This window comes from Pseudomonas allii (genome assembly GCF_055380095.1).
This window is the reverse complement of record NZ_AP039450.1, coordinates 4958806-5072716: the sequence shown is the minus strand read 5'-3', so window position 1 is coordinate 5072716 and position 113911 is coordinate 4958806. Positions and strand designations below refer to the sequence as shown.

Below are 113911 nucleotides of genomic sequence, written 5' to 3'. Positions count from 1 at the left end.
CTGCAGGGCATTGTGGTAAAAAGCCACGGCTCGGCCGGTGTCGAGGGGTTTCAAAGTGCGATCGCGCGGGCTGTGATCGAGATCCAGGAAAACCTGCCGCAACGCTTGCACGGGCGTCTCGAGGACCTGTTGCCTTAGGCGAATCGGCCCGGGAGTGCTTAAATGTGACCGGCCAGTTCAATTGACCATCCAATCTGTCAGTTTCGTGCGCTCCCACCGTAGGAGTGCGCATTTTTGACGACCAGATCATTAGGGGCTTGTTACATGTCTACATCCCTCGCATTCGTCTTTCCAGGGCAGGGTTCGCAGTCCCTCGGCATGTTGGCCGAGCTGGGCGCGCAATACCCGCTGATCCTGGACACCTTCAAGGAAGCTTCCGACGCCCTGGGTTACGACCTGTGGGCACTGACCCAGCAGGGGCCGGAAGAGCAACTCAATCAAACCGATAAAACCCAGCCGGCCATCCTGACCGCCTCGATCGCCCTGTGGCGCCTGTGGCTGGCAGAAGGCGGCGCACGCCCTGCATTCGTCGCCGGCCACAGCCTGGGCGAATACAGCGCCCTGGTGGCAGCGGGCAGCATGACCCTGGGTGATGCGGTCAAGCTGGTCGAGCGTCGTGGCCAGCTGATGCAAGAAGCCGTTCCGGCCGGGCAGGGCGGCATGGCCGCGATCCTGGGCCTGGACGACGCCGTGGTGATCGAAGCCTGCGCCGAAGCGGCCCAGGGCGAAGTCGTCAGTGCAGTGAATTTCAATTCCCCGGGCCAGGTGGTGATCGCCGGTGCCAAGGCTGCCGTTGAGCGTGCCATCGAAGGCTGCAAGGCGCGTGGCGCCAAGCGTGCGTTGCCGTTGCCGGTGAGCGTGCCGTCGCACTGCGAGCTGATGCGCCCGGCGGCCGAGCGTTTTGCCGAGTCCATCGCCGCCATCAACTGGCAGGCGCCGCAGATCCCGCTGGTGCAGAACGTCAGCGCCGCCGTGGCTGCCGACCTCGAAACCCTCAAACGCGACCTGCTGGAACAGCTCTACAAGCCGGTACGCTGGGTTGAATCGGTCCAGACCCTGGCCGCCAATGGCGCGACTGAACTGGTTGAGTGCGGTCCGGGCAAAGTCCTGGCCGGCCTGAACAAGCGCTGCGCTGACGGCGTTTCGACTGCCAACCTCAATACCCCTGACGCCTTTGCTGCCGCTCGCGCGGCACTGGCCTGAATCCCTGAACTTAGGAGAAGCCTGCATGAGTCTGCAAGGTAAAGTTGCACTGGTCACCGGCGCAAGCCGTGGCATTGGCCAGGCGATCGCCCTGGAGCTGGGCCGTCAGGGCGCCGTTGTGATCGGCACCGCCACTTCCGCCTCGGGCGCCGAGCGTATCGCCGCGACCCTGAAGGAAAACGGCGTGCAAGGCACCGGCCTTGAGCTGAACGTGACCAGCGATGAGTCCGTGGCTGCCGTGCTGGCCGAGATCACCGCACAGTTCGGCGCACCGGCGATTCTGGTAAACAACGCCGGCATCACCCGTGACAACCTGATGATGCGCATGAAAGACGACGAGTGGTACGACGTGGTCGACACCAACTTGAACAGTCTGTTTCGCCTGTCCAAGGGCGTTTTGCGCGGCATGACCAAGGCGCGTTGGGGCCGAATTATCAATATTGGCTCCGTAGTGGGTGCCATGGGCAACGCTGGCCAAGTAAACTACGCAGCCGCCAAGGCCGGTCTGGAAGGTTTCAGCCGTGCATTGGCACGTGAAGTCGGCTCGCGGTCGATTACGGTCAACTCGGTGGCCCCAGGGTTCATCGACACCGATATGACCCGCGAACTGCCGGAAGCACAGCGTGAAGCGTTGCTGACGCAGATTCCGCTGGGCCGTCTGGGTCAGGCTCAAGAGATCGCGAATGTGGTCACTTTTCTGGCATCCGACGGTGCGGCATACGTGACTGGGGCTACAATCCCGGTGAACGGCGGGATGTACATGAGTTAAATTGTGACGGATCGCTTCAAAAATATGTCATACGAGCTGTCTAAAATCCGTTATAAAGCTGCAACTTAATTTATAGGCAGGTGGTCGACCGGGTACAGGGTGAAGCTTTCAGTTGAAAAGCTGAAAAGGCTTTCTATACACTTACCCACTGGCCAGCTGCCTGAATTTGTCCATTAGGAGTTAAACAAGGTATGAGCACCATCGAAGAGCGCGTCAAGAAAATCGTCGCCGAGCAACTGGGCGTTAAAGAAGAAGAAGTGGTCAACACTGCTTCCTTCGTAGAAGACCTGGGTGCCGATTCCCTTGACACCGTTGAGCTGGTGATGGCTCTGGAAGAGGAATTCGAGACCGAAATCCCGGACGAAGAAGCTGAAAAAATCACTACTGTTCAAGCTGCTATCGACTACGTTACTAGCCATCAGGCGTAATAGTTTGTAGTCGTCGCTTGCTGTCAGGGAAAAACCGCACTGCTGTAACGGCGTGCGGTTTTTTCTTTAGCCCTGATGAAAAGTACGCGCTGAAGCAAAAGTGTCGTCATTAGAAAAAGGAGAGTGCTGTGTCGCGTAGACGCGTCGTAGTCACCGGTATGGGTATGTTGTCGCCACTGGGCACGGATGTGCCAAGCAGTTGGCAGGGCATTCTGGCTGGCCGCAGTGGTATTGGTCTGATCGAACACACGGACCTTTCTGCCTATTCCACCCGTTTTGGCGGCTCGGTAAAGGGTTTCAATGTCGAGGAATATCTCTCGGTCAAGGAATCCCGCAAACTCGACCTGTTCATTCAATACGGCCTGGCAGCCGGTTTTCAGGCGGTACGCAATGCCGGCCTGGAAGTCACCGACGCCAACCGTGATCGCATCGGCGTGGCCATGGGTTCGGGTATTGGCGGTTTGACCAATATCGAAGAAACCAGCCGCACGTTGCACGATTCCGGCCCCCGTCGAATTTCACCGTTCTTCGTCCCGGGCTCGATCATCAATATGATTTCCGGTTTCCTGTCCATCCACCTGGGCGCACAGGGACCTAACTACGCCATCGCCACGGCGTGCACCACCGGCACGCATTGCATTGGCATGGCGGCGCGCAATATCGCCTATGACGAAGCCGACGTGATGATCGCCGGCGGCGCCGAGATGGCGGCGTGCGGCCTCGGCATGGGCGGCTTCGGCGCGTCCCGTGCGCTGTCGACGCGTAACGACGAGCCGACCCGCGCCAGCCGTCCATGGGACAAAGGCCGTGATGGCTTTGTACTCTCCGACGGTGCCGGCGCCCTGGTGCTGGAAGAGTTGGAACACGCCAAGGCGCGTGGTGCCACTATCTACGCCGAGCTGATTGGCTTTGGCATGAGCGGTGACGCCTACCACATGACCTCGCCGCCGTCCGACGGTGCCGGTGCTGCGCGTTGCATCACCAACGCCCTGCGCGATGCGAAGGTCAATGCGGACCAGGTGCAGTACATCAACGCCCATGGTACTTCGACCCCGACGGGCGACCTGGCGGAAGCCGAGGCCATCAAGTCGGTATTCGGCGAACACGCCTACAAGCTGGCGGTCAGCTCTACCAAGTCCATGACCGGTCACCTGCTGGGTGCGGCGGGCGCGGTCGAGGCGATCTTCAGTGTGATGGCCATCAAGGATCAGGTCGCACCGCCGACCATCAACCTGGATGAGCCGGACGAAGGTTGCGACCTGAACTTCGTGCCACACGAAGCGCAGCCGATGCCGATCGACGTGGTGATCTCCAATTCGTTCGGTTTTGGCGGCACCAACGGTTCTCTGGTGTTCCGCCGGTTCGCCGAGTGATGCACAGCTGGGTTGACGGTCAGCCAGCGGACAGCGTGCCCCTGAAAGATCGCGGCCTGGCGTATGGCGATGGGTTGTTCGAGACCATCGCCGTCAAGGCCGGGCAGCCGGTGCTGCTCGACCGTCACCTGCAACGCCTCGACGAGGGGGGCAGGCGCCTCGCCTTGGTTGCGGATCTGGTGTTGATTCGCAGCGAAGTGCTGGCCTACGCCACCGCCCTCGGCGAGGGTGTCCTCAAATTGATCCTGACCCGTGGCGACAGCCTGCGCGGTTATGGCATCAACCTTGGCGCACCGGTGCGCCGTATCTTGCAGGGCAGCCCGCCCGCTACTTATCCCAGCGCCCATGGAACCGATGGCATCCGCCTGTTTCCCTGTGCCACCCGGTTGGCCGAGCAGCCATTGCTGGCCGGTCTCAAACACCTCAATCGCCTGGAACAGGTGATCGCCCGCGCCGAATGGCAGGACGCCGAGCACGCTGAAGGCTTGATGCTGGATGTGTCCGATCGCGTGATCGAAGGCGTATTCAGCAACCTGTTCCTGGTGCGCAACGGCTTGTTACTAACCGCTGATCTGACGCGTTGCGGCGTGGCCGGGGTGATGCGCGCCGAGATTCTGGCCCAGGCACAGACCCTGGGCATCCCGGTGGCCGTGGCTGACATCAGTGTCGAGCAGTTGCAGCAAGCCGACGAAGTCTTCGTGTGTAACAGCGTTTATGGCATTTGGCCGGTGCGCGAGTGCGCTGCGATGAGCTGGTCGGTTGGCCCGCTCACCCGTAAACTGCAGGGCATTGTTCGCGCGCTATTGGAAATTTGAGTTGATACGAAAACTGGTTGTACTGCTGCTGATCGGTCTGTTCTCGGCGGCTTTGCTGTTGGGTTATGGCGCCTGGAAATACGACGCTGCCCTGAAGCAGCCCTTGAACCTGACCCAGGAGCAATTGCTCGACGTACCGGCAGGGGCGACCCCCACTGGCACCTTCAATCGCCTGGAAGCCGACGGGGTGCTGGACGGTGCCTTCTGGTTGCGCCTGTACTGGCGCTTCAACCTGGACGGCCAGCCACTGCACAGTGGCGAATACCGCATGACGCCCGGCATGACGGCCCAGGGCCTGATCGGCCTGTGGCAGCGTGGCGAAGTGGTGCAATACAGCCTGACGCTGGTCGAAGGCTGGAACTTCCGCCAGGTACGCTCGGCGCTGGCCAAGCATGAAAAGATCGTGCAGACCCTCTCGGGCCTGAGTGACAGCGAAGTCATGGACAAGCTCGGTCACCCTGGCGTGTTTCCCGAGGGGCGGTTCTTCCCCGATACCTACCGTTTCGTGCGCGGCATGACCGACGTCGAATTCCTGAAGAAAGCCTACAACCGCCTGGACGACGTACTCGCCCAGGAGTGGAGCAAGCGCGCTGCCGATGCGCCGTACACCGACCCTTATCAAGCGCTGATCATGGCCTCCCTGGTGGAGAAAGAGACGGGCGTGCCTGAGGAGCGTGGGCAGATTGCCGGGGTATTTGTACGTCGCCTGAAGATCGGCATGTTGTTGCAGACCGACCCGACGGTGATCTACGGCCTGGGCGAGCGTTACAACGGCAAGTTGACCCGCGCGCACCTCAAGGAAGCCAACCCCTACAACACCTACATGGTGGCCGGCCTGCCGCCGACGCCCATCGCCATGGTCGGCCGCGAGGCGATCCATGCCGCGTTGAACCCGGTGCCGGGCAGCAGCCTGTATTTCGTCGCCCGTGGCGATGGCAGCCATATTTTCTCCGATAACCTGGATGCGCATAATGCCGCCGTGCGTGAGTTCCAACTCAAGCGGCGCGCCGATTACCGCTCCAGCCCGGCGCCGGTGGTGAAGCCTGCCGAAGACGCAGCGCCACCTGCGGATGTGCCCGCTGATACGCCAGCCGAAACTGTGCCGGACACCACCGCGCCGCAAAGCCTGCAATAATTCTGACTAAGGACTGCCTGTGACTGGCTTGTTTATTACCCTGGAAGGCCCTGAAGGCGCCGGCAAAAGCACCAACCGCGATTACCTGGCCGAGCGCTTGCGCAGCGAAGGCATCGAGGTGGTGTTGACCCGCGAGCCCGGTGGCACGCCGCTGGCCGAGCGTATCCGCGAAGTGCTGCTGACGCCGGGTGACGAGCAGATGAACCCGGACACCGAGCTGCTGCTGGTGTTCGCCGCCCGTGCCCAGCACCTTGCCGAGGTGATCCGTCCGGCCCTGGCCCGTGGTGCCGTGGTGATCTGCGATCGGTTTACCGATTCCACCTATGCCTACCAGGGCGGCGGTCGAGGCTTGTCCCTGGAGCGCATCGCCACCCTGGAAACCTTTGTCCAGGGCGAATTGCGCCCTGACCTGACCCTGCTGTTCGATCTGCCGGTGGAAGTCGGCATGGCCCGTGCCAGTGCCCGTGGCCGTCTGGACCGCTTCGAACTGGAAGGCGATGGGTTCTTCAACGCGGTACGCAGTGCATTCCTTACACGGGCCAAGGCTGAGCCTGCGCGGTATTCCCTGCTGGATGCCGCCCAACCGCTGGCGCACGTGCAGCAGGCCATCGACGCGCTGCTACCTAAACTGCTGGAGCGCGCCCGTGGCTGAAGCCTACCCGTGGCAGGACAGCCTGTGGCAACAATTGGCCGGCCGTGCCCAGCACGCCCACGCCTACCTGTTGCATGGGCCGGTGGGGATCGGCAAGCGAGCGTTGGCCGAGCGCCTGATGGCCAGCCTGCTGTGCCAGCGCCCGGTCAAGCTTGAGGCCTGCGGCGAGTGCAAGTCCTGCCTGCTGCTCAAGGCCGGCAGCCATCCGGATAACTACCTGCTGGAACCCGAAGAGGCCGACAAGGCGATCAAGGTCGATCAGGTGCGCGACCTGGTCAGCTTCGTGGTGCAGACCGCGCAGATGGGCGGGCGCAAAGTGGTGTTGATCGAGCCGGTGGAGGCGATGAACATCAATGCCGCCAACGCCTTGCTCAAAAGCCTGGAGGAGCCGTCCGGCGATACCGTGCTGTTGTTGGTCAGCCACCAATCGAGCCGGTTGTTGCCCACCATCCGCAGCCGCTGCGTGCAGCAGGCATGCCCGCTGCCGAGCGAGGCCATGAGCCTTGAGTGGCTGGCGCGTGCGTTGCCGGAGTGCAGCCAGGACGAACGGGTCGAGCTGCTGACCCTGGCCGCCGGTTCGCCGTTGGCCGCGGTGAAGCTGCACGCCCAGGGAGTACGTGAACAGCGTGCGCTGGTGGTGGACGGGGTCAAGAAACTGATCAAGCAGGAAGTGTCCGCCACCCAGCTGGCAGAAAACGCCTGGAAGGACATCCCCCTGCTGTTGCTGTTCGACTGGTTCTGCGATTGGTCGAGCCTGATCCTGCGCTACCAGCTGACCCAGGATGAAAACGGCCTGGGCCTGCCGGATATGCGCAAGGTGGTGCAATACCTGGCGCAGAAAAGTGCCCAGGACAAGGTGCTGACGCTCCAGGACTGGATCCTCGCCCAGCGCCAGAAGGTACTCGGCAAAGCCAACCTCAACCGCGTGCTGCTGCTCGAAGCGTTGCTGGTGCAGTGGGTCGGTTTGCTCGGGCGCCGTTAATTTCCGTGGCCGGCGGGTGTATCGTCAGCCAGACATTTTTCGTGACTGAAGTTGTAGACCCCTATGCTCGTAGATTCCCACTGCCACCTTGACCGTCTCGACCTGGCCCAGCACGGCGGTTCCCTTGACACTGCCCTCGACGCCGCGCGCCAGCGTGGGGTAGGGCACTTCCTGTGCATCGGCGTCAGCGCGGAGAATGCGGCAGACGTCAAAGCCTTGGCCGAGCGTTATGCCGATGTGGATTGTTCGGTGGGTATCCACCCGCTGGACCTCAAGCCCGGTGAAGCCCCGGCACTCGACTGGCTGCTGGGTGAACTCAATCACCCGCGCGTGGTGGCCATCGGCGAAACCGGCCTGGATTACCACTACGAGCCCGAAGCCGCCGAGTTGCAGCAGGCTTCGTTCCGCCTGCACCTGCAAGCCGCCCGGCAGACAGGCAAACCGGTGATCGTCCACACCCGTGGCGCCCGTGCCGACACCCTGACCCTGCTGCGCGAAGCGGCATTGCCCCAGGCCGGTGTGTTGCATTGCTTTACCGAAGACTGGGACATGGCCAAGGCGGCGCTGGACCTGGGGTTCTATATTTCGCTGTCGGGTATCGTCACCTTCCGCAACGCCGACGCCCTGCGTGATGTCGCACGCCAGGTGCCCGCCGACCGCCTGCTGGTGGAAACCGATTCCCCGTACCTGGCGCCTATCCCCCATCGCGGCAAGCCGAACCTGCCGGAGTATGTGCGCGATGTGGCGGATTACCTGGCGATGCTGCGCGGTGAGTCCTACGAGCGTTTTGCCGAGCAGACCACCGAAAACTTCAAGCGCCTTTTCCCGCTGGCCCACGTCGCCTCTTAACGCAAAGGTCAAATCGCAGGCAAAAAAAACCCGGGTTCTGGGGGGGGGGAATCCGGGTTAAGACCATTAGGAGTAAAACAAGGGTACGCGGTCCGTTGGTACCCAGGTCGGCGCTTCACTTGGGGGAGATGTCACGCCGACAGTTCAAGTATTGATCAGTATCCGATTCAGTCCAGTCGCGACTGATCGTTTTTTAAACAGATTTGGAATACGCGCGCTTCGCTTGAGTTCTCATCAGGCCGGTGCACGGGTGCAGTTGTTGCGTATTATTTCTGACTGATATCAATGAAAACGTTGGCGCGCTGAAAGTAAAGTGCATTCCGGGTTCACATAGACATTGCCCAACGACCGTTCAGTCGGGATAATCCCTCGCACCGGGTAAATCGTATCGCCACGTATCCGTGGCCCTGCGCAACCCTCCCTAATCCGACCTTTGCAGACCTCTTCCTCATGCACAAAGAACCCCGTAAGGTCCGTGAGTTTCGCCGCCGTGAGCAGGAAATTCTCGACACCGCACTCAAGCTGTTCCTCGAACAAGGTGAAGACAGCGTCACCGTCGAGATGATTGCGGATGCCGTGGGTATCGGCAAAGGCACGATCTACAAGCACTTCAAGTCCAAGGCCGAGATCTACCTGCGCCTGATGCTCGACTATGAGCGCGACTTGAACGAGCTGCTGCACTCGGCCGATGTCGACAAGGACAAGGAAGCCCTGTCCCGTGCCTACTTCGAGTTCCGCATGCGTGACCCGCAGCGCTATCGCCTGTTCGACCGGCTGGAGGAGAAGGTGGTCAAGGGCCATCAGGTGCCGGAGATGGTCGAGGAACTGCACAAGATCCGCGCCTCGAACTTCGAACGCCTGACCCTGCTGATCAAGGGCCGCATCAGTGAAGGCAAGCTTGAAGATGTGCCGCCGTATTTCCACTACTGCGCCGCCTGGGCCCTGGTGCATGGTGCCGTGGCGCTGTACCACTCGCCGTTCTGGAGCAACGTGCTGGAAGACCAGGAAGGTTTCTTCCAGTTTTTGATGGATATCGGCGTGCGCATGGGCAACAAGCGCAAGCACAGCAGTGAGCCGCCGGCGATTGAAGCGGCGCCGGCCCAAACGCCTGCCACGTAATGATTTGCTGCCACGCGCAGTACCCCAGGAATATACTCAGACAAGGACTCTTGCTAAAAGCTGATTTATCAGTCAGCTTTTAGCGCGCCCGAATCATCCTCTGCCGGAGTGATCCATGATCGTTGATCGTCAAGGCAGGCGTTTTCGCAATTTGCGGATCAGCCTGACCTCAGCCTGCAATTACGCGTGTACCTACTGCGTGCCTAACGGCAAGCGGCTGGTGGCTGCCCAGGACGAACTCTCGGCCGAGGCCATGGCCCGTGGTGTGGAATACCTGATCGAAGCGGCGGGCATCGACCGCCTGCGCATCACCGGCGGCGAGCCGCTGGTCAGCCCCAAGCTCGAAGCCTTCATGGGCGCAGTGGGGGGGATGGGGCTCAGCGATATCAGCCTGACCACCAACGGCCAACTGCTGGCGCGCAAGCTGCCGTTGCTGGTGGAGGCCGGGATCAAGCGTATCAACGTGTCCCTCGACACTCTGGATGCGGATGCCTTCCGCAGTATTGCCCGTGGTGGCGACCTGGCCACTGTGCTCGACGGCATGGACCAGGCCCGCGCTGCCGGCATCAAGATCAAGGTCAATATGGTGCCGTTACGCGGCCAGAACCTCGACCAGGTCATGCCGCTGCTCGACTATTGCCTGGAGCGTGGCTACGAGTTGCGCTTTATCGAGTTGATGCGCATGGGCCATTTAGCCAAGGACTCCAACGCGTTCCTGCAGCAGTTTGTCAGCCTGCAACAACTGCTGGGCCTGATCGGCGAACAGTATGAATACCTGCAAGCCAACGCCCCCGTGGACGCCACGGCCGTACGCTACGAAGTGCCGGGCAAGGGCTTCTTTGGTGTGATCGCCAACGAGAGCGTGCCGTTCTGCCGCACCTGTTCGCGGTTGCGCTTGTCGTCCACCGGCTGGCTGCATGGCTGCCTGTCGTCGAGTAACCGTCACTACGTCGGCGACCTGCTGGACAAGCCGCGCCATCAAGCGCTGCCGGCGTTGCAAGGCCTGTTGATGAAGGCCCTGGGCGACAAACAGGAAGTGGCCTTCTCGGGCGGCGCCACCATCATGAAAATCATCGGCGGCTAACCAACCCGCTCAGACAGCACACAACCAAATGTGGGAGGGGGCTTGCCCCCGATTACGGTGGGTCCGCTATACATGAGTGGGCTGATACACCGCTATCGGGGCAAGCCCCCTCCCACATTTGTTATGGGTTGTCACCAAATGGCGCAGAACCTGCATCACACGCCCATTCGCCGGTTTTCCGTCACCGGCTTCTGGAGGATTAGGATGCGTAGTCTGGTTTTGTTGCTGGCGTCGTTGACGCTGAGTGGCTGCATGACCGTCAGCGATATGGCCGAAGGCACCCGCTATCAGATGAGCGACGCCGGTTTGCTCGACCACAGCGATACCCGCCGTACCGCTTCGGTACGCATACAGCCGGACTCCTTTGTCTTTATCGCCCAGGGCGCTTTCGTGCCGCCGGGTAGTGCTTACCCGCGTCCGAACGTGGTGGCCGAAGAAGCCTTCAATGGTTTTGTCGAATACTTCCCCATGGTGCGCCGGGCCCGTCAGCCCGAAGGCCTGGAGCAGGCCATGGCTGAAGCCCGTGCGGCGGGGGCTCACTACCTGCTGTACTGCCGTTTCGCCAAGGCGGATGACCGCATCGGCAACGCGGATGAATGGGCCGACCAGGAAGCCCTCGACCGCGTCGGCCTGGACAGCGGCGTCATCCAGATCATGTTGATCGAGATCAGCACCCAGTATTTGATTGATACTGCACGTATACGCAGTCGTGGCGGTTTACTGACGTTCCACGACAACAAGCCACAAGACCTGATCGCCCGCCCCCTGGCGCAGTACGCCCGCGGCCTGTTGGGGATGAGCAATCCATAAGACCCAGGAGAACCCCATGACCGATTCCGCCAAGGCCAACGACCTGTTGGCCCAATTGCCCAAAGGCAAGGGACCGGCGCCGGTGCACCTATGGAACCCGGACTTCTGCGGCAACATCGACATGCGCATCGCCCGTGATGGCACCTGGTTCTACCAAGGCACGCCGATCGGGCGCAAGCCGATGGTCAAGCTGTTCTCCAACATCATCCGCCGCGACGGCGATGATTACTTCCTGATTACTCCTGTAGAAAAAGTCGGCATCACCGTCGATGATGCGCCGTTTGTCGCCATTACACTGGAAGTCGAAGGGCAGGGCGAAAGCCAGGTGCTGCGCTTCACCACTAACGTCGATGAGCAGGTCGAAGCCGGCCTCGAACACCCTCTGCGGGTGGTGATCGATCCTGTGACCCAGGAGCCCGCACCCTATCTGCGAGTGCGCAGCAACCTCGAAGCCCTGGTGCACCGCAATGCGTTCTACCAATTGGTGGAGCTGGCAGTGAGCCGTCCGATCAACGGTCAGAACTGGCTGGGCGTCTGGAGCGCAGGGGAGTTTTTCCCTATTGGCCTGGAGCCCTGAGGCCGGTTTTATCATCTCCCTGAAATAATTCGCTTGCTGCACATGGGCGCTTTGCGTTATCAATTTGTACATGATTAGACATGTTCGATTTGATAAGAAAAAACGCGTCGTCGACGAGCTCATCCGCCGTATCGAGGGTGGGGTGATGGCAGACGGTTTCCTGCTGCCGGGAGAGCATCAGTTGGCCGAAGAGTTCGCGGTCAGCCGCGGCACCCTGCGTGAGGCCCTGGCCGAACTCAAGCGGCGTAACTACATCGCGACCCAGAGCGGCGTCGGCTCCATCGTCACTTTTGACGGCATGGTGCTTGACCAGCGCAGCGGCTGGGCCCAAGCCCTGGAGGACACCGGTGCGAAGGTCAACACCGATATCCTGCGCCTGGAAGCGGTGACCCGCCCGGACTTGCTCAGCCGTTTTGGCAGCGACCAATTCATTGCCCTCGACCGTCGCCGTCGCACCACCGACGGCACTGTCGTGTCCCTGGAACGCTCGCTGATGCCCGCTTCCGGAGGCCTGGAAGGCCTGCCGAGAGTCGGCCTGATCGATAATTCCCTGACCATTACCCTGGCTGCCTACGGTTATGTCGGCGCCGAAGGCGACCAATGGATCGGTGCGGAGCCCCTCAGCGATGAAGATGCCGAGTTGCTTGGCCGCCCAGCCGGCACGGTGTTCCTCAAGGCCTCGCGTACCACCTACGACCGTCGCGAGCGTTTCATGGAGTATGTCGAAAGCTTGCTCGACCCTCTGCACTTTCGCCTGCACCTGCAATTTGGAAACTCGAAATGACCTCGCTCAATCGCGCCCTCGGCGCCTTCTACGGCCTGGCCTTGGGCGATGCCCTGGGCATGCCGACCCAGTCCCTGAGCCGCGAACAGGTGCGCGCGCGTTTCGGTGCCATCACCGGCCTGGAACACGCCGACGCCGACCAGCCCATCGCACCGAACATGCCTGCCGGTTCCATCACCGATGACACCGAACAGGCCATGCTGGTGGGCGAGTTGCTGGTGGAAGGCCAAGGCAAGATCGAGCCCACCGTGCTTGCCCAGCGCCTGATCGACTGGGAAGCGGTGATGCGCGCCAAGGGCTCGCAGGATTTGCTCGGCCCCTCCACCAAGCGTGCGATCGACATGATCCTCGCCGGCCACACACCGGAAGAATCCGGCCGTTACGGCACCACCAACGGCGCCGCAATGCGCATCACGCCAGTGGGGATTGCCGCCGATGTCAGCGACCCGGCGCCGTTTATCCAGGCGGTGATCCAGGCCTGCCAGGTCACCCACAACACCACCCTGGGTATTTCCAGTGCGGCGGCGGTGGCGGCGGTGGTATCGGCCGGCATCAACGGCGTGGACCTGGGCGAAGCGTTGAACATCGGCACCCAGGTTGCCCAGCAGGCCGAAGGCCATGGTCACTGGATCGCGGGTGGGCGGATGTCCACGCGCATCAGCTGGGCGCGGACCTTGAGCGTCGGCAGCGGTGACAAGGCCCTGTTCGCGGACCTGTTGTACGAATTGATCGGCACCTCCGTCGCGTCCCAGGAGTCGGTGGTGGTGTCGTTCGCCCTGGCCCAGCAAGTGGCGGTGGGCGAGATGAATGCCTTCGAGGCGTTGTGCCTGGCGGCCAGCCTTGGCGGCGATACTGACACCATCGCGGCGATTCTCGGCGCCATGCTCGGCGCGTGCCTGGGCATGCAGTGCTGGCCCGAGGCGCTGATCGAACAGGTCAAGCAGGTCAATGGCCTGGATCTGCAATCGCTGGTTCAAGAGCTGTTGAAAATGCGCTGAGTCAGGACGACCGGAAGATTCGCTTTGTATACCTGCCACAACCACAACAATACAGGCACTTGGAGCACCCCCTCATGAGCAGCACATCTTCTGGCCAGAGCGCCGGGCAATTGGAAACACGCGGCATCGAACCGGTCCCGGAAGGCGAGTGCAACGGCCACCCGCTGCAACTGTTCTGGGTGTGGTTCGCGGCCAATATCAGCATCCTCGGCTTGCCGCTCGGCGCCACGCTGGTCGCGTTTCGCGGCCTGGCGATCTGGCAGGCCATCATCGTGGCGATCCTCGGCGCCGCCGGCTCCTTTGCGGTGGTCGGCATCATCTCCATCGCCGGCCGCCGTGGCCGTGCGCCCAGCCTGACCCTGTCCCGCGCCATCTTCGGTGTGCGCGGCAATATCGGCCCGACCCTTGTGTCGCTGATGTCGCGCCTGGGCTGGGAAACCGTCAACACCACCACGGCGGCCTTTGTGCTGCTGTCGTTGTGCTCGATCCTGTTCGGCTCGCCGGTCGAAGCCAAAAGCGCACCGGTGCTCACCCTGGTCTTCATCGCCATCTTCGTGCTGCTGACCTTATCGGTATCCGGGCTGGGCCACGCCACCTTGCTGGTGATCCAGAAGTGGGCTACCTACGTGTTCGGCGCGTTGAACATCCTGGTCGGCGGCTTCCTCTGCGCCACGATCGACTGGAGCGCGGTGTTCAACGCTACCCCGGCACCCTTGAGCGCGATGATCATCGGCATCGGCACCATGGCCGCTGGCACGGGTATCGGCTGGGCCAACGCCGGCGCGGACATGTCGCGCTACCAGCGCCGCAGCGTCAAGGCCGTGCGCCTGGTGGCGTCGGCGGCGTTCGGTGCGGGCATTCCGCTGGTGCTGCTGATCACTCTCGGCAGGTTGTTTCGGAGCGCCGGGCAGGTTCGAGTCATCGCCCTTATTGATCTTGGGTTCATTGACCGATGGACCCATTTTGCCGTTGCCGACGGCGGCTGGTGCCTGGCGTTGGGTGTCATGGCCCTGGGTATGCGGGTCAGCGGCATTGGTATTGTCAATGACTGCGCCGCCATTGGTGTCCAGGCCGGTGCCCATGGATTTCTGGGACTCGGTGGTGGCGTCCGGATTGGTCGGGCCGGTAGAGGAGGTGGCCGCAAAACCGCTCAGCGAAACCGAAGACAACAGGCCAGCCAGGGCGAGGGCAGCAAACTTGGAATGCTTCATGAGGGTGTCTCCATATGATGAATGTCCTTACCCTCTATTGGTCCGCCGGTGTTCTTCGTTCGTGCCTTGATGGCGACGAACGGTCTTGGTCTACCTGTAAGATTTTGTGTGCCAGTGACCACGAATTGCGCTGCAACTCGTCACGAAAGCGCCTTAGTATGTGTGCTTTGAAATTGCCAAGGCTCGCCCATGACCATCGAGATTCGCCCTGCCGTGCCCAGCGATGCTTCGCAGATCCTGACTTTCATCACCGAGCTTGCCGAGTACGAGAAGGCCCGGCATGAAGTGATCGCCAGTGTGGTGGACATCGAGCGTAGCCTGTTCAGCGAAGGGGCGACCGCCCATGGCCTGATCTGTTTGCGCGATGGCCTGCCGATTGGTTTTGCGGTGTTCTTCTTCAGCTATTCCACTTGGCTGGGCAGCAACTGCCTGTACCTGGAAGACCTGTACATCAACCCGGAGCAACGCGGCGGCGGCGCGGGCAAGAAGCTCTTGCGCCACCTGGCGAAGATCGCGTTCGACAACGGCTGCGGGCGCTTCGAGTGGAGCGTGCTGGACTGGAACGAACCGGCGATTGCGTTCTATAAATCCATCGGTGCCCAGCCGCAGGAAGAGTGGGTGCGTTATCGCATGGAAGGTGATGCGCTGCGTGACTTCGCCCTAGGCTAAAGACCGTAGATCAAAATGTGGGAGGGGGCTTGCCCCCGATAGCGGAGTGTCAGTCACCAAAAGATGCTGACTGATTCACCGCCATCGGGGGCAAGCCCCCTCCCACATTTTTTTGCCTTATGCTCACTATGTGGGATGCAAATTTATATATTGAGATGTTTCAAAAGATGGGTTTATAGTCGGCTGCATCAGCACTCACTACCAAAAATAAAACAGGTGAAGCGATGCAGGCACAACCGTTGTCACTCCCCGCCGTGCCCGAACCCACCTACGGCGAGCGGCTCAAAGGCAAAGTGGTGATCATCACCGGTGCCGCCCAGGGTATTGGCGAGGCGATCGTCGCGTGTTTCCAGGCGCAACAGGCGAAGCTGGTCATCGCTGATATCCAGGGCGAAAAGGTTGAGCACGTTGCCGCCCACTGGCGCGCACGTGGCGCCGAAATCTACGCGCAACCCGTCGACATCACTTCCAAGGAACAATGGCAGGCGCTGGTCAATGTGGCCATCGAGCGCTTCGGCCGGGTGGATGTGCTGGTCAATTGCGCCGGGGTCAATGTGTTCCGCGACCCGCTGGAGATGACCGACGAAGACTGGCGCCGCTGCTTCGCCATCGACCTCGACGGCGCCTGGTACGGCTGCCGCACGGTGCTGCCGTTCATGATCGAGCAGGGCATCGGCAACATCATCAACATTGCCTCCACCCATTCCAGCCACATCATCCCCGGCTGCTTCCCCTATCCCGTGGCCAAGCATGGCCTGCTTGGCCTGACCCGCGCCCTCGGCATCGAATACGGGCCCAAGGGCATCCGTGTGAATGCCATCGCGCCGGGCTACATCGAAACCCAACTCAATGTCGACTACTGGAACGGTTTCCCCGACCCCCACGCCGAGCGCCAGCGTGCGTTCGACCTGCACCCGCCCAAGCGCATCGGCCAGCCGATCGAGGTGGCGATGACTGCGCTGTTTCTGGCGACCGACGAGGCGCCTTTTATCAACGCCACCTGCCTGATGATCGATGGCGGGCGGTCTGTGATGTACCACGACTAACGCGTTTTCCAATAACAAGAAAGAGGTGGTTCATGTTCAAGAAGACTCTAGGCACCCTGGCACTGGCAATGGTGTTCAGCAGCGTCGCACTCGCCGAAGAAGTGAAGATCGGCTTCCTGGTCAAGCAGGCCGAAGAACCCTGGTTCCAGACCGAATGGGCCTTCGCCGAGAAAGCCGGCAAAGAGCACGGCTTTACCGTGATCAAGATCGCCGTGCCCGATGGTGAAAAAACCCTCTCGGCCATCGACAGCCTGGCTGCCAACGGCGCCAAGGGCTTTGTGATCTGCCCGCCGGACGTGTCCCTCGGCCCGGCCATCGTCGCCAAGGCCAAGGTCAATGGCCTGAAAGTCATGGCCGTGGATGACCGCTTTGTCGATGCCAAGGGCAACTTCATGGAAGACGTGCCGTACCTGGGCATGGCCGCCTTTGAGGTGGGCCAGAAGCAGGGCGCCGCAATGGCAACCGAAGCGAAAAACCGCGGCTGGGACTGGAAGGACACCTACGCCGTGATCAACACCTATAACGAACTCGACACCGGCAAGAAGCGCACCGACGGTTCGATCAAGTCGCTGGAAGACGCCGGCCTGCCCAAAGACCATATCCTGACCGCCGCGCTCAAGACCCTCGACGTACCGGGCAGCATGGACGCGACCAACTCGGCCTTGGTCAAACTGCCCGCAGGCGCGAAAAACCTGATCATCGGCGGCATGAATGACAACACCGTGCTCGGCGGCGTACGTGCCACCGAAAGCGCGGGCTTCAAGGCGGCCAACGTGATCGGTATCGGCATCAATGGCACCGACGCCATCGGCGAGTTGAAAAAGGCTGACAGCGGCTTCTTCGGCTCGATGCTGCCCAGCCCGCATATCGAGGGTTACAACACCGCGTTGGCGATGTATGAGTGGGTCACCACCGGCAAGGAACCTGCGAAATACACGGCGATGGACGAAGTGACCCTGATCACCCGCGCCAACTTCCAGGCAGAGCTGACCAAGATCGGGTTGTGGAAATGACCGGCGCGGCCTTGCGCTTCAACGGCATCGGCAAGGAGTTTCCCGGTGTGAAAGCCCTGGCGCAGATCAGCTTTGAAGCGCGGCCGCGTGAGGTGCATGCGTTGATGGGTGAGAACGGCGCGGGCAAGTCGACGCTGCTGAAAATCCTCGGCGGTGCCTACCTGCCCAGCAGCGGCACGCTGCAGATCGGCGCGCAGACCATGGACTTCAAGTCTGCCGCCGACAGCATTGCCAGCGGCGTGGCGGTGATCCACCAGGAACTGCACCTGGTGCCGGAAATGACCGTGGCCGAGAACCTGTTCCTTGGGCACCTGCCGACGCGCTTCGGGGTGGTCAACCGCAGCCAGTTGCGCCAGCAAGCGTTGGCCTGCCTCAAGGGGCTGGCGGATGAAATCGATCCGGATGAGAAGCTTGGTCGGCTTTCCCTTGGCCAGCGCCAACTGGTGGAAATCGCCAAGGCGCTGTCCCGTGGCGCCCATGTGATTGCCTTCGACGAGCCCACCAGCAGCCTGTCGGCGCGGGAGATCGACCGCTTGATGGCGATCATCACGCGCCTGCGCGATGAAGGCAAAGTGGTGCTCTACGTGTCCCATCGCATGGAGGAAGTGTTCCGCATCTGCAACGCGGTGACGGTGTTCAAGGACGGCCGCTACGTGCGTACCTTCGACGACATGAGCACCCTCACCCACGACCAGTTGGTGACGTGCATGGTCGGTCGCGATATCCAGGACATCTACGACTACCGCCCGCGTGAACAGGGCGATGTAGCGCTGAAGGTCGAGGGCTTGCTTGGCCCGGGCCTGCGTGAACCGGTCAGCCTTCAGGTACACAAGGGCGAGATTCTCGGTCTGTTCGGCTTGGTCGGGGCAGGGCGCACGGAGCTGTTTCGGCTGCTGAGTGGTTTGACCCGCAGCACCGCAGGACGCCTGGAGCTCTGCGGGCAACCACTGCAGCTGCATTCACCCCGCGATGCCATCGCCGCCGGGGTGCTGCTGTGCCCGGAGGACCGCAAGAAGGAAGGCATCATTCCGCTCTCCAGCGTCGCCGAGAACATCAATATCAGCGCGCGTGGCGCCCACTCCGCGTTCGGCTGGCTGCTGCGCGACGGCTGGGAAACGGCCAACGCTGACCGGCAAATCAAGGCCATGAAGGTCAAGACGCCGAACGCCGAACAGAAAATCATGTACCTGTCCGGCGGCAACCAGCAGAAGGCCATTCTCGGCCGCTGGTTGTCGATGCCGATGAAAGTACTGCTGCTGGATGAGCCAACGCGTGGCATCGATATCGGCGCCAAGTCGGAGATCTACCAGATTATCCATAACCTGGCGGCCAGCGGTATTGCGGTAATCGTGGTGTCCAGTGACCTGATGGAAGTGATGGGTATTTCCGACCGCATCCTGGTGATGAGCGAAGGCGCCCTGACCGGCGAACTCACGCGCGACCAGGCGGATGAAGCACGGCTGTTGCAACTGGCTCTCCCGCGTTCGCGGGCTTGAAGAATTCGAGGTGAATGATGTCTGAGGTAAAAACTGCAAAGGGCTTCTGGCCGGGTTTCAACCAGCGCAAATTCCTCGATGATTGGGTGATGCTGCTCGCCGCGTTGAGCATCTTTGTGCTCAGCGCGTTGTTTATCGACAACTTCCTTTCGCCGCTGAACATGCGTGGGCTGGGCCTGGCGATTTCCACCGTGGGCATCGCCGCGTGCACCATGTTGTTCTGCCTGGCATCCGGGCATTTCGACTTGTCGGTGGGCTCGGTGATCGCCTGCGCCGGTGTGGTCGCGGGTATCGTGATCCGTGACACCGACAGCGTGGTGCTCGGTGTGTCGGCGGCGCTGGCCATGGGCCTGGTGGTGGGGCTGATCAATGGCATCGTCATCGCCAAGCTGCGCATCAACGCCTTGATCGCGACGTTGGCGACCATGCAGATCGTGCGCGGCCTGGCTTACATCTTCTCCAACGGTAAGGCCGTCGGCGTGATGGACGAAGGTTTCTTCGTATTCGGCAACGGCCAGTTGATGGGCGTGCCGGTGCCGATCATCATCACCGTGCTGTGCTTTGTGTTCTTCGGCTGGCTGCTCAACTACACCACCTATGGGCGCAACACCATGGCCATCGGCGGTAACCAGGAAGCGGCATTGCTGGCCGGGGTGAACGTCGATCGCACCAAGATCATCATCTTTGCCGTACACGGTCTGATTGGTGCGTTGGCCGGGGTGATCCTCGCCTCGCGCATGACCTCGGGCCAGCCGATGATTGGGCAGGGCTTCGAGCTGACCGTGATCTCGGCGTGCGTGTTGGGCGGGGTGTCGTTGAGTGGCGGCATCGGCATGATCCGCCATGTGATTGCCGGGGTGTTGATTTTGGCGATCATCGAGAATGCGATGAACTTGAAGAACATCGACACCTTCTACCAGTATGTGATCCGGGGTTCGATCCTGTTGCTGGCGGTCATTATCGACCGCATGAAGCAACGCTGATCCCGAGCCCTATGAAGATCCAAATGTGGGAGGGGGCTTGCCCCCGATGGCGGCACGTCAGAAAAACATGCATTCACTGACACACCGCTATCGGGGGCAAGCCCCCTCCCACATTTGGATCTGCGCTGTATTGAGGTTCAGCTTTTGCCATAATGCCGCTCGTTTTCGTACCACCACATAGGCCCGATATGCAGGAAAACGCCCACACCCCCGTCAAAGACGCCGCTCCCACCGGCACCCAGACCCTGCTGCGTGGCCTGGGCGTGGTGCAGGCCGTGGCGGCGGGTGCGCGGGATCTGAAAGAGATCGCCAAGCGCATCGGCACCACCCGCAGCACCACCCACCGCCTGGCCAGTTGCCTGGTGGACGAGCGTTACCTGCGCGTGGTGCCGCAAGTCGGTTACCTGCTGGGGCCGAAGTTGATCGAGCTGGGGTTTCAGGCGCGGGAAGAGCTGCCGCTGGTGACCCTGGCCATCCCGTATCTGGATGAGCTGTCGGCGCTGACCGGTGACACCATCCACCTGGCCATCCGCGAATACGACGACGTGCTGTACCTGCACAAGAACCCTGGCCGCAATGGCCCGGAAATGCGCTCGCGGGTCGGCCACCGCATGCCGCTGGCGCGCACCGGAATTGGCAAGGCATTGCTGCTGGATGACACGGTGGAAGAGTGGCAGCGTCTGTACGACGTCAGCCTGCCGGTAGGCGGGAAAAGCCTGCAATGGCCGCAGCACCCGGAACAATCCTGGGCACAGTTCGAGCAGCGCATGCGTGAATACGTGGTGGGCGGGTATGCGTTCGACCTGGAAGACAACGAACCGTCGATCCGCTGCGTGGCGGCACCGGTGCGCGATGCCAGCCGGCGGATTGTCGCCGGCATCAGCATCGCCAGTACCGTGCCCTACATGCCGCTGGAGAAAATGGCCGAGCTGATTCCCGTGGTCAAACAGGTCGCAGCGCGGCTGTCGGCGGAGTTGGGCGCGAAGGCCTGATCAGGCCTTCAAGGTCGCCATGTCAATGACAAAGCGGTACTTCACATCGCCGGCGATCATGCGGCTGTAGGCTTCGTTGATCTGGCGGATGTCGAGCATTTCGATGTCGCAGGTGATGTTGTGCTCGGCGCAGAAATCCAGGACTTCCTGGGTTTCGGCAATGCCACCGATCAAGGAACCGGCCAGCACTTTGCGGCCCAGCACCAGCTTGGCGGCGTTGACGGGCGGGTCGACCGGCTCGATCAAGCCGACCAGGATGTGCACGCCGTCAAAGCGCAGCACGTCGAGGTAGGGGTTCAGGTCGTGCTGCACCGGGATGGTGTCCAACAGGAAGTCGAAACGGCCGGCGGCGGCGTTCATCTGCTCGGCATCGGTGGACACGATCACATGGTCGGCACCCTGGCGACGGCCTTCTTCGGCTTTGCTCGCCGAGCGGGTGAACAGCGTCACTTCCGCGCCCATGGCCTTGGCGAACTTGATGCCCATATGGCCCAGGCCACCCATGCCCAGCACGCCGACTTTATCCCCGGCCTTCACGCCGTAGTGCTTGAGCGGCGAGTAGGTGGTGATGCCGGCGCACAGGATCGGCGCCGCGCTGGCCAGGTCGAGCTTGGCCGGGATCTTCACCACGAAGTGCTCGCTGACCACGATGCTGTCGGAGTAACCGCCCATGGTGTTGCTGCCGTCGACGCGGTCTGGGGTGGCGTAGGTCATTGTCGGGCCTTCGAGGCAGTATTGCTCCAGGTCCGATTTGCAGGCGTCGCAGTGGCGGCACGAGTCGACCATGCAGCCCACGCCTACCAGGTCGCCAATTTTGTGCGCGGTGACATTGGCGCCCACGGCGGTGACCTTGCCGACAATCTCGTGGCCCGGCATCAGCGGGTACACGGCAATGCCCCATTCGTTGCGCGCCTGGTGGATGTCGGAGTGGCAGACGCCGCAGTAGAGGATCTCGATGGCCACGTCATCGGCGCGCGGGCTGCGGCGCTGGAAAGACATGGGGGCGAGGGGAGTGGTGGCCGACTGGGCGGCATAACCGATGGCGGTGTACATGGGGAAACCTCGCAAAAGCTTGGACAGGAGAGGTGGCGCATTTTGCGCGCCGACCCTGGGAGCGAACATGGCAAATGCTCCGAGTCTCATGCCTATTCGTCCGGGAGTGCCCCTGGTTTGGATCCATTGGCCGCCAGACCTGCGATGATGTTCTCATCCCTTATTCGCGAAGTTTTTTGCCATGTTGTTGACCCGCCATCTCGATGCCAACGCCACCTTGGTTGCCTTGATTGAGGGGCTTACGCCCTGCGACGGTTTCTCCCCGACCCACCTGCCCGGTGTGCAAGTGCTGCGCGCCAGTTGTGACGTGGCACGCGGGCCGCAGATCTATGAGCCAAGCCTGATGTTCGTGGCCCAAGGCAGCAAAGTCGCCTACCTGGGGCCGCGCACGCTGGAGTATGGCGCCGGGCATTACCTGATCCAGGCCATGCCGGTGCCGTTCGAGTGCGAGACGTTTGCCATGGGCTCCGATGCGCCGTTGTATGGTGTCACGGTGGGCATTGACCGCGTGGTCTTGGGCGAATTGGTGATGGCCATGGGCATTCAGGCCGGGCCGCCGCCCACGGCGCAGACGCTGGAGTCGATGAGTTCGGTGATGCTCGATGATGCGATGCGCGGTGCCGTCGAACGGCTATTGGAGTGTCTGCACGATCCGCTGGAAAGCCGGATCATGGGGCCGGCGCGGGTCCGGGAAGTGTTGTTCACCGCTTTACGAGGTCCGCAGGCGGATGTGTTGCGGGCGCTGGTGGAACAGCAGGGGCAGTTTTCGCGCATTGCCACGTCATTGAATCACCTGCATGCCCATTACGCCGAGCCGCTGAATATCGAGACGCTGGCGGGGTATGCGCACATGAGTGCGTCGACGTTTCATGAGCATTTCAAGCGCTGCACGCTGTTGTCGCCGGTGCAGTACCTGAAGCGTTTGCGCCTGCTCAAGGCCCAGCAGTTGCTGCTGGTGGACGGCATGGGCGTGGCGCAGGCGGCGCATAGCGTGGGGTATCAGAGTACGTCGCAGTTCAGTCGGGAATATAAACGCTATTTCCTGCGTAATCCCGGCGAAGAGCGCGCAGCATAAAAAAGGCTCCCATTTGGGAGCCTTTTTGTTCGAGCCGCGAGCTTACATATTCGGGTAAGTCGGCCCACCCGCGCCTTCCGGCGTAACCCAGGTGATGTTCTGCGAAGGGTCCTTGATGTCACAGGTCTTGCAGTGCACGCAGTTCTGGGCGTTGATCTGGAAGCGCTTCTCGCCGTCTTCCTGGGTGATCACTTCATACACGCCGGCCGGGCAGTAGCGCTGCGCCGGTTCATCGTAGAGCGGCAGGTTGGTGCCGATCGGGATGCTCGCGTCTTTCAGCTTCAAGTGGCACGGCTGTTCTTCTTCATGGTTGGTACCGGAGATGAACACCGAGCTCAGCTTGTCGAAGCTCAGCTTGCCGTCGGGTTTCGGGTAGTCGATCTTCTTGCTGTCCTTGGCCAGCTTGAGGCAGGCATAGTCCGGCTTGGTGTCGTGCAGGGTGAACGGCATCTTGCCGCCCAGGATGTTCTGGTCGAACCAGTTGAAGCCGGCACCGATGATCGGGCCGAACTTGTGCATCGCCGGGCCGAAGTTGCGGCTGGCGAACAGTTCTTCGTACAGCCAGCTGGACTTGAAGCTGTCGACGTAAGCGGTCAGTTCCTCACCGCCCTCGGATTCGGCGAACAGGCGGTCGGCCACGGCGTCGGCGGCGAGCATGCCGGACTTCATCGCGGTGTGGCTGCCCTTGATTTTGGCGAAGTTCAGGGTGCCGAGGTCGCAACCGATCAGCGCGCCGCCCTTGAAGACCATCTTCGGCAGCGAGTTCAGGCCGCCTTTGCAGATGGCACGCGCGCCGTAGCTGATGCGCTTGCCGCCTTCGAGGTACTGGGCCAGCACCGGGTGGTGCTTGAGGCGCTGGAACTCATCGAACGGCGACAGGAAGGTGTTGCTGTAGGACAGGTCGACGATCAGGCCGACGACCACCTGGTTGTTTTCCAGGTGATAGAGGAACGAGCCGCCGGTGTTCTCGGCGCTCATGATGTCCAGCGGCCAGCCGGCGGTGTGCACCACCAGGCCAGGCTGATGTTTGGCCGGGTCGATTTCCCAGATTTCCTTGAGGCCGATGCCGTAGTGCTGGGCGTCGGCGTCGCTGTCCAGGTTGAAACGCTGGATCAACTGCTTGCCGATATGGCCACGGCAACCTTCGGCGAACAGCGTGTATTTGCCACGCAGTTCCATGCCGGGGGTGTAGACGCCTTCTTTCGGGTTGCCTTCGCGGTCGACGCCGAGGTCACCGGTGATGATCCCGCGCACCACGCCGTTTTCGTCGAACAGCGCTTCCTGGGCGGCGAAGCCTGGGTAGACTTCCACACCGAGGTTCTCGGCCTGCTGGGCCAGCCAGCGGCACAGGTTGCCCAGGGAGATGATGTAGTTGCCTTCGTTGTGCATGGTCTTGGGCACAAAGAAGTCAGGGACCTTGGTGGAGGCTTCGGGGCTGCGCAGTACATAGATGTCGTCGCGCACTACCGGGGTGTTGAGCGGGGCACCGAGCTCTTTCCAGTCCGGGAACAGTTCGTTCAGGGCGCGGGGTTCGAACACGGCACCGGAGAGGATATGCGCGCCGACTTCGGAGCCTTTCTCGACCACGCAGACGCTGATTTCCTTACCGGCGTCGGCGGCCTTCTGCTTCAGTCGGCAGGCGGCAGACAGTCCCGCCGGGCCAGCGCCGACGATGACCACGTCGAATTCCATGTATTCGCGTTCCACAGGCTATCTCCTACTCAAGGCTCAACAGGCTTTTTTTTCTAATGGTGGAGGTTCGGTGTTGTCTTGCGGCAACGGCAAGACCCACCTTTCTCTCTAGGTGGCGCATTATATCTACACCACTGGCAGCGTCCAATACAAACGTTTGTTTGAATTGCCCGCAGGCTAGATAAATCAAAGTGGTGCGGCTTATGACTGGCTATTTTGCCGTATTGACCAGAATAGGCGTTCCGGTCAATATACGGTCGGTTTTGCGCTTACCGTAGGCAGACAGCAGGTTTCAAGAGCACGTCCAAAAGCAAGACAGGTGACGCGTGCCCAGACACTGGCGCGCAGTTTACACGCTGCGATAAAGAATGACCTCTCAGTCACCCCTGACGAACGGTCATCATTTCCCGTGAGCAAGGTCGCCGCCTGCGTTTTTGGAGGTGCCCTTGTGTGCCGATGAGCATCAACCGCCAGGTTCGCCTAGGCGACTTTCTTTTCACCGGAGAGTAACGAGGAATCCATGAAGGTTCTTGTAGCTGTCAAACGCGTTGTCGATTACAACGTGAAAGTTCGCGTCAAGGCGGACAATTCCGGCGTCGACCTTGCTAACGTAAAGATGTCGATGAACCCTTTCTGCGAAATCGCTGTGGAAGAAGCCGTACGCCTGAAAGAGAAAGGCGTGGCGACTGAAATCGTCGTGGTTTCCATCGGCCCGACCACTGCTCAAGAGCAGCTGCGTACCGCCCTGGCACTGGGCGCCGACCGCGCCATCCTGGTCGAGTCCGCTGAAGAGCTGACCTCCCTGGCCGTGGCCAAGCTGCTCAAGGCCGTTGTCGACAAGGAACAGCCTCAGCTGGTGATCCTCGGCAAACAGGCGATCGACAGCGACAACAACCAGACTGGCCAGATGCTGGCTGCGCTGACCGGTTACGGCCAGGGCACCTTCGCCTCCAAAGTCGAAGTAAGCGGCGACAGCGTGGCTGTCACCCGTGAAATCGACGGCGGCGCACAGACTGTTTCCCTGAAACTGCCGGCCATCGTCACCACCGACCTGCGTTTGAACGAGCCGCGCTACGCGTCCCTGCCAAACATCATGAAAGCCAAGAAGAAGCCGCTTGAGTCGCTGACTCCGGAAGCTTTGGGCGTTTCCACCGCCTCCACCAACAAGACCGTAAAAGTTGAAGCACCGGCTGCACGCAGCGCGGGCATCAAGGTCAAGTCGGTGGCTGAACTGGTTGAGAAACTGAAAAACGAAGCGAAGGTAATCTAATCATGACTATCTTGGTAATCGCTGAACACGACAACAAGGTGCTGGCCCCGGCCACTCTGAACACCGTGGCTGCCGCTGCGAAAATCGGTGGTGATATCCACGTATTGGTTGCAGGCCAGGGCGCTGGCGCGGTGGCTGAAGCCGCTGCGAAAGTCGCTGGCGTGAGCAAAGTACTGGTCGCCGACAACGCGGCCTACGCTCACCAACTGCCGGAAAACGTTGCGCCTCTGGTTGCAGAGCTTGGTGCTGGCTACAGCCACATCCTGGCTGCCGCCACCTCCAACGGCAAAAACATCCTGCCACGCGTTGCTGCGCAGCTGGACGTTGACCAGATCTCCGAGATCATCTCGGTCGAAAGCGCAGACACCTTCAAGCGCCCGATCTATGCCGGTAACGCTATCGCGACCGTACAGTCCAACGCTTCGGTCAAAGTCATCACCGTGCGTGCCACCGGTTTCGACCCGGTTGCCGCTGAAGGTGGTTCGGCTGCCGTTGAAGCCGTCGCTGCTGCCCACGACGCTGGCACCTCCAGCTTTGTAGGCGAAGAGCTGGCCAAGTCGGACCGTCCTGAGCTGACCGCTGCCAAGATCGTCGTTTCCGGCGGGCGTGGCATGCAGAACGGTGACAACTTCAAGCACCTGTACGCCTTGGCCGACAAGCTGGGCGCTGCGGTCGGCGCTTCCCGCGCGGCCGTCGACGCAGGTTTCGTGCCCAACGACATGCAGGTCGGCCAGACCGGCAAGATCGTTGCGCCACAGCTGTACATCGCCGTCGGTATCTCTGGCGCGATCCAGCACTTGGCCGGTATGAAGGATTCCAAAGTGATCGTTGCGATCAACAAGGACGAAGAAGCACCGATCTTCCAGGTGGCTGATTACGGCCTGGTGGCGGACTTGTTCGAAGCCGTCCCTGAGTTGGAGAAGCTGGTCTAATCCAGTCGCTTCACTTATAAAGAGCCCGGTCCTAGTGACCGGGCTTTTTTTTGACTTGTTGGAGACACACGCCATGGAATTGCGCCCCTGGGCTGTACTGCTGGGCCTCACACTGCTGCCGAGCCTGGCGCTGGCCGCCGGCAAATGCGACCGCCTGGTGATCACCGGCAGCCCGGACGCGCCGCCCCTGCTCTGGCGTGACCCGCAAGACCCCACGCACCTGATCGGCGCCACCGCCGACGTGCTGCAACAGGTGGGCAAGGACCTCGGGTTGAAAATCGACCTGCTCTATGGCGGCAAACGCTCGCTGGCCCTGGATGAGGTGCGCAGCGGGCGCATGGATATCCTTGCCGATGCGCCGCTGAACCTGGGCGAGCTGGAAACCCTCGACTACATCCACCCGGCCCTGGTGCAGTTGGACTATCTGGTGTGGACGCGCAAGGATTCAGCGCTGGTCTACACCACGGCGGCCGACCTGCACGGGCACAAAGGCGCGGTGTCGGAACGTGCGCGCTTGAGTGCCGCCTTCGAAACGTTCGCCGGCCAGCAATTGAGCCTGCAACGCCTGCCGTCCCTGACGCCGGCGTTTCAGAAGCTGCTGCTGGGAGAGGTCGACTATGTCCTCGCCGGGCGTTATTCCGGCATGGCAATGGCACAGACCTTGGGCATGAGCAACGACCTGATCACCCGCGACGTGCCCGTCGATCAGCCGGGCCTGTACCTGGCGATTTCCCACAACTCGGCCTGCAACGATCCGTGGTTGCGCGGACAGCTCGCCAAAAAGATGACAGAATTGCCCGGGTCTGGTGTGACGGAAGCCGCATTGCAGCGCAATCTGGAACGTTGGAAAGCGCAATTGCAACAACCCGTCGGCACCCCAACAAAGTAGGGATTTTCAGTGACTCTTCGACCTCTTTTCGCGGCCCTCGCCGTTGTCGCTCTGGCGGGATGTGCAGCTGATCCTGCGCCGAATGAACAAATTCGCCTCACCCAGCAAGCCCTGGAGCAAGCCAGCGCTGTTGGCGCCAACCCCGATGAATCGCCCGAACTGAAACTGGCCGAAGAGAAATTCGCCCGGGCCAAGTCGAGCATGGCTGACCAGTCCTACAAAAATGCACGCATGCGCTTTGAGCAAGCCGAGTTGGACGCGCGTCTGGCGGAAGCCAAAGTGTTGACCCGCAAGAGCCAGGAGCAGTTGAACGTGCTCAACACCCGCATCACTCGCCTGCGCAAGCAATTGCAGTTGGGGGAAGCCCAATGAGTCCGATGATCCGTGGTTTGGGCTGTGCGCTGCTGTTGGGCACTGCTGTATTGGGCGGTTGTGCCAGCCATCCCGACAGCGAACAGGCCCTGCAACAGGCCGGGAATGACTTCCAGAAGGTCAAGGAAGACGCCAATGTGTTGCGCTTTGCGCCCAAGGACGTGATCCGCGCCGGTGAGTCCCTGGCCCGTGCCGATCGCCTGTCCAGCTACTGGGGCAGCGGTGCCGACGTGGTGCATTACGCCTACTTGAGCCAGCGCTATAGCGCGATTGCCCGCGAACACACCGAACAGGCGCTCAACCAGGAGCGCGGCGCCAAGCTCGAACTGGAGCGCCAGCGCCTGCAGCTGGCGCTGCGTGAAAGCAAGCTGAGCAGCGTGCAGCAGCAGGGTAAATGGCTTGAAGAGCAGATCGCCAGCCTGACCACCACCCAGACCGATCGTGGCCTGGTGATGACCCTGGGCGATGTGCTGTTCGACACCGGTGACGCCGAGCTGAAGAACTCGGCCAACCGCACAGTGCTCAAGATCGTGCAGTTCTTGCAACTGAACCCCAAGCGTGTGGTGCGTATCGAGGGCTACGCCGATAACACCGGCGGCGAGCAGGAAAACCTCAAACTGTCCCGCGACCGCGCGCAGTCGGTGGCTGATGTGCTGGTCGACCTGGGGATCGACGAAAAACGCATCCAGGTGGAAGGGTATGGCGACCAGTACCCGGTGGAGGCCAATGCCTCCGAGCGGGGCAGGGCGCAGAACCGTCGCGTTGAAATCGTCTTCTCTGACGAAAAAGGCCAACTGGGCGCTGCCCGATAGAAGCCTGGAGCCGCTCTGAATGTGGGAGGGGGCTTGCCCCCGATAGCGGTGCATCAGTCAGCAAATCTGTCGCTGACCCACCGTCATCGGGGGCAAGCCCCCTCCCACACTTTTAGGAGTACACCCTTACAGTTTTTACTGTCACTGCAACGCGCGCTCGACTATTGTGGCAACTGTCCCCGTACACTTCTAAACTGTGCCGGTATGTTTCACACAAAAATAAAATACCCGTGAAATCGAGTGCTGCGTCATGACCAATCTGTTGCTTTACCAACGTATCGCCCAGCAACTGGCTGAGGATATCCGGCGCGGTGTCTATCAGCCGGGCGAGCGCGTGCCTTCGGTGCGCAAGATGAGCTCACAGCTGAACGTCAGCCACGCCACCGTGTTGCAGGCCTACGCCAACCTGGAAGACCAGGGGCTGATCCGGGCGCGGCCACAGTCCGGCTATTACGTGCACCAGACGCCAGCACTCACGGCGCCGACGCCGGACATTGCACGGGTCGAGCGCCCAGGGTTGGTCACCCGCAGCAGTATCATTCAACAGGTCTTGGGCGAATCGCGCCGCGAGGGTGTGTTTCCGTTGGGCGCCGCGGTGCCGAGCGTGGACTACCTGCCAGTACGCGCCCTGCACCAGCAATTGGCCAAGGTCACGCGCTTCCAGAGCCCGCGTGCGTTCAGCTACATGTTCAGCCCCGGTTTCGAACCGCTGCGCCGTCAAGTGGCGATCCGCATGCGCGATGCGGGTGTAGTGGTAGACCCGTCCGAAGTGGTGATCACCCACGGTTGTGTCGATGCGTTGCAGATGTCGTTGCGGGTGCTGACGCGGCCTGGCGACCTGATCGCCGCTGAGTCGCCGACCTATTACGGGTTGCTGCAACTCGCCGATCTGTTGGGCCTCAAGGTCATCGAGATTCCCAGCGACCCGTCCACCGGCATGAGCCTGGAAGCCCTGCAGCTGGCGGCCAACCAATGGTCGATCAAGGCCCTGGTGCTGACCACGCGCCTGAGCAACCCGCTGGGCGGCACCATGCCTGAGGAACGGCAGAAACAGTTACTGCGCCTGGCCTCGGACTTCGATATCCAGATTGTCGAAGACGATATCTACGGCGAGCTGATGTTCGAACTGGGCCGCACCAAGGCGCTGAAAGCCTATGACCGCCTGGATCGGGTCATCTATTGCTCCAGCTTTTCCAAGACGCTGTCCCCCGGTGTGCGCATTGGCTGGATGATCGCCGGCAAGTACCAGCAGGAGATCCAGCGCCTGCAGATGTTCAGCACCCACTCCGCGTGCAGTGTCACGCAAATGGGCGTTGCGGCTTATCTGGAAAATGGCGGCTACGACCGGCACCTGCGTTACATCCGCCAGGAGTACCGCAAGAACCTCAGCGCCTTTCAACTGGCCGTGCAGCAGTATTTCCCGGAAGGCACCCAGATGACTCGCCCGACGGGCGGCTTCATCCTGTGGGTCAGTTTGCCTGGAAGGGTCAATACCCAGGAACTGCACGTGCGTGCACTGCAACAGGGCATCAGCATTGCGCCGGGGTTGATCTTCAGTAACACGGAGCAGTTCAACCACTGCATTCGCCTCAACTGCGGCACCCCGTGGAACCGCGAGGCAGAGCGGGCGCTGATGACGTTGGGGATGCTGGCTAACCAGTTGTGCCAGGAAACCGCAGCGGGGCTGTGACGCTCAGAAACGGGACAAATCCTACAGCATGCTCATCACCGTGCTTGTCATGCCACGCACAACAAGCGAGCATATGGGCCTCTGCCGTTAATGCTGTAGGCAATATGACCTGTATTTTTCGCGCTGTTCTGGTAATTGGCCTGTTAAGCCTGTGCAATGTCGGCACAGTGCTGGCGGCAGCGCCTGTGAGCGAAACCAAGCCCGCCGCCAGTAACGAGCAGAAGACCCCCGCGAAAAAACCGGCGCCTGTAAAAAAAGCGCCAGCGGTGAAAAAACCAACTGCTGCCGCCAAAAAACGTGCAGCCAGCAAGTCCAAGGCATCCCGCGAAGTGACGCAGACACAATTGCCACCGGCACAGTTGGACCTGTCCCTGCCGTCGGACATGGTCAGGCACTTGCAGCCTATCGGCACCATGCCCAAACCCAAAAGTGTGCCCTTGCTGCCGCCGATGTTCGGTGAGAAGCCCGCCGACAACAGCGCCTTCCAGATCAACGGCCGCCTGCTCAGCAACGAAATGAAGCTGCAACTGCGCAACGAAGAACGACGCGAAGTGGAAGGCGCCGCGCTGGAGTTCGAGTTCAAGCAGTAAACTTTTCCCGCAAACGTGACGCGTGCCCTCGACCATCTGTCGCAGACTGGCCAGTCACTTTTGTTTTCTGCGAAAAACCCCTGTTAACCCATTTTAAAACGGCTGTTTTAGGGCGTACTCTAGCCCCGCCATCCACATTGAGTCGTCGAGGACCTGCTGGTCATGAATTGCCGTGAAGGCTGTGGCGCTTGCTGCATCGCCCCCTCCATCAGTTCGCCATTACCGGGCATGCCACAGGGCAAACCGGCGGGCGAACGCTGCCTGCACCTGTCGGTCGAACAGCTATGCCTGCTGTTCGGCCAGCCGGAGCGACCGGCGGTGTGCAGTGATTTCAAGGCAGATCTCGAGGTCTGCGGCACCGACCAGGCCGATGCGATCCGCTTGATCGGCTGGTGGGAGCAGATGACGGCGGCTTGATGGGCTTTACTATCGGAACTTCAACAATAAGGAATACAACAATGGGTTCGCTGAAACGAATGGCTGTGTTGTGCGGTTTTACGGTGTTGTTTGCTGCCACTGCCCAGGCTGAGGATTGGCAAGTCGCCAAGGACGAAGACGGTATCAAGGTGTCCCTGAGCGAAATTGCCGGCTCCAAGTACAAGGCGTATCGCGGGGTGACCACGATCAAGGCGCCGGTGGCGAAGATCGTCGCGCTGCAGGAAGACGTAGTCGGTGCGTGCGCCTGGATTCACGAATGCAAGGCCCAGAAGCTGGTCGACAAGAAGGGCGACGAGAGCTGGACCTACACCCAATTCAAAGCGCCGTTCCCCGTGACGGATCGCGATTCCTACCTGCATATCACCACGACCAAGGCCGCTGACGGCACCTTGACTCGTAAACTCGAAGGTGTCCCCACCTACAAGCCTGAAGAAAAAGGCTACGTGCGCGTCGCCCAGGTCGACGGCTTCTGGAAACTGGTGCCCAAAGGCGACAACCAGACCGAAGTCACCTACCAGGTGCATACCGAGCCAGGCGGCAGCGTGCCCTCATGGCTGGCCAACAAGTTCGTGGTGGACGCTCCGTTCAACACCTTGAAAGCCTTGAAGCAACACGCGGAAAAATAACTGCAGCTGATCCGGTGCCTCCGGCCTTGAGTGGAACGTTTGTCCAGCGCTCAAGGTCCAGATATGTGTAAGCCCACACATGGGTTTTATCGAGGAGGCACCGATGCAAACGTGGCAAATTACCTTCGTTGATGATCACGGCGTGCAGTCCGTGGAGCAGTTCACCTGCGAACACAAGCCCAGCCTCGAAGACGCTGCGCACATGATTCGCAACAAGCTGGTGCCCGTCGCCGCCGAACTGGACCTCAATGACCTGGAGGGCCGCAAGCCCGAGCCGACGGTCAAGATCCTCAAAGACCAGAACAGCATCCAGATCCTCGACATCTCTCCCGCCGCCTGAACATTCCCTGTAGTCCATCCAAGCGCCTCTGGTGGAGGTGATAGCTTCGCGCTACTCTGCAAACGAGATCAGCGAATGAATCGCTAGTTCTGGTCTTGTCAGCTACATGCTTGTTTTCCAGCGGTGATGTTGTTGCCGTAGTCCCCACGCCATTGCGGCGTGGGCTTCGGGAAGCACGGAAAGTCTATCCATCAATTTGAGGAGCACTTTTCATGAGCACAGCCTATCAAGAAGACATCAGCACCAACGTTCTGCGCCGCATGAAAGAAGGCGGTTTCGACTTCTCGCGTTTTCACCCCATCGAGTTCTACGCCATTTTTCCGGATGAGGAACGGGCGCGCAGGGCTGCGGGTGAGTTTCGCGGGGAATCCCTGAATGCCCAGGTGAGTGCGCGCGACGATGGCGCCTGGTACCTGGAACTGAGCAAAGTCATGTTTGCGACCTACGACGGCATAGGAGACTTCGAGCAAGACTTCGGGGCGGTGGTCGAGCCGCTGGGCGGGATCATCGAAGGATGGGGCGTGAAGCAGGAGGTGCGTGGGTTACCCATGTAGCGGCAGTTTATGAGCAACACAGCGTATCGGCTGACCTTTGGGTCGGCCGATTTTGTTTGTGCGGTGGGAAAATAACTCGGAACTTGCGCGCTATTTTTACGCACCAAAAAAAAGGCCACCCATGAGGGTGGCCTAAAGGGAAGAGCGGAGCGCTGAAGGCAGTTCAGCAGATGGGGCCGATTATCAGCAGCCTGCGCCGGGCAGTGAAATCAACTCTGACTATGCTGTTGATAGTCAAAGCCCGCATTGTGATGAAGCGTCGGGCGATGCACCGGGCATTCTGCGCACCAGGACGGTGCGAGTAGATTGCGTGGTTAATTCAACTCACTGATTTTCAAGTGTTTATGCCGCTGGCACGGGCCTTGCGATGGTTCTTGCGCCCGGGTGACAAGGAGTTCGGCATGATCCGCACTTATTACGATGAAATGTACGATGGGGCAGGCCAGGTCCGACCGCATTACCGCGAGTTCGCCCGCTGGCTGGCCGAAACCCCGCCTGAACTGCTGGCTCAACGCCGGCGCGAAGCCGATTTGCTGTTTCACCGCGCCGGGATCACTTTTACCCTGTACGGGGACGAGCAGGGCACCGAACGCTTGATTCCCTTCGACACCATCCCCCGCAGCATTCCCGCCAGCGAATGGCGGATTGTCGAGCGCGGCTGCATCCAGCGGGTCAAGGCGCTGAACATGTTTCTCGCCGACCTGTATCACGAGCAGCGCATCATCAAGGCCGGGATCATTCCTGCAGAACAGGTGCTGGCCAACGAGCAATACCAGTTGGCGATGCAGGGCCTGGACCTGCACCGTGACCTGTATTCCCACATCTCCGGCGTCGACCTCGTACGCGATGGCGACGGCACGTACTACGTGCTCGAAGACAACCTGCGTACGCCCAGCGGCGTCAGCTATATGCTCGAAGACCGCAAGATGATGATGCGGCTATTCCCGGAACTGTTCGCTGCCCAGCGCATCGCGCCCATCGATCACTATCCCAACCTGCTGCTCGACACCCTGAAAAGCTCAAGCCCCTTGGATAACCCCAGTGTGGTCGTGCTGACCCCAGGTCGCTTCAACAGCGCGTTCTTCGAACATGCGTTCCTTGCCCGCGAGATGGGCGTGGAACTGGTGGAAGGCGCCGATCTGTTCGTGCGCGACGACCGCGTCTTTATGCGCACCACCGATGGCCCCAAAGCCGTGGACGTGATCTACCGGCGGCTGGATGACGCCTTCCTCGACCCCCTGGCTTTCAACCCGGACTCCATGCTCGGCGTGCCCGGCCTGCTCGCGGCTTATCGCTGCGGCAATGTGGTGCTGGCCAATGCCATCGGCACCGGGGTGGCGGATGACAAGTCGGTGTATCCCTTCGTCACCGAGATGATCCGTTTTTACCTGGATGAAGAACCGATCCTGAAGAATGTTCCGACCTTCCAGTGTCGTAAACCGGACGAGCTATCCCACGTACTCGCCAACCTGCCCGACCTGGTGGTGAAGGAAACCCAGGGTTCCGGCGGTTACGGCATGTTGGTAGGCCCGGCGTCCACGACGGCGGAAATCGACGCCTTCCGAGCGCGGATCAAGGCCAAGCCCCACGCCTATATCGCCCAGCCGACCCTGTGTTTGTCCACCTGCCCGACCTTTGTCGAAAACGGCATTGCGCCGCGCCATATCGACCTGCGCCCGTTTGTGTTGTCCGGCAAGGAGACCCGTGTAGTCCCTGGCGGCCTGACCCGCGTGGCCTTGCGCGAAGGCTCGCTGGTGGTCAACTCGTCCCAGGGCGGCGGCACCAAAGACACTTGGGTGGTCGAGGACTGATGCCATGTTGAGTAGAACTGCCTCGGATCTGTACTGGATGTCGCGCTACCTGGAGCGTGCGGAAAACCTCGCACGCATGCTCGACGTCAGCTACTCGCTGTCATTGATGCCCCAGGATGGGCGCGGCGACGGCCTGCATGAACTGGCCATGCCGCTGTTGATTACCGGCACCCTGGACGATTACCACGAACGTCACGGCGAGCTGCACGCCGAACGCCTGTTGCACTTTTTTGCGCTGGACGCGGCCAACCCGGCCAGCATCTACAGTTGTCTCGGCGCCGCGCGGGCCAGCGCCCATGCGGTGCGTGGACGAATTACCGCGGATATGTGGGAAAACATCAACGCCACCTGGCTGGATATTCGTGATATCGCCCAGCAGGGCCTCAGCCGTTATGGTATGAGCCGGTTCTGTGAGTGGGTCAAGGAGCGCTCCCATCTGTTCCGTGGTGCCACTTACGGCACCATCATGCGCAACGATGCTTTCCGATTTATTCGCCTGGGCACCTTTATCGAACGGGCCGACAACACGCTGCGCCTGCTGGACGCCCGCTATGAGATGGCCGGTGACCGCGCCGAGGCTGTCACCGATGGCACGGCCCACGCCTACTATCAATGGAGCGCCTTGCTGCGCGCCTTGTCGTCGTTCGAGGCCTACACCGAGATTTATCGCGATGCGCCCGGCGCGCGGCAAGTCGCCGAATTGCTGCTGTTGCGCGCCGATGTGCCACGCTCACTGCGGGCCTGCAGCGAAGAGATCGACCAGATCCTCGCCAGTCTGCCTGGCATCAACGGCCGCCCGGCCCAGCGCCTGGCCGCCGAGATGGACGCGCGCCTGCGCTTTACCGCCATCGATGAAATCCTCGAGGAAGGCCTGCACGCCTGGCTGACCGACTTTATCCCCTTGGTCCGCCAGTTGGGCGACGCCATCTACAGTTCCTACCTGGAGGCGGCATGAGACTCTCCATCAGCCACGAAACCACCTACCACTATGAAGACCAGGTGCGCGCGAGCATCCAATACCTGCGCCTCACGCCCCATGACAGTGAGCGTCAGCACGTGCTCAGCTGGCAGCTCGACCTGCCACGCCCGGTGCGCGCCCAGGTGGACCCGTTCGGCAACATCCTGCATGTGCTGACCTTGGACGAGCCCCACGACGCCATCATCATTGGCGCGCGTGGCCAGGTGGACATCGATGAGTTGCGCGAGGCCGAGCACGAAAGCCAATCGGCGTTCCCGTTCCTGCGTTGCACGCGCCTGACCGAACCTGATGAAGCCCTGCGCGGTTTTGCCCAACAGCACTGCCATCAACGGCGCGACCGCACGGCGTTGGTCGACCTGATGCACGCGCTTAACCAGGCGATGGTCTACACGCCCGGCGCGACCGAGGTCGACACCTGCGCCGCCCAGGCCTTCGCCGGCCGTGCGGGCGTGTGTCAGGACCACACCCACGCGTTCCTGGCCTGTGCACGCAGCCTGGGCATTCCTGCGAGGTATGTGTCGGGGTATTTGTATACCGAGGACAGCACGCACCTGGCTAGCCACGCCTGGGCCGAAGCCTGGCTGGATGACGGCTGGTACAGCTTTGACGTGACCAACCAGCTCTCACGTCCGGAGCGGCACTTGAAGCTGGCGGTGGGGCTGGATTACCTCGATGCTTGCCCGGTGCGCGGCATGCGCCGGGGCGGGGGGCATGAGCAGATGCATGCGAAGGTGTTCGTGGCGCCGACGCCGGTGATTTCCGTCCAGCAGCAATGATTCGGTTGCGGCGAGCGGGGTGTTGTGGCTGGCGGACTTGTTGTGGTGAGCAGATTTGTTGTGGTGAGCGGGGCAAGCCCGCTCACCACAACGCGTTCACCACCGGATGTTTAAGGTTGCTGTTTGCGCCCGGCCATATGCTTCAAATACCCCACCAATAAATCCAGTTCACCGTCCGGCAACACACTGGCCGCAAACGCCGGCATCTTCGCCTGTGGCCAATGCCGCAAACTCTGCGGGTCGCGGATATAGCGCTTGAGGAAATCACCGCCAAAATACTCGGTGGGGTTGTAGGGGATATTCAAGTCCGGTCCCACCTGGGCGTCTCCGGAGCCATTGAGGCGGTGGCAGGCCAGGCAGTTTTTCTGGAACAGGGCAAAACCCTGGTTGATCGGGTCGTTGGCCGCCAGCTTCGGATCCGGCAACAACGCCGGAAAGCGCTCCGCCACCGTCTTCAACTGCTTGATCGCGGAAATCTGGAAAGGCCACTGCTCAGGGCTGATAGCCCCGGCTTGCGGGTCGGTCCATACCAGGTAGAACGGCCCGGCACTGGGTTTTCCCTCCGCCAGTGCCGGCCAGGGTTGAGCAGGATCCTCCACCGCCAGCCAAGCACGTGCACCCTGTTGTTCCAGCAACGGCGCGGCGGTGAGTTCGGCGGCGAATCCATCCAGGGCAACCGCTTGCAGATGGCTCTCAGGTTTCAAACCCGTTAGGAGTACGGACAGCGGCACTGCGCGATAACTCATGCTGCGCTTGTAGGAAACGTCATCGACGATCTGCACCGTCTGCGCTTGCGGGTGCTTGAGCAAGTCGGCGGTCTGCCAGGTCTTGCGGGAATGGTCGAGTTCGATGGTCAATTGCGCGGCCGAGACGGGGAGGCCGATGAACAAGGCGAGGAGGGCAAGGATGGCTTTCAAGGCGCAGGCTCGAATCAAAGGGCTGTTCAAGCTAACGATACCGGAAATCGGCGCGCAAAAAGACAGCCCCTGCCGGACCGCTATGCGCAATGTCCTGGCAGGCGCTGCCAAAAGCTGCAGACCCGGTGCTGTGAATGCACGGAATGTGGGCGTGGAGGGGTCACCCAATAACCTTGGTTAAATTGGGCAAGATCAGAATCAGTGTGGTGGCGAACAGAATGAGTCCCGCCTGACGTACTTTCGAATGTTTGAACATGGCTGACTGCCTTTTGTTGTTATTCCTGAGCGTCAAATGCGTGCCGGTCTTATTTCAGTATGGCGAGATGACGTGTCGCTTTTCTTACAGTTGCTCCAGCAAAACCCGGCAGCAACTTCTTACTGATTCAACCTTAGAGCCCTCGTTCTTCACGGCTTAGACTCATTTCATATCAACTAATCAGAATTTCAGCTTAAAAAGGCATGAGGCATATCGCCATCTTGGCGCCAATGCCTTGGCTAGACAGCTAAAACGATTAATCAGGTGATTAGCTTAGGTGCCTACCGTTCGTCCGAGCGAGGGGGTCAAAAGCAATGAGCGCATCCGTCATTGAAACCGTGTCAATCGGGCCTAAGGTAGGGGCATACATGCACACTGGTTCGAGGACGTCATGACCCAAGCGTTGATCTTTGATGCGATACGCACCCCCCGTGGCAAAGGCAAGGCGGACGGTGCCCTGCACAGCGTCAAGCCGGTGAACCTGGTGGCCGGCCTGCTCATGGCGCTGGCCCGGCGCAGTGACTTAGACACCCACCAGGTGGACGACATCGTGCTCGGCTGCGTGACCCCGGTAGGCGACCAGGGCGCCGACATCGCCAAGACCGCCGCGCTGGTGGCGGACTGGGACATCAGTGTCGCCGGGGTCCAGGTCAACCGCTTCTGCGCGTCGGGCCTGGAAGCGGTCAACCTGGGGGCGATGAAAGTCCGCTCCGGCTTCGAGGACCTGGTGGTGGTCGGCGGTGTCGAGTCCATGTCCCGCGTGCCCATGGGCAGTGACGGTGGCGCCTGGGTGCTCGACCCGCAGACCAATATGCACAGTCACTTCACCCCACAGGGCATTGGCGCGGACCTGATCGCCACCCTGGAAGGTTTCACCCGCGAGGACGTCGACGCCTTTGCCCTGCATTCCCAGCAGAAAGCGGCGAGGGCGCGTGCGAAGGGTTCCTTCAACAAGTCGCTGATCGCGGTGCAGGACCAGAATGGCATCGTGCTGCTGGACCATGACGAATTCATTCGCGGCGACTCCACCCTTGAAGGCCTCGGCAAGCTCAAGCCGAGTTTCGAAATGATCGGGCAGATGGGCTTCGATGCCACCGCGTTGCGTGTCTACAGCCACGTAGAACGCATCCATCACGTACACACCCCCGGCAACAGTTCCGGCATCGTCGATGGGGCCGCGCTGATGTTGATCGGCTCCGAAGCCAAGGGGCGCGAGCTGGGGCTGCAACCCCGGGCGCGTATCGTCGCCACAGCGGTCACCAGCACGGACCCGACCATCATGCTCACCGGCCCTGCGCCCGCCACGCGCAAGGCCCTGGCCAAGGCCGGACTGCGCGTTGAAGACATCGACCTGTTCGAGGTCAACGAAGCGTTTGCCTCGGTGGTGCTCAAGTTCATAAAGGACATGGGCATCGACGCCGCACGCGTGAACGTCAACGGCGGCTCGATTGCCATGGGCCACCCGCTGGGGGCGACCGGCTGCGCGATCCTCGGCACCCTGCTCGACGAACTGGAAGTACGCCAGCAGCGCTATGGCCTGGCCACCCTGTGTGTCGGCGGTGGCATGGGCATCGCCACCATTATCGAACGCCTCTGAGCCCAAGGAACTTGTCATGACCCAAGCCATTCGTTACGAAACCGGCCAGGACGGCATCGTGGTGCTGACCCTCGACATGCCCGGCCAGAGTGCCAACACCATGAACGCTGTGTACCGCGCAGCCATGGCGGCCACGGTCGAGCGCCTGGAGGCGGAAAGGGACAGTATCGCCGGCGTCATCATCACCTCGGCGAAGAAAACGTTTTTCGCGGGTGGCGACCTCAATGAACTGATCAAGGTCGACAAGGCCCACGCCAAGGATTTCTACGACGGTGTGCGGGTGTTGAAGGCGCAACTGCGGCGCCTGGAAACCCTCGGTAAGCCCGTGGTGGCCGCTATCAACGGTGCGGCACTCGGGGGCGGTTGGGAGATCTGCCTGGCGTGCCATTACCGTGTTGCGCTGGACGACAAGTCGGTGCAGTTGGGCTTGCCGGAAGTCACCCTGGGCCTGCTGCCGGGTGGCGGTGGGGTGGTGCGCATGGTGCGTATGCTGGGGCTGGAAAAGGCCTTGCCGTATTTGCTCGAAGGCAAGAAAGTGCGGCCGCAACAGGTGCTGCAAGCCGGCTTGATCAACGAGCTGGCGGCGGATCGCGATGAGTTGCTGGCCAAGTCCCGCGCCTGGATCCTGGCCAATCCGGACGCCAGGCAACCGTGGGATAACAAGGCCTACCAGATTCCGGGCGGTACACCGTCTAATCCAAAAGTGGCGCAGATGCTGGCCATTGCGCCGTCGATTTTGCGCAGTAAAACCAACGGCTGTTTCCCTGCCCCGGAGAAAATTCTCTGTGCGGCCGTTGAAGGCGCCCAGGTGGACTTCGACACCGCACACCTGATCGAAACCCGTTACTTCACCGAGTTGGTGACGGGGCAGGTGGCAAAAAACATGATCGGCACCTTCTGGTTCCAACTTAACGAGATCAACGCCGGCAGCTCGCGGCCGCAAGGGGTTGCGCCGTATATCACGCGTAAAGTCGGCGTGCTGGGCGCGGGGATGATGGGGGCGGGCATTGCCTATGTCAGCGCCAGCGCAGGCATCGAGGTTGTGCTCAAGGACATCAACCTGGCAGCCGCCGAGAAGGGCAAGGCGCATTCAGTTGCGCTGCTGGACAAGAAGGTCAGCCGTGGGCAATTGACCGCCGAGCAGCGGGAAACCGTCTTGGCGCGGATTCTTCCTACGGCCTCTGATACTGATCTGGCAGGCTGCGACCTGATCATCGAGGCGGTGTTCGAAGACCGCGAACTCAAGGCCAAGGTCTCGGCCGCTGCGCAAAGCGTGGTCGGCGCCGACGCTGTGATCGCCTCCAATACCTCCACCTTGCCCATCAGCGGCCTGGCCACGGCAGTGCCGGATCAAGCCAAGTTCATCGGCCTGCACTTCTTCAGCCCGGTGGACAAGATGCCGCTGGTGGAAATCATCAAGGGCGCGCGCACCAGCGACGAAACCCTGGCCCGGGGTTTCGATTTTGTCCTGCAAATCAAGAAAACCCCGATCGTGGTCAACGACAGTCGTGGCTTCTTCACATCACGCGTGTTCGGCACCTTTACCAACGAAGGCATCGCCATGCTCGGCGAAGGCGTGGCCGCGCCGATGATCGAGACCGAAGCCCGCAAGGCCGGCATGCCGGTGGGGCCGCTGGCGGTGTCTGACGAAGTGTCCCTCAGCCTGATGAGCCATATCCGACAGCAGACGGCCAAGGATCTGCAGGCGGAAGGCAAGGCGCTGTCTGCGCATCCGGCGACGGCGGTGATCGATTTGTTGGTCAACGAATACAAGCGTGTGGGCAAGGCGGCGGGAGGCGGTTTCTATGAATATCCCAGCGGCGGGCAAAAGTACCTGTGGCCGGAGTTGAAAAGCCGCTTTGAACGGCCCGGTCAACGCATCTCGTCGCAGGATGTACGCGACCGCCTGCTGTTTATCCAAGCCATCGAGACGGTGCGCTGTGTGGAGGAAGGGGTACTGATGTCCACGGCGGACGCGAACGTGGGGTCTGTTTTTGGCATTGGTTTTGCGGCCTGGAGCGGCGGCGCGTTGCAGTTCATCAACCAATATGGGTTGAACGACTTTATCGCCCGCGCTCGCTACTTGGCTGAACAGTATGGCGAACGTTTCACGCCGCCGGGGTTGTTGCTGGAAAAAGCGGCGCGGGGTGAAGTGTTCCAGTGAGGCCGGGGGGCTTGCCTTGAAGGGGTGTTTCAGGGCAGGCTCTGGGGTGTGCAATATTCCCATCACCGTGTCAGGTATTTTTTATGTCGCTACGCGTCTGTATCCTGGAAACCGATATCCTGCGTCCAGGCTTGATCGATCAATACCAAGGGTACGGGCAGATGTTCAAGCGCCTGTTCGCCAAGCAGCCGATTCCCGCTGAGTTTGTTGTCTATAACGTGGTGAAAGGTGAATACCCGTCCGACGACGAAGTATTCGACGCGTACCTGGTCACCGGCAGCAAGGCCGACTCCTTCGGCACTGACCCATGGATCCAGACCCTCAAGACCTACCTGCTCGACCGTTACGAGCGTGGCGACAAGCTGCTCGGTATCTGCTTCGGTCATCAATTGCTGGCACTGCTGCTGGGCGGCAAGACCGAGCGCGCCGGCCAGGGCTGGGGCATGGGCATCCACGACTACCAGCTCGATGCCAAGGCCCCGTGGATGAGCCCCGAAGTGCCGGAACTGATCCTATTGATCAGCCATCAGGACCAGGTGACCACGCTGCCGGAGAATGCCACGGTCATTGCGTCCAGCGCGTTTTGCCCGTTCGCGGCCTACCACATCGGTGACCAAGTGCTGTGCTTCCAGGGCCATCCGGAATTTGTCCATGATTATTCCCGCGAGTTGCTGGAGATTCTTCAGACAACCCTGGGTGAAAAGGTCTACACAAACGGCGTAGCCAGCCTTGAGCGCGACCACCACGGTGCAACCGTGGCGGAATGGATGATGCGGTTTGTGGCGCACAAGTCCGAAGCTCAGGTTTAAAGCCAACCCGACCGTTTGAAACTGGCCCACAACCCCGTGCAACCCGTCGCAATGAGCCCGAGCACCGCAAAATAGCCGTAGTGCCATTGCAGTTCGGGCATGTTCTGGAAGTTCATCCCATAAATCCCCGCCACTGCGGTGGGGAATGCGAGGATCGCCGCCCACGCGGCGAACTTGCGCTGCACCACGCTCTGGCGCGAAGCCTCCAGTAACACACCGATTTCGATGGTCTGGCTGGCGATATCGCGCAGGGTGGTCAGGTCTTCCATCTGCCGCGTCACGTGAATCTGCACGTCACGGAAATACGGGCGCATGTTCTTGTCGATGAACGGGAAGCTGAGCTTCTGCAGCTCCTGGCTGATCTCCACCATCGGTGCCACGTAACGCTTGAGCCGCAACACATCGCGACGCAGGCCGTGAATCTTCTGGATATCCCGCTCGCTCAGCGAACTGCACAGCACGTTGCGCTCCAGCTCATCGATCTCGGCATGGATCGCTTCGCTCACCGGCTGGTAGTTCTCGGTGACGAAATCCAGCAGTGCATAGAGTACGAAATCTTCCCCATGCTCCAACAAAAGCGGCCGCGCCTCACAGCGCTGGCGCACAAAGCCGTAGGACGCCGAATGCCCGTTGCGGGCGGTGATGATGTAGCCGTTGCCGGCAAAGATATGCGTCTCGATAAACTCCAGCTTGCCGTTCTCGCGCACCGGTGAGTAGGTGACGATAAACAGCGCATCGCCGAAGGTTTCCAGCTTGGGGCGGCTGTGTTTTTCCAGGGCGTCTTCGATGGCCAATTCATGCAGGTTGAACTGGCGTTGCAGGTTGGCCAGTTCCTGCGCGTCGGGTTCTTCCAGGCCGATCCATACAAAGTGGTCGGGTTTGGCGGCCCAGGCCGCGCCTTCATCGAGGGTAATATCCGAAACTTTCTTACCGGCGCTGTAGACGGCGGCCGCAACAACTCTACCCATGGTGCTGATCACTTCTTATTGGGATGACAGGTGTTGGGCAGCTTAGCCTGAATGGCGTTCCGTCGTTGCATCGAGCATTTTGTAGTGAGCGAGCTTGCTCGCGCTGGGGTGCGAAGTGCCTCCAAGCGGTGTTCAGGCAGCCCGCAACTCGCGGTCCATCTGCGCGATGCATTCATCCATCTGCGCATGACACGCCTGCATCAACGCCGTGATGTCATCCGCAGTCATTCCAACGGTAGGAATCGGCGGCAACGACCGTATGAGCACATCCCCGCTGCTCCAGCGATTGAGCTGCATATGCGTGACGTAATTGCTGACACACACCTGCACAATCGGCACACCCGCCGCAATCGCCATATGGAACGCGCCTTTCTTGAACGGCAGCAACCCTTGGCCCAGGTTGCGCGTGCCTTCCGGGAACACCCAGATCGAGGTGTCTTCGTGCTGCAACGTGTGGGTGGTGGTAAGCATCGCGCGGCGTGCCTTGTGGGCATTGCCCCGGTCAATCAACACATTGCCCGCCAGCCAGAACAACTGGCCGAACAGCGGCACCCACTTCAGGCTTTTCTTGGCGATGCACACCGTGCGGTAGGGCACTACGGTGCCGAACACAAACAGGTCATAGTTGGACTGGTGGTTGGCAATGATCACGCAGGTGCCGGGTTTGTTGCGCAGCGAGTCCACATTGGCCTTCACGTTGAGCCGCAGGATCCACATGGCCGGCAGCGCATACAGGCGTGCGCACAGGCGACTGTTGTCCGGGTTGAATGGCCGGCACACACCGACCAGCACGCCGAGCACGCCGGCGAGCATAAAGTGCAGGCCCATCAACAACATACGCAACAGAAAAAGCATCGACACGGCCCACCGGGACAAAAGGTGGCGCAGTGTACGGTTGTGCACTGTATTCGGCAATTACCCCGGTAGAGGTAGGAGATAGCCGATGTTTTAGAACATGTTTCAACATCTGCCGATACGCGCAAGCTAGAGCGGCTAAAGAAGATTCGGAATTTTTTGTAAGAAAAAGCCCGACGCAAGGTCGGGCTTCGGTGTATCAGGCGTAGGGCTTAACTCAGAATATGCCCCTGGTCCTGGATGATGGCGTCATCCAAGGCTTCCAACAGTTCTTTACGGACTTTCAACTTGGTGTGCTTGTGGGCGTTCATGTTGAGCTTCTTCAACTGACGCGCCGCTTCCAGCGCCGCCGCGTGCAGCTCTTCCGGTGCCACCACCTTGTCGAGGAAGCCGGCTTGCAACGCGCCCTGCGGGTCAAACATCTCGGCATTGATGACCGAGCGATGGAACGCCGACTTGCGCAGACGATCCCGCGCCAACTCGATACCGGCGTGGTGCATGGTCATGCCAATCGCCACTTCGTTCAGGCCGATGCTGAACGGGCCTTCCACGCCAATCCGATAATCCGCCGACAACAGCAAAAAGGCGCCCTTGGCCACCGCGTGCCCAGGGCACGCCACGATCACCGGGAACGGGTGCGACAACAGGCGACGCGCTAATGTCGAGCCTGACGTCACCAGGCCGATGGCCTCTTTAGGGCCGGCGGTCATCACCTTCAAATCATAACCACCCGACAAAATCCCCGGCGTACCGGTGATCACCACCACCGCCCGGTCCTTCTCGGCCTGGTCCAGCGCTTCATTAAAGGCACTGACCACCGCCGGAGAAATGGCATTCACCTTGCCGTTGCTCAGGGTCAGGGTCGCGATACCGTCTTCGAGGTGGTAGGCAATCAACTCACTCATGACGCGGTTCCTTGTAGGACTTGTTATAGAAGAATGCAGCAGACGTTACCCACCACGCCCGCCCCGGTAAAGCGCTGTGACTGACTGGCCAGTCAGGGTTTTCCCCTGCACAGCGCATCGGAATGCCTGGGGCAGGGCACAATCGCCGCCCCAGACACCTACCGCCGATGCCTGAGAATGGCACAATCACCGCCCGTTGCCGGGCGGTGAGCGGCATAACCGGCTAAGCGCATGAATATTCTGAAAAAAACCTTTGCCATCAGAAAGGCTTTCGACTACATTAGCGCGCCTCGACAGACTGAACTGGTTTGACGAGATACGGTGAAGTGTCCGAGTGGCTTAAGGAGCACGCCTGGAAAGTGTGTATACAAGAAATTGTATCGAGAGTTCGAATCTCTCCTTCACCGCCAAATTCGATGTAAACAATGCCCCTGGTTTCGAGAGAAACCAGGGGCATTGTAGTTTCTGGGGTTCGTAAATCTTACCTTTATCGAATCAAGCGCTTGGCATATCCATGCGTCGCCCTATGACATCCAGCAAATCGCACCCGTCGCGCAGCGGGATCGAGCAAAGCAAGGCAAAGTCGCTGAGTACCACCGCATCACTGCTAATTTCACCACGTAGTGCAAGGTTCTCAAGCACCTGCGTCACGGCGCGAAGTCGATAGGTCGCGGCGTCGAGGAGGATTTCCAGCGGGACGGTTGTGTCGACGAAAAGGGCAGGCGTGGTGCTGTCGTTGCTGGTGAGGGCTATGTATTGGTTCATGCGCTAAGTCCGTTCATTTAGAGAGGAGTTAGCCACGCATTTGTCGCCAAACAAAAGGTGGCAGCTGTACGCAGGTTGGCGAACCGGAACAAGAACGGACAAAGACCGGCAGACCCGAAGGTCTCCCACGCACAGCTACCATGGAGCAGCTTATTGCGTGCAGGGGCATCCCGCAAATCTGCCGGGAGGCTTCTGCCATCTTGTAGTCGAGTCGCCAAACTCGGTCGCCATATGAGCGACCGCTGGACTATAGGCAGAGTGAATTTGGATTGGGAGCGTGGCGCTTCTGAATAGGTCGTAGGAAACGGCCCAAATCAATTAGCAGGCCTACAGTCTCAAGGCACCTCTTCCGTATTCAGCAAGGGCCCCACTGACCCGAACGGATAACTCCCCATCCCAATCCGCAGTGGCGCTATCGGGCTCGCTGCTGCACCCATCAGCAGAACATTGTCGATAACAATGGTTTCCCCTGGCGCGCGGTTATCGGCTGCGACGATAAGGTAGTAAGTCCCGCTGCTTTTCACCGTGCCCTTCAAGACTTGGCTGATGACCCCCACGATGCCCGTCGCTTTGCCAAAGCCTTCAGCCTGCACATTGCCTTGGGCATCCATCAAGATCAAATAAGGGTTCAGGGCGAATTTGCTAAACCCCAGGCACGAGTTGACGCACCAGGAGTTAACGTCGATATGGAAGGGTTTGCCCTTTATCAAGACGACGCTGAACAATCGGTAGTTCGACGGTACCCCGTTGATCAGGATGCGCGGTTCTGCGGCGGTGATTTTCCACTGGGGTGGCCGCCATCCCGGGTCGATCGGCATGGGCACCGCTTGCGTGTTGTGCATGGCCTCGGAGGGAGTTCGTGCTAACGGCGTGGTGCTGTTTTTGACTTGTTCTTCAAATAGTGTTGTCGGGTTGCTTGCGCAGGCGGTGATCAATAAACAGCCCAGCGCTAAAAACAGAATCCGCATCAGTACTTCCCTGTAGTCGACGTTTTCGAGGTGGCAAGACTACCACTCCGCGCTTCAGGCTTGTACGTACACCCAAGCCCTCAACCCCGAAGCCAACCCCACCTCCACCCGCTTGTAGTCCGCCACTTCATACGCATCCGCCGCCGCCAATTCTTGCTCCGTAATCTGAAACACCATCCCCTCAATCCTGGCGCCTGCCTCAGCGCTCGGCGCCACAATCGGATGATGCGTCTTGCCACTACTCGCCAGCACATCCAGGTCGGTGATCTCCACCCAGCTCTGTGAATAGCCCAGCATCGCATCCTGCTGGCCGGTCAGCTCACGGCCGAAGTTGGCCAGTTGTACGGATTTGTCCTGCAGCGTGCCGTAGGAAAATAACAGCACGAGGTGTTCGGTGGCGCGGTTCATTTGCGTTCCTTAAGCGAGGAGGTCTTCGTAGAAAGCCCCGTAGGGTTTGCTCGGATGGGCAATCTGGATTTCCAGGATCCACAGGCCGGCGTTCGGGTAGTGCTCGAAGTCACCCAGGTCGCCCCCGCGGTGGATGGCGTGGGGGAAGTCGCTGACCCGGTGGCCCTTGATGTCGAGGTTCAGTTGCCAGCCCATGGCCAGGGCTTGTGCTTCGGCGTAGCGGTAAAGCTCCTGGCCGACGACCTGGTCGTTTTTCCAGCGGGCTTGCACGCGGTCGAACAGTGCTTTGGCGGCGCTGGCGCAGGCGTGCATGTCCGGGTCGTTGCCGATGGCGAAGGTGGCGCCGGCGTCACCTTCGTGGCCTTGCCAGACGGCGCCCATGTCGATGAAGAAGATGTCGTTGTCGCCCAGCACCGGGTCGCCGTCGGAGCGTTGTTTGAAGGTCTTGAGGGTGTTGGCGCCGAAGCGCACCAGCAGCGGGTGCCAGATGCGTTGCATGTCGAGGTCGGCGAGGACCTGTTTGCCCAGCTCGCGGGCTTCGGATTCGAGCATGCCGGGGCGGATGCGTTGGGCGAGGTATTCGATGGCTTGCCAGGTCATGCCTTGGGCGTAGCGCATGGCGTCGATGCTGTAGGCGGCGCCCACAGCTTCCTTGGGTTGTGCGGACACCGGTATCTCCTTGGGTTTCGTTATGCCGTTTACTATATAGCGGTAAGGCTCTGGCGCCCAAGGGGATTTTTTATAAATGCAGCCAGGCCAGGCTCCCCAATATCACGGCCACGCCGCCTGCCGTATACGACAGGCGCTTCAACCATTCCCGCCTGGTCAACAAGGTGATCGCCGCCAACGAAATCGCGATCTGAATCGCGGTCATCGCTTGGGCCCAGCGATGGTGCTGGTGCAGCGCCTGTTCCGACTTTTCATCCCATTCCTTTGAGGTGGCCTCAAGCTTTTCGGCCTGTTTGCGCACGTCTTCCTTCTGACTTTTGTAGCGCTCGATCTCTTCCTTGTAATGCACCGCGTCCACACCGGGGATGTGGGTGGCCAGTTCTGCCAGGTTTTGCCGGCTGGATTTGGCCTGGTAGTAGTTCCACTGGTTGGCGGCTTCGGTCTTGAAGATGGCGGCGTTGTTCTTGTCCATTGCCGCTTCGCTTTCGGTGGAGCCGGCCTGGTAGCTGAGCATGGCGCCGAGGGTGGCCATGAGGGCGGTCATCACGGCGATGCGGCTGGCGAAGGTGTCACCACGGCCGTGGGCATGTTCGGTGGTGTGTTCGAGGTGTTTTTCGTGGGGGCTGGGGACTTCGAAGGCTTCGGACATAGGGGCGTCTGTGAAGGGACTGAGGGAGTCTGATTCTTCACCAGTGAAGCTGTCTCAATCCTGTACGTAACGCTGCAAACCTTCCACCAGGGCGTCGAACATCACGCGGCAGCGCGGGCTGTTGCGCAGGTCTTCGTGCATGATCACCCAGGTGTCCAGCTTGAGTGCAAAGCCTTCTGGCAGGACCCGGCGCAGGCAGGGATCGCGCTTGGCCAGTTGGACCTGGCAGCCGCCGATACCGGCACCGGCGCGGATCAGTGCCAGTTGTGCCAGATCGCTGTCGCTGCTGAGGGCGAAGGCGCTGCGCTCGAAACCCTTGATGGCCAGGCTGCGGATAAATGCATTTTCCTGGTCGAAACCGATCACTGAGTGGCCGGCCAGGTCCTGCATCAACAGGGGCGTGCCGTGTTGCTGCAGGTAATCGTCGCGGGCATGCAGGCCTACTTCGATCAGGCCGATGCGTCGTGCCAGCAGTTGCTCCTGGCTGGGGCGGACCATGCGCACGGCGATGTCGGCTTCCAGTTGCAACAGGTCGCTCAGGCGGTTGGTCAGCACCAGTTCGACCTTGAGGTGCGGGTGTGCCCGGCGCACTTGCGTGAGGATCGGCGGCAGCACTTCCACGCCGACCACTTCACTGGCGGACACGCGCACCACACCGCACACTTCATCACCCTGGGCAGACGCTGCACGCTCGAGTGCCGCCGCTGTGCGCTCCATGGTTTCGGCGTGGACGCTCAGGGTCCGGGCTACCGCCGTGGGCAACAAGCCGCTCGGTGAACGGGTAAACAGCACCACGCCCAGCGCCGTTTCCAGCGCGGCGATGTGCCGGCCGACCGTGGGCTGTGTAATGCCGAGTTGCCGTGCGGCCCCCGACAACGATCCTTCCCGGAACACGCCAAGGAATGACCGGTAAAGCTCCCAACCAATATTCGTTGCCATGCATAAATGTATAGCGCCTGGACAGTCTTCGACAATTCCTCTATAGCCTGGCCGCGCAGAAAATATCCCCATCAACCGGCGTGGGAGAGCGTGATGAATACAGTATTGGTGTTGGGTGCAACCGGTGGCATTGGTGGCGAAGTTGCACGGCAGCAGCTGGCGACGGGCTGGCAGGTGCGCGCGTTGACCCGTGATGCCGACAAGGCCCGTGGCCAGAACGCCGCATTTGACTGGCTTGAGGGTGATGCACTCAACCGCGATGACGTACTTGCTGCAGCCCGAGGCTGTGAAGTGATCGTGCACGCGGTCAACCCGCCGGGCTATCGGCACTGGGCCGAGCGGGTGCTGCCGATGATCGACAACACCATCGCGGCGGCCATTGCGGAAGGCGCCACCATTGTGTTGCCCGGCACCGTCTACAACTTTGGGCCGGACGCATTTCCCATACTGCACGAAGACTCCCCTCAACACCCGCAAACCCGCAAGGGCGCGATCCGTGTGCAACTGGAACAGCGTTTATACGAAGCTTCAGGCAACGGGGCGCGGGCGCTGATCGTGCGTACCGGTGACTTTTTCGGCGCGCAGGCGGCCAACAGCTGGTTTTCCCAGGGCTTGGTCAAACCTGGCAACCTTGTGCGCAGCATCAATTATCCGGGGCCGCCAGGTGTTGCCCATCAGTGGGCGTACCTGCCCAATGTGGCGCGTACGATGGTTGAACTGCTGGAGCGCCGTGAAACCCTGGAGGCGTTCGCGCGTTTTCATATGGCGGGGCAGGTGGACGCGGATGGCACACAGGTGAGCCGGGCGATCCAGCGCGTGGTGCTGCGTAGGACGGGGCAACAGCCTGTCGTCAGGATGTTCCCTTGGTGGCTGCTGAAAATAGCTTCGCCTTTTATCGTCACCTTCCATGAAATGCTGGAGATGCGTTACCTGTGGCAAACCCCTGTGCTGCTTGATAACACGCGGCTGGTTGCGGTATTGGGCGCTGAACCTTGCACGCCGCTGGATGAAGCGGTGGAGACGACCCTGGCCGGCATGGGTTGCCTGTCTCGGGCGGTGTGAAGTGTGGCTCGAAGGGGTCTGTGGCATCTGCCTCTACAGCACTGGCCCATGCGCGGATTGAGGTGGATGCCTTGAGCAAGGGCTTCAATGGGGGGGCTGAAGGCGCGGATTTTCCAGAGTTACGCTTTATAGCTCCAGTTGACTGGCGTTGATGCCAAAGGCCTTTGCAATTTTATCCCGCGTTGCACGGCGAGGTTTGTTCACCGACTCTTGTTGGGCAAATGCGGATTGGGAAATGCCCAGGCGTTTGGCAACTTCTTCCTGGGTCAGGTTCAGGTGTTCGCGCCATGCACGGATAGGGGTTGCCCCATCCACCAGGCGGCTTACCACCGCATGGGGAATCAGATTTGGATCATTCTGCCGGGCCAGATAATGTTCATAGGGAATCACCACAAAGGCTGGCTTGCCCTCCGTATTGTGGATGATCTGTACGGCAGTAGGTTCGCTCGTCACGCTTCTTGACCTCTTCAATGCTGACCACATGGATATCGCGATCCCAATCGAAAAGGACTCGGTAATTACCCACGCGCAAGCGATAACCATGGGGGTAATTGACCAATGCCTTGACGTTGGCTGCCTCGGGCATGCGCTCAAGCGCTGAGACAGCATCGCGTACCTGTTGCTGATGATACGTATGCAACCGAAGCAGTTGCTTTACGGATTTTCTAGTCCAGTGGATGGAGTTCATTGGAAGGTTAATAAGTCTTTTATAAGGTTAGCAAGCGATATTTTCAGGCGCGGGCCAGTGGCTGTTCGCGCTGCCCTCACAAACCGTAGACGCTCGCCGCTCACACCGACTGGTATAACTGTTGCCAGGTATGAGGCATTGATGTGAAGGGCCATCAACTGGGGAATCGAGTCGATACAAAGTCGTGGAGGTTGCCTGTATGAGACCCGCCCCGCTATTGTGCTGAATCCTTTTAGTCTTTCCCTTGGGTTGTAGCGATGAATGCACCGCGTACCGCAGTCGGTCCGATCAAGGCCGTGATTTTCGACATGGACGGGTTGTTGCTGGATACCGAAGGCATCTACACCGAAGTCACGCAGATCATCGCTGAACGCTACGGCCGCACCTACGACTGGGGCATCAAGCAGCACATCATCGGGCGAGGTGCCCAGGACCTGGCGGACTACGTGGTGAAGGCGCTGGACCTGCCGATCACATCGGCCGAATTCCTGAAGATCCGCGAACCGCTGATGAGCGAGCGTTTCCCCAAGGCCTTGGGCATGCCCGGCGCTGAAGCCCTGGTGCGGCACCTGAAGGCGCACAATATTCCGATTGCCGTGGGCACCAGTTCGTCGCGCAATTCGTTTGCCCACAAGACCACCTTGCACCGCGAATGGTTTGGCCTGTTCGACACCATCGTCACCGCTGACGACCCGGAAGTCGGCGCCGCCAAACCTGCGCCGGACATCTTCCTCACCGCCGCCCGCCGCTTGGGCGTAGCACCGGAGGATTGCCTGGTGTTCGAAGACTCACCCTTCGGCGTCACTGCTGCCAAAGCTGCCCACATGACCGCCATCGCCGTGCCGGACGAAGCCATGGCCGACAGCAAGTATCACCACGCCGACCAGATCATCCGCAAGCTCGCGGACTTTGACCTGGCGGCCTACGGCCTGCCACCTCGAGCCTGATTGATCACGGTTAAAAATGTGGGAGGGGCGGTGCGACGATTCGACTTGCCCCTCCCACATTTGATTTGCGGTGTTCCGCAAATCCTAGGCGCTGAAGCCACCATCGATGGTCAGACTTGCACCGGTGATGTAGCCCGCTTCCGGCCCGGCGAGGTAAGCCACAAAACTGGCAATCTCTTCCACATGCCCATACCGTCCCACCGCCATCAACCCAATCAAACTCTCGGCAAAATCACTGTTGGCCGGGTTCATATCGGTATCCACCGGCCCAGGCTGCACGTTATTGATGGTGATCCCACGTGGCCCCAGATCCCGCGCCAAGCCTTTGGTCAACCCCACCAGCGCCGCCTTGCTCATCGCATACGGGCCACCGCCACCAAACGGCATGCGCTCGGCGTTGGTGCTGCCGATATTGATCACGCGGCCGCCTTCACCCATATGCTTGGCCGCTTCCTGGGTTGCGATAAACACGCTGCGCACGTTGATCGCCAGGGTCTGGTCAAAGTCTTCCAGCTTGAAATCCTCCAGCGGCGCAATGGCCAGTACGCCGGCGTTGTTCACCAGGATGTCCAGTCGCCCAAAGGCTTCGACGGTGGCGTTGACCGCATTGCGTATCGCATCGGCATCGGCGCTGTCGGCGTGGATCGCCAGGGCTTTGCCGCCTTCGCTGATCACGCTGTTCTGCAGTTCTTCGGCCTTGGCGGCCGAGCTGACGTAGGTAAAGGCAACGGCTGCGCCCTGTGCGGCAAGACGTTTGACGATGGCGGCGCCGATGCCGCGAGAACCGCCTTGAATCAAGGCGACTTTGCCGCTGAGGTTTTGTGTGGTCATGTCGATCTCCAAGCTGTTCAAGGCGGGATGCCTTGTTGTTGGAACCGAGTATCGACCTCGCCAGCCCCTCCCGGTAGACCAGGATTGCTATAGTCTGTGTAAACCAAAAGTTTATAGTGGGCGATATGGAAAGCTTTGGCAGTATCGAATGTTTCGTGCGCAGCGCCGAAGGTGGCAGCTTTGCCGAAGCGGCGCGGCACCTGAGCCTGACACCGGCGGCGGTGGGCAAAAGTGTCGCCAAGCTTGAGGCGCGCCTGGGCGTACGCCTGTTCCAGCGCAGCACTCGGCGCCTCACCCTCACTGAAGCCGGCAAACTGTTCCTAGAAGAGGTCAGCGGCAGCCTCACCACCATCCAGAACGCCGTGGCCAACCTGGCCAGCGCCGAAGGGCGGCCGGTGGGCACCTTGAAAGTGAGCATGGGCACAGTATTTGGCAATCGCTACGTGATGCCACTGTTGGGCGCGTTTATGCGTCGCTTCCCGGACATCAGCCCGGACTGGCATTTCGATAACCGCCAGGTCGACCTGATCGGCCAGGGCTTCGATGCCGCCATTGGTGGTGGCTTCGAGCTGCCTCAGGGGGTGGTGGCGCGCAAGTTGACGCCGGCCCATCGAGTGCTGGTGGCGTCCCCGGACTACCTGGCGCAGCGTCCTTCGGTGCGGGTGCCCGAAGATTTGGCGCGTTGCCACGGGATCCTCATCCGTTCACCGCAGACCGGTCGTATACGGTCCTGGCAATTGACCAGTATCGAGCGTGAACACCGCCCTCTGGTACTCAAGCCGAGCATGACCATGAGCGACTCCGAAGCCGCCTGCTGCGCCAGCGCCCAAGGCCTGGGCATCGCCTTGGTCAGCATGCCCATGGCCGTGCCATTCCTGGACAGCGGTGCGGTGGTGCGGGTGCTGCCCGACTGGTACGTCGACGATGGCAACATCTCCATTTACTACGCCGAACACAAACTGCTGCCCGGCAAGACTCGCGCGTTTGTGGATTTCATCATTGAGCAGTTTGCCGAGCAGCAGTTGAACCAACGCTTCAGCGCGGCCAACCGATGACTTTTTTCGCCCTCGGCGTCGCATAAGTCCTGATCTTCGACGTCGACAGTCCCAACCGCACCAGCGATTCGGCAATGGTCACGGCCGCCGTCACCCCATCCACCACCGGCACACCGGTGCGCTGGCGAATCTGCTCATCCAGTCCGGCCATGCCGCCACAACCCAGGCAGATCACCTCGGCCTTGTCTTCGCTGATGGCCAGCTCGGCCTGGCGCACGATGGCTTCCATCGCCGCCAGCGGGCTTTCTTCCAGCTCCAGCACCGCCATGCCACTGGCGCGTACCGAGGCGCAGCGCTGGTACAGGCCGGCGAGTTTCAGGCGGTCTTCGATCAGCGGCACCGTGCGGTCCAGGGTGGTCACCACCGAATAGGCGTGGCCGAGGAACATCGCGGTGCTGGCGGCGGCTTCGGTGATGTCCACCACCGGCACGTTGAGCAATTCCTGTAAACCTTCACGACCATGCTCGCCATAGCCAGCCTGGATCACCGCATCGAACGGCTGGTCGTAGGCCATCACCCGGTCCATCACCGCGATGGCCGCCAGATAGCTTTCAAAGTTGCCCTCCACCGATTCGGCGCCGAAGTACGGCGTGAGCCCGACAATCTCTGTGCCCGGCGCAGCCACGGCGCGCGCCTGCTGGGCGATGGTTTCGGTAATGGATTCGGTGGTGTTGACGTTGACCACGAGGATACGCATGGAAGGTCCTTGATTAATGACTGACGTTATCGACGGCAATGCTTTCGCCACTGACATCGGCGTAGAACGGCTGGCGCTTGGCGATCAGCAAGTACAACAGCCCTGCAATACCGGCGCCAAACATCCAGGAAAACGGTGACACGTTGGCAAAACCCGGTAACAAGGCCAGGAGAATGGCGATCACCGCCGCAGGAATAAACGCTGCCACCGCACGCAAATTGACTCCACGGCTGTAGTAATAAACGCCGCTCGGGTCTTCGCTGTACAACTGCGGCACGTCCACCTGGCTTTTACGGATCAACCAGTAATCCACCATGATCACCCCATACAGTGGCCCCAGCAGCGCGCCCAGGCCGGACAGGAAGTACACGATCACCAGGGGGCTGTTGTAAAGGTTCCACGGCAGGATCAGCACCGCCACGGTGGCGCTGATCAATCCGGCGCGACGGAAGTTCAGGTACTTGGGCGCCAGGTTGCTCAGCACGAAGGCCGGTGCGACAAAGTTGGCCATGATGTTCACCGCCACGGTGACGATCAGGAATGCCAGGCAACCCAGCACCAGGAAGAAGGTATTCGGGATGGCGGCGATGATTTCGGTCGGGCTTTCGATGACCCGGCCATTGAGCTGGAACTGCCCGCCGCACAGCAGCACGGTGATCGCGGCAAACACCAGGATATTCACCGGCAGGCCCCAGAAGTTACCGACCTGAATGGTCTTGCGGCAGGGCGAGGAGCGGGCGAAGTCACAGAAATTGAGGATCAGCGTGCCGTAGATCGCCAGCCACAGCGCGCCACCAGCAAAGATATTGCGCCACATCTCGCCGCCGCTCAGCGGCTCGCGGATCGACCAGGCGATGTTGCCGCCCGTTTGGAAATACATCCAACCGGCCAACGACGCCACGGTGAGCAAAATTACCGGCCCGGCGAAGCCTTCGTAGCGGCGTACCATTTCCATGCCGTAGGCCAGGATCACCAGTTGCACCAGCCAGATCGCCACGAAACACACCCAGCCGAGGGACGACAGGCCCAGGATCGAGTTGTGGTCGTATTCGGCAAAGCCCGGATGAATCGCCGTCAGCAACACGCGGAAAACCACCGACGCCAGGTAGGTCTGGATGCCGAACCAGGCAATCGCAATCACCGCGCGGATCAACGCCGGAATCTGCGCGCCATGAATGCCGAAGCTGATACGGCTGATCACGGGAAACGGCACACCGGTCTTTTGCCCCATGTAGCCCGACAGGTTCATGAAGAAATACACCAGTGCCGCACCGATACCGAGGGACAACAGAATCTGCCAGCCGCCCAGGCCCAGTGCATACAAGCCAATGGCAAACGAGTAGTTGGCGATGTTGTGTACGTCATTGGTCCACAGCGCAAAGATGCTATAGCGACCCCAGCGCCGGCCTTCAACCTTGGTGGGCGCCAGGTCCTTGTTGTGCAGGCGTGGGCTCAGCACCAGAGGGCCGGGCTCGATGGCTTCGGGCTTCAGGGAGGAGGGCAGATCCAGTGCGATGTTATTCGAGAGGCTTGTACGCATTCCGGCAGGCTCCAGCGCATCGGCAGCCAGGCCGCAGATGGCAAAGTGTATGTAGGTTTTGTATTTATTGTATACAAAGCGTATTTCACCTTAAGCCACTTGCGTGCCAGTTTTTTATCTATGAAAACCTTGGGTAATTTCGTTTTTTTAGGTTCATGAAATAACTAGCTGAATTTAAAGCGATATAAATTGACCGTTTGAACAGTTATTTATTTTTTGGTGGGAACCGGGCGATTTGCAAAGACAAAAGACAGGTGGGGAGAGGTGTTACGTAATGGTGCGCCACAAGATGGATTGCACACATAAATGGCACCGATAGTTACATGTGTGTGTACACGTTCAGTGGCCAACACAAATCAAATGTGGGAGGGGGCTTGCCCCCGATTGCGGACTGCCAGTCACCATTGATCTGGCTGACCCACCGCTATCGGGGTGTAGAACCGTAGACATCGTTTACATCTGAAACCGGGGACATCGTTTACACATTTGAGGCTTGGACGCGGGTCATACCTCGTCCAAGCCTCCCCAAGGGATAATCACACAGGTACAAATCCCAGGCATCATCCTCAGCTTCTTTAAGCCCTATCCTTTCTCCGGATAGGGCCTCGCTGACAAATACCAACTTGCCGTTCCACTTGATCGATCCATCCTGCCTGACGCTTCGCACCCGCATTTCTGCCGGATACTCCACATCGGGCAAGCACCCTGGGTAAAGCCGAGTAGACGGCACGTACACATCTCCCGGACGTTTCATACCAAGCGCTTCATGAGGGCGTACGTAATTGAACTCATGCCGGAAGTGCTCCAGCAAAAGCTGCTGCTCCACCAAGTTGCTCCCTAGCGGTAGCTCAAGTTTCAGGCTGCGATGCATTCGTTCGTGTCGACCATTCTGGGCAGGTCTTCCCGGCATGGTTCGCTCGGGATAGATACCTAAACGGATCCACCAGACGGCCAGTGTGGATATCCTCGCCAGGCCAGGAGAGGCGAAAGGGACTCCGTTGTCAGAACGAATGACTTCCGGCATGCCGTAATCCTGAAAAAGCCGCTCAAAGGTTTGTTTTACAGGCTGGGTCATGATTTTAGGATGAGCCCTGCAAGCCAGAATCAAACGGGATGCATGGTCTGTAACCGTCAGCGGGAAGCACATCTGGGCGTTGAGCATCTTGAATTGCCCTTTGTAGTCCACGCACCAGGTTTTGTTGGGGTCATTGGCCTCTCGCATTTCAATATGCGAGGTACCGTGCCGACGCTTGAACCGCCGTTTTCTGACCAGCCCAAGTCGGTCAAGCCATTGGCCGGCTGTACTGGGAGACGGCCAATCGATAGAGGGATCTTCAATTCGCAATAGCTCAATGAGCTTCTTTGGCCCCCATTTATCGTGGGCTTCCTTCATGGCCACTACGCGAGCGAGGATCTTATCGTCGGTCTTGTTGGGGCTGTTGTGGGGTCGACGAGAAACCTCGGCTAACGACTTCAAATCGCCGTTATGCCGAGCAATCCATTTGTCTACGGTAGGTCGACTGACACCGAAGCGGCGGGCCAGTTGGCTTTTCGTGAAGTTACCCGAAAGCCAGTCAGCAACCAGCTTGATTCGTTGGTTCATGGGGGACTCTTGGTTCCAGGGCATGATCAGTTACCTCCTGATCATGCGTATTAACCTGTAAACCATGTCCCCGGTTAGAAATGTAAACGATGTCCCCGGTTTGTACCGGGGCAAGCCCCCTCCCACATTTTTTACAGCGCAACTTCAGGCCTTGCTGATGATATTCCCGGCATGCAGCCCGCATTCCTTCTGCGTGGCTTCTTCCCACCACCAGCGACCTTCACGCTCATGCTGGTTCGGCAGCACCGGGCGGGTGCAGGGCTCGCAGCCGATGCTGATGAAGCCGCGCTCATGCAGGCTGTTGTAAGGCAGCTCCAGCATGCGGATGTAACCCCAGACTTCCTCACTAGTCATCTGTGCCAGCGGGTTGAACTTGTACAGGGTGCGTTCCGGTGTCGAGAAGGCCGTGTCGATTTCCAGCGCCGCCACCTGGCTGCGGGTGCCTGGGCTCTGGTCGCGGCGCTGGCCGGTGGCCCAGGCTGTGACGCCGGCGAGTTTACGGCGCAGCGGTTCGATCTTGCGCACGCCGCAGCATTCGCCGTGGCCATCCTTGTAAAAGCTGAACAGGCCTTTCTCTTTGACGAAGGGCTCCAGCTTGCTCTGGTCTGGCGAGATCAGCTCGATGTCGATCTTGTAGAAATCGCGCACCTGCTCGATAAACCGATAGGTCTCCGGGTGCAGGCGGCCGGTGTCGAGGCTGAACACCTTGACGTTTTTGTTCAGCTTCCAGGCCATGTCCACCAGCACCACGTCCTCGGCGCCGCTGAAGGAAATCCACAGGTCATCACCGAACTGGCTGAACGCCAGCTTGAGAATGTCCTGGGCGGATTTATTGGCATAAGTCGCGGCGAGTTCAGCGACGTCGAAGGCTTGGTTCATCAGGACGGTTCCTACAGGTCAGTGGCGCTGAGCGCTCTATAGGGGAGCGATGGTATCAAAATCCGCCCTGCGTTGCGGCGGCGAGCGTGAATGGCTAGAGTTCGGCAGTGCTTTTGCTCGCTCAACCAACAACATCTATAGGGGAGTGTCTTGTGGAAATTGCCTGTCTCGACCTGGAAGGGGTCCTGGTTCCGGAAATCTGGATCGCCTTTGCCGAAAAAACCGGTATTGAATCCCTGCGCGCCACTACCCGTGACATTCCCGACTACGACGTACTGATGAAGCAGCGCCTGCGCATTCTTGACGAGCACGGGCTCAAGCTCGCCGACATCCAGGCAGTGATCGCCACCCTCAAGCCGCTGGATGGCGCCATCGAGTTCGTCAACTGGCTGCGCGAGCGCTTCCAGGTGGTGATCCTCTCCGATACTTTCTACGAGTTCTCCCAACCGCTGATGCGCCAGCTGGGTTTCCCGACCCTGCTGTGCCACCGCCTGATCACCGACGAAACCGATCGCGTGGTCAGTTACCAACTGCGCCAGAAAGACCCTAAGCGCCAGTCGGTATTGGCCTTCAAGACCCTCTACTACCGCGTGATCGCCGCCGGCGACTCCTACAACGACACCACCATGCTGGGCGAAGCCGACCGTGGGATTTTGTTCCATGCGCCGGAAAACGTGATCCGCGAATTCCCGCAATTCCCGGCGGTGCATACCTTTGAGGATTTGAAGAAGGAATTCATCAAGGCCTCGAATCGGTCGTTGAGCCTGTAAGGCTTTCAGCGCGGCTGATGGCCTCTTCGCAGGCAAGCCAGCTCCCACACTTGACCGAGTTCCATCATGAGAATGCAGTCAAATGTGGGAGCGGGCTTGCCCGCGAAGAGGCCAGCCCAGTCACTACAAACCGTCCAGTGTCTCCAACAACACCCGCACCTTCGTCAGCGACTCCTGGTACTCCGCCTCCCATTCCGAGTCCGCGACAATCCCGCCGCCGCCCCAGCAACAAACCTGGCCATCCTTCACCAGCAAACTGCGAATGGCGATGGAACTGTCCATTTCGCCGCGCACATCCAGATACACCAGCGAGCCGCAGTACAACCCACGGCGAGTCGGCTCCAGCTCGTCGATGATCTGCATCGCGCGGATCTTCGGCGCGCCGGTGATGGAGCCACCGGGGAAGCTGCCGGCGATCAGGTCGAGCGCGTCCTTGCCGTCGGCCAGCTCGCCGACGACGCTGCTCACCAAGTGGTGCACGTTGGGGTAGCTTTCCAGGCTGAACAGCTCCGGCACGCTGACCGAGCCGGTGCGGCAGGTGCGACCGAGGTCGTTGCGCAGCAGGTCGACAATCATCAGGTTTTCGGCGCGGTCCTTGGGGCTGGCCAGCAGTTCGGCGGCGTTGGCCGCGTCTTCCTCAGGCGTCAGGCCGCGTGGGCGGGTGCCTTTGATGGGGCGGGTTTCGACCTGGCGTTTGCTGATGTGCACGAAGCGCTCTGGCGACAGGCTCAGCACCGCACCCTCGTCCGGCAGGCTTTGAAAGCCGGAGAACGGCGTCGGGCAGGCTTCGCGCAGGGCGCAGTAAGCGATCCATGGATCACCGCTGCATGGCGCTCGGAAACGCTGGGCGAAGTTGACCTGGTAACAGTCGCCGGCCTGGATGTAATCCTGGATGCGCGCAATGGCCTGGCGGTAAGCCTTGGCGGTGAGGTCCGGCGCCATGGAGCCGTTCAGCTTGAAGGTTGCCGTGTTGTCGGCTATCGGCTGGCCGAACAGCGTGATCAAGCGCTGCTGCTCGCTATCGGCCAGTGTCGGATGAAACACGAGCTGGCTGGTCTGCGCCTGATGATCACTGATCAACGCCCAGGCATACAGCCCGAAGCGCGCATCCGGCAGGTGCAGGTCATCCACGGCGAGGTGCGGCATGTGCTCCAGGTGTCGGCCAAAGTCATAGCTCAGGTAACCGATCAACCCACCGGCAAACGGCAGCTCATAACCAGCAGGCAGATCCGCCTCGCCCAACTGCGTAAGATTTGCACGCAAGCGTTGCAGGAAATCACTGCCGCTTTCGTCGTGCGATACCGTCAATGTCGTTTGTGGCCACGCGCTCAACAGGTCATACCGTCCGCGCTCGGCTGCCGGTCGGCCGCTGTCCAGCAGCACTGCGCCAGGCGCATGGCGAATCGCCGCGAAATACTCGGCGGGGTTGGCCCGGTAGGGCAGCGGGTGTACGGAGCAGGTCAACATGCGGGGTGGATCAGCCATTGGCGCGGGGGAGGGGATTGTAGTCCCCCGTAGGATTTGCTCCTAGGGGGGATGTCGGGGATAGACAGATTGAAGACCTGATCAGCCTTCGACGGGGGGAATATGTCCAAACATTTCCTGCACGAACTTCACCCGTTCTTCCGGGGTTTCTGTCACGCCAGCGGCGTTCAGCGCTTCCAACCGTGCTTCCACCGCATGGGTGCGCAGGGTCAGGCCGCAGTCATTGGCAATCTGGATATTCAGCCCAGGCCGCGCATTCAGTTCCAGGATCAACGGGCCTTTTTCCTGGTCCAGCACCATGTCCACGCCGATATAGCCCAGCCCGCACAGCTCATAGCAGCCGGCGGCGAGCTTCATGAAACCGTCCCAGTTGGGCAGCTGCACGCCATCCACCGCATTGGTGGTGTCGGGGTGTTTGGTAATGATGTTGTTCAGCCAGGTGCCGCGCAGGGTCAGGCCGGTGGCGAGGTCCACGCCGACGCCAATTGCACCCTGATGCAGGTTGGCCTTGCCGCCCGACTGGCGGGTCGGCAAGCGCAGCATGGCCATCACCGGGTAGCCCATCAGCACGATGATGCGGATGTCCGGCACGCCTTCATAACTGATGCTCTTGAAGATCTGGTCGGGCACCACCCGGTACTCGATCAACGCACGATCACGGTGGCCGCCCAGGGAGTACAGGCCGGTGAGGATGCTGGAAATCTGATGCTCAATCTCTTCATGGCTGATGATCTTGCCCGACACCGTGCGGTAGCGCCCTTCGAACCGGTCCGCCACCACCAGGATGCCGTCACCGCCGGCACCCTGGGCCGGCTTGATCACGAAGTCGCTGCGCCCGCCGATGATCTCGTCGAGCTTGTCGATTTCCTTCTCGGTGCTGATCACCCCGTACATTTCCGGCACATGGATGCCGGCCGCCAGCGCGCGTTCCTTGGTGATGATCTTGTCATCCACGATCGGGTACAGGCTGCGCTTGTTGTACTTGAGCACGTAGTCGGCGTTACGTCGGTTGATGCCCATGATCCCGCGCGCTTCCAGGGCTTTCCAGGTCTTCCAGAAGCCGAACATTACTGGTCAGCCTTCAAGAAGGCCTTGAAACGCACCAACTCGGTCAGGCGGTAACCGCGATAACGACCCATCGCCAGCATGAAACCCACCAAGATCAGCAGGATCGCCGGGAAGGTGAACACGAAGTAGATCAGCTCCGGCACGCTCATGATCAGGTGCGCCAGGGACGCCGCGAACAGCGTACCAATCGCTACTTTCAGCGCATGGTTGGCACCGCGTTCTTCCCAGGTGATCGACAGGCGTTCGATGGTCATGGTCAGAATCACCATCGGGAACAGCGCCACCGACAATCCGCGCTCCAATCCCAGCTTGTGGCTGAACAGGCTGATGGCCGCAATCAGCACCACCACAAAGGTCAGCACCACCGAAAGTCTCGGCAACATCTGCAATTTGAGGTGTTCCAGGTACGACCTGAGCGAGAGTCCCAGCGCCGTGATAATCGTGAACAGCACAATCCCGAAGCCCAACTGCGTCTCGCGGAACGCCAGGGCGATCAGCACCGGGGTGAACGTGCCCAGCGTCTGCAGGCCGATCAGGTTGCGCAGGATCAGGATCACCAGCACGCCGATCGGGATCATCACCATGATCATGAAGGTCTGCTGGGTTTGCAGCGGCAGGCCGTACAGCGAGTATTCGAGGAAGTTGGCGTCGGTGTTCTCGTCGGTCAGCTTGGCCAGGCGAATCGCGTTCATCTCGCTGTTGTTCAGGCTGAAGGTCACCATGGCCTTTTTGCCGCCGTCGACGGTGATCAGGTTTTCATCACCGGTCCACCACAGCAGGCGGTCGGCGGGCAGGCCCTGTTCGCCGGTTTCCGGGTTGAAGTACAACCAGTCATTGCCGTTGAAGCTGCGCAGCCACAGCTCCGGGGTTTGCGGCTGGTCGGCGACCAGGCGGATGGTGTGGACTTTTTCCACCGGCACATGGGCGATGGACAGCAGCAATTCGACGATCTTGGCTTTGTGTGGCGTCGACGGGTCGCCCGCCAGCAGCAGCTTCACGTTGTCGTCGTTGAGGTTGTTGGTGCGCTTGATCGCTTCGGTGATAAACGTCTCGACGTCGGCCGAGTGCTGGCGGATCGGTGCCAGCAGGGCTTCGGCGGCGATTTTTTCCGGGCCTTCCACGGCAATGCTGTCGCGGAACGTGGGGCCCTTCACTTTGACTTTTTCGCCGCTGTAGCGCTTGGTCAGCACCAGGCGGTAATACAGGGTCTGGTTGCCCTTGGCACGGCGGGCCGACCAGGTGACCTTACGGTTGCCGTCGATGCGGTTGACGCTCACCCCATAGTTATTCGAGATGAAGCTTTCGTTGAGGCTGACGAAGTCGCGGCTCAACGGCGGCACGAACATCTGGATCTTCACCGGGTCTTTCGGGTTGGCGACGAACTCGACCTTGGCGTCGATGTTCCACAAGTCGTCGGTGGCGTCCTCGGTGACGGGGATCCCCAGCACGAAGATCTGATAAGCGGTGACCGAAATACCCAAAACCACCAGGATGGTGATCAGGATCTTCAGGTGCAGGGTCAGAGAGCGCATTCGGTTTACTCGGCGGTATGAGCGTCGGCGGCGCAGGCAGGTTTGCCTGCTGCGTATTTAAGACTGGGGTCGACCAGCGCATCAAAGCGTTTCAGCGCTTCGGAGCCGATCAGCAGCGGGTATTGGAATGCGCTGCGGTCAGTCAAGTTCACTTCGATGCTGCGTAAAGCAGTGCCCATGCAGATATCCAGGGCAATCACCGGACGGGCGGTGTAGTTCTTGTCCTCATCGGGGTCGTAGTCACCGGCACGTCGCTTGATCTTGCTGACACGGGCCAGGGGACGCTCGATGGGATGGGAATGGGCGGTGTCGATGGCCAGGTAGAAGCGCACCCAGGATTCGCCGTTGCGCTTGAAGCGCTTGATATCGCGGGCACTGAGCGAGGCGGTCTTGGCACCGGTATCCAGTTTGGCGGCGACCTCCAGGTCAATACCGGCCAGTTGGGCGTATTCATTGAGGCCATACACGGTCTTCTCGGCGGCAGCGCCGAGGCTGGGTGCGGTCAACAGGCACATTAATAGAAGGAAGGGTTTGAGTCTCATAGATCCCGAGGCGGCAGTGCGATGTTCAATTCAAGGCGACTGGCATTGCTGCGCAAACTCCCTCGTACGCCGTTTCATCCAGTGATGTCAGGCAAAAGTGCCGGGCATTCTAACATGATGCTTTTTTGGCGCCAGCGCTGGCAGGCGGCCATGCCCCGATAGGGTGCAACTCTGGTTATTAGATGATTGTCGACAATGTGGATTTATTCTTTGACTATCCTGGGCTGATTGGCTAGTTTTTGCGGCATTGCTTTTAAAGGTGTCGACAATATGCTGGATCAGCTGGAATCCCCAGTGGTGGCGCAAGACGATTCCCAGACCATGTCCGAGAACGTCTTCCGGCGTATCCAGGCCGCCATCGTCAAGGGCGAGATCGCCCCGGGCAGCAAGATCTCCGAGCCGGAGCTGGCGCGCACCTACGGCATCAGCCGTGGCCCGCTGCGTGAGGCGATCCACCGCCTGGAAGGCCAGCGCCTGCTGGTGCGCGTGCCTCACGTTGGCGCGCGGGTTGTTTCGCTGAGCCACGACGAACTGATCGAGCTCTATGAAATCCGCGAATCCCTCGAAGGCATGGCTTGTCGCCTGGCTGCCGAGCGCATGACCGACGCGGAAATCGAAGAACTGCGCCAGGTGCTGCACACCCACGAGCGCGACGAAGCCTTCCAGGCCGGCCTGGGCTATTACCAGCAGGAGGGCGACTTCGACTTCCACTACCGAATCATCCAGGGCGCCGGTAACCGCACCCTGACCCAGATGCTCTGCGGCGAGCTGTACCAATTGGTGCGCATGTACCGCATCCAGTTTTCCGCCACCCCCAATCGTCCACGCCAGGCCTTTGCCGAGCACCACCGCATTCTCGACGCGATTGCCGATCGCGACGGTGAACTGGCCGAACTGTTGATGCGCCGGCATATCGGCGCATCCAAACGCAACATTGCCCGTCACTTCCCGGACGGCACTCCCCCATCACGAGGTGAATGATGAGTTCCAATAACAAGACGACTCCAGGCCAGCGTTTCCGTGACGCGGTCGCCAGTGAACACCCGCTGCAGGTGGTCGGTGCAATCAACGCCAACCACGCACTGCTGGCCAAGCGCGCCGGGTTCAAGGCGATCTACCTGTCGGGTGGCGGGGTGGCGGCTGGCTCCCTCGGTGTGCCGGACCTGGGTATCACTGGCCTGGACGATGTGCTGACCGACGTACGCCGCATCACCGACGTGTGCGACCTGCCGCTGCTGGTGGACGTGGACACCGGCTTCGGCTCCTCGGCGTTCAACGTGGCACGCACCGTCAAGTCGATGATCAAGTTCGGCGCGGCCGCCATCCATATCGAAGACCAGGTCGGCGCCAAGCGTTGCGGTCATCGTCCGAACAAGGAAATCGTGTCCCAGCAGGAAATGGTCGACCGTATCAAGGCCGCCGTGGACGCGCGCACCGATGACAGCTTCGTGATCATGGCGCGTACCGATGCGCTGGCCGTCGAAGGCCTGGAATCCGCGCTGGAACGTGCCGCCGCCTGCATCGAGGCCGGCGCCGACATGGTCTTCCCGGAAGCCATCACTGAGCTGGACATGTACAAGCTGTTCGCCTCCCGTGTGAAAGCGCCGATCCTGGCCAACATCACCGAATTCGGCGCCACGCCGCTGTACACCACCGAACAGTTGAAATCTGCCGATGTTTCCATCGTGCTGTACCCGCTCTCGGCCTTCCGCGCCATGAACAAGGCGGCCGAGAACGTCTACACCGCGATCCGTCGCGACGGCACCCAACAGAACGTGATCGACACCATGCAAACCCGCATGGAGCTTTACGATCGCATCGACTACCACACCTTCGAGCAGAAGCTCGACGCGCTGTTTGCCGCAAAAAAATAACCCGGCGCACTCCCGAATAAATTCAAGATTGGAGAACAGACATGGCTGAAGCAAAAGTACTGAGTGGGGCCGGCCTGCGTGGCCAGGTAGCCGGGCAGACCGCACTGTCCACTGTGGGCCAGGCCGGCGCTGGCCTGACCTATCGTGGCTACGACGTGCGCGAACTGGCCGCCGATGCGCAGTTTGAAGAAGTCGCCTACCTGCTGCTGTACGGCGAGTTGCCGACCCAAGCCGAACTGGCCGCCTACAGCGCCAAGCTGGGCAAGCTGCGCGACCTGCCGCAAGCGCTGAAGGAAGTGCTGGAGCGCATCCCCGCCGATGCCCACCCGATGGACGTGATGCGCACCGGATGCTCGTTCCTCGGCAATATCGAGCCGGAAAAAAACTTCAGCGTGCAGCGCGACGTCACCGACCGCCTGCTCGCCGCCTTCCCGGCGATCATGTGCTACTGGTACCGCTTCAGCCACGATGGCAAGCGCATCGACTGCGTGACCGACGAACCGAGCATCGGCGGCCACTTCCTGCACCTGCTGCACGGCAAGAAGCCCAGCGACTTGCACGTCAAGGTGATGAACGTGTCGCTGATCCTCTACGCCGAGCACGAATTCAACGCCTCGACGTTCACGGCGCGTGTGTGTGCGTCGACACTTTCCGACCTGTATTCCTGTGTCACCGCCGCCATCGGCTCGCTGCGAGGCCCGCTGCACGGCGGCGCCAACGAAGCGGCGATGGAGATGATCGAACGTTTCTCGTCCGCTGAAGAAGCGGTCGAAGGCACCCTCGGCATGCTGGCGCGCAAGGACAAGATCATGGGCTTCGGCCACGCGATCTACAAAGACAGCGACCCGCGTAATGAAGTGATCAAGGGCTGGTCCAAAAAACTTGCGGACGAGGTGGGCGACAAGGTGCTGTTCCCGGTCTCCGAAGCCATCGACAAGACCATGTGGGAACAGAAGAAGCTGTTCCCCAACGCCGACTTCTACCATGCCTCGGCGTACCACTTCATGGGCATTCCGACCAAGCTGTTCACCCCGATCTTCGTGTGCTCGCGCCTGACGGGCTGGGCGGCGCATGTGTTCGAGCAGCGCGCCAACAACCGCATCATCCGTCCAAGCGCCGAATACACCGGCGTAGAGCAGCGCAAGTTCGTGCCAATCGAACGTCGCTGAAGGCTGGCTCTTCCGGCGTTGGAATGGGTCAAATGTGGGAGGGGGCTTGCCCCCGATAGCGGTGTATCAGTAACAGATGGGTTGATTGACACACTGCCATCGGGGGCAAGCCCCCTCCCACATTTGAATTGCATTTCAACGCTGGACCAGTCGACTCCTTTTGTAACTACCGTGACCGAGTCCTGACGATGAACACTGAATTTCGCAAACCGCTTCCCGGCAGCCGCCTGGACTACTTCGACGCCCGCGCGGCTGTCGAGGCAATCACCCCCGGCGCCTACGCCACCTTGCCGTACACCTCCCGCGTGCTTGCGGAAAACCTCGTGCGCCGCTGCGACCCGGCCACCCTCAACGCGTCCTTGAGCCAACTGATCGAACGCAAGCGTGACCTCGATTTCCCATGGTTCCCGGCCCGTGTCGTCTGCCACGACATCCTCGGCCAGACTGCCCTGGTCGACCTCGCCGGCCTGCGTGACGCCATCGCCCTGCAAGGCGGTGACCCGGCCCAGGTCAACCCGGTGGTGCCGACCCAACTGATCGTCGACCACTCCCTGGCCGTCGAAGCCGGTGGTTCCGACCCGGACGCGTTCGAGAAAAACCGCGCCATCGAGGACCGTCGCAACGAAGACCGTTTCCACTTCATCGAGTGGACCAAGAAGGCCTTCAAGAACGTCGACGTGATCCCGCCGGGCAACGGCATCATGCACCAGATCAACCTGGAGAAAATGTCCCCGGTGATCCAGGTGCGCGACGGCGTGGCCTTCCCCGATACCTGCGTCGGCACCGACAGCCACACCCCCCACGTGGATGCCCTGGGCGTGATCGCCATCGGTGTCGGCGGCCTGGAAGCCGAGAGCGTGATGCTCGGTCGCGCTTCGTGGATGCGCCTGCCGGAAAGCGTCGGCGTTGAACTGACGGGCAAGCTGCAACCCGGCATCACCGCCACCGACATGGTGCTGGCGCTGACCGAGTTCCTGCGTCAACAGAAAGTGGTCGGCGCCTGGCTGGAATTCTTCGGCGAAGGCGCTTCGGCACTGACGCTTGGCGACCGCGCAACCATCTCCAACATGGCCCCGGAATACGGCGCCACCGCAGCGATGTTCTACATCGACCAGCAGACCATCGCCTACCTGAAACTCACCGGCCGTGAAGACGAGCAAGTCACCCTGGTGGAGCAATATGCTCGCCACACCGGCCTGTGGGCCGATGACCTCAAGGGCGCGCAGTACGAGCGTGGGCTGACCTTCGATCTGTCCAGTGTCGTGCGCAACATGGCCGGCCCGAGCAATCCGCATGCTCGCGTCGCCACCCGCGATCTGGCGTCCAAGGGTATTTCCGGCCAGTGGGATGAAGTGCCGGGGCAAATGCCCGACGGCGCGGTGATCATCGCTGCTATCACCAGTTGCACCAACACCAGCAACCCGCGCAACGTGATCGCCGCCGGCCTGCTGGCGCGCAACGCCAACAAGTTGGGTCTGACGCGCAAGCCGTGGGTCAAATCGTCCCTGGCACCCGGCTCGAAAACCGTGGCCATGTACCTGGAAGAAGCCGGCCTGGGGCATGAGCTGGAGAAGCTCGGCTTCGGCGTGGTGGCGTTCGCCTGCACCACCTGCAACGGCATGTCTGGCGCCCTCGACCCGGTGATCCAGCAGGAAATCATCGACCGCGACCTGTACGCAACCGCTGTGCTGTCGGGCAACCGCAACTTTGATGGGCGAATCCACCCCTACGCCAAGCAAGCGTTCCTCGCGTCGCCGCCGCTGGTGGTGGCGTACGCGATTGCCGGCACCATCCGCTTCGACATCGAAAAAGACGTGCTCGGCCTCGACGCCAACGGCAAGGAAATCCGCCTGCAGGACATCTGGCCGAGCGACGAAGAGATCGACGCGGTGGTCAAGGCCTCGGTCAAGCCGGAGCAGTTCCGCCAGGTCTACATCCCGATGTTCGCCATCCACGAAGACACTGGTCCGAAAGTCGCGCCGCTGTACGACTGGCGTCCGCAAAGCACCTATATCCGCCGCCCGCCTTACTGGGAAGGCGCGCTGGCCGGTGCCCGTCCGCTCAAGGGCATGCGCCCGCTGGCGGTGCTGCCGGACAACATCACCACCGACCACCTGTCGCCCTCCAACGCGATCATGCTCGACAGCGCCGCCGGCGAATACCTGGCGAAAATGGGCCTGCCGGAAGTCGACTTCAACTCCTACGCGACGCACCGGGGCGATCACTTGACCGCGCAGCGCGCCACCTTCGCCAACCCGAAACTGTTCAACGAAATGGTGGTGGAAAACGGCAAGGTCAAGCAGGGTTCCCTGGCGCGTATCGAGCCGGAAGGCCAGGTCACGCGGATGTGGGAAGCCATCGAGACCTACATGGAGCGTAAGCAGCCGCTGATCATCATTGCTGGCGCCGACTACGGCCAGGGCTCGTCCCGCGACTGGGCGGCCAAGGGCGTGCGGCTGGCCGGTGTGGAGGCGATTGCCGCCGAAGGTTTCGAGCGCATCCACCGCACCAACCTGGTGGGCATGGGCGTGTTGCCGCTGGAGTTCCTGCCGGGCACCGACCGCCACACCCTGAAGATCGACGGCAGCGAGACCTATGACGTGGTCGGTGCGCGCACTCCACGCGCGCAGTTGACCCTGGTGATCAACCGCAAGAATGGCGAACGTGTCGAGGTGCCGGTGACCTGCCGCCTCGACACCGCCGAAGAAGTGTCGATCTACGAGGCGGGTGGCGTGTTGCAGCGTTTTGCCCAGGACTTCCTGGAATCGGCGGCGACGGCGTGAGGGGACACCATGGCACACGTAGCGCAAATCAAGATCCCCGCCACCTACATGCGTGGCGGCACCAGCAAGGGTGTGTTTTTCAGCCTCACGGACCTGCCCGAACCGGCGCAGGTGCCGGGGGCTGCGCGTGACGCCTTGCTGTTACGGGTAATCGGCAGCCCCGACCCCTACGACAAGCAAATCGACGGCATGGGCGGCGCCACCTCGAGCACCAGCAAAACCGTGATCCTGGCCAAAAGCAGCCGCGCCGATCACGACGTGGATTACCTGTTCGGCCAGGTCTCCATCGACAAGCCGTTCGTGGACTGGAGTGGCAACTGCGGCAACCTGTCGGCGGCGGTGGGTTCCTTCGCGATCAGCGCCGGCCTGGTCGACCCGGCCCGCGTGCCCCACAACGGCGTGGCCGTGGTGCGTGTATGGCAGGCCAACATCGGCAAGACCATCATCGCCCATGTGCCGATCACCGACGGTGCCGTGCAGGAAACCGGTGACTTCGAACTGGACGGCGTGACCTTCCCGGCCGCCGAAGTGCAGTTGGAATTCATGGACCCGGCAGCGGAAGAAGAGGGCGGCGGCGGGTCGATGTTCCCTACCGGCAACCTGGTGGACGACCTGGAAGTGCCCGGCGTCGGCACCTTCAAGGCGACGCTGATCAACGCTGGCATCCCGACCATCTTTATCAACGCCGAAGACCTCGGCTACACCGGCACCGAGCTGCAAGGTGCGATCAACAGCGACCCCAAGGCCCTGGCGATGTTCGAAACCGTGCGGGCTTATGGCGCGTTGCGCATGGGCCTGATCCAGCACCTGGACGAAGCCGCTCAACGCCAACATACGCCGAAGGTGGCGTTTGTGGCCAAGCCGGCGGACTACGTGGCGTCCAGCGGCAAGGCAATCAAGGCAGGTGATGTGGACCTGCTGGTACGTGCACTGTCCATGGGCAAATTGCACCACGCGATGATGGGCACGGCGGCGGTGGCGATCGGCACGGCGGCGGCGATTTCCGGGACCTTGGTCAACCTCGCGGCCGGTGGCGTGGAGCGCAATGCGGTGCGCTTCGGGCACCCGTCTGGCACGTTGCGTGTGGGCGCTGAAGCCACCCAGGTAAACGGCGAGTGGGTGGTGAAAAAAGCCATCATGAGCCGCAGCGCCCGGGTGCTGATGGAGGGCTTCGTACGCGTCCCCGGCGACGCTTTCTAACAACCCACACTGTCCCCAGTGTGGGAGGGGGCTTGCCCCCGATAGCGGTGTGTCTGCAGACACATATATCAACTGACCCACCGCCATCGGGGGCAAGCCCCCTCCCACATTGGATCTTCATACCCCCAAGCAGGCGGCCAGACCTGCGATGGAGCGATCAACCGTGATCCTGAGGACTAACCCAACCTTTTAGGAGTACTGCCATGAGCGCCAACGTCGACCAGAACAACCGTCCCGACTACGACCAGGTCCTGCAGGACATCGCCGACTATGTCCTCACTTACCGGATCGATTCCCAGGCCGCATTGGACACCGCCCGTAACTGCCTGATGGACACGCTGGGCTGCGGCCTGCTGGCCCTGCGTTTCCCGGAGTGCACCAAGCACCTGGGGCAGATGGTCGAGGGCACGGTGGTGCCGTTTGGCGCTCGTGTACCGGGCACTTCGTTCCGGCTGGACCCGGTCAAGGCGGCGTGGGACATCGGCTGCATCGTGCGTTGGCTCGACTACAACGACACCTGGCTCGCCGCCGAGTGGGGCCACCCCTCGGACAACCTCGGCGGCATTCTCGCCGTGGCCGATCACCTGTCGCAAAAGCGGGTGGCCAACGGTGAGGCACCGCTGACCCTGCGCGCGGTGCTGGAAGCGATGATCATGGCCCACGAAATCCAGGGCGTGATTGCCCTGGAAAACTCGTTCAACCGCGTCGGCCTCGACCATGTGCTGCTGGTAAAAGTCGCCTCCACGGCAGTGACCGCCAAGCTGATGGGCGCCAACCGTGAGCAACTGCTCGCGGCCTTGTCCCACGCGTTTGTCGATGGGCAGGCGTTGCGTACGTATCGGCATGCGCCGAATGCCGGTTCGCGCAAATCCTGGGCGGCGGGTGATGCCTCCAGCCGGGGTGTGCGCCTGGCGGATATCGCGATGCGCGGCGAGATGGGCATCCCCGGTGTATTAAGCGCACCGCAGTGGGGGTTCTACGACGTATTGTTCAGCCACACCAACAAGGACCTGGCGCTCAAGCCGCAGGACAAGCGCGGGTTCAGCCTGTCCCAGCCCTACGGCACTTATGTGATGGAAAACGTGCTGTTCAAGATCAGCTTCCCCGCCGAGTTCCACGCGCAAACGGCCTGCGAAGCGGCGGTGGCCTTGCATCCGTTGGTCAAGGATCGCCTGCAGGAAATCGAACGTATCGTGATCACCACCCATGAGTCGGCGATTCGTATCATTTCCAAGGTCGGGCAACTGGCCAACGCCGCTGACCGTGACCACTGCCTGCAATACATGACCGCCGTGCCGCTGGCGTTCGGCAATCTGGTGGCCGAGCAGTACGAAGACGAATTCCACGCCGCCCATCCGATCATCGACGCGCTGCGGGACAAAATGGTCATCGTCGAAGACCCCCGCTACAGCCGCGAATACCTGGAGGCGGACAAACGCTCCATCGCCAACGCGGTGCAGGTGTTCTTCAAGGACGGCAGCAGCACCGAGCAGGTGGCGGTGGAGTACCCGATCGGCCATCGCCGTCGCCGGGTGGATGGCATTCCGTTATTGGAAGACAAGTTCAAGGCCAACCTGGCCACGCGCTTTACCGCGCAGCGCAGCGCCGAGATTTTTGCGTTGTGCAAAGATCAGGCGCGGCTTGAGGCAACTCCGGTAAACCGGTTTGTTGATCTGTTCGTGATCTAGCAGGCATCCCGTATTTATCTGTGGAAACCCAATGAATGTTGGAGGGGGGGCTCCCACAGTTGACCGTGTTCACTCGAATCGCAGTATGACCCTGCGGTTGTGTTTGCTCTTCTTCTCGATCTTCTCGCAGAACACCCGGCCTATTTCTTCGGTGTTGAGCACATGGGTGCCGCCGCACGGCTGGATATCGATACCGGCGATTTCAATCACCCGCACCGCACCTTGAATCACCGGCGGTGCCACCGCCTGGGTGCGGGTGATCTGCAGCAGGGTGGCGTACTCGGTGGCCGGCATCGACAGGGTTTTCACCGGGTGGGCCTGCTCGATCAGCGCGTTGAGGTCGCGGGTGATGCTGTCTTTGTCGAGGGTCATTTCCGGCAGGTCGAAGTCCAGGCGACCTTTGTCTGCACTGATGCTGCATCCGGTGACCGGCGCGTCGATGATCGAGCACAGCAGGTGCAGGCAGGTGTGCATCTTCATGTGCTGGTAGCGCCGGTCCCAGTCGAGGCCGGCGTCCACCTGCACTCCGGCGGTCAATTGCTCGGGGCAGTGTTCCACCTGGTGCCAGATGATTGAGCGCTGCACCGGGTCGCGTACTGTGCCGGTCACTTCGACCCGCGTACCGTCCTCCAGTGTGAGGTGGCCCGTGTCGCCTGGCTGCCCGCCCCCGGTGGGGTAAAACAACGTGTGTTCCAGGGCGACGCCGTGTTCGCTGACGGCAATCACTCGGGCGCTGAAGGCGTTCTGGTAGGGTGCGCTGTCGAACAGCGCCAGGGTTTCCATGGTGTGCACGGACATGTTCAACCTCCAACGATCAATGGGCTGGCTTGCAACAGGGAACGCACCATCGCACTCAAGCCAGGCGGGGAAAGCAGGGTGATTTCAAATTCCGGGCCGCAGACCTTCAGGTTCAGCGGCAGGCGTGGCAGGTGGTTGCCCGACTCGATGCGATGCAGGCGAAATTGCAGGTGATGACGCTCCTTCACCGTGGGCTCCAGCATCAGCCCAGGCAAGGGATGGAAGTCGGCGTCCAGTACCGTGACCTTATGGCTCGCATTGATCTCGCCGACCACGTGCAGACGCTCATCCAGGGCAAAGGCGCCGAGGTAATTGCTGTGGTCCGACTCGTCGTTTTTTTGCAGTTGGATCTGGTTCACCACCTTCACCTTGGTGCCGGCGGGCACATCCTGGGTGATCACGCAGGAGGGGCTGATAAACACGTTGTCGCCGATCAGTACATAGCCGAGCACGCGGGCGCCGGAACCAACCTCGACGTTATTGCCCAGGCGTGGGTGGCGCTTGCCGTCGGGGTTGTTGGCGATGCCACGGGCGCCCAGGGTCACGCCGCAGAGGATGTAGCAGTCGTTGCCGATCTCACACGTTTCGCCGATCACGGTGCCGTAGCCGTGATCCAGTACAAAGCGCCGACCAATGCGCGCCGCCGGGTGGATCTCGGCGCCGGAAAGCACCTTGCCCTGGTTGCTCAGCTTGAGGGCGATACGCGAGAAGACGCCGTTGGTGCGGTCGGGGAAATGCCACACCAGGTGCGCCAGCCGGTAATACAGCACCGCCTTGAACGACGCGTAGGACTCCAGGATCAGCTCACCGCGCCCACGGGATGCCGGGTCGCGGTAGGCGTAGGCGATCAAATCCTCGGCCACCGCCTGGGCGGCATTCTGTACCAGCGGTGCCAGATGCGGCTCCAGCTGTTTCATCTGTGCCAGCGTGAGGGTCTTGATGAGGTGAGTCAGCAACTCATCGTGCAACTGTTGCATGTCGATAAAGCCACCCATTGAGGCACCCCCGTCGTCTGATTGGTTGGAAAACCGCTTATTCGAAACTGGGCAGGTAGCTGTCGGCATTGTCGTAGACCATGGTCAGCACCACCGTTTCGGGCGGCAGTTCCGGGGCGAGTTGGGCGACGGCCACCATGTTGGCGGCCGAGGACAAACCCAGGCTGATGGCATCCGTGCGCATGATGCGTTTCATCATGTCGATGCAGTCCTGGCGCGAGACCTTGAGCATGCCGTCGATCACGTCCAGGTTGAGGATGCTCGGGATCAGGCCGATCGACAGGCCCTGGATATGGTGCGGCGCATGCTGGTTTTTCAGCAGGTCGCATTCTTCCGGTTCCACCCCCATGACGCGCAGCCCCGGCCAGGCGGCTTTCAGGGTTTCGCCAATACCGGTGATATGCCCGCCGGTGCCGATTCCGCTGACAAAGTAGTCGGCGCGACGCTCGCCGAACGCACGCAGGATTTCCGGTGCGGTGGTGTCGCGATGGGTCTGTGGGTTGGCGCCGTTGCGCTGCTGGTTGAGCATCACGTAGCTGGGGTTTTCCAACTGCAGTTCCATGCATTTTTCGCCGTGGGAATTGTTGCCCAGGCGGCTGTCCGACAGCACCACCTTGGCGCCGTACAGGCGCAGCAGCTTCTGTTTTTCGGGGCTGTAGTTGTCGGGGATCACCAGCACCACCTTGTAGCCCAGCACATTGCCGGCCATGACCAGGCCGATACCGGTATTGCCGCCGCTGGGCTCGATGATGGTTTGCCCGGAGTCACGGATCAGCACGCCCCGGCGTTCGGCGTCGAGGATCATGCCCAAGGCAATGCGCGCCTTGTGGCTGCCACCCGGGTTGAGGGATTCGAGCTTGGCATAGACCTCGATACCGAGGTCTTCGGAGAACTGCGCCAGGCGCACGATCGGCGTTTGGCCGATGACGTCGAGAATGGAATTGTGCAACATCATTCAGTCCTCGACTCAATACAAGGGCATGTCGGGTTCGACGTCGCGAACCCAATGCTTCATGCCGCCCTGCAGGACTTTGGTGTTGGCGAAACCCGCCGCCAGCAAGGTGCTGGCGGCTTGCTCGGCGCGGGTGCCGGCGTAGCAGATCAGATAGTGGGTGTTGTCCCGGCTGAGGCGCTCGAGCTGATTGTCCAGTTCGGCCAGGGGGATATGCACCACACCTGGCAATTTGCACACCTCCAGTTCGCTGGCATCACGCACGTCCAGCAATACATCGACGCTGCGCGGGTGTTCGAGCAATTGCTTGAGTACACGGGGCTTTATGTAGCGCTCTTCGGCCAGGGACGGCTGGCTGGGCACAGCGTCTGCACAGACAGCCGGTGCCATGCTTTCGCTATGGCGCAGTTCGGAGCAGCACGGGCAGTCGGCACGCCGCTTGAAGCGGATCTCGCTGAACTTCATTGCCAGCGCATCGAAGCGCATCAAGCGGCCGGACAGCGGTTCACCGATGCCGATCAACAGCTTGATGGCCTCGGTGGCCTGGATCATCCCGACCACACCGGGCAACACGCCGATCACGCCACCGGCGCTGCAATTGGGCGCCAGTTCGGCGGGCGGCGCGCTGGGGAACAGGCAGCGGTAGCAGGGGCCACCTTTATAGTTGAGTACGCTGATCTGCCCGTCGAAACGGTAGATGGCGCCGTATACCAACGGCTTGCCCAACTGCACGCAGGCGTCGTTGACCAGGTAGCGGGTGTCGAAATTGTCGGTTCCGTCGATCACCAGGTCGTAGGCGCCCACCAGTTCCAGGGCGTTATCGGCATTCAGGGCGGTGTCGTGGGCGTTGATCTGGATATGACGGTTGAGGTCTTGCAGACGTTGCTTGGCGGACTCGACCTTGGGCATGCCGAGGGTGCTGTTGCCATGGACGATCTGGCGTTGCAGGTTGCTGCTTTCCACCACATCGAAGTCCACCAGCCCCAGGGTGCCGACGCCGGCTGCTGCCAGGTACAGGCTGATCGGTGAGCCCAGGCCACCGGTGCCGATGATCAACACCTTGGCTTTCTTGAGGTTCAACTGGCCTTCGCGGCCGACGCCGGGCAGGGTGATGTGGCGCACGTAGCGCTGGACTTCTTCATTGCTCAGTGCGTCGACATCCATGCCACCCGAGGTGGCGAGCAGCACTTCGATCCGGGCTTTTTCCGGCAGTGGGTCGTCGGCGCCGACCAGTTCTTCCTCGGCGGTAAACAGGAAGTGTTCCTTGAGCTGGTTGTTCTTCTCGTGGAACAGGTGCGCACGCAACTGCGGGTGGCTGCTGCAGAGGTTTTCAATGACTTCGCGCAATGTCGTTCCGGCGCCCTCGAGGGTCGATTCCGGCAGCTTGGCCACGCGAACCAGAATGTCGGGGAAAGAGACAGCGTTCATGGACAACTCCGTGTGCAGGTCGTTGAAAGGTTGAAGGGCGAAATGCTTGCCATCCCAGGCAAACAGCTTGGAACCGAGGGCCTGGCCCTGGCGAACGTCGACCACCAGGTAGCTGACGGGGTAGATCGGTTCACCCATGAACAGCGCCTTGTCCTCGTCTTCGTCGCTGAAATAGGCACCGACATCCGGGTGTGAGTGGTAGATCACCACCACCGGGTTATCGCTGCGAAACGCCTTGCTCAGCAGCAGGGTGTCGGCCACCGAGAAGGTGTAGCCGTTGGCGGCGCTGCGCGGGTACATCTCGGGGTTCTTGCGGTGCAGCTCGTTCTGGATATTGCTGCCCAGGTACACGCTGCCGTCAGCGAAGACAAAACCACAGCACTCCTCGGGGTAGCCGCGGCTGGCGTGGGCGTAGATCTGTTCCAGGGCTTCGGGGCGGAGGACGTCCATGTTTCTCTCGCGTGGCTGAAGTTGATGGGGCAGGGCAAGGGTCAATTTTTCTTGGCCAGGAGTTTTTCAACGGGCAGCTTGGTGATCGCAAAGCCGGCCAGCAGGATGGCCGAGTACAGCATCAGGTCGCGAGAAATCGACACGCCTTCGTACCAGGCGCCGATGATCACCGCGAACACCGGGAAGATGATGAACACGAACGACAGGATGATCGGGCTCAAGCGCTTGAGCAGCATGAAGTACACGATGAACCCACCCACCGAGGCCACCAGCCCCAGGTAGAACAGCGCACCCCACGACCGCAGGGTGATGGCTTCGAAAGTCGGCGTCTCAAACCACAGCCCGGCGACGAACAGCATCAGCCCGGCAATACCGATGGGCAGGGTGTTGTAGGTGATCACGCTGATGGCGCTGCCTTTCTGCTTGGTGATGACGTAGCACAAGGCATGCATGATCGCGGCGGTCAGAATCGCCAGTACCCCGAAGAACTCGGCGTGGTCCAGGTGCAGGCCCTGGCTCTTGATGATCATGTAGAGGCTGCCGAAGCCGATACCGATACCGACCACCTGGGAAAAGTAGATGCGTTCGCGCAGGAACAGCGCGGAGAAAATCAGGATGAACACCGGCATGCAACTGAACAGCAGCGCGGTGAGGCCGGACGAGACATGCATCTCGCCGTAGTTGAGCAGGTAGTAGGGCACGCTGAAGTAGGACAGGGTCACGAACACGAAGAACCAGCGGCTCTCGCGGGGAAACAGGACCGGCTCGCGGCGCACCATGGCAAAGCACAGGAACAGCGGGAAGGCGATGAGGAAGCGCAGGCCCGCGGAGGTGAGCGGCGGCACGCTCTCCACGGCAATCTTGATGCCCAGCCAGGTGGTGCCCCAACTCAGGCACACGATCAGGAACATCACACTGGTGATCAGCCCGGCCAGCCACTGTTTTTGGGTTTTGGTCTTGGCGGTGTTTTCGAGAACGGCGGACATTGGCATCGTTTATTGCTTCCCTGAGCCGGAATTGAACTCTATATTGAGCTTGTAATGAGTTGTAAAATTCGGCGATTGAACCCGTAAAAGCACACTATTAGGGCGAAAGATGGCTGTCAAAACAAATATTGACATGGTGTCAATTATGCGTGAGGGGTTGTCCAACGGTCAGGGCGTGAAGTACAAGCGCCTGTCCGACGTCATGGAGCGGGGCATCCTTGAAGGCTTGATTGAACCAGGAAGAAAACTGCCGCCCCATCGGGTACTTTCCGACAATCTTGGCGTCACGATCGGCACCATCAGCCGCGCCTACGGCGAGCTGGAACGCCTGGGGCTGGTGGTGGCGCGGGTGGGGGACGGTACGTTCGTACGCAAGCGTGGTATGGAGCGCCAGCGCGATGAAGGTTTTCGCAACTTCAGCGAAGAGCCGCGCCAATACTTCGACATGAGCCGCAACATGCACATCCCGGGGCAGGAGACGGTGTTCCTGGCCCAGAGCTTCCAAACCCTGTCGACCAACGCCAAGTTCCTCCAGGACATCAGCGCCTACACGCCGGACGCCGGCTTGCCGCGCTACCGTGAAGCCGGTGCGCAATGGCTGGTGCAGCGCGATTTTCATCCGATTCCCGAGCAGGTCATCTGCGTCAACGGCGGCCAGCACGGCTTGCTCTGCTCGATGATGGCACTGTTGCGGGCCGGCGATACGGTGGTCACTGAACAGCTGACCTATCCCGGGCTGATCACCGCCGCGCGCATGCTGGGTATCCGGCTGATCGGTCTGGAGATGGACGAAGAAGGCGTGCTGCCGAGCGCACTGGACGAAGTCTGTCGTAATCACCGGATTTCAGCGCTGTACTGCACGCCGACCATCCAGAACCCCACCACCGCTGTGCTCTCGGTGGCGCGTCGCGAGGCGCTGGCCAAGGTGTGCCGTGAACACAATCTGCTGATTCTTGAGGATGAAGCCCACGGTGTACTTGTGGAAGATCGACCGCCGCCCCTCAGCCATTTCGCCCCTGAGCGTACGATTCTGATCAGCAGCCTGAGCAAAGCGGTGTCCGCCGGGCTGCGTGTGGGCTATGTACATGCGCCGCCCGCGCTGGTCAGCCGTATTTCGGCGGCCCTGCGTTCGACCTGCTGGATGGCCACGCCAGTTACCCTTGAGCTGGCAACCCAGTGGATCGAAAACGGCACGGCGGAATACCTGCTGCGCCAGCAGATCAACGAGATCAGCCGCCGCAAGGCGCTGGTCCGCGACCTGCTGGCGGGCCTGGAGTACCGCACTCACCTCAACAGCCCGCACTTCTGGATAGAAGTGCCGGAACCGTGGCGGGCGTCGGAAATCGAGGCCGAACTCAAGCAGAACAATTACCTGATCGCCACCGCCGAGGCTTTTGCCGTGGGGCAGACAGCGGTGCCGCAGTTTATCCGGGCGAGTATCTGCAATACGTCGGGGGATGATCAGTTGTTGCGGGCGGGGTTTGATGCGCTGGCCACGGCGCTGGGGCAGGGGGGAGGAAGGTTTCAGCTGTAGGCAGGTTCACCGCGTTATCGTTCTTCGCAGGCAAGCCAGCTCCCACATTTTGACCGCATTCCAGAGCTGGAACTCGGTCAACTGTGGGAGCGGGCTTGCCCGCGAAGAGGCCAGTCCAGGCGCCACCCTTACTTGAACCTGCGCTCCACGCCTTTCTCCACCAGAATCTTCGCCGAAATCTCTTCCACCGAGAAATGCGTGGAATTGATGTGCGCAATATTCTCCCGGCGGAACAGATTTTCTACTTCGCGCACTTCAAACTCACACTGGGCATAGCTCGAATAGCGACTGTTGGGCTTGCGCTCATTGCGGATCGCGGTGAGGCGGTCCGGATCAATGGTCAGCCCGAACAGCTTGTGCGAATGCGCGCGCAAGGCCGCCGGCAGCGTCAGGTGCTCCATGTCGTCTTCAGTCAGCGGGTAATTGGCCGCGCGAATCCCGAACTGCATGGCCATGTACAGGCAGGTGGGCGTTTTGCCGCAGCGCGACACGCCGACCAGGATCAGGTCGGCCTTGTCGTAGTAGTGCGTACGGGCGCCGTCGTCGTTGTCGAGGGCGAAGTTCACCGCCTCGATACGCTCCATATAGTTGGAGTTGTGCCCAATGGAATGGGACTTTCCGACCGAATAAGAGGAGTGTTCACTCAACTCCTGCTCCAGTGGCGCCAGGAAGGTCGAGAAAATATCGATCATGAAACCATTCGACGTTGCGAGAATCTCACGGATGTCTTGATTGACGATGGTGTCGAAAATGATCGGCCTAAAACCGTCTTTTTCAGCCGCCAGATTGATTTGTTGTACCATGGCCCGCGCTTTATCCACGCTGTCGATGTAGGGGCGTGTGAATTTGGCGAAGGTAATGTTTTCGAACTGCGCGAGCAGGCTTTGACCCAGAGTTTCGGCTGTAATGCCGGTGCCGTCGGAGATAAAGAAAGCAGATCGTTTCATTTGAGCCCTGGGCCTTAAGCTGATGGCGAATCTTGGATATGATAGGCGCGATTTTGCCGTCCCGCAGTGGGCCGCATTCTCACTTATTTTCCAGGTCCAGGCCACAAGCGCTGGCGAATGCTCCTACTGAGCAGCCGGCGTCCTGAGCTTTTCCAACACAGAAAGTGGAGAGATCACCTTGGTAGAGTACGTAGTTTCCCTCGATAAGCTCGGCGTCCATGATGTGGAGCACGTGGGGGGCAAGAACGCATCCCTCGGCGAGATGATCAGTAATCTTGCAGGCGCTGGTGTGTCGGTGCCCGGTGGTTTCGCCACCACGGCCCAGGCTTACCGCGATTTCCTCGAACTGAGCGGCCTCAACGCTCAGATCCACGCCGCGCTGGACGCCCTGGACGTCGATGACGTCAACGCCCTGGCCAGGACCGGTGCCCAGATCCGCCAATGGATCATGGAAGCCGAGTTCCCCGAGAAGCTCAACGAAGAGATCCGTACCGCCTTCGCCACCCTGTCGGCCGGCAACCCGGACATGGCCGTCGCCGTGCGCTCCTCGGCCACCGCCGAAGACCTGCCGGACGCCTCCTTTGCCGGCCAGCAAGAGACCTTCCTGAACATCCGCGGCGTGGAAAACGTCATTCGCGCCGCCAAGGAAGTGTTCGCCTCGCTGTTCAACGATCGCGCGATTTCCTACCGTGTGCACCAGGGTTTCGACCACAAGCTGGTGGCCTTGTCTGCCGGTGTGCAGCGCATGGTGCGTTCGGAAACCGGCACGGCCGGCGTGATGTTCACCCTCGATACCGAATCGGGCTTCCGTGACGTGGTGTTCATCACCGGCGCCTACGGCCTGGGTGAAACCGTCGTACAGGGCGCGGTCAACCCCGACGAATTCTACGTACACAAGGGCACCCTCGAAGCGGGCCGCCCGGCCATCCTGCGCCGTAACCTGGGCAGCAAGGCCATCAAGATGATCTACGGCGACGAGGCCAAGGCCGGTCGTTCGGTGAAAACCGTTGAAGTCGACAAGGCCGAACGCGCACGTTTCTGCCTGACCGACGCTGAAGTCAGCGAGTTGGCCAAGCAAGCGATGATCATCGAAAAGCACTACAAGTGCCCGATGGACATCGAGTGGGCCAAGGACGGTGACGACGGCAAGCTGTACATCGTGCAAGCCCGTCCGGAAACCGTGAAAAGCCGCACGTCGGCCAATGTCATGGAGCGCTACCTGCTCAAAGAAACCGGCACCGTGCTGGTGGAAGGCCGTGCCATCGGCCAGCGCATCGGCGCTGGCAAGGTGCGGATCATCAAGGACGTGTCCGAGATGGACAAGGTCCAGCCAGGTGACGTACTGGTCTCCGACATGACCGACCCGGACTGGGAACCGGTGATGAAACGCGCCAGTGCCATCGTCACCAACCGTGGCGGGCGTACCTGCCACGCGGCGATCATCGCCCGTGAACTGGGGATCCCTGCGGTAGTCGGTTGCGGCAACGCCACCCAACTGCTCAAGGACGGCCAGGGCGTGACCGTGTCCTGCGCCGAAGGCGACACCGGTTTCATCTTCGAAGGTGAACTGGGCTTCGACATCAAGCAGAACTCCATCGACGCCATGCCGGACCTACCGTTCAAGATCATGATGAACGTCGGCAACCCTGACCGTGCCTTCGACTTCGCGCAATTGCCGAATGCCGGTGTGGGCCTGGCCCGCCTGGAGTTCATCATCAACCGTATGATCGGCGTGCACCCCAAGGCCCTGTTGAACTACGACGGCCTGCCGCTGGACATCAAGGAAAGCGTCGACAAGCGCATCGCCGGCTACAACGACCCGGTGGGCTTCTACGTCGAGAAGCTGGTGGAAGGCATCAGCACGCTGGCGGCGGCGTTCTACCCGAAAAAGGTCATCGTGCGTCTGTCGGACTTCAAGTCCAACGAATACGCCAACCTGATCGGTGGCAAGCTCTACGAGCCGGAAGAAGAAAACCCGATGCTGGGCTTCCGTGGCGCCTCGCGTTACATCAGCGAAGCGTTCCGTGATTGCTTCGAGCTCGAATGCCGCGCCCTCAAGCGCGTGCGCAACGAGATGGGCCTGACCAACGTCGAGATCATGGTGCCGTTCGTGCGCACCTTGGGCGAAGCGAGTCAGGTGGTCGACCTGCTGGCGGAAAACGGCCTGTCCCGTGGCGAAAACGGCCTGCGCGTGATCATGATGTGCGAATTGCCGTCCAACGCCATCCTGGCCGAAGAGTTCCTGGAGTTCTTCGACGGTTTCTCCATCGGTTCCAACGACCTGACCCAGCTGACCCTGGGCCTGGACCGCGATTCGGGGATCATCGCCCACCTGTTCGACGAGCGAAATCCTGCGGTCAAGAAGCTGCTGGTCAACGCCATCCAGGCCTGTAACAAGGCTGGCAAGTACATCGGCATCTGCGGCCAAGGCCCTTCCGACCATCCTGACCTGGCCAAATGGCTGATGGAACAGGGCATCGAAAGCGTCTCGCTGAACCCTGATTCCGTGCTGGAAACCTGGTTCTTCCTGGCGGAAGGTCAAGCGTCCGCCTAAGATCGTCACGTCAAAAGTGCCGGTCACCCGATGAGGGTGACCGGCATTCTTATCTGTGCAGGGCGGAACTCCTTCCGGACGCCGCCCTTTTTTGTGCAAGAGCATTATGCAAAGCAGCAGCAACCTGTTTCCCGTCGCCCTGATCAGCGCTGAACGTCGTGGCGACCTGAGTGAAGATGTGTACCGCCTCAAGCCCGGTAACAGCCCTGACGGCACCGTCGAGCTGGCGGTTACCCGTTTGGGCTTGGCCGATGTCCCGGAAAACCGGGGCATTGCGGTTATTTTATTGCATGGCAGTTTTTCCAATCGACGCTTCTGGTACTCGCCCAAGGGTATCGGCCTGGGCGCTTACCTGGCACGTCAGGGGTTTGATGTGTGGATCCCGGAAATGCGCGGTCATGGTTTGTCCAAGCGCAATCATGACTACGCACGCAACCGCGTCGCTGACTATGCGCGCTACGACTTGCCGGCCATTGGCGCGTTTGTGCGCGAGCAAAGCGGGCAGGTTCCCCACTGGATCGGCCATTCTCTGGGCGGCACCAGCCTGGCCGCAGCGCTTGGCGGGCAGCACCTTGGCTCACCAGCCGTGGCTTCTGTAGCGTTGTTTGGCTGCCAGGTCAGCCGCACCCACTGGCCGTTGAAACTGCCACCGGTGGAGTGGACGGGGCGCTTGCTCTTGAAACGCTTCGGCGAAGTGTCTGGCTCGCGCCTCAAGCGTGGCCCGGAGGACGAGCCGGCAGGTGTGATGATCGAAGCCATGCGCTGGAACGGCCTGTTTGGCCGCTTTGGCGAAGGCAAGAACGACTGGTGGAAAGGCCTGGCAGACGTGGATGTGCCGTTGCTGGCGGTCAGTGCTGCCGGCGACCATCAGGACCCTGACTGGGCGTGTCGCAAGCTGTTCGAACAGGTCGGCTCCGAGCACCGGCAATACCTGTGCCTGGGCCGCCAGCAAGGGTTTACCGAAGATTTCGGGCACGTTGAAATGCTCGTCAGCAAAGCTGCCCAGGCCGAAGTGTGGCCACTGGTGGCGCAATGGCTGAACGACCCGCTCGCCCCATTGTTCGGCGTGCAGCCCGAGGTGTTGGCCACTGTTTGAGGGCAGGGCTCTGCCAAGGGCGTTTCACTCGCGTGTGGTTGCGGCTAAGATATGACGCGTTAAACGCTTCTGGTCATATTCAGTCGCGCAGTGGCTATTGCGTTGCGGCGAAGTGGATGGGATGTTTCGCACCTGCTTGGGCTGGCGCTTCTTTCGAAAGACGCTTCTTTGACGGAAAGGAATTGTTCAATGAACCATTACGTGACCCCCGACCTGTGCGACGCGTACCCGGAGCTGGTGCAGGTGCTTGAGCCGATGTTCAGCAACTTCGGCGGCCGAGATTCCTTCGGTGGCGAGATTGTCACCATCAAATGCTTCGAAGATAACTCCCTGGTCAAGGAACAGGCTGACCAGCCGGGCGCCGGCAAGGTACTGGTGGTCGACGGTGGTGGTTCCCTGCGCCGTGCGTTGCTGGGTGACATGATCGCCGAGAAGGCCGCGAAAAACGGCTGGGAAGGGCTGGTGATCTACGGCTGCATCCGTGACGTCGATGTGATCGCCCAGACCGACCTGGGTGTGCAGGCCCTGGCCAGTCATCCGATGAAGACCGACAAGCGTGGCATCGGCGACTTGAACGTGGTGGTCACCTTTGCCGGGGTGACGTTCCGCCCGGGCGAGTACATCTATGCCGACAATAACGGCGTGATCGTGTCGCCCAGCCCGCTGAAAATGCCTGAATAAACTGCAATAACCGACGGGGTGAGGATGTTCGAGGAAGAAAACGCGCAATGGGGGCTGGTGCATGCTCTGGTGCTGGACGGTAAAGGCGGTGCGCGTTCGATTGCCCGGACAGAGCTCGACGACTTGCAACTGCAGCCTCAGGAAAGCCTGTGGTTGCATTGGGATCGCAGCCATCCGCAAACCCAGACCTGGCTGCGCAAATCCAGTGGCCTGAGCGAGTTCGCCTGTGACCTCTTGCTGGAGGAGAACACCCGCCCGCGCCTGTTGCCGCTGCCGGACTCGGAATTGCTGCTGTTCTTGCGAGGGGTCAACCTCAACCCCGGTGCCGAACCGGAGGACATGGTCTCGGTGCGCATCTTCGCCGCTGCCAGCCGGGTGATTTCCCTGCGGTTGCGCCCGTTGCGCGCCACCGACGAGCTGCTGGTGCAATTGGCGGATGGCAAGGGGCCGAAGACCGCCTCTGAACTCATCCTTTATATGGCTCAGTACCTCACCAATAAAGTGCAGGATCTGGTCTCCGACCTGTCCGAAATCGTCGACGTAGAGGAAGAAAAACTCGATACCGACGAACGGTATACTCCGGAACATGGCAGCGTTTTGCAGATCCGTCGACGGGCGGCCGGGCTGAAGCGATTCCTGGCGCCGCAGCGAGATATTTTTGCCCAGCTCACGCGGATCAAATTGCCGTGGTTCTGTGACGACGATGCCGACTATTGGAACGAATTGAACAACAGTCTTACTCGTTATCTGGAAGAGCTCGAATTGACCCGAGAGCGCGTGGGGCTTGTGCTGGAGGCCGAAGACCGGCGTTTGAGCGTGCGTATGAACCGCACCATGTACCGCTTCGGGATCATCACCGGGATCTTCCTGCCGATGAGTTTTCTCACCGGCTTGCTGGGTATCAATGTGGGCGGGATTCCGTTCTCTGCCAGCCCCTATGGATTCATGATTGCGTGTCTGTTGATGGTCTCGGTGGCGCTTGGACAATGGTGGCTTTTTCGACGATTGCGCTGGGTTTGACCTGAATATGAGCTGAACGTAGGAAGGGTCCTATGTGACCCCGAGAATTTAACCCTCGTCTTTTAAATCACTTGCGAGAGGTCCTTATGCACGATCCGTTCGAACAGTCTTTGCGTGACATGCTCAATGCCTCGCCGTCCAACCGGGACGACGATGCCTGTCTGGGCCGCGTGTTGAAAACCGCCAACCGTCAGGTAGGTGCGGGGGATCTGTTCGGTCTGCTCGGGCGCTGGGTGCCGGCGTTGATGATGGCCCTGAACAACGGTTCAGCCCACGTTTCACCGGTTTCCCGTCGTAAACCTCTTGCTCGCACTGCTGATAAGGCTGATTGAACATGGAACTTGATCTCTGGACCCAGAGCCTGGTCACCGCGATGACCGCATTGTGGACCAAGGTGGCGAATTTCATTCCCAACCTGTTTGGTGCCCTGGTGCTGGTGTTGCTGGGCTTTGTCGTGGCCAAGCTGCTCGACACCCTGCTGTCCAAATTGCTCGCGAAACTGGGCCTCGACCGTCTGATGGCGGGCACCGGCCTGACCAAGCTGTTGTGGCGTGCCGGGCTGCAAGTACCGATCTCGACATTGATCGGCAAGATCGTTTATTGGTTTGTTTTGCTGATTTTCCTGGTTTCTGCGGCTCAATCCCTTGGACTTGAGCGAGTTTCAGCTACGCTCGACATGCTGGCGCTGTATTTGCCGAAGGTTTTCGGCGGCGCGCTGGTGCTGCTGGTAGGCGTTTTGTTGGCGCAACTGGCCAATGGGCTGGTGCGCGGCGCCGCCGAAGGCGTGGGGTTGGACTATGCTGCCGGCCTGGGGCGAATTGCCCAGGGCCTGGTGATCATCATCAGTATTTCGGTCGCGATCAGCCAGTTGGAGGTCAAGACTGACCTGCTCAACCACGTGATTGTGATCGTTTTGATTACCGTTGGTCTGGCCGTTGCGCTGGCCATGGGCTTGGGAAGCCGGGAAATTGCCGGCCAGATTCTTGCGGGAATCTATGTGCGTGAGTTGTATCAGGTAGGGCAACAGGTGCGTGTGGGCGAGGTCGAAGGGCAAATCGAGGAGATCGGCACAGTCAAGACGACAGTGCTGACCGATGACGGCGACCTGGTGTCGTTGTCCAATCGGATTCTCCTGGAGCAGCAGGTCAGTAGCCGCTAACCCGGCAAACCCTGCTAATGTACGCCGCCGCGAACCCGGCTGATCGGGCAGTGGCGGACATTGACCTGACTGTCGGCACGACTTGTTTTGAATAAAGCCCAAACGCTGTCCACGCGCTATGACCCCCGTGAGCTCTCTGATGAGGAGTTGGTCGCGCGCGCACACACGGAGCTGTTTCACGTAACTCGCGCGTACGAAGAATTGATGCGCAGATATCAACGCACTCTGTTCAACGTTTGTTCAAGGTATTTGGGGAACGATAGAGATGCGGACGATGTCTGTCAGGAAGTGATGCTCAAGGTGCTGTACGGCCTGAAGAACTTCGAGGGCAAATCGAAGTTCAAGACATGGCTGTACAGCATCACGTACAACGAGTGCATCACGCAGTATCGGAAGGAACGGCGAAAGCGTCGCTTGATGGACGCGTTGAGTCTTGACCCCCTTGAGGAAGCGTCTGAAGAGAAGGCGCCGGCACCCGAGGAGAAGGGCGGACTTGATCGCTGGTTGGTGTATGTGAACCCGATTGACCGGGAAATTCTGGTGCTACGATTTGTCGCAGAGCTGGAATTCCAGGAAATCGCTGACATCATGCACATGGGTTTGAGTGCTACAAAAATGCGTTACAAACGTGCTCTTGATAAATTACGTGAGAAATTTGCGGGCGAGACTGAAACTTAGTGCGTGGCAAATATCTCTTACGTGTAGGCAAGTTCTGTTAGACTTGTCGCCGAGTTGTCCCCCGGTTTGTGGGACTGCTTTACAATCACCAGATGGGGATTTAACGGATGAAACTGAAAAACACCTTGGGCTTGGCCATTGGTTCTCTTATTGCCGCTACTTCTTTCGGCGTTCTGGCACAAGGCCAAGGCGCAGTTGAAGGCGAGCTGTTCTACAAGAAGCAGTACAACGATAGCGTCAAGCACATCGAAGACGGCTTCAATCCTGGCGCTCGCATCGGTTACTTCCTGACCGACGACCTGTCCTTGAACCTGTCCTACGACAAGACCAACCACACCCGTTCGAACGACGGTACTGGTAACCAGAAGATCAAAGGCGATACCGGCAGCCTGGTTGCCCAGTATCACTTCGGTCAAGCTGGCGTAGACAGCCTGCGTCCATACGTAGAAGGCGGTTTCGGCCACCAGAGCCGTACCAACGTTCAGGCTGACGGCCACAGCGGTCGCGACCAGACTACCTTCGCTACCGTTGGTACTGGCGTGAAGTACTACTTCACCAACAACCTGTACGCTCGTGCCGGTGTTGAAGCTGACTACGGTCTGGACAACGGCAAGTGGGACTACTCCGCACTGGTCGGCCTGGGCGTGAACTTCGGCGGTAACGCTGGCGCAGCTGCTCCAGCTCCTACCCCAGCACCAGCTCCAGAGCCAACTCCAGAGCCAGAAGCTCCAGTTGCTCAGGTTGTACGTGTTGAGCTGGACGTCAAGTTCGACTTCGACAAGTCGGTTGTTAAGCCTAACAGCTACGGCGACGTGAAAAACCTGGCCGACTTCATGGCTCAGTACCCAGCTACCAACGTAGAAGTTGCTGGTCACACTGACTCCGTAGGTCCAGACGCTTACAACCAGAAGCTGTCCCAGCGTCGTGCTGACGCTGTTAAGCAAGTCCTGGTTAAAGACGGCGTTGCTCCTAGCCGTATCACCGCAGTAGGTTACGGCGAGTCCCGCCCAGTTGCTGACAACGCAACTGAAGCTGGTCGTGCTGTTAACCGTCGCGTAGAAGCGTCGGTTGAAGCTCAAGCTCAGTAATTACTGAGTTGTAGAAAAAAGCCCGGCTTAGGCCGGGCTTTTTTTCGCCTGTGATTTGTCTCAGGCGCTGGCGGTTTGAGCGAGGCAAGCGACTTGCCCTGGGGCTGCGACATGGCCAATTACCAGGATGGCCGGGCTTTTCAAGGCAAATGCTTGCGCATCTGCGTACATGCGTGACAGCTCACTGCGGCATTCCCGTTGCTGGGGCAGCGATGCGTTTTCGATCATCGCCACCGGCATATCCGCCGCCATTCCGCCGTCCAGCAATTGCTGGCGAATCTCCTCCAGCTTCGCCACCCCCATGTACACCACCAACGTCGTCCCGCCCTCGGCCAGTGCTCGCCAATTCAAACGGCTGTCGTCCTGGGTATGCGCCGTAACCAGGGTCACGCCACGACTCACCCCGCGCAGTGTCAGCGGAACCGCGCAATTTGTCGCACCCGCCAGCCCGGCCGTAATCCCGTTGACCAACTCTACCTCGACGCCGCGTTCACGCAGCCACATGGCTTCCTCACCGCCGCGCCCGAAAATGCACGGGTCACCGCCCTTGAGCCGCACCACGCATTTGCCCTGGCGTGCATAGCGCAGCATCAGGCGGTGGATAAAGTCCTGCGGGGTCGAGCGACAGCCACCGCGTTTACCCACGGTGATCACCCGCGCTCCGACGCAGTGTTCCAGGACTGCCTGGTTGACCAGGTCATCGATCAGCACCACATCGGCCTCACGCAAGGCGCGTACAGCCTTGAGGGTCAACAGCTCCGGGTCACCGGGGCCTGCGCCCACCAGCCAGACTTTTGCGTTCATAAGTTATTCCTCGTCCAGGGATGACGTCAGCGGTGAAAGAGTGCGTACAACAGCACCAGGTTGATCAACAACGAAAGCAGCGCCAGAGTGCGCCAGACCTTCAAGGGTTCACGCTCCAGCAAGGGCCTGGGGCGGATGCTCAGTTCCTGTCGGTCCGCCTGTTCGAGCACTCGCAACCATTCTTCGGCAGTTTCGTAACGATGCGCCGGTTGGGCCGCCACTGCCCGTTCCAGGCTCAGGGGCAGCCAATCCGGCAGATCGGGGCGGTAGCGACTGGCGCTGACGGGCTGGTTGAACCGGGGCCGTTGGAAGGCTTCGATTTCACCGTAGGGGTAGTGCCCGGTCAGCAGGTAATAGAGGCTGACACCGACACTGTATAAATCCTGCTGGGCCGTAGGCCGGTCGCCATTGAACGCCTCGGGCGCGATAAAGCTTGGCGTGCCCGGCAGCGCATGAGCGCGGTCTTCCGACAGGCCTGGGCAGTACGCCAGGCCGAAATCCAGCACACGCAGTTCGCCATCATCCCCCAGCAGCAGGTTTTCCGGCTTGATGTCGCGGTGCAGGATCTGTCGCCGGTGCAACATGCCCACCGCCCGCAGCAAGCGCTCGGCGATCGACTGCCATTGCGCCAGGGGCAATGGTCCGTGCTGCTGGAACAGTTCGGCCAGGGTCTGGCCGGGGTATTCCCGCATCACGTAGTACAGATGCTGGCGCCCGCTGGCGGCATGGACTTCAGGAAACGCCCGGCCGGCGACTCGCCGTAGAAACCATTCTTCCGCGAGCAAGGCCTGGCCGGCATCGCCGTCATCATCGCGGCTCAGCGGCAGGGTTTTCAGCAGCCAGGGTTGCCGCTGGGCATCCTGCACTTGGTACAGCAATGACTGTCGGCTTTGCGCCAATACGCTTTGCACCTGCCAGCCTTCAAAGTGTTGCCCGGCTTTCAATAGTGGTGGCAGCGGCCATTGTTGCAACTGCACGAGGGCATCGCCGAGGGTGGCCGCGCCAAGGGCGTCGATACGGACGAGCAAGGCACTGGCATTGTCCTGGCTGCCCGCCAGGTGTGCGGCGTTCACCAGGGTGTTGACCGCCAGCTCCAGGTCGGTTTGCTCGCGCAGAATCGAACGGATGCTGTGATCACCCAGGGTTGCCCACACACCGTCACTGAGCAGGAGGAAACATTCGCCTTCGCGCAACTGGCCGTCGAGAAAATCCACCACCAGGTGTTGATCCAGGCCGAGGGCACGCTTGAGTACATGCTGCATGCCCGGCTGCTCCCACACGTGATCCTCACTGATGCGTTGCAGTTCCCCATCCAGCCAGCGATACGCCCGGCAATCGCCGACATGCGCCAGGGTGAAGCGCTGGCCGCGAAACACCAGGGCACTCAGGGTGGTCAGCAACGGCTGGCCACCGCCATTGGCCTGCAGCCAGCGATTCTGGGCCAGAAGCAAACGCTCCAGAGCCTGGGCCACGCTCCAGGTCTGCGGCGTGGCGTAGTAATCCAGGGCCAGCGCCTGCAAGGTCGAGCGGGCGGCCAGGCCGCCGTCGGCGCACTGGCTCACTCCATCGGCGATGGCGCACAAGTAGCCTTTGCTCGCCGCCAGTTCGGCCACGGGGGTCACCACCCGCAGTGCGTCCTGGTTTTCCGTCCGAGGGCCGATGGCACTGGCCTGGGCGATGCTCAGTTGCAGGCTCATCAGACCCGCGCAGCCGTCACGGCGGCCGAGCCCCAGGTGGTTCTCCAGCGACGTTTCACGCCATGCAGGCCGAACCAGGCCAATACGCCCAGGCTGGCGAACAGCCACAGCGCCATCTGATAGCTGCCGGTGCTTTGCTTGATCGCCCCCATACCCGCCGCCAGGGCAAAACCGCCAATGCCGCCGGCCATGCCGATCAGGCCGGTCATCACGCCGATCTCGCGGCGGAAGCGCTGCGGCACCAGTTGGAACACCGCGCCGTTACCGGCGCCCAGGCCAAGCATGGTGCAGACGAACAGGGCCAGCGCCGCATAAGAGCTTGGCAGGTTGAAACCCACCGCCGCGATGCAGATCGCCGCCACGCTGTACATGCCCAGCAACGTACGAATCCCGCCGAAACGGTCCGCCAGCGCGCCGCCCAGTGGGCGCATCAGGCTGCCGCCGAACACGCAGGCCGCGGTGTAGTAGCCGGCGGTCACCGGGCTCAGGCCGTACTGATCGTTGAAGTAACCGGGCAGGGCGCTCGCCAGGCCGATAAAGCCGCCGAAGGTCACGCTGTAGAAAAACATGAACCACCAGCTGTCACGGTCGCCCAGGGCCTTGAAGTAGTCGGCCATGGATTTGGCTTTTGGCCGTTCAGGGGCATTGCGCGCCAGCCAGGCAAACACGATCAGCGTCAGTACCAGCGGAATCAAAGCGAAGCCGAACACATTGCTCCAGCCAAAGGCGGCCGCCAACACAGGCGCCAGCAACGCGGCGAACACCGTGCCGGAGTTGCCCGCACCCGCGATCCCCATGGCTTTGCCTTGGTGTTCCGCCGGATACCACTGGGAGGCCAGTGGCAACGCAACAGCAAAGGATGCACCGGCCATGCCCAGGAACAGCCCCAGCAGCAGCGCTTGTTCGTAACTGTGGATGCCCAGCTTCCAGGCGCCGAACAGGGCACAGATCACAATCACTTGGCCAATCAGCCCGGCGGTCTTGGGCGACAGCTTGTCCGCCAGCATGCCCATCAGGAAACGCAGCACCGCACCCGCCAGGATCGGTGTAGCCACCACCAGGCCGCGTTGTTGGGTGGTCAGGTGCAGGTCGGCGGCAATCTGCACCGCCAGTGGCCCCAGCAGGTACCAGACCATGAAGCTCAGGTCGAAATACAGGAACGCGGCAAACAGGGTCGGGGTGTGCCCGGATTTCCAGAAGCTTGATTTCATCACGCACCTCAACGGTTGGGAGTCTTGTAAGAAGGCCAAAACGAAAAAACGCCGCCACCGGGTTTGCGAAGGCAAACCGGGTGTGCGACGTCTTTGTCGGGGAGGGGCAACCGCCGTTGGCTACCTGTGCGCAATACTTAGCAAGAGCTGAGCCAGATCAGCCGAGCAGCTCGCTCATGGCGATAATCTGCTCCGCCACCTGGATCAGCTTTTGCTGGCGGCTCATGGCCTGGCGGCGCATCAGGGTGTAGGCCTCTTCTTCGTTGCAGGCCTTCATTTTCATCAGCATGCCCTTGGCCAGCTCGATGCGCTTGCGCTCGGCCAATTGCTGGTCGCGCGCCTGGAGCTGGGCGCGCAAGGCCTGGTCGCTTTCGAAGCGCGCCATGGCCACATCGAGGATCGGCTGCAGGCGCTGGGCCTGGATGCCTTCGACGATGTAGGCGCTGACGCCGGACTTGATCGCCTGGCGCATCACGTTCGGGTCGTGTTCGTCGGTAAACATCACGATGGGCCGGGGTTGGTCGCGGCTGACCAATACCACCTGCTCCATCACATCACGGCCCGGTGACTCGGTATCGATCAGGATCACGTCCGGGCGCACCGTTTCGACGCGTGCGGGCAGGTCGATGGTCAGGCCGGACTCATCGATCACCTCAAAACCGGCCTCGATCAGCGCCGTCCTGAGGCGGCCGACCTTGCGCGGGGTGTCGTTGATCAACAGGATTCGCAGCATGGGTGTTCTCCTGTCAGCGCAAGGCCTGGCGGTTGGAATCTTCGGCCAGGGCATGCAGGCGGAAGCTGCGGGCGTATTCGGTTGGGTTGGAACCGTCCCAGACTTTGCCGTCGATCAGCTGGCTGCTGCGCATGTCCTGGGCTTTCACCGGGATCCCCAGCGCACCTGCCGCCTTGCGATACAGCGCCAGTTGCTGCACCTGGCGGGCAACGCTCAGGTAGTCGGGGTCCTCACGCAACAGGCCCCAACGCCGGAACTGGGTCATGAACCACATGCCGTCGGACAGGTAGGGCAAGTTCACCTCACCACCGGCGAAAAAGCGCAGGGCGTGGGGATCCTGCCACTGATTGCCCAGGCCATCGTCATAGGCTCCCAGCAGGCGCGGTTCGATGCAATCGAGCGGCGCGTCGAGGTACTCGCGGCCACTGAGCAGTTGCGCGGTGGAGCGGCGGTTTTCGGTACTTTCTTCGATAAACCGACCGGCCTCCAGAATCGCCATCACTAACACGCGCGCAGTGTTGGGGTACTGGTCGACGAACGCCTGGGTGCAGCCGAGGACTTTTTCCGGGTGATCCGGCCAGATCGCCTGGCTGGTCGCCAGGGTAAACCCTTGGTTCTGCTTGACCGCGCTGGCGCACCAGGGCTCACCGACACAAAACCCGTCGATGCGTCCGGCTTGCAGGTGCGCAACCATTTGCGGCGGCGGGACCACCACGCTGTCCACATCCTGCAAAGGGTGAATGCCTTGGCTCGCCAGCCAGTAATACAGCCACATGGCGTGAGTACCTGTGGGAAAGGTCTGTGCGAAGGTCAGTTTTGTTCGGCTTTGGTGCACGTGGCGGTCCAGTGCCTCAGGAGTGACCACCCCTTGTTGCTGCAAACCGTGGGACAGGTTGATGCTCTGGCCGTTCTGGTTGAGCCCCATCAGCACGGCCATGTCGGTGGGGGCGACACCGCCGATGCCCAGGTGCACGGCATAGATCAGCCCGTACAGGCTGTGGGCGGCGTCCAGTTCGCCGCTGACCAGTTTGTCGCGCAGGTTGGCCCAGGACGATTGGCGCTTGAGGTTCAGGGTCAGGCCGTAGGGTTGAGCGAAGCCCTGGGTGGCCGCTACGACCATCGAGGCGCAGTCGCTCAGGGCCATGAAACCCAGGTCAAGGCTGCTCTTTTCCGGGGCATCACTGCCGTTGACCCAGGCCAGCGGGTCGTTCATCGGGCTGTTGCCGACCGAATCGTTCATCAACACCTACCTTTTCTTTCAAAAAAAAGCGTCGTTCCCTCAGATGGCGATGTAAGCCAATGCGGGTAACGACGCCTTTGTCCGTAGCGCGCTCCGCCGTTGGCGCGTGCTCTGATGCAGAGTTCATAGCAAGGCACATGCCACGGGCGGTGGGGCCCGACTGACCGTCAACTTTCCATCAAGATTGAAACCGGGCGGGCTTTCAGTATTGCCGCTCTCTCAACGCCAGACTGCCCAGGAACCCTCACGGTGCGCGCCGAATCCCTTTTAACGATGCCCCGCCTCCGGTTTCACCGTTGGTTGTGGTTTGCCGGGCTGTGGCTGGGAAGTGCACTGGCTTGGGCCGAGCTTCACCAGGTTCGGGATGAAAGCCTGTATACCGTGTTCACTGCGCTGTCGGCGCCGCTGGGGGTGCCCATCGTTGTCAGTCAGGCGGTGGCGCGCAAACGTCTCAGCACTGCGCTGGATTTCGATGCGCCGCAACAGGCGCTGGAAGCGCTTGCGCTCGAACAGGGGTTGATCTGGTACGGCGACGGGCAAGCGCTGCATATCTACGACGCCGACGAGGCAAAGAGCTCTGCGGTGACCTTGCGGCATATTACCGTCGACAAGTTGCGTGGCCTCATGCGCCGCTCGGGCCTTGATGAGTCACGCTACCCGCTGCGCGAAAGTGGGGCGCGCACCTTCTATGTGTCCGGCCCACCGAATTACGTCGACAAGGTGATGCGCCTGGCCCAATTGATGGACCGGCAAATAGCCGACTTGCGTGTGGGCGCGCAGGCCTTTGGTGTGATTCAAGTGCTCAACGCCGATGTGGCGGACCGTCAGTACGGCACACGTGACAACCCGATAAACGTGCCGGGGATGGCGTCGATGATCAAGACCCTGCTGGCCAGCGAGCACAAGGGGTTGCTGTCCGACAAGAGCCTTGGTGTGATCGCCTACCCGGACAGCAACAGCCTGCTGATCAAGGGCAAGCCGGCCCAGGTGAGTTTCATCCAGAAACTGGTGGCGGAACTCGACATACCCAAGCGACCGATCGAAGTGTCGCTGTGGCTGGTGGATGTGGAGCGCACTGAACTGGAGAAGCTGGGCCTGGGCAGGGACGAAGACGCCAAGACGTCGACCACGCGAATCCTTGAGCCTCAGGATGACAACCGCGTAATGGCCAGGATCGGTGCATTGGAGCGCCGTCGACGGGCGAAGGTGGTGACACTGCCCGTGATTCTCACTCAGGAGAACGTCCCGGCGGTGTTTCAGGATAGCCATACCTTTTATCTACCGCCCCCGGGAAACGACCGAACTGACTGGAAACCTGTGCGCTATGGCACTCAGGTCAGCGTATTGCCGCGTTTTTCCGAAGCTAACCAGATCGAAATGCGCCTCGAGATTGAGGAGGCGCGCCAGATGAGTGAGAAGGGTCGGCGTGAAAAAAACACGGCGGTGGGGCAGGTGGGGGTCAACAGTGTGGTGCGTGTGCCCCAGGGCAGGCGTCTGTGGCTGGGCGCGTTTCAACGGGAGGCAGAAGGGCGGGCGGCTGCTCGCCCGGATCAAGTGCGCCTGTTTGTGATTCAGGCCAGGGCCGTGGGCAGCGAGGCGCTGGGGCCGGGTGGGGGGGCTGGCCCGCCGCCTTTGACAGCAACGCAATACGAGCGCGTTCAACGTGCGTTTGTACGGCCTGAGCGTGATGTCTCACCGTGAACAAGGTGTTAACCGATGCATCTGGAAATTCTTCTTCAGGAACAACTGATCAGCCGCCAGCGCCTGGCAGCGTTTGCGCCCGGGAAGGTGTTGCCGTTGATGCCGGAGATAATCCATTGCGTGGAGGTTCGGGTTAACGGGCAATTACTGGCCTTGGGTGAGTTGGTGCAGCTGGAAGACCGGTTGGGGGTTGAGCTGCACGAGGTTTACCACGCGTGGCTACCTGATGCTGATGGGTAGCGAAACGTCTTACAGCGTGGTTCCAAAAAACGCGGGATGTCTGCGCTTTGTCCTAGCGTGAGCCCTGAGGCAGGTTTTTATAGTCGTGACAGGGGCACTTGAACCCGTAATGCAAATGAGGACTTCAATGTCAGTAGTCGGATGCCGAGGTAATCATGGCTGTCATGGATGATGGAGGGGCGACGACTTCCCTGGTTTTTGCGCGTTGGACCCTGCACGACGATGGTCGCCTGACCGGTGAGGACGTGGATGTTCAGTTGCCGCCCAAGGAAGGGCTGGTGCTGCGATTGTTGCTGATGTCCGGTGGCGTGTTGATGACCAAGGATCGCTTGCTGGAGCTGGCTTGGCCGCAAGGGGAAGTCGCCGAAGAGTCGCTGACACGCTGCATTTATTCACTGCGCAAGTACCTTGGCACCGAAAAGGGGTTTATCAAGACGATTTATGGTCGAGGGTACCGGTTCATCTGCCCGGTGAAGGTCGAGGGCCATGCGTCGGACCGTATGGCGCATGTATGCTCGGCATGCGGCCAGACCCGCCATGGAGCGGTAACCCGTGGTTAGGTTCTGGAGCAAGGGCTTGGTGTTGGGGGTGATGATGACCGGCAATCAGGCGCTGGCCTATTGTTGGGAGGAGGCGGCCAGCCGCTACGACATCGAGCCCGAATTGCTGCAGGCGATCGCTGCGGTGGAGTCGGGCTTTCGTGCGCAGGTGATAAACGATAAGAACCGTAATGGCACTCGGGACATCGGCCTGATGCAGATCAACAGCAGCCATTTGCCGCGCCTGCTCGAGCGAGGTATTACCGAGGAGCGGTTGCTTAATGAGCCTTGCCTGTCGGTGGAGGTAGGGGCTTCGATCCTGGCCGAGTTCATCCAGCGATTTGGATACAACTGGACGGCGGTAGGCTCCTACAACGCAGGCCCGGGTTCCGGGCCTGCGCGTCAGGCGTTGCGCATGCAGTATGCCCAGAAAGTCTGGGGGTATTACGAGCAGTTGGTAGCGCACCGCTACTGACGATTGAGGTTCACGCCTCGCGCGCTACCCGTGACCCCGGCTATAATCGCGCCACCTTTCGCCGCCATCCGAGTCTAGCCCGCCCATGTATACCCTGGCCCGCCAGCTGTTGTTCAAACTCTCCCCGGAAACCTCCCACGATCTGTCCCTGGACCTGATCGGTGCCGGTGGCCGCCTGGGGCTCAATGGCCTGGTATGCAAGGCACCGGCAAAAATGCCGGTCTCGGTGATGGGGCTCAACTTTCCCAACCCGGTCGGCCTGGCGGCTGGCCTGGATAAGAACGGTGCGGCCATCGATGGGTTTGCACAGCTGGGTTTCGGTTTCGTTGAAATCGGTACCGTGACCCCGCGCCCGCAGCCGGGTAACCCCAAGCCACGTATCTTCCGCCTGCCGGAAGCCGAGGCGATCATCAATCGCATGGGCTTCAACAACCTGGGCGTTGATCACTTGCTGTCGCGGGTTCAGGCCGCCAAATACAAGGGCATCCTGGGCATCAATATCGGCAAGAACTTCGATACGCCGGTCGAGCGCGCCGTGGACGACTACCTGATCTGCCTGGACAAGGTCTACGCCCACGCCAGTTACGTCACGGTGAACGTCAGTTCGCCCAACACCCCGGGCCTGCGCAGCCTGCAGTTTGGTGATTCCCTCAAGCAACTGCTCGAAGCCTTGCGCCAGCGCCAGGAAGGCCTGGCCGTGCGTCATGGCAAGCGCGTGCCGCTGGCGATCAAGATCGCGCCGGATATGAGCGACGAAGAAACCGTGCTGGTGGCCCAGGCCCTGGTGGACTCGGGTATGGACGCAGTCATCGCGACCAACACCACCCTCAGCCGCGTAGGCGTCGAAGGCCTGGCCCATGGCGACGAAGCGGGTGGCCTGTCGGGCGCGCCGGTGCGTGACAAAAGCACCCATATCGTCAGGGTGCTGGCTGCGGAGTTGGCCGGGCGCTTGCCGATCATCGCGGTCGGCGGTATCACCGAAGGCAAGCATGCGGCCGAGAAGATTGCCGCGGGCGCAAGCCTGGTGCAGTTGTATTCCGGCTTCATCTACAAAGGCCCGGCGCTGATTCGCCAGTCGGTAGATGCCATCGCAGCATTGCCAAAAGCCTGAAAGCCAGCCATTAAAAAGGGCCCCTGAAAAGGAGCCCCCTGGGCCGAAGCCCGCCGCCCGGATGGGGCGTGCATGGTAAGTCGTTACAAATCCAAAGGTGGTGTCGGAATTAATTGCCCTTGATTAGCCGACGGCGTGAAGTTCGTTGAGTCTGTGGATTCCCGCAGTGCCAGTCATACCGTCCCAGTTGTCGCCGCGTCCTTCTCGCCAGCCGTTGATCCAGGCTTGGCGTACCGACGGTAGAGTAAATGGGCAAAGCTCACGGGATTTGCCATGAACGCCATATTGATATCCGCGTAAAAATGCTCTTTCCAACGGATCACGCTTAAGTCTTCTCATAGGGTGTTTCCCTCACTTGTTGACTGTCTTGATATCCTTCGGCCTCGTCCGAGGCCGGGCAGAGTTTTTCTGCCGTTGGTGGGCTCGCTGCCGGCGTGGCGAGCCGATGTGTCGGCGTCGTTACGGCGCCAACCTGTGTTGAGTTCTAACCAATAGGTCACATGGATTCAATGATCGTTTTGTCATAAGCACGTAACGATAACGATGCTATAGCCATAAGCTGGGATGGTTTTACGCCCCTTTTATTGGGCAAAGCCAGCTATGATGCACCCTGTGTAGAGGATGGGTTTAATCCTTTAGTGAGAATGTCCGCCCGTTGCAGTCAGTTATTATTCGACGAAGGGTCGGAATATTTCTTTTTGTTACAGCCAATTGTTTATCTGCCCCGTCACTAAAGGCCCGAAGGCCCGGCAGCCGGGGTGGGACGGCACATTCGTGCCACGCGAGCACTCTTCAAGAAAAGTGCTTGATTGAAAACCGAACCGGCGATGCGTCGCCCGTTCATTTATTGCTGAAAAGCCTGGAATGCCCCATGTCGGACCGTTTTGAACTCTTCCTCACCTGCCCCAAGGGCCTCGAAGGCCTGCTGATCGAGGAAGCCGTCGGGCTTGGCCTTGAGGACGCCCGCGAGCACACCTCGGCCGTTCGCGGCATGGCCGACATGGAAACCGCCTACCGCCTGTGCCTCTGGTCGCGCCTGGCCAACCGCGTGCTGCTGGTGCTCAAGCGCTTCCCGATGAAGGACGCCGAAGACCTCTACCACGGCGTGCTGGATATCGAATGGGCCGACCACATGGTGCCGGATGGCACCCTGGCGGTTGAATTCAGCGGCCACGGTTCGGGCATCGACAACACCCACTTCGGCGCGTTGAAGGTCAAGGATGCGATTGTCGACAAGCTGCGCACCCCGACCGGCGAGCGCCCGTCCATCGACAAGATCAACCCGGACCTGCGCATTCATCTGCGCCTGGACCGTGGCGAAGCCATCCTGTCCCTCGACCTGTCCGGCCACAGCCTGCACCAGCGCGGTTATCGCCTGCAGCAGGGTGCGGCACCGCTGAAGGAGAACCTGGCGGCCGCGATCCTGATCCGTGCCGGTTGGCCGCGTATCGCCGCTGAAGGCGGCGCGCTGAGCGACCCGATGTGCGGCGTGGGCACCTTCCTGGTGGAAGGCGCAATGATCGCTGCTGACATGGCCCCCAACCTGAACCGCGAGCTGTGGGGTTTCACTACCTGGCTCGGTCACGTCCCGGCGCTGTGGAAGAAGCTGCATGCCGAGGCCGCTGAACGCGCCGCCATCGGCATGAACAAGCCGCCGCTGTGGATCCGTGGCTACGAAGCCGATCCGCGGCTGATCCAACCTGCGCGCAACAACATCGAGCGTGCCGGCCTGAGCCACTGGATCAAGGTGTACCAGGGCGAAGTCGGCACCTTCGAGCCGCGCCCTGACCAGAACCAGAAAGGCCTGGTCATCTGCAACCCGCCGTACGGCGAGCGCCTGGGTGACGAAGCCAGCCTGTTGTACCTCTACCAGAACCTCGGTGAGCGTCTGCGCCAGGCGTGCATGGGCTGGGAAGCCGCGGTGTTCACCGGCGCGCCGGACCTGGGCAAGCGCATGGGCATCCGTAGCCACAAGCAGTATTCGTTCTGGAACGGCGCTTTGCCGTGCAAGTTGCTGCTGATCAAGGTCAACCCGGATCAGTTTGTCACCGGCGAGCGTCGCACCCCGGAACAGCGCCAGGCCGAGCGTGAGCAAGCTGCCTACGACCAGGCCCCGGCCGAGCCGCAAGAACGCCAGTACAACAAGAACGGTAACCCGATCAAACCCGCTCCGGCCCCGGTGGTCGAGCAGGCGCGCCTGAGCGAAGGCGGGCAAATGTTTGCCAACCGCCTGCAAAAGAACCTCAAGCTGCTGGGCAAGTGGGCCAAACGCGAAGGTGTGGATTGCTACCGCGTGTACGATGCCGACATGCCGGAATACTCCATGGCCATCGACCTGTATCACGATTGGGTCCATGTGCAGGAATACGCCGCGCCGAAGTCCATCGACCCGGAAAAAGCTTCCGCGCGCATGTTCGATGCACTGGCCGCGATTCCCCAGGCGCTGAACATCGACAAGAGCCGCGTGGTGGTCAAGCGCCGCGAGCGTCAAAGCGGCACCAAGCAGTACGAGCGCCAGAGCGCCCAAGGCAAGTTCACCGAGGTCAGCGAAGGCGGCGTGAAGCTGCTGGTCAACCTCACCGACTACCTGGACACCGGCCTGTTCCTCGACCACCGCCCGATGCGTCTGCGGATCCAGAAAGAGGCGGCCGGCAAGCGTTTCCTCAACCTGTATTGCTACACCGCTACTGCCAGTGTGCACGCGGCCAAGGGCGGCGCGCGCAGCACCACCAGTGTCGACCTGTCCAAGACCTACCTGGACTGGGCACGCCGCAATTTCTCCCTCAACGGTTTCTCCGACAAGAACCGCCTGGAGCAGGGTGACGTGATGGCCTGGCTGGAGGCGAGCCGCGATGAGTTCGACCTGATCTTCATCGACCCGCCGACCTTCTCCAACTCCAAGCGCATGGAAGGTATCTTCGACGTGCAGCGCGACCACGTGCAGTTGCTTGACCTCGCCATGGCGCGCCTGGCGCCGGGCGGCGTGCTGTACTTTTCGAACAACTTCCGCAAGTTCGCACTGGAAGACAACCTCAGCGAACGCTATGCGGTCGAGGAAATCAGCGACAAGACCATCGATCCCGACTTTGCACGCAATGCGAAGATCCACCGGGCATGGAAAATCACCGCGCGCTGATCGCTGCTGTTAAAAGAGCCGCAAGCCTGGATTATTCCGGGTTTGCGGCTTTTTTACGCTGGTCAAACTCAAGGTCGGTGGCTATAACTTAAGGCCAAGCCAAGTGACACCCCCCGCACGCTGGCGTTGTGAGTGTTACCTATGCCGTTGCAAGCCGTTCGCCCGAAAATCCTAGGCTTTATCAGTGAACAGGCGTCGGCTTGGCTGGTGGCATTGGTGGTGTTGCTGGCCGGGTTTGCCTTGACGGCTGTTGTTGCCTGGGCCGCCGCCGACCTCTATCAGCAGCAAGTGCGCCAACGCTTTCAGATGCTGGTCAACGAGCGCTACACCCGCCTGCAGGAACGCTTCGACGATCAGGAGCAACGCCTGAACAGCCTGCGGCGTTTCTTCGTCAATTCCGATGACGTGTCGCGAGAAGAATTCGATGGGTTTGCCCAGCCCTTGCTGTTGCGTGCTCGTGCTTACTCCTGGGCGCCCCGGGTGTATCGCGAACAGCGCAGTCAGTTTGAGCAAACAGTGTCCGAACAGCGCGGCACCCCTTTTGTTATCCGTGAGTTGAATTCACTGGGTGAGTTGGCCCCTGCGCCCCAGCGCGATGAATACGTGCCGGTCTTGTACAGCCAGACCCAAAGCCTGCTGGGCGCCCCCCTCGGTTTTGACTTGCTGGCCCAGCCCCTGCGGCGTTCAGCCCTTGAACGTGCGCAAAAGACCGGCAAGCTGGCGGTGTCCCAGCCCATGCAACTGGTGGGCGTGGAACCGGCCTATGCCACCGGGGTTCTACTGGTCGCGCCGGTGAGTCATTTGCCCACCTCCGACCAATCCCAGAATGAGCCCTACGGCTATGTCATGGCGGTGATCAGCATGCGCCAGTTGGTGGCCGACGGTTTGCCCAAGCCGGATCGCGACAACCTGGTGATGCAGATCATCGACACCTCCGACGTGCAACAGCGCGTACTGTTCGAGTCCGGCAATGCCGTGGCCGGCGGCGATCTTGTCGGGGCGCGCCGCCTTACGCTGGGCGACCATGTGTATGCCCTGAAACTGCGCCCGAGCCAGGTGTTTGACCAGGCCAACCACTCTTCGTTGAGCACGATCCTGACCATGGGCGGCCTGCTCAGCCTGTTGCTCAGCGCGTTGCTCTATGTGCTGGTCAGCCAACGCCAGCGCGCGTTGAAACTGGTGGAGCAGCGCACGGCGCAGTTGCGCCAGCGCGAGCAGGAATTACGCGGCGCCCATGGCCAATTGCGCAGTGTGCTGAATGCCGCGACGCAGGTCGCGATCATTGCCACCGACCTGCGCGGTGTCATCAATACTTTCAATGCCGGTGCCGAGCAGATGCTGGGGTTCAAGGCCGAGCAGGTGGTGGGCACGCACACCCTGGAAAGCCTGCACCTGGCGTCGGAACTCGAAGCGCGCTCCGCCAGCCTCAGTGTGGCCCTGGGCAAACGCATCCCGGCAAGCCAGGCGATGCTGGTGGAAAGCCCCGACAACCTGCACGAAGCCCGCGAGTGGACACTGGTGCGTGAGGATGGCAGTCAACTGACGGTGAATATGTTGGCCACCGTGTTGCTGGACGACCATGGTTTGTGGATCGGTCACCTGGCGATTTACCTCGACATCACCGAGCAAAAGCGCGCCTACGAGGCATTGGCAGTCCGGGATCGGCTGCTCAAGAAGCTCAGCGCCCATGTGCCCGGCGGCATCTTCCAGTTCACGTTGGAACCCCACGACAACTGGAAATTTATCTACGCCAGCGATGGCATGCGCGACATCTATGAAATCGAGCCCAGTGTCTTGCAGCAGGATGCCAGGCAGGTCTTCGAGCGCATCCACCCGCTGGATGCGGAGCGGGTGCGCGCATCGATCCGCTTGTCGGCGTTGCAGTTGAGCCATTGGCGTGAGGAGTATCGGGTGCTGTTGCCGCAACGCGGCCTGCGCTGGATTCGTGGCGAAGCCACTCCGGAAGAGTTACCTGCAGGCGGCACGTTGTGGCACGGCTACGTGTCGGACATTTCCGATCTGAAACGGGTGGAAGAAGAGCTGCGTGCGCTCTCCATCACCGACTCCCTGACCGGGATCCATAACCGCCGCTATTTCCAGGATCGCCTCAAGGCCGAGATGGTCAGGCTCAACCGCACCTCGGGGGCCTTGTCGGTGATCATGCTGGACATCGATCACTTCAAGCGCATCAACGACCAGCATGGGCACGCCGTCGGCGATGGGGTATTGCAGGAGTTGTGCAAACGCATCAGCCAGCGCCTGCGCCGTACTGATGTGTTTTGCCGCCTGGGCGGCGAGGAATTCATGGTGCTGTGCCCGCACACCGATGGTGCTCAGGCCTACAGCCTGGCGATGGAGTTGTGGGCGTCGCTGCGCAGTGCGCCGATGGAACCGGTAGGCATCGTCACCGCCAGCTTCGGCGTGGCCAGTTGGCGGGTGGATGAAGGTATCGACGGGCTGCTGCTGCGCGCCGACTCGGCCGTGTATGTGGCCAAGCAGGCGGGCAGGGACAGGGTGGAGGCTGAGAGACTGCGCGCCTGAGACCGCCGCAGGCCAATGTGGGGCTGCGTTACCTCTTAAAGGACGGGCGCAGCCGCCACCGTCTTCGGCTGGCGGTACAAATCCAGCAGCACCTGGTCCAGCACCGACGAAGCGCCCCATGGCTTCGGATCGTTGAGGATCGCCACCACGGCCCAGGTATTGCCGTTGTTATCACGGCTGAACCCGGCGATGGCTCTCACGGTGTTCAGGGTGCCGGTCTTGACGTGGGCTTCGCCGCGCATAGCGGTGGTCTTCAGGCGTTTGCGCATGGTGCCGTCGGTGCCGGCGATGGGCATCGAGCTGATGTATTCCGCCGCGTAAGGGCTTTTCCACGCGGCTTGCAGCATGGCCGCCATCTCGCGGGCGCTGACCCGTTCGGCACGGGACAGGCCGGAGCCGTTCTCCATCACCAGGTGCGGTGCGGTGATGCCTTTCTTCGCCAGCCATTGGCGCACCACGCGTTGTGCCGCCTTGGCATCGTCACCATCGGCGTCGTTGCGGAACTGCGCACCCAGGCTCAGGAACAACTGCTGGGCCATGGTGTTGTTACTGTATTTGTTGATGTCGCGGATGATTTCCGCCAGGTCCGGCGAGAACGCCCGGGCCAGTACCTTGGCATCCTTGGGCACAGGGGCCTGGATGTCACGGCCCTGGATGGTGCCGCCCAGTTCCTTCCAGATCGCCCGGACAGCGCCGGCGGTATAGGTGGCGTGGTCCAGCAGCGACAGATAGGTCTGCGAGCTGCAGCCGTCGGCCAATTGGCCGCTGACTGTTACCGTCACGCTGCCGTCGGCGGCGGTGACCGGGTTATAGCGTACGTCGCCGGTGCACTGTTTGGCGTTGGACACCTTGACCTGGTTGTCGATGCGGATGCTCGCAATCGGCGGTTCGACCGATACCAGTACCCGGCCCGAATCATTGCGGGTCACAAAGCGCAGGGCCTTGAGGTTGACCAGCAGCGCGTCCGGCTTGACCAGGAACGGTTTGTTCTCGTCGTTGCCATCGTCATTGAATTCGGGCAACAGCGGCTGGTTGAAGAAACTGCGGTCCAGCACCAGGTCGCCAGTGACTTGCTGTACGCCGTTGGCGCGCAGGTCGCGCATCAGCAGCCAGAGTTTTTCCATGTTCAGCTTGGGATCGCCGCCGCCCTTGAGGTACAGGTTGCCGTGCAACACGCCACCGCTGAGGGTGCCATCGGTGTAGAACTCGGTTTTCCACTGGTGGTTGGGGCCGAGCATTTCCAGGGCCGCGTAAGTGGTGACCAGCTTCATGGTGGAGGCCGGGTTCACTGAGACGTCGGCGTTGAACACAGTGGGCGTGCCCGGGCCGTTCAGGGGGATCATCACCAACGACAGCGCAGTGTTTTGCAGTTTGGCTTTGGCCAGCGCCTGTTGAACATTGGGCGGCAGGGTGTTGTTGACGGGGGCAGCGGAGACGGAAAAGGCCAGTGGCAGAATAAAACCGGCAAACAAGACGGAACGCAACGATTTGATCATAAGAAGTAAAACCCTACTGCTGAGGAGGGTGAAAAAGGCGAGGGGTAAATAAGAAAAATCCCTCAATGGTCATGAAAGTGTCGGCATTATGCCCCAAGGTTAAGCCACTTGTAGCTGAACCATAGCGGGTATTCGGCGTTTTTTTCACAGGCGTTGTGCCGCCTGTCCCAGAGAATCGGGCAATCGCCGCCTTAAACTGCTAAAGTGCCGCCCGTTATTACTTATGAGGATTGTTCCAATGGCGACTAACCGTTCCCAGCGTCTGCGCAAAAAACTGTGCGTTGATGAATTTCAAGAGCTGGGTTTCGAACTGAACCTGGACTTCAACGAAGGCCTGAGTGAAGAAGCTATCGACGCTTTCCTCGAAGCATTCATCAAAGAAGCCATGGAAGCCAACGGCCTGGGCTACGTCGGCGGCGATGACTACGGTCTGGTTTGCCTGCAGAAGCGCGGCTCGGTCTCCGAAGAGCAGCGTGCTGCCGTTGAAGCCTGGCTGAAAACCCGTTCCGAGCTGACCAAGGCTGAAGTCAGCCCGCTGCTGGACGTGTGGTATCCGGAAAAGCCGATCAACGCGGCTAAGTGATACTGAAAAAAACGGCGACCTGAAGGTCGCCGTTTTTTTATGCCTTACGCCAGTTCAGGATCAACAGCGTCAACACCCCCGCCACAATCCCCCAGAACGCCGAGCCGATGGAAAACAGCGTCAAGCCAGACGCCGTGACCATAAAGGTGATCAGCGCCGCTTCACGTTCCTTCGGCTCATTCATGGCGATGCTCAGGCCATTGATGATCGAGCCAAACAGCGCCAGCGCCGCGATCGACAGCACCAGTTCCTTGGGCAAGGCTGCGAACAGCGCCGCCAAGGTCGCGCCGAACACCCCGGCAATCCCGTAGAACCCCCCGCACCACACGGCTGCGGTATAGCGCTTGTTGCGGTCTTCATGGGCATGGGGCCCGGTGCAGATCGCTGCGCTGATGGCGGCCAGGTTGATGCCGTGGGAGCCGAACGGCGACAGTACCAGGGACGCCAGCCCGGTGGCGGTGATCAGCGGCGAGGCCGGCACGTTGTAGCCGTCGGCCCGCAGCACGGCGATGCCGGGCATGTTCTGCGAGGTCATCGCCACCACGAACAGCGGGATGCCGATGCTGATGGTCGCCGCCAGCGAGAAGTGCGGCGTAGTCCATACCGGCGTCGCCACTTCCAGGTGAAAACCGCTGAAATCCAGCAGCCCCATCAACCCCGACAGCGCGGTGCCGATCAGCAGCGCGGCCAGCACCGCATAACGCGGCGACAGGCGCTTGATCACCAGGTAGGTGAAGAACATTCCCAGCACCAGCCCGGTGCGATGCTGCGCGGCGACGAAGATCTCGCTGCCGATCTTGAACAGGATGCCCGCCAGCAGGGCCGCCGCCAATGACGCCGGGATACGCTTGACCAGTTTTTCAAAGCTGCCGGTCAAGCCGCAGATCGTCACCAGCACCGCGCAGGTGATGTACGCGCCGATGGCTTCACCGTAGCTCACACCGCCCAGGCTGGTAATCAGCAGCGCGGCACCTGGCGTCGACCAGGCAATGGTGATGGGGGTGCGATAGCGCAGGGACAGGCCGATGCTGCACACCGCCATGCCGATGGAGATCGCCCAGATCCATGAGGAAATCTGCGCCGTGGTCAAACCGGCGGCTTGCCCGGCCTGGAACATCAGGACCAGGGAGCTGGTGTAGCCGGTCATCATGGCGATGAAGCCGGCGACGACGGCCGAGGGTGAAGTGTCGGCCAGCGGGCGCAGAGGCGCTTGGGCGGCATCGGTCATGAACAGGTGTTCCTTTTACCAGGGAAGTTGCGGATTCAAGCCTAAACTCAAACGCAGCGACTCATTGCAATACAGCCGGCGCTGCAAACAGCCGTACAGTGTGTTGGCGCAGTGGGTTGTGTACAATGTGCCCTGTTTTTAGGTGATACTTGCCAGCGACACGCTGTTGCCGTATTACCGTTAATTCGCCGCCGTTCTCCAAACCCGAGTGCCCATGAACGAACAGTTGCAACCTCTCAAGAAACAACCGCGTGCCGGCAAGGCCGGTCGCAGCGGAACCCAGGACGATATTGTCTACGCGCATATCTTCGAGGCGATCCTCGAACAACGCCTGGCACCCGGTACCAAGTTGAGCGAAGAGGCACTGGGCGAAATCTTCGGCGTCAGCCGCACCATCATTCGCCGCGCGTTGTCGCGCCTGGCCCATGAAGGCGTGGTGCTGCTGCGGCCCAATCGCGGTGCGGTAGTGGCCAGCCCAAGCGTCGAGGAGGCACGCCAGGTGTTCCTGGCGCGGCGTCTGGTGGAGCGGGCGATCACTGAATTGGCGGTGCAACACGCTACGGCCGAGCAACTGACCGAACTGCGCCAGATGGTCAACGACGAACGCGACAGCTTTTCCCGTGGTGACCGCGGTGCCGGTATCCGCCTCTCCGGCGAGTTCCACCTCAAGCTGGCCGAAGCGGCGAAGAACGCGCCGCTGATCAGCTTCCAGCGCAGCCTGGTGTCCCAGACCTCATTGATCATCGCCCAGTACGAAAGCGGCAACCGCTCGCACTGTTCCTACGATGAACACACCCAGTTGATCGATGCGATCGAAGCGCGGGATGCGGCGTTGGCAGTGAATTTGATGATGCATCACATGGATCACATCGACAGCAAGCTCAACCTCGATGAAGAGAGCGCGTCGGATGATCTGCATGCGGTGTTTTCGCATTTGTTGCAGACCAAGAAGCCGGGTCGTTCCTCAATAAAGCTGTAAATACGACCAACAATGTGGGAGGGGGCTTGCCCCCGATAGCGGTGCATCAGTCAATTAATCCAGAGACTGACACTCTGCTATCGGGGGCAAGCCCCCTCCCACATTTGTTTTGGGGTGTTTATGGAATTAGCGCTGGTGTACCAATTGCCCGGCTGCATACGTCTGCAACACCGTCCGGTCATCCCCTAGTGTCATCAACACAAACAACGTCTCGGCAATGTTCTTCGCCTGCTTCAGGCGATAGCTCAGCAGTGGCGTGGCGTTATAGTCCAACACTAGGAAGTCCGCATCGGTACCCGGTTGCAGTGTGCCGATCTTGTCTTCCAGCCGCAGCGCCCGCGCACCGCCCAGGGTCGCCAGGTACAGCGACTTGAACGGGCTCAAGCGTGCGCCCTGCAACTGCATGACTTTGTAGGCTTCGTTCAGGGTTTGCAGCAGGGAGAAACTGGTGCCGCCCCCCACATCGGTGCCCAGGCCCACATTCAATTTGTGCTTTTCGGCCATCGGCAGGTTGAACAAACCGCTGCCCAGGAAGAAATTCGAGGTCGGGCAAAATGCGACCGCCGAACCCGTCTGCGCCAACCGTGCACACTCGTCATCACACAAATGCACGCCATGGGCAAACACCGAGCGCTCGCCCAGCAACTTGTAGTGGTCGTAGACATCCAGATAGCCACTGCGCTCCGGGAACAGCTCCTTCACCCACTCGACTTCCTGCTTGTTCTCGCTGATGTGGGTCTGCATGTACAGGTCCGGGTATTCCCCCAGCAGTTGCCCCGCCAGGGCCAGTTGCTCCGGCGTGCTGGTCGGCGCAAAGCGTGGCGTGACCGCATAGTGCAGGCGGCCCTTGCCGTGCCAGCGCTCGATCAGCGCCTTGCTTTCCTGGTAGCCGGATTCGGCGGTGTCGGTCAGGTAGTCCGGCGCGTTGCGGTCCATCATCACCTTGCCGGCGATCATGCGCAGGTCGAGTTTCTCAGCTGCTTCAAAGAACGAATTCACTGACTGAGGGTGCACACTGCCGAACACCAGCGCGGTGGTGGTGCCGTTGCGCAGCAGTTCCTTGATGAAGATATCCGCGACTTCTTCGGCGTGAGCCTTGTCGGCGAACTGGCTTTCGCACGGGAAGGTGTAGGTGTTGAGCCAATCCAGCAACTGCTCGCCATAGGCGCCGACCATGCCGGTCTGCGGCAGGTGGATGTGGGTGTCGATCAGGCCCGGGGTGATCAACGCGTCCTGGTAATGGGTGATGTCGATGTCGGCGGGCAGCGTCGTCAGCAAATCGGCAGCATGGCCGATGGCGCTGATTTGACCGTTTTCGATCACCAGCAGGCCGTCTTCGAAATACGCGTAGGACGCTTCGATGCCCACTTCAGCGGGGTCGGCGAGGCTGTGCAGCAGGGCGGCACGGTAGGCTTTGCGAGTCAAAGGCATGGTGATCTCATTTCAAATGGCTTGGCTGCGACGTGAAGCCGGCAGCAGTTTGGCAATGGGTTCGGCGCTGGCGGTGTGCTGGCCGAAATTGGCGTTGTAGGTGGCGATGATTTCGCCGGCGATGGAGATGGCGATTTCCACCGGTAACTTGCCCTTCACCTCGGTGAGGCCCATGGGGCAGCGCATGCGTTGCAACTGCGCGGCGTCGAAGCCGCGATCGCGCAGGCGGTGTTCGAACTTGACGCGCTTGGTCTTCGAACCGATCAGGCCGAAGTAGGCGAAGTCATTGCGCTTGAGCAGGGCGGCGGTCAGTTCCAGGTCCAGCGCATGATTGTGGGTCATGACGATGCAGTAACTGCCCGCCGGCAGGTCGGCAATTTCGTCGACCGGCTCTTCGCTGACGATTTTACGCACGCCCTGGGGGATATGTGCTGGAAACTCCTGATCACGGGAATCGATCCAGCGCACCCGACACGGCAGGCTGGCCAGCAACGGCACCAGCGCACGGCCGACATGGCCGGCGCCAAACACCGCAATCTGCGCCTGCACTTGGCCCATGGGCTCGAACAGCAATACGGTCACGCCACCGCAGCACTGGCCCAGGCTTGCGCCCAGGCTGAAGCGCTCCAGATGGGTGTTTTGTTGGCCACGCACGAGCATGTCGCGGGCGATCTGCATCGCCTTGTATTCCAGGTGCCCGCCGCCGATGGTGTCGAAGGTCTGCGCGTCGCTGATGACCATCTTCGAACCGGCGTTGCGCGGCGTGGAGCCGAGCTCTTCGATGATGGTCACCAGCACGCAGGGTTCACCCCGGTTCTGCAGGTCGGCGAGGGCGCTGATCCAGTTGTTCATAGTCACCTCTTGTGGTGTCTGTCAGGCCGCTATCGGGGGCAAGCCCCCTCCCACATTTGAAGGTATTCACAGATCAAAGTGTGGGAGGGGGCTTGCCCCCGATGGCAGCGCCTCGGTCTAGAGCGAAGCCATCTCGGTATCCGCCTCAACCACCTTCGCCGCAGTCAACTGCCGCATCTGCTCACACCCCCACAACACCCGTTCCGGCGTCGCAGGCGCATCGATCTTGGGTTGATGGCGATAGTCACCCAGGCTCGCCACGGCATCCTTGATCGCGCACCACGAAGCAATCCCGAGCATAAAGGGCGGCTCGCCCACGGCCTTGGAATGGAACACCGTGTCTTCCGGGTTTTTGCGGTTCTCCACCAGCTTTACCCGCAGGTCCAGTGGCATGTCGGCCACGGCCGGGATCTTGTAGCTGGCCGGACCATTGGTCATCAGCTTGCCCTTGTCGTTCCACACCAGCTCTTCCATGGTCAGCCAGCCCATGCCCTGGATGAAGCCGCCTTCGACCTGGCCGATGTCGATGGCCGGGTTCAGCGAGGCGCCCACGTCATGCAGGATATCGGTGCGCAGCATCTTGTATTCGCCGGTCAGGGTGTCGACGATCACTTCGCAGCACGCCGCGCCGAACGCGTAGTAGTAGAACGGCCGTCCCCGTGACTGGCTGCGGTCGTAGAAGATTTTCGGGGTCTTGTAAAAGCCCGTGCTCGACAGCGAGACCTGGGCGAAATACGCCTGCTGGATCAACGCCTCGAAGGTCAGGATCTGCTCGCGCACGCGCACATGGCCGTTGTGGAACTCCACGTCCGCTTCGCTCACGTCGTACTTGCGCGCGGCGAATTCCACCAGGCGCTGCTTGATAGTTTCGGCGGCGTTCTGCGCGGCCTTGCCATTCAGGTCGGCACCGCTGGAGGCTGCGGTCGGCGAGGTGTTGGGCACCTTGTCGGTGTTGGTGGCGGTGATCTGTACGCGGTCTATGTCCACCTGGAACACCTCGGCCACCACCTGCGCGACCTTGGTATTCAAACCCTGGCCCATCTCGGTGCCGCCGTGGTTCAGGTGGATGCTGCCGTCGGTGTAGATATGGATCAGCGCACCGGCCTGGTTGAGGAAACTCGCGGTAAACGAGATACCGAATTTCACCGGGGTCAGCGCCAGGCCTTTTTTCAGGATCGGGCTGTGGGCGTTGTACAGGCGGATCGCTTCGCGGCGCTCGGCGTATTGGCTGCTGGCTTCCAGTTCGGCGGTCATCTCGTCGAGCATGTTGTGCTCGACGGTCTGGTAGTAGTGGGTGACGTTGCGGTCGGTCTTGCCGTAGTAGTTGGCCTTGCGCACGGCCAGTGGGTCGAGGGCCAGGTGACGGGCGATGGCGTCCATCACTTCCTCGATGGCGACCATGCCTTGCGGGCCGCCGAAGCCGCGATAGGCGGTGTTGGACGCGGTGTTGGTCTTGCAGCGATGGCCGTTGACCGTTGCATCGCCCAGGTAATACGAGTTGTCGGCATGGAACATCGCACGGTCGACAATCGAGTTGGACAGGTCCGGCGAACAGCCGCAGTTGCCCGCCAGTTCCAGGTTGATCCCGTGCAGGCGGCCGTTGTCGTCAAAGCCCACGTCATATTCGATGTAGAAGGGGTGGCGCTTGCCGGTCATCAGCATGTCTTCCACGCGCGGCAGGCGCATCTTGGTCGGCTGGCCGGTCAAGCGTGCCACCACCGCGCACAGGCACGCCGGGCTCGCCGCCTGGGTTTCCTTGCCGCCGAAACCACCGCCCATGCGGCGCATGTCGACCACGATCTTGTTCATCGACACGTCCAGCACTTCGGCCACCAGTTTCTGCACTTCGGTGGGGTTCTGCGTGGAGCAGTAGACGATCATGCCGCCGTCTTCGGTGGGCATCACCGAGGAGATCTGGGTTTCCAGATAAAAATGTTCCTGGCCGCCGATGTGCAGGGTGCCCTGGATGCGGTTTTTCGCAGTGGCCAGTGCGCCGGCCGAATCGCCGCGCTGGTGGGTGTGGCTGTCGAGTACGAAGTGCTTTTTGCGAAACGCTTCGACCACATCCAGCACCGGTTCAAGGTCTTCGTACTCGATTACCGCCGCCATGGCGGCCTTGCGTGCGGTTTCCAGGTCACGGGCAGCAACGGCCAGCACCACTTGGCCGACGAACTGCACCGTATCAATCGCCAGCAAGGGGTCGCCGGGCATCAATGGGCCGATGTCTTTCAGGCCCGGCACGTCCTCATGGGTGATGACAATGCGCACGCCTTCAAACGCGTAGCAGGGCGCCGTGTCGATGCTGATGATGCGGGCGTGGGCGCGGTCGGACAGGCGTGCATACAGGTGCAACTGGTTGGGGAATTCCAGGCGGTCATC

At 60.8% G+C, this 113911-nt stretch carries 107 protein-coding genes, 1 tRNA gene and 3 pseudogenes (2 of these 111 running past the window's edge); 70 read left to right on the top strand and 41 right to left on the bottom strand.

Features of this window, described 5'->3' with window-relative positions; translation table 11 throughout:
* The 17 genes and pseudogenes from plsX to ACZ445_RS23050 all read left to right on the top strand — a co-directional run.
* On the top strand, positions 1-138 hold the 3' end of the coding sequence (plsX, locus tag ACZ445_RS23130) for a phosphate acyltransferase PlsX (protein ID WP_081049354.1). 873 nt of this gene lie to the left of the window's left edge; the window shows 138 of its 1011 coding nt (coding positions 874-1011); its start codon lies beyond the left edge, outside the window; its stop codon occupies positions 136-138.
* Positions 139-264: 126 nt separating this feature from the next.
* Positions 265-1203, top strand: coding sequence for an ACP S-malonyltransferase (gene fabD, locus ACZ445_RS23125; protein ID WP_058427474.1), 939 nt, complete (start codon positions 265-267; stop codon positions 1201-1203).
* 25 nt (positions 1204-1228) lie between these two features.
* Positions 1229-1972 carry a 3-oxoacyl-ACP reductase FabG gene (fabG, locus tag ACZ445_RS23120; protein ID WP_015885432.1) on the top strand — a complete coding sequence of 248 codons (744 nt, stop codon included), beginning with the start codon at positions 1229-1231 and terminating at the stop codon, positions 1970-1972.
* 191 nt (positions 1973-2163) lie between these two features.
* On the top strand, positions 2164-2400 hold the full coding sequence (acpP, locus tag ACZ445_RS23115; RefSeq protein ID WP_003175607.1) for an acyl carrier protein: 237 nt from the start codon (positions 2164-2166) through the stop codon (positions 2398-2400).
* A 128-nt stretch (positions 2401-2528) separates the two neighbouring features.
* Positions 2529-3773 carry a beta-ketoacyl-ACP synthase II gene (gene fabF, locus ACZ445_RS23110; protein WP_058427473.1) on the top strand — a complete coding sequence of 415 codons (1245 nt, stop codon included), beginning with the start codon at positions 2529-2531 and terminating at the stop codon, positions 3771-3773.
* Positions 3773-4588, top strand: a complete 816-nt coding sequence (pabC, locus tag ACZ445_RS23105) for an aminodeoxychorismate lyase (RefSeq protein ID WP_058427472.1) — start codon at positions 3773-3775, stop codon at positions 4586-4588. The genes fabF and pabC overlap by 1 nt, the downstream gene beginning before the upstream one ends.
* 1 nt (position 4589) lies before the next feature.
* A complete protein-coding gene (gene mltG / locus ACZ445_RS23100; RefSeq protein ID WP_058427471.1) occupies positions 4590-5723 on the top strand; it encodes an endolytic transglycosylase MltG in 1134 nt (377 codons plus the stop codon).
* A 19-nt stretch (positions 5724-5742) separates the two neighbouring features.
* Positions 5743-6375 carry a dTMP kinase gene (gene tmk, locus ACZ445_RS23095; RefSeq protein WP_310863324.1) on the top strand — a complete coding sequence of 211 codons (633 nt, stop codon included), beginning with the start codon at positions 5743-5745 and terminating at the stop codon, positions 6373-6375.
* Positions 6368-7357, top strand: coding sequence for a DNA polymerase III subunit delta' (locus ACZ445_RS23090; RefSeq protein ID WP_058427445.1), 990 nt, complete (start codon positions 6368-6370; stop codon positions 7355-7357). The genes tmk and ACZ445_RS23090 overlap by 8 nt, the downstream gene beginning before the upstream one ends.
* Positions 7358-7420: 63 nt before the next feature.
* Positions 7421-8206, top strand: coding sequence for a TatD family hydrolase (locus tag ACZ445_RS23085; RefSeq protein WP_058427444.1), 786 nt, complete (start codon positions 7421-7423; stop codon positions 8204-8206).
* A 450-nt stretch (positions 8207-8656) separates the two neighbouring features.
* Positions 8657-9325, top strand: a complete 669-nt coding sequence (locus tag ACZ445_RS23080; RefSeq protein ID WP_058427443.1) for a TetR/AcrR family transcriptional regulator — start codon at positions 8657-8659, stop codon at positions 9323-9325.
* 115 nt (positions 9326-9440) lie between these two features.
* A complete protein-coding gene (locus ACZ445_RS23075) occupies positions 9441-10409 on the top strand; it encodes a GTP 3',8-cyclase MoaA (RefSeq protein ID WP_058427442.1) in 969 nt (322 codons plus the stop codon).
* 204 nt (positions 10410-10613) lie between these two features.
* Positions 10614-11219: a DUF4823 domain-containing protein gene (locus tag ACZ445_RS23070; protein WP_464707620.1), complete on the top strand. Its 606-nt coding sequence runs from the start codon at positions 10614-10616 to the stop codon at positions 11217-11219.
* Between the two features lie 16 nt (positions 11220-11235).
* Positions 11236-11796 (top strand): DUF1285 domain-containing protein, encoded by a 561-nt coding sequence (locus ACZ445_RS23065; RefSeq protein WP_058427440.1) that lies wholly within the window; start codon positions 11236-11238, stop codon positions 11794-11796.
* 70 nt (positions 11797-11866) lie between these two features.
* A complete protein-coding gene (locus ACZ445_RS23060; protein ID WP_058427439.1) occupies positions 11867-12580 on the top strand; it encodes a GntR family transcriptional regulator in 714 nt (237 codons plus the stop codon).
* Positions 12577-13578 (top strand): ADP-ribosylglycohydrolase family protein, encoded by a 1002-nt coding sequence (locus tag ACZ445_RS23055; RefSeq protein ID WP_058427438.1) that lies wholly within the window; start codon positions 12577-12579, stop codon positions 13576-13578. Before ACZ445_RS23060 ends, ACZ445_RS23055 begins: the two co-directional genes overlap by 4 nt.
* Before the next feature lie 74 nt (positions 13579-13652).
* Positions 13653-14472 (top strand): annotated as a pseudogene (locus ACZ445_RS23050) (purine-cytosine permease family protein); the annotation flags it as partial.
* Here the strand turns inward: ACZ445_RS23050 and ACZ445_RS23045 are convergent.
* A pseudogene (locus ACZ445_RS23045) lies at positions 14460-14789 on the bottom strand (hypothetical protein); the annotation flags it as partial. The pseudogenes ACZ445_RS23050 and ACZ445_RS23045 overlap by 13 nt on opposite strands.
* Before the next feature lie 189 nt (positions 14790-14978).
* Here ACZ445_RS23045 and ACZ445_RS23040 point away from each other — a divergent pair.
* From ACZ445_RS23040 to ACZ445_RS23015, 6 genes are all read left to right on the top strand, one after another.
* Positions 14979-15458, top strand: coding sequence for a GNAT family N-acetyltransferase (locus ACZ445_RS23040; protein ID WP_058427433.1), 480 nt, complete (start codon positions 14979-14981; stop codon positions 15456-15458).
* A 224-nt stretch (positions 15459-15682) separates the two neighbouring features.
* Positions 15683-16504, top strand: coding sequence for an SDR family oxidoreductase (locus tag ACZ445_RS23035; RefSeq protein ID WP_179040790.1), 822 nt, complete (start codon positions 15683-15685; stop codon positions 16502-16504).
* Between the two features lie 32 nt (positions 16505-16536).
* The gene (locus tag ACZ445_RS23030) at positions 16537-17517 is read left to right on the top strand and encodes a substrate-binding domain-containing protein (RefSeq protein WP_058427431.1); all 981 of its coding nucleotides are present in this window, start codon (positions 16537-16539) and stop codon (positions 17515-17517) included.
* On the top strand, positions 17514-19013 hold the full coding sequence (araG, locus tag ACZ445_RS23025; protein WP_464707619.1) for an L-arabinose ABC transporter ATP-binding protein AraG: 1500 nt from the start codon (positions 17514-17516) through the stop codon (positions 19011-19013). Before ACZ445_RS23030 ends, araG begins: the two co-directional genes overlap by 4 nt.
* 17 nt (positions 19014-19030) lie before the next feature.
* A complete protein-coding gene (gene araH / locus ACZ445_RS23020) occupies positions 19031-19996 on the top strand; it encodes an L-arabinose ABC transporter permease AraH (protein ID WP_028617559.1) in 966 nt (321 codons plus the stop codon).
* Between the two features lie 188 nt (positions 19997-20184).
* Positions 20185-20988 carry an IclR family transcriptional regulator gene (locus ACZ445_RS23015; protein ID WP_058427429.1) on the top strand — a complete coding sequence of 268 codons (804 nt, stop codon included), beginning with the start codon at positions 20185-20187 and terminating at the stop codon, positions 20986-20988.
* Here ACZ445_RS23015 and ACZ445_RS23010 read toward each other — a convergent pair whose 3' ends face one another.
* Positions 20989-22041 (bottom strand): NAD(P)-dependent alcohol dehydrogenase, encoded by a 1053-nt coding sequence (locus ACZ445_RS23010; RefSeq protein WP_058427428.1) that lies wholly within the window; start codon positions 22039-22041, stop codon positions 20989-20991. It lies immediately after the preceding gene.
* 181 nt (positions 22042-22222) lie between these two features.
* Between ACZ445_RS23010 and ACZ445_RS23005 the strand changes: the two genes are divergently transcribed.
* Positions 22223-23116 carry an AraC family transcriptional regulator gene (locus tag ACZ445_RS23005; RefSeq protein ID WP_071491451.1) on the top strand — a complete coding sequence of 298 codons (894 nt, stop codon included), beginning with the start codon at positions 22223-22225 and terminating at the stop codon, positions 23114-23116.
* 42 nt (positions 23117-23158) lie between these two features.
* Here ACZ445_RS23005 and ACZ445_RS23000 read toward each other — a convergent pair whose 3' ends face one another.
* A complete protein-coding gene (locus ACZ445_RS23000; RefSeq protein ID WP_179040854.1) occupies positions 23159-24823 on the bottom strand; it encodes a 4Fe-4S dicluster domain-containing protein in 1665 nt (554 codons plus the stop codon).
* Between the two features lie 505 nt (positions 24824-25328).
* Between ACZ445_RS23000 and ACZ445_RS22995 the strand changes: the two genes are divergently transcribed.
* The 14 genes from ACZ445_RS22995 (at position 25329) to ACZ445_RS22930 (ending at position 36887) form a co-directional block, all read left to right on the top strand.
* A complete protein-coding gene (locus ACZ445_RS22995) occupies positions 25329-26078 on the top strand; it encodes an electron transfer flavoprotein subunit beta/FixA family protein (RefSeq protein WP_057009251.1) in 750 nt (249 codons plus the stop codon).
* Between the two features lie 2 nt (positions 26079-26080).
* The gene (locus tag ACZ445_RS22990; protein WP_058427425.1) at positions 26081-27010 is read left to right on the top strand and encodes an electron transfer flavoprotein subunit alpha/FixB family protein; all 930 of its coding nucleotides are present in this window, start codon (positions 26081-26083) and stop codon (positions 27008-27010) included.
* Between the two features lie 73 nt (positions 27011-27083).
* The gene (locus ACZ445_RS22985) at positions 27084-27899 is read left to right on the top strand and encodes a substrate-binding periplasmic protein (protein WP_058427424.1); all 816 of its coding nucleotides are present in this window, start codon (positions 27084-27086) and stop codon (positions 27897-27899) included.
* A gap of 9 nt (positions 27900-27908) precedes the next feature.
* The gene (locus ACZ445_RS22980) at positions 27909-28271 is read left to right on the top strand and encodes a DUF4398 domain-containing protein (RefSeq protein WP_058427423.1); all 363 of its coding nucleotides are present in this window, start codon (positions 27909-27911) and stop codon (positions 28269-28271) included.
* Positions 28268-29083, top strand: coding sequence for an OmpA family protein (locus ACZ445_RS22975; RefSeq protein WP_058427422.1), 816 nt, complete (start codon positions 28268-28270; stop codon positions 29081-29083). The genes ACZ445_RS22980 and ACZ445_RS22975 overlap by 4 nt, the downstream gene beginning before the upstream one ends.
* 250 nt (positions 29084-29333) lie before the next feature.
* Positions 29334-30773 (top strand): aminotransferase-like domain-containing protein, encoded by a 1440-nt coding sequence (locus ACZ445_RS22970; RefSeq protein WP_058427421.1) that lies wholly within the window; start codon positions 29334-29336, stop codon positions 30771-30773.
* 104 nt (positions 30774-30877) lie between these two features.
* A complete protein-coding gene (locus ACZ445_RS22965) occupies positions 30878-31363 on the top strand; it encodes a hypothetical protein (RefSeq protein ID WP_058427420.1) in 486 nt (161 codons plus the stop codon).
* Positions 31364-31525: 162 nt separating this feature from the next.
* Complete coding sequence (locus ACZ445_RS22960) at positions 31526-31780, top strand: YkgJ family cysteine cluster protein (RefSeq protein WP_071491547.1); 255 nt, start codon at positions 31526-31528, stop codon at positions 31778-31780.
* 41 nt (positions 31781-31821) lie between these two features.
* Positions 31822-32427, top strand: coding sequence for an START domain-containing protein (locus ACZ445_RS22955; protein ID WP_058427418.1), 606 nt, complete (start codon positions 31822-31824; stop codon positions 32425-32427).
* Between the two features lie 103 nt (positions 32428-32530).
* Positions 32531-32767 carry a hypothetical protein gene (locus ACZ445_RS22950; RefSeq protein ID WP_058427417.1) on the top strand — a complete coding sequence of 79 codons (237 nt, stop codon included), beginning with the start codon at positions 32531-32533 and terminating at the stop codon, positions 32765-32767.
* A 212-nt stretch (positions 32768-32979) separates the two neighbouring features.
* The gene (locus ACZ445_RS22945) at positions 32980-33321 is read left to right on the top strand and encodes a ribonuclease E inhibitor RraB (protein ID WP_058427416.1); all 342 of its coding nucleotides are present in this window, start codon (positions 32980-32982) and stop codon (positions 33319-33321) included.
* 401 nt (positions 33322-33722) lie between these two features.
* Positions 33723-35132 carry a circularly permuted type 2 ATP-grasp protein gene (locus ACZ445_RS22940; RefSeq protein ID WP_058427415.1) on the top strand — a complete coding sequence of 470 codons (1410 nt, stop codon included), beginning with the start codon at positions 33723-33725 and terminating at the stop codon, positions 35130-35132.
* Between the two features lie 4 nt (positions 35133-35136).
* Positions 35137-36087, top strand: coding sequence for an alpha-E domain-containing protein (locus ACZ445_RS22935; RefSeq protein WP_058427414.1), 951 nt, complete (start codon positions 35137-35139; stop codon positions 36085-36087).
* The gene (locus ACZ445_RS22930; protein ID WP_058427413.1) at positions 36084-36887 is read left to right on the top strand and encodes a transglutaminase family protein; all 804 of its coding nucleotides are present in this window, start codon (positions 36084-36086) and stop codon (positions 36885-36887) included. The genes ACZ445_RS22935 and ACZ445_RS22930 overlap by 4 nt, the downstream gene beginning before the upstream one ends.
* Positions 36888-36997: 110 nt before the next feature.
* On the opposite strand, the gene ACZ445_RS22925 is transcribed toward ACZ445_RS22930, so the two are convergent.
* A complete protein-coding gene (locus tag ACZ445_RS22925) occupies positions 36998-37804 on the bottom strand; it encodes a c-type cytochrome (RefSeq protein WP_464707618.1) in 807 nt (268 codons plus the stop codon).
* Positions 37805-38451: 647 nt separating this feature from the next.
* On the opposite strand from ACZ445_RS22925, the gene ACZ445_RS22920 reads away from it, so the two are divergent.
* The 3 genes from ACZ445_RS22920 (at position 38452) to ACZ445_RS22910 (ending at position 42630) form a co-directional block, all read left to right on the top strand.
* Positions 38452-39657, top strand: a complete 1206-nt coding sequence (locus ACZ445_RS22920) for an acetyl-CoA C-acetyltransferase (protein ID WP_464707617.1) — start codon at positions 38452-38454, stop codon at positions 39655-39657.
* Positions 39658-39673: 16 nt separating this feature from the next.
* Positions 39674-41821 carry a 3-hydroxyacyl-CoA dehydrogenase NAD-binding domain-containing protein gene (locus ACZ445_RS22915; RefSeq protein ID WP_058427411.1) on the top strand — a complete coding sequence of 716 codons (2148 nt, stop codon included), beginning with the start codon at positions 39674-39676 and terminating at the stop codon, positions 41819-41821.
* An 83-nt stretch (positions 41822-41904) separates the two neighbouring features.
* Positions 41905-42630, top strand: a complete 726-nt coding sequence (locus ACZ445_RS22910; RefSeq protein WP_464707616.1) for an amidotransferase — start codon at positions 41905-41907, stop codon at positions 42628-42630.
* Here ACZ445_RS22910 and ACZ445_RS22905 read toward each other — a convergent pair.
* The 3 genes from ACZ445_RS22905 to ACZ445_RS22895 all read right to left on the bottom strand — a co-directional run bounded on the left by ACZ445_RS22905 (position 42627) and on the right by ACZ445_RS22895 (position 45358).
* Positions 42627-43598 (bottom strand): magnesium and cobalt transport protein CorA, encoded by a 972-nt coding sequence (locus ACZ445_RS22905; protein WP_179028570.1) that lies wholly within the window; start codon positions 43596-43598, stop codon positions 42627-42629. The two genes, ACZ445_RS22910 and ACZ445_RS22905, sit on opposite strands and share 4 nt — an antisense overlap.
* A 132-nt stretch (positions 43599-43730) precedes the next feature.
* A complete protein-coding gene (locus tag ACZ445_RS22900) occupies positions 43731-44453 on the bottom strand; it encodes a lysophospholipid acyltransferase family protein (RefSeq protein ID WP_179028571.1) in 723 nt (240 codons plus the stop codon).
* A gap of 212 nt (positions 44454-44665) precedes the next feature.
* Positions 44666-45358: a crotonase/enoyl-CoA hydratase family protein gene (locus ACZ445_RS22895; protein WP_015885385.1), complete on the bottom strand. Its 693-nt coding sequence runs from the start codon at positions 45356-45358 to the stop codon at positions 44666-44668.
* A gap of 320 nt (positions 45359-45678) precedes the next feature.
* On the opposite strand from ACZ445_RS22895, the gene ACZ445_RS22890 reads away from it, so the two are divergent.
* Positions 45679-45768 (top strand) — tRNA-Ser (locus tag ACZ445_RS22890).
* 85 nt (positions 45769-45853) lie between these two features.
* Here ACZ445_RS22890 and ACZ445_RS22885 read toward each other — a convergent pair.
* The 6 genes from ACZ445_RS22885 to ACZ445_RS22860 all read right to left on the bottom strand — a co-directional run bounded on the left by ACZ445_RS22885 (position 45854) and on the right by ACZ445_RS22860 (position 49756).
* Positions 45854-46123 carry a hypothetical protein gene (locus tag ACZ445_RS22885; RefSeq protein ID WP_058427407.1) on the bottom strand — a complete coding sequence of 90 codons (270 nt, stop codon included), beginning with the start codon at positions 46121-46123 and terminating at the stop codon, positions 45854-45856.
* Between the two features lie 335 nt (positions 46124-46458).
* Positions 46459-47091 carry a hypothetical protein gene (locus tag ACZ445_RS22880; protein WP_058427406.1) on the bottom strand — a complete coding sequence of 211 codons (633 nt, stop codon included), beginning with the start codon at positions 47089-47091 and terminating at the stop codon, positions 46459-46461.
* Between the two features lie 54 nt (positions 47092-47145).
* A complete protein-coding gene (locus tag ACZ445_RS22875; protein WP_058427405.1) occupies positions 47146-47499 on the bottom strand; it encodes a gamma-glutamylcyclotransferase family protein in 354 nt (117 codons plus the stop codon).
* Positions 47500-47508: 9 nt separating this feature from the next.
* Positions 47509-48168: a M24 family metallopeptidase gene (locus ACZ445_RS22870; protein ID WP_058427404.1), complete on the bottom strand. Its 660-nt coding sequence runs from the start codon at positions 48166-48168 to the stop codon at positions 47509-47511.
* A 70-nt stretch (positions 48169-48238) separates the two neighbouring features.
* On the bottom strand, positions 48239-48817 hold the full coding sequence (locus ACZ445_RS22865; protein WP_058427403.1) for a DUF4337 domain-containing protein: 579 nt from the start codon (positions 48815-48817) through the stop codon (positions 48239-48241).
* Positions 48818-48871: 54 nt separating this feature from the next.
* Positions 48872-49756 (bottom strand): LysR family transcriptional regulator, encoded by an 885-nt coding sequence (locus ACZ445_RS22860; RefSeq protein WP_464707614.1) that lies wholly within the window; start codon positions 49754-49756, stop codon positions 48872-48874.
* 93 nt (positions 49757-49849) lie between these two features.
* Between ACZ445_RS22860 and ACZ445_RS22855 the strand changes: the two genes are divergently transcribed.
* Positions 49850-50818, top strand: a complete 969-nt coding sequence (locus ACZ445_RS22855; protein ID WP_464707613.1) for an NAD(P)H-binding protein — start codon at positions 49850-49852, stop codon at positions 50816-50818.
* Positions 50819-50944: 126 nt separating this feature from the next.
* On the opposite strand, the gene ACZ445_RS22850 is transcribed toward ACZ445_RS22855, so the two are convergent.
* Positions 50945-51301, bottom strand: coding sequence for a helix-turn-helix domain-containing protein (locus ACZ445_RS22850; RefSeq protein ID WP_058427506.1), 357 nt, complete (start codon positions 51299-51301; stop codon positions 50945-50947).
* Positions 51255-51506, bottom strand: a pseudogene (locus tag ACZ445_RS22845) (type II toxin-antitoxin system RelE family toxin); the annotation flags it as partial. The pseudogene ACZ445_RS22845 and the gene ACZ445_RS22850, both read right to left, overlap by 47 nt.
* A 257-nt stretch (positions 51507-51763) precedes the next feature.
* On the opposite strand from ACZ445_RS22845, the gene ACZ445_RS22840 reads away from it, so the two are divergent.
* Entirely contained in the window at positions 51764-52453 is a 690-nt protein-coding gene (locus ACZ445_RS22840) for an HAD-IA family hydrolase (RefSeq protein WP_179028574.1), read from the top strand.
* 84 nt (positions 52454-52537) lie between these two features.
* Here ACZ445_RS22840 and ACZ445_RS22835 read toward each other — a convergent pair whose 3' ends face one another.
* Positions 52538-53284 (bottom strand): 3-oxoacyl-ACP reductase family protein, encoded by a 747-nt coding sequence (locus ACZ445_RS22835; protein ID WP_058427505.1) that lies wholly within the window; start codon positions 53282-53284, stop codon positions 52538-52540.
* 125 nt (positions 53285-53409) lie between these two features.
* Between ACZ445_RS22835 and ACZ445_RS22830 the strand changes: the two genes are divergently transcribed.
* Positions 53410-54339 (top strand): LysR family transcriptional regulator, encoded by a 930-nt coding sequence (locus ACZ445_RS22830; protein ID WP_058427399.1) that lies wholly within the window; start codon positions 53410-53412, stop codon positions 54337-54339.
* Here the strand turns inward: ACZ445_RS22830 and ACZ445_RS22825 are convergent.
* From ACZ445_RS22825 to ACZ445_RS22810, 4 genes are all read right to left on the bottom strand, one after another.
* Complete coding sequence (locus ACZ445_RS22825) at positions 54320-55036, bottom strand: aspartate/glutamate racemase family protein (RefSeq protein ID WP_058427398.1); 717 nt, start codon at positions 55034-55036, stop codon at positions 54320-54322. The genes ACZ445_RS22830 and ACZ445_RS22825 overlap by 20 nt on opposite strands.
* A gap of 13 nt (positions 55037-55049) precedes the next feature.
* Positions 55050-56576: an NCS1 family nucleobase:cation symporter-1 gene (locus ACZ445_RS22820; RefSeq protein ID WP_464704332.1), complete on the bottom strand. Its 1527-nt coding sequence runs from the start codon at positions 56574-56576 to the stop codon at positions 55050-55052.
* Between the two features lie 478 nt (positions 56577-57054).
* Positions 57055-58203 (bottom strand): integrase core domain-containing protein, encoded by a 1149-nt coding sequence (locus ACZ445_RS22815; RefSeq protein WP_464707611.1) that lies wholly within the window; start codon positions 58201-58203, stop codon positions 57055-57057.
* 120 nt (positions 58204-58323) lie between these two features.
* Positions 58324-59058 carry a phosphoadenylyl-sulfate reductase gene (locus ACZ445_RS22810; RefSeq protein ID WP_058427396.1) on the bottom strand — a complete coding sequence of 245 codons (735 nt, stop codon included), beginning with the start codon at positions 59056-59058 and terminating at the stop codon, positions 58324-58326.
* A 152-nt stretch (positions 59059-59210) separates the two neighbouring features.
* Here ACZ445_RS22810 and thrH point away from each other — a divergent pair, with 152 nt between their 5' ends.
* The gene (thrH, locus tag ACZ445_RS22805; RefSeq protein WP_058427395.1) at positions 59211-59828 is read left to right on the top strand and encodes a bifunctional phosphoserine phosphatase/homoserine phosphotransferase ThrH; all 618 of its coding nucleotides are present in this window, start codon (positions 59211-59213) and stop codon (positions 59826-59828) included.
* Between the two features lie 123 nt (positions 59829-59951).
* On the opposite strand, the gene pabB is transcribed toward thrH, so the two are convergent.
* The 4 genes from pabB to rloA form a co-directional block, all read right to left on the bottom strand.
* Positions 59952-61295 carry an aminodeoxychorismate synthase component I gene (pabB, locus tag ACZ445_RS22800; protein WP_464704331.1) on the bottom strand — a complete coding sequence of 448 codons (1344 nt, stop codon included), beginning with the start codon at positions 61293-61295 and terminating at the stop codon, positions 59952-59954.
* A gap of 99 nt (positions 61296-61394) precedes the next feature.
* Positions 61395-62381, bottom strand: a complete 987-nt coding sequence (locus ACZ445_RS22795; RefSeq protein ID WP_071491420.1) for an alpha-L-glutamate ligase-like protein — start codon at positions 62379-62381, stop codon at positions 61395-61397.
* Entirely contained in the window at positions 62381-63913 is a 1533-nt protein-coding gene (gene rloB, locus ACZ445_RS22790) for an osmotic stress tolerance membrane protein RloB (protein WP_058427392.1), read from the bottom strand. The genes ACZ445_RS22795 and rloB overlap by 1 nt, the downstream gene beginning before the upstream one ends.
* A 5-nt stretch (positions 63914-63918) precedes the next feature.
* Complete coding sequence (rloA, locus tag ACZ445_RS22785) at positions 63919-64455, bottom strand: retropepsin-like aspartic peptidase RloA (protein ID WP_058427391.1); 537 nt, start codon at positions 64453-64455, stop codon at positions 63919-63921.
* A gap of 270 nt (positions 64456-64725) precedes the next feature.
* Here rloA and ACZ445_RS22780 point away from each other — a divergent pair, with 270 nt between their 5' ends.
* From ACZ445_RS22780 to prpD, 6 genes are all read left to right on the top strand, one after another.
* Complete coding sequence (locus ACZ445_RS22780; protein ID WP_058427390.1) at positions 64726-65436, top strand: GntR family transcriptional regulator; 711 nt, start codon at positions 64726-64728, stop codon at positions 65434-65436.
* The gene (gene prpB / locus ACZ445_RS22775; protein ID WP_071493889.1) at positions 65436-66329 is read left to right on the top strand and encodes a methylisocitrate lyase; all 894 of its coding nucleotides are present in this window, start codon (positions 65436-65438) and stop codon (positions 66327-66329) included. The genes ACZ445_RS22780 and prpB overlap by 1 nt, the downstream gene beginning before the upstream one ends.
* 41 nt (positions 66330-66370) lie before the next feature.
* Complete coding sequence (gene prpC, locus ACZ445_RS22770; RefSeq protein ID WP_464707610.1) at positions 66371-67498, top strand: bifunctional 2-methylcitrate synthase/citrate synthase; 1128 nt, start codon at positions 66371-66373, stop codon at positions 67496-67498.
* Positions 67499-67686: 188 nt separating this feature from the next.
* Positions 67687-70281, top strand: coding sequence for a Fe/S-dependent 2-methylisocitrate dehydratase AcnD (gene acnD / locus ACZ445_RS22765; RefSeq protein WP_179030380.1), 2595 nt, complete (start codon positions 67687-67689; stop codon positions 70279-70281).
* Positions 70282-70290: 9 nt separating this feature from the next.
* A complete protein-coding gene (prpF, locus tag ACZ445_RS22760; protein ID WP_058427386.1) occupies positions 70291-71481 on the top strand; it encodes a 2-methylaconitate cis-trans isomerase PrpF in 1191 nt (396 codons plus the stop codon).
* A 203-nt stretch (positions 71482-71684) separates the two neighbouring features.
* Positions 71685-73169 (top strand): 2-methylcitrate dehydratase, encoded by a 1485-nt coding sequence (gene prpD / locus ACZ445_RS22755; RefSeq protein ID WP_464707609.1) that lies wholly within the window; start codon positions 71685-71687, stop codon positions 73167-73169.
* A gap of 69 nt (positions 73170-73238) precedes the next feature.
* Here prpD and ACZ445_RS22750 read toward each other — a convergent pair whose 3' ends face one another.
* The 5 genes from ACZ445_RS22750 to ACZ445_RS22730 are packed head-to-tail and all read right to left on the bottom strand — an operon-like array spanning position 73239 to position 78727.
* Positions 73239-73967: an alanyl-tRNA editing protein gene (locus ACZ445_RS22750; RefSeq protein ID WP_464707607.1), complete on the bottom strand. Its 729-nt coding sequence runs from the start codon at positions 73965-73967 to the stop codon at positions 73239-73241.
* 2 nt (positions 73968-73969) lie between these two features.
* Complete coding sequence (locus ACZ445_RS22745; protein WP_058427383.1) at positions 73970-74962, bottom strand: serine O-acetyltransferase; 993 nt, start codon at positions 74960-74962, stop codon at positions 73970-73972.
* Positions 74963-74999: 37 nt separating this feature from the next.
* Positions 75000-75914: a PLP-dependent cysteine synthase family protein gene (locus tag ACZ445_RS22740; protein ID WP_058427504.1), complete on the bottom strand. Its 915-nt coding sequence runs from the start codon at positions 75912-75914 to the stop codon at positions 75000-75002.
* Positions 75915-75929: 15 nt separating this feature from the next.
* Positions 75930-77792 carry a molybdopterin-synthase adenylyltransferase MoeB gene (gene moeB / locus ACZ445_RS22735; RefSeq protein ID WP_464707606.1) on the bottom strand — a complete coding sequence of 621 codons (1863 nt, stop codon included), beginning with the start codon at positions 77790-77792 and terminating at the stop codon, positions 75930-75932.
* Positions 77793-77833: 41 nt separating this feature from the next.
* On the bottom strand, positions 77834-78727 hold the full coding sequence (locus tag ACZ445_RS22730; RefSeq protein ID WP_179029402.1) for a DMT family transporter: 894 nt from the start codon (positions 78725-78727) through the stop codon (positions 77834-77836).
* A 160-nt stretch (positions 78728-78887) separates the two neighbouring features.
* On the opposite strand from ACZ445_RS22730, the gene ACZ445_RS22725 reads away from it, so the two are divergent.
* Positions 78888-80312, top strand: coding sequence for an aminotransferase-like domain-containing protein (locus tag ACZ445_RS22725; RefSeq protein WP_058427380.1), 1425 nt, complete (start codon positions 78888-78890; stop codon positions 80310-80312).
* 128 nt (positions 80313-80440) lie between these two features.
* Here the strand turns inward: ACZ445_RS22725 and ppsR are convergent, their stop codons facing one another.
* Positions 80441-81259, bottom strand: a complete 819-nt coding sequence (ppsR, locus tag ACZ445_RS22720; protein ID WP_003193298.1) for a posphoenolpyruvate synthetase regulatory kinase/phosphorylase PpsR — start codon at positions 81257-81259, stop codon at positions 80441-80443.
* A 178-nt stretch (positions 81260-81437) separates the two neighbouring features.
* On the opposite strand from ppsR, the gene ppsA reads away from it, so the two are divergent.
* From ppsA to ACZ445_RS22680, 8 genes are all read left to right on the top strand, one after another.
* Positions 81438-83813 carry a phosphoenolpyruvate synthase gene (gene ppsA, locus ACZ445_RS22715; protein WP_464707605.1) on the top strand — a complete coding sequence of 792 codons (2376 nt, stop codon included), beginning with the start codon at positions 81438-81440 and terminating at the stop codon, positions 83811-83813.
* Positions 83814-83919: 106 nt separating this feature from the next.
* Entirely contained in the window at positions 83920-84909 is a 990-nt protein-coding gene (locus ACZ445_RS22710) for an alpha/beta fold hydrolase (RefSeq protein ID WP_058427378.1), read from the top strand.
* 189 nt (positions 84910-85098) lie between these two features.
* The gene (rraA, locus tag ACZ445_RS22705) at positions 85099-85590 is read left to right on the top strand and encodes a ribonuclease E activity regulator RraA (RefSeq protein ID WP_058427377.1); all 492 of its coding nucleotides are present in this window, start codon (positions 85099-85101) and stop codon (positions 85588-85590) included.
* Positions 85591-85614: 24 nt separating this feature from the next.
* A complete protein-coding gene (locus tag ACZ445_RS22700; RefSeq protein ID WP_058427376.1) occupies positions 85615-86610 on the top strand; it encodes a zinc transporter ZntB in 996 nt (331 codons plus the stop codon).
* Positions 86611-86696: 86 nt separating this feature from the next.
* Positions 86697-86942 carry a hypothetical protein gene (locus ACZ445_RS22695; protein ID WP_025854229.1) on the top strand — a complete coding sequence of 82 codons (246 nt, stop codon included), beginning with the start codon at positions 86697-86699 and terminating at the stop codon, positions 86940-86942.
* A gap of 2 nt (positions 86943-86944) precedes the next feature.
* The gene (locus tag ACZ445_RS22690; protein ID WP_058427375.1) at positions 86945-87769 is read left to right on the top strand and encodes a mechanosensitive ion channel family protein; all 825 of its coding nucleotides are present in this window, start codon (positions 86945-86947) and stop codon (positions 87767-87769) included.
* 87 nt (positions 87770-87856) lie between these two features.
* Positions 87857-88447 (top strand): RNA polymerase sigma factor SigX, encoded by a 591-nt coding sequence (sigX, locus tag ACZ445_RS22685; RefSeq protein ID WP_003175518.1) that lies wholly within the window; start codon positions 87857-87859, stop codon positions 88445-88447.
* A gap of 107 nt (positions 88448-88554) precedes the next feature.
* Entirely contained in the window at positions 88555-89535 is a 981-nt protein-coding gene (locus tag ACZ445_RS22680) for an OmpA family protein (RefSeq protein ID WP_015885346.1), read from the top strand.
* 60 nt (positions 89536-89595) lie between these two features.
* On the opposite strand, the gene cobA is transcribed toward ACZ445_RS22680, so the two are convergent.
* The 5 genes from cobA to ACZ445_RS22655 all read right to left on the bottom strand — a co-directional run bounded on the left by cobA (position 89596) and on the right by ACZ445_RS22655 (position 95220).
* A complete protein-coding gene (gene cobA, locus ACZ445_RS22675; RefSeq protein WP_058427374.1) occupies positions 89596-90339 on the bottom strand; it encodes a uroporphyrinogen-III C-methyltransferase in 744 nt (247 codons plus the stop codon).
* Positions 90340-90365: 26 nt separating this feature from the next.
* Positions 90366-92036: a bifunctional protein-serine/threonine kinase/phosphatase gene (locus ACZ445_RS22670; protein WP_179029396.1), complete on the bottom strand. Its 1671-nt coding sequence runs from the start codon at positions 92034-92036 to the stop codon at positions 90366-90368.
* A complete protein-coding gene (locus tag ACZ445_RS22665; protein WP_179029395.1) occupies positions 92036-93247 on the bottom strand; it encodes a nitrate/nitrite transporter in 1212 nt (403 codons plus the stop codon). The genes ACZ445_RS22670 and ACZ445_RS22665 overlap by 1 nt, the downstream gene beginning before the upstream one ends.
* 157 nt (positions 93248-93404) lie before the next feature.
* A complete protein-coding gene (locus ACZ445_RS22660) occupies positions 93405-93980 on the bottom strand; it encodes an ANTAR domain-containing response regulator (protein ID WP_032887604.1) in 576 nt (191 codons plus the stop codon).
* 13 nt (positions 93981-93993) lie between these two features.
* Positions 93994-95220, bottom strand: coding sequence for a CmpA/NrtA family ABC transporter substrate-binding protein (locus tag ACZ445_RS22655; protein WP_240164028.1), 1227 nt, complete (start codon positions 95218-95220; stop codon positions 93994-93996).
* A 273-nt stretch (positions 95221-95493) separates the two neighbouring features.
* On the opposite strand from ACZ445_RS22655, the gene sctC reads away from it, so the two are divergent.
* From sctC to ACZ445_RS22630, 5 genes are all read left to right on the top strand, one after another.
* Positions 95494-96921 (top strand): type III secretion system outer membrane ring subunit SctC, encoded by a 1428-nt coding sequence (sctC, locus tag ACZ445_RS22650; protein WP_179040624.1) that lies wholly within the window; start codon positions 95494-95496, stop codon positions 96919-96921.
* 15 nt (positions 96922-96936) lie between these two features.
* Positions 96937-97161, top strand: coding sequence for a FliM/FliN family flagellar motor switch protein (locus ACZ445_RS22645; protein ID WP_058427369.1), 225 nt, complete (start codon positions 96937-96939; stop codon positions 97159-97161).
* A gap of 155 nt (positions 97162-97316) precedes the next feature.
* On the top strand, positions 97317-97721 hold the full coding sequence (locus ACZ445_RS22640) for a winged helix-turn-helix domain-containing protein (protein ID WP_058427368.1): 405 nt from the start codon (positions 97317-97319) through the stop codon (positions 97719-97721).
* Complete coding sequence (locus ACZ445_RS22635) at positions 97714-98175, top strand: transglycosylase SLT domain-containing protein (protein WP_058427367.1); 462 nt, start codon at positions 97714-97716, stop codon at positions 98173-98175. The genes ACZ445_RS22640 and ACZ445_RS22635 overlap by 8 nt, the downstream gene beginning before the upstream one ends.
* 85 nt (positions 98176-98260) lie before the next feature.
* Complete coding sequence (locus ACZ445_RS22630) at positions 98261-99286, top strand: quinone-dependent dihydroorotate dehydrogenase (protein WP_464704327.1); 1026 nt, start codon at positions 98261-98263, stop codon at positions 99284-99286.
* Between the two features lie 123 nt (positions 99287-99409).
* On the opposite strand, the gene rmf is transcribed toward ACZ445_RS22630, so the two are convergent.
* A complete protein-coding gene (rmf, locus tag ACZ445_RS22625; protein ID WP_002553055.1) occupies positions 99410-99625 on the bottom strand; it encodes a ribosome modulation factor in 216 nt (71 codons plus the stop codon).
* A gap of 532 nt (positions 99626-100157) precedes the next feature.
* Here rmf and rlmKL point away from each other — a divergent pair.
* Together rlmKL and ACZ445_RS22615 are read left to right on the top strand one after the other, a co-directional pair.
* Positions 100158-102422 carry a bifunctional 23S rRNA (guanine(2069)-N(7))-methyltransferase RlmK/23S rRNA (guanine(2445)-N(2))-methyltransferase RlmL gene (gene rlmKL / locus ACZ445_RS22620; RefSeq protein ID WP_058427365.1) on the top strand — a complete coding sequence of 755 codons (2265 nt, stop codon included), beginning with the start codon at positions 100158-100160 and terminating at the stop codon, positions 102420-102422.
* 141 nt (positions 102423-102563) lie between these two features.
* On the top strand, positions 102564-104963 hold the full coding sequence (locus tag ACZ445_RS22615) for a sensor domain-containing diguanylate cyclase (RefSeq protein ID WP_058427364.1): 2400 nt from the start codon (positions 102564-102566) through the stop codon (positions 104961-104963).
* Positions 104964-104998: 35 nt separating this feature from the next.
* On the opposite strand, the gene dacB is transcribed toward ACZ445_RS22615, so the two are convergent.
* Positions 104999-106459, bottom strand: coding sequence for a D-alanyl-D-alanine carboxypeptidase/D-alanyl-D-alanine endopeptidase (dacB, locus tag ACZ445_RS22610; RefSeq protein WP_058427363.1), 1461 nt, complete (start codon positions 106457-106459; stop codon positions 104999-105001).
* A 238-nt stretch (positions 106460-106697) separates the two neighbouring features.
* On the opposite strand from dacB, the gene ACZ445_RS22605 reads away from it, so the two are divergent.
* On the top strand, positions 106698-107042 hold the full coding sequence (locus tag ACZ445_RS22605; RefSeq protein ID WP_003193255.1) for a YggL family protein: 345 nt from the start codon (positions 106698-106700) through the stop codon (positions 107040-107042).
* Between the two features lie 37 nt (positions 107043-107079).
* Here the strand turns inward: ACZ445_RS22605 and ACZ445_RS22600 are convergent, their stop codons facing one another.
* The gene (locus ACZ445_RS22600; protein ID WP_464707603.1) at positions 107080-108270 is read right to left on the bottom strand and encodes a benzoate/H(+) symporter BenE family transporter; all 1191 of its coding nucleotides are present in this window, start codon (positions 108268-108270) and stop codon (positions 107080-107082) included.
* A 214-nt stretch (positions 108271-108484) separates the two neighbouring features.
* Between ACZ445_RS22600 and ACZ445_RS22595 the strand changes: the two genes are divergently transcribed.
* The gene (locus tag ACZ445_RS22595; RefSeq protein WP_058427361.1) at positions 108485-109249 is read left to right on the top strand and encodes a GntR family transcriptional regulator; all 765 of its coding nucleotides are present in this window, start codon (positions 108485-108487) and stop codon (positions 109247-109249) included.
* A gap of 126 nt (positions 109250-109375) precedes the next feature.
* On the opposite strand, the gene guaD is transcribed toward ACZ445_RS22595, so the two are convergent.
* The 3 genes from guaD to xdhB form a co-directional block, all read right to left on the bottom strand.
* The gene (gene guaD, locus ACZ445_RS22590) at positions 109376-110680 is read right to left on the bottom strand and encodes a guanine deaminase (protein WP_464707601.1); all 1305 of its coding nucleotides are present in this window, start codon (positions 110678-110680) and stop codon (positions 109376-109378) included.
* A gap of 12 nt (positions 110681-110692) precedes the next feature.
* Positions 110693-111532 carry a xanthine dehydrogenase accessory protein XdhC gene (xdhC, locus tag ACZ445_RS22585; protein WP_464707600.1) on the bottom strand — a complete coding sequence of 280 codons (840 nt, stop codon included), beginning with the start codon at positions 111530-111532 and terminating at the stop codon, positions 110693-110695.
* Positions 111533-111649: 117 nt separating this feature from the next.
* Positions 111650-113911, bottom strand: the 3' portion of a protein-coding gene (gene xdhB, locus ACZ445_RS22580; RefSeq protein WP_058427359.1) for a xanthine dehydrogenase molybdopterin binding subunit. Its footprint extends 138 nt past the window's final position; 2262 of the gene's 2400 nt are visible here — the last part of the coding sequence; its start codon lies off the right edge, out of view — the gene reads right to left on this strand; the stop codon is at positions 111650-111652.

Bases quoted from the DNA above. Each gene is read 5' to 3' on its own strand.
- rloA (WP_058427391.1), bottom strand. From the start codon at position 64,455: ATGAGACTCAAACCCTTCCTTCTATTAATGTGCCTGTTGACCGCACCC.
- ACZ445_RS22930 (WP_058427413.1), top strand. From the start codon at position 36,084: ATGAGACTCTCCATCAGCCACGAAACCACCTACCACTATGAAGACCAG.
- ACZ445_RS23010 (WP_058427428.1), bottom strand. From the start codon at position 22,041: ATGTACACCGCCATCGGTTATGCCGCCCAGTCGGCCACCACTCCCCTC.
- ACZ445_RS22595 (WP_058427361.1), top strand. From the start codon at position 108,485: ATGAACGAACAGTTGCAACCTCTCAAGAAACAACCGCGTGCCGGCAAG.
- pabB (WP_464704331.1), bottom strand. From the start codon at position 61,295: ATGTTGACCTGCTCCGTACACCCGCTGCCCTACCGGGCCAACCCCGCC.
- ACZ445_RS22905 (WP_179028570.1), bottom strand. From the start codon at position 43,598: ATGGGTAGAGTTGTTGCGGCCGCCGTCTACAGCGCCGGTAAGAAAGTT.
- ACZ445_RS22865 (WP_058427403.1), bottom strand. From the start codon at position 48,817: ATGTCCGAAGCCTTCGAAGTCCCCAGCCCCCACGAAAAACACCTCGAA.
- ACZ445_RS22985 (WP_058427424.1), top strand. From the start codon at position 27,084: ATGGAATTGCGCCCCTGGGCTGTACTGCTGGGCCTCACACTGCTGCCG.
- ACZ445_RS23015 (WP_058427429.1), top strand. From the start codon at position 20,185: ATGCAGGAAAACGCCCACACCCCCGTCAAAGACGCCGCTCCCACCGGC.
- prpD (WP_464707609.1), top strand. From the start codon at position 71,685: ATGAGCGCCAACGTCGACCAGAACAACCGTCCCGACTACGACCAGGTC.
- ACZ445_RS23035 (WP_179040790.1), top strand. From the start codon at position 15,683: ATGCAGGCACAACCGTTGTCACTCCCCGCCGTGCCCGAACCCACCTAC.
- ACZ445_RS22820 (WP_464704332.1), bottom strand. From the start codon at position 56,576: ATGCGTACAAGCCTCTCGAATAACATCGCACTGGATCTGCCCTCCTCC.
- ACZ445_RS22815 (WP_464707611.1), bottom strand. From the start codon at position 58,203: ATGCCCTGGAACCAAGAGTCCCCCATGAACCAACGAATCAAGCTGGTT.
- ACZ445_RS22680 (WP_015885346.1), top strand. From the start codon at position 88,555: ATGAAACTGAAAAACACCTTGGGCTTGGCCATTGGTTCTCTTATTGCC.
- ACZ445_RS22640 (WP_058427368.1), top strand. From the start codon at position 97,317: ATGGCTGTCATGGATGATGGAGGGGCGACGACTTCCCTGGTTTTTGCG.
- ACZ445_RS22955 (WP_058427418.1), top strand. From the start codon at position 31,822: ATGGGTTCGCTGAAACGAATGGCTGTGTTGTGCGGTTTTACGGTGTTG.
- ACZ445_RS22935 (WP_058427414.1), top strand. From the start codon at position 35,137: ATGTTGAGTAGAACTGCCTCGGATCTGTACTGGATGTCGCGCTACCTG.
- xdhC (WP_464707600.1), bottom strand. From the start codon at position 111,532: ATGAACAACTGGATCAGCGCCCTCGCCGACCTGCAGAACCGGGGTGAA.
- ACZ445_RS22615 (WP_058427364.1), top strand. From the start codon at position 102,564: ATGCCGTTGCAAGCCGTTCGCCCGAAAATCCTAGGCTTTATCAGTGAA.
- rlmKL (WP_058427365.1), top strand. From the start codon at position 100,158: ATGTCGGACCGTTTTGAACTCTTCCTCACCTGCCCCAAGGGCCTCGAA.
- sctC (WP_179040624.1), top strand. From the start codon at position 95,494: ATGCCCCGCCTCCGGTTTCACCGTTGGTTGTGGTTTGCCGGGCTGTGG.
- cobA (WP_058427374.1), bottom strand. From the start codon at position 90,339: ATGAACGCAAAAGTCTGGCTGGTGGGCGCAGGCCCCGGTGACCCGGAG.
- ACZ445_RS23005 (WP_071491451.1), top strand. From the start codon at position 22,223: ATGTTGTTGACCCGCCATCTCGATGCCAACGCCACCTTGGTTGCCTTG.
- ACZ445_RS22915 (WP_058427411.1), top strand. From the start codon at position 39,674: ATGACCCAAGCCATTCGTTACGAAACCGGCCAGGACGGCATCGTGGTG.
- prpB (WP_071493889.1), top strand. From the start codon at position 65,436: ATGAGTTCCAATAACAAGACGACTCCAGGCCAGCGTTTCCGTGACGCG.
- ACZ445_RS22655 (WP_240164028.1), bottom strand. From the start codon at position 95,220: ATGAACGATTCGGTCGGCAACAGCCCGATGAACGACCCGCTGGCCTGG.
- ACZ445_RS22895 (WP_015885385.1), bottom strand. From the start codon at position 45,358: ATGAGTGAGTTGATTGCCTACCACCTCGAAGACGGTATCGCGACCCTG.
- ACZ445_RS23030 (WP_058427431.1), top strand. From the start codon at position 16,537: ATGTTCAAGAAGACTCTAGGCACCCTGGCACTGGCAATGGTGTTCAGC.
- ACZ445_RS22860 (WP_464707614.1), bottom strand. From the start codon at position 49,756: ATGGCAACGAATATTGGTTGGGAGCTTTACCGGTCATTCCTTGGCGTG.
- ACZ445_RS22645 (WP_058427369.1), top strand. From the start codon at position 96,937: ATGCATCTGGAAATTCTTCTTCAGGAACAACTGATCAGCCGCCAGCGC.
- ACZ445_RS22960 (WP_071491547.1), top strand. From the start codon at position 31,526: ATGAATTGCCGTGAAGGCTGTGGCGCTTGCTGCATCGCCCCCTCCATC.
- ACZ445_RS22630 (WP_464704327.1), top strand. From the start codon at position 98,261: ATGTATACCCTGGCCCGCCAGCTGTTGTTCAAACTCTCCCCGGAAACC.
- ACZ445_RS22835 (WP_058427505.1), bottom strand. From the start codon at position 53,284: ATGACCACACAAAACCTCAGCGGCAAAGTCGCCTTGATTCAAGGCGGT.
- ACZ445_RS22605 (WP_003193255.1), top strand. From the start codon at position 106,698: ATGGCGACTAACCGTTCCCAGCGTCTGCGCAAAAAACTGTGCGTTGAT.
- ACZ445_RS22975 (WP_058427422.1), top strand. From the start codon at position 28,268: ATGAGTCCGATGATCCGTGGTTTGGGCTGTGCGCTGCTGTTGGGCACT.
- prpF (WP_058427386.1), top strand. From the start codon at position 70,291: ATGGCACACGTAGCGCAAATCAAGATCCCCGCCACCTACATGCGTGGC.
- ACZ445_RS22795 (WP_071491420.1), bottom strand. From the start codon at position 62,381: ATGTTCGGCTTCTGGAAGACCTGGAAAGCCCTGGAAGCGCGCGGGATC.
- ACZ445_RS22990 (WP_058427425.1), top strand. From the start codon at position 26,081: ATGACTATCTTGGTAATCGCTGAACACGACAACAAGGTGCTGGCCCCG.
- ACZ445_RS22885 (WP_058427407.1), bottom strand. From the start codon at position 46,123: ATGAACCAATACATAGCCCTCACCAGCAACGACAGCACCACGCCTGCC.
- ppsR (WP_003193298.1), bottom strand. From the start codon at position 81,259: ATGAAACGATCTGCTTTCTTTATCTCCGACGGCACCGGCATTACAGCC.
- ACZ445_RS22600 (WP_464707603.1), bottom strand. From the start codon at position 108,270: ATGACCGATGCCGCCCAAGCGCCTCTGCGCCCGCTGGCCGACACTTCA.
- ACZ445_RS23060 (WP_058427439.1), top strand. From the start codon at position 11,867: ATGATTAGACATGTTCGATTTGATAAGAAAAAACGCGTCGTCGACGAG.
- ACZ445_RS22855 (WP_464707613.1), top strand. From the start codon at position 49,850: ATGAATACAGTATTGGTGTTGGGTGCAACCGGTGGCATTGGTGGCGAA.
- ACZ445_RS22750 (WP_464707607.1), bottom strand. From the start codon at position 73,967: ATGTCCGTGCACACCATGGAAACCCTGGCGCTGTTCGACAGCGCACCC.
- ACZ445_RS23080 (WP_058427443.1), top strand. From the start codon at position 8,657: ATGCACAAAGAACCCCGTAAGGTCCGTGAGTTTCGCCGCCGTGAGCAG.
- ACZ445_RS23040 (WP_058427433.1), top strand. From the start codon at position 14,979: ATGACCATCGAGATTCGCCCTGCCGTGCCCAGCGATGCTTCGCAGATC.
- ACZ445_RS22850 (WP_058427506.1), bottom strand. From the start codon at position 51,301: ATGTGGTCAGCATTGAAGAGGTCAAGAAGCGTGACGAGCGAACCTACT.
- rraA (WP_058427377.1), top strand. From the start codon at position 85,099: ATGAACCATTACGTGACCCCCGACCTGTGCGACGCGTACCCGGAGCTG.
- ACZ445_RS22695 (WP_025854229.1), top strand. From the start codon at position 86,697: ATGCACGATCCGTTCGAACAGTCTTTGCGTGACATGCTCAATGCCTCG.
- ACZ445_RS22780 (WP_058427390.1), top strand. From the start codon at position 64,726: ATGCTGGATCAGCTGGAATCCCCAGTGGTGGCGCAAGACGATTCCCAG.
- ACZ445_RS22950 (WP_058427417.1), top strand. From the start codon at position 32,531: ATGCAAACGTGGCAAATTACCTTCGTTGATGATCACGGCGTGCAGTCC.
- ACZ445_RS22920 (WP_464707617.1), top strand. From the start codon at position 38,452: ATGACCCAAGCGTTGATCTTTGATGCGATACGCACCCCCCGTGGCAAA.
- fabG (WP_015885432.1), top strand. From the start codon at position 1,229: ATGAGTCTGCAAGGTAAAGTTGCACTGGTCACCGGCGCAAGCCGTGGC.
- rmf (WP_002553055.1), bottom strand. From the start codon at position 99,625: ATGAGAAGACTTAAGCGTGATCCGTTGGAAAGAGCATTTTTACGCGGA.
- prpC (WP_464707610.1), top strand. From the start codon at position 66,371: ATGGCTGAAGCAAAAGTACTGAGTGGGGCCGGCCTGCGTGGCCAGGTA.
- ACZ445_RS22965 (WP_058427420.1), top strand. From the start codon at position 30,878: ATGACCTGTATTTTTCGCGCTGTTCTGGTAATTGGCCTGTTAAGCCTG.
- ACZ445_RS22940 (WP_058427415.1), top strand. From the start codon at position 33,723: ATGATCCGCACTTATTACGATGAAATGTACGATGGGGCAGGCCAGGTC.
- ACZ445_RS22910 (WP_464707616.1), top strand. From the start codon at position 41,905: ATGTCGCTACGCGTCTGTATCCTGGAAACCGATATCCTGCGTCCAGGC.
- araG (WP_464707619.1), top strand. From the start codon at position 17,514: ATGACCGGCGCGGCCTTGCGCTTCAACGGCATCGGCAAGGAGTTTCCC.
- ACZ445_RS22670 (WP_179029396.1), bottom strand. From the start codon at position 92,036: ATGAGCCTGCAACTGAGCATCGCCCAGGCCAGTGCCATCGGCCCTCGG.
- ACZ445_RS22660 (WP_032887604.1), bottom strand. From the start codon at position 93,980: ATGCTGCGAATCCTGTTGATCAACGACACCCCGCGCAAGGTCGGCCGC.
- ACZ445_RS22880 (WP_058427406.1), bottom strand. From the start codon at position 47,091: ATGCGGATTCTGTTTTTAGCGCTGGGCTGTTTATTGATCACCGCCTGC.
- ACZ445_RS22840 (WP_179028574.1), top strand. From the start codon at position 51,764: ATGAATGCACCGCGTACCGCAGTCGGTCCGATCAAGGCCGTGATTTTC.
- ACZ445_RS22745 (WP_058427383.1), bottom strand. From the start codon at position 74,962: ATGGGTGGCTTTATCGACATGCAACAGTTGCACGATGAGTTGCTGACT.
- guaD (WP_464707601.1), bottom strand. From the start codon at position 110,680: ATGCCTTTGACTCGCAAAGCCTACCGTGCCGCCCTGCTGCACAGCCTC.
- moeB (WP_464707606.1), bottom strand. From the start codon at position 77,792: ATGGACGTCCTCCGCCCCGAAGCCCTGGAACAGATCTACGCCCACGCC.
- rloB (WP_058427392.1), bottom strand. From the start codon at position 63,913: ATGCGCTCTCTGACCCTGCACCTGAAGATCCTGATCACCATCCTGGTG.
- ACZ445_RS22700 (WP_058427376.1), top strand. From the start codon at position 85,615: ATGTTCGAGGAAGAAAACGCGCAATGGGGGCTGGTGCATGCTCTGGTG.
- ACZ445_RS23055 (WP_058427438.1), top strand. From the start codon at position 12,577: ATGACCTCGCTCAATCGCGCCCTCGGCGCCTTCTACGGCCTGGCCTTG.
- ACZ445_RS22995 (WP_057009251.1), top strand. From the start codon at position 25,329: ATGAAGGTTCTTGTAGCTGTCAAACGCGTTGTCGATTACAACGTGAAA.
- ACZ445_RS22690 (WP_058427375.1), top strand. From the start codon at position 86,945: ATGGAACTTGATCTCTGGACCCAGAGCCTGGTCACCGCGATGACCGCA.
- ACZ445_RS22875 (WP_058427405.1), bottom strand. From the start codon at position 47,499: ATGAACCGCGCCACCGAACACCTCGTGCTGTTATTTTCCTACGGCACG.
- ACZ445_RS22740 (WP_058427504.1), bottom strand. From the start codon at position 75,914: ATGTTGCACAATTCCATTCTCGACGTCATCGGCCAAACGCCGATCGTG.
- dacB (WP_058427363.1), bottom strand. From the start codon at position 106,459: ATGATCAAATCGTTGCGTTCCGTCTTGTTTGCCGGTTTTATTCTGCCA.
- ACZ445_RS22830 (WP_058427399.1), top strand. From the start codon at position 53,410: ATGGAAAGCTTTGGCAGTATCGAATGTTTCGTGCGCAGCGCCGAAGGT.
- acnD (WP_179030380.1), top strand. From the start codon at position 67,687: ATGAACACTGAATTTCGCAAACCGCTTCCCGGCAGCCGCCTGGACTAC.
- ACZ445_RS22825 (WP_058427398.1), bottom strand. From the start codon at position 55,036: ATGCGTATCCTCGTGGTCAACGTCAACACCACCGAATCCATTACCGAA.
- ACZ445_RS22900 (WP_179028571.1), bottom strand. From the start codon at position 44,453: ATGCTTTTTCTGTTGCGTATGTTGTTGATGGGCCTGCACTTTATGCTC.
- ACZ445_RS22665 (WP_179029395.1), bottom strand. From the start codon at position 93,247: ATGAAATCAAGCTTCTGGAAATCCGGGCACACCCCGACCCTGTTTGCC.
- ACZ445_RS23085 (WP_058427444.1), top strand. From the start codon at position 7,421: ATGCTCGTAGATTCCCACTGCCACCTTGACCGTCTCGACCTGGCCCAG.
- acpP (WP_003175607.1), top strand. From the start codon at position 2,164: ATGAGCACCATCGAAGAGCGCGTCAAGAAAATCGTCGCCGAGCAACTG.
- ACZ445_RS23070 (WP_464707620.1), top strand. From the start codon at position 10,614: ATGCGTAGTCTGGTTTTGTTGCTGGCGTCGTTGACGCTGAGTGGCTGC.
- ACZ445_RS22725 (WP_058427380.1), top strand. From the start codon at position 78,888: ATGGCTGTCAAAACAAATATTGACATGGTGTCAATTATGCGTGAGGGG.
- ACZ445_RS23065 (WP_058427440.1), top strand. From the start codon at position 11,236: ATGACCGATTCCGCCAAGGCCAACGACCTGTTGGCCCAATTGCCCAAA.
- fabD (WP_058427474.1), top strand. From the start codon at position 265: ATGTCTACATCCCTCGCATTCGTCTTTCCAGGGCAGGGTTCGCAGTCC.
- araH (WP_028617559.1), top strand. From the start codon at position 19,031: ATGTCTGAGGTAAAAACTGCAAAGGGCTTCTGGCCGGGTTTCAACCAG.
- ACZ445_RS22945 (WP_058427416.1), top strand. From the start codon at position 32,980: ATGAGCACAGCCTATCAAGAAGACATCAGCACCAACGTTCTGCGCCGC.
- ACZ445_RS22970 (WP_058427421.1), top strand. From the start codon at position 29,334: ATGACCAATCTGTTGCTTTACCAACGTATCGCCCAGCAACTGGCTGAG.
- ACZ445_RS22710 (WP_058427378.1), top strand. From the start codon at position 83,920: ATGCAAAGCAGCAGCAACCTGTTTCCCGTCGCCCTGATCAGCGCTGAA.
- ACZ445_RS23075 (WP_058427442.1), top strand. From the start codon at position 9,441: ATGATCGTTGATCGTCAAGGCAGGCGTTTTCGCAATTTGCGGATCAGC.
- ACZ445_RS22810 (WP_058427396.1), bottom strand. From the start codon at position 59,058: ATGAACCAAGCCTTCGACGTCGCTGAACTCGCCGCGACTTATGCCAAT.
- pabC (WP_058427472.1), top strand. From the start codon at position 3,773: ATGCACAGCTGGGTTGACGGTCAGCCAGCGGACAGCGTGCCCCTGAAA.